This is a genomic window from Enterococcus sp. AZ171, from assembly GCF_051714005.1.
GTDB lineage: Bacteria > Bacillota > Bacilli > Lactobacillales > Enterococcaceae > Enterococcus_B > Enterococcus_B pernyi.
Genome location: NZ_JBIORA010000001.1, coordinates 1181728 through 1297070 on the forward strand (window position 1 = coordinate 1181728; position 115343 = coordinate 1297070).

The following is a 115343-nucleotide window of genomic DNA, read 5'->3' on the forward strand; positions in this document are numbered from 1 at the left end:
TAAAACAACTTAGTTGGGGATTTACTTCGCTATGTTTATACTTAAAGGAGAACAGAAAGGAAGGTCATATGAATACGTTTATCGAAACGCTCAGTGAGAGAAAAGAAGAGTTATTCGCAGCAACATTTCAGCACTTATCTATTTCATTGATTGCATTATTGATTGCCGCAGTGATTGCGATCCCGCTTGCTATTTGGGCAGTCAACCACAAAAGAATGGCAGAATTTTTGTTACAAGTAACGAGTGTGCTGCAAACCATTCCCTCACTTGCACTTTTAGGATTATTGATTCCATTTGTAGGGATTGGCACTTTACCGGCGTTGATTGCCTTGATCTTATACGCCTTATTACCGATATTTCAAAGCACTTATATAGGATTAGCAGAAATCAATCCATCAATTGAAGAAGCAGCAGTTGCTTTTGGGATGTCTCGTTTTCGAAGATTGATCAAAGTAGAGTTACCCATCGCGCTGCCTGTCATTATCTCAGGTATCCGCACTGCGTTAGTATTGATCATTGGTACAGCAACATTAGCAGCCTTGATCGGTGCTGGCGGGCTAGGAACATTTATCTTACTAGGAATCGATCGGAATACACCTGTTTTAACTTTGATCGGCGCAATCAGCTCCGCCTTGTTAGCTATTGTTTTCAGTAGCTTGATCCGTCTATTACAACACTTGAAACCTCGTTATACGATGATCACTTTAGGCTTGATTTTGACTTTAGTCGCAGGTGCTTCCATTTATCAAACTGGTTTCTTAAAACAAGAGAAAATCACGATTGCCGGTAAGCTTGGTGCAGAACCAGATATATTGATCCAGATGTACAAAGGATTGATTGAAGAAGAAACCGAAGCGGAAGTCGAATTAAAACCGAATTTCGGTAAAACCAGTTTTCTATTCAGCGCTTTAGAAAACAAACAAATTGATATTTATCCTGAGTTTACTGGAACAGTATTAGAGAGTCTGGTTACAGTTCCAGAATCAATCAAGGACCAAAAATTAACAAAAGAAGAAACGTATCACGAGGCCAATAGACTGTTAAATGAACAGTTCTCAATGACACTTTTAAGTCCGATGGCTTATCAAAACACATATGCTCTTGCTGTTAAACGTGACTTTGCGGATGAGCACCAAGTAAAATCAATTTCTGATTTAGCTAAAATCGAAAATCAAATCAAGGCAGGGTTCACGTTAGAATTTATCGATCGTGCAGATGGGTACAAGGGGATACAGGAACTTTATCAGTTAGATTTTCCGAGTGTCCAAAGCATGGAACCTAGTTTGCGTTACCAAGCAATAAATAATGGTGATGTCAATGTAGTTGATGCCTATTCTACCGACAGTGAACTGAAACAATACGATTTAGTCGTCCTAGAAGATGACCGAGGCTTGTTCCCTACCTACCAAGGCGCACCATTGATGAATGAAGATTTTGCCAATGATCATCCAGAAGTCGTGGCAGCTTTAGAGAAACTTAGCGGCAAAATAACGGAAGAACAGATGCAAACGATGAATTATCAAGTAAATGTCGAGAAAAAACAACCAGCTGAAGTGGCACGACAATTTTTGGTTGACCAAGGTTTAGTGAAGGAGGATAACAATTGACCGAACTGATTGAATTTAAAAACGTCCAAAAAACCTTTAATGACAAGTATGCAATTAGACAATTAGACCTTTCAATCAATGAGGGAGAGATCTTTGTATTGGTAGGTCCTTCGGGAAGTGGAAAGACAACTTCACTAAAAATGATCAATGGACTCTCATTACCAAGTGTCGGTGAGGTATATTTCAAAGGTAAATCATTAAAGGACTATAACTTGCAAAAAATGCGTTGGCAAATGGGATATGTCTTGCAACAGATTGCATTATTTCCAACGATGACTGTCAAACAGAATATCGAAGTGATCCCTGAAATGTTAGGCTGGGAAAAACAGAAACGATCCGAGACTTCGGATCAGTTACTGACAAAAGTTGGTTTAGATCCTGATGTCTATCGTGATCGAATGCCACAAGAATTGTCTGGAGGAGAACAACAGCGTGTAGGGATCATTCGGGCGTTAGCAGCCAATCCTGAAGTGATCTTGATGGATGAGCCTTTCAGTGCGTTGGACCCTCTATCAAGAACTTCCTTGCAGGAGCTTGTTTTATCACTTCATAAAGAATTAGGTACGACGATTGTTTTTGTTACCCATAATATGGAAGAAGCAATTAAACTAGGGGATCGCATCGCTGTGATGAAAGAAGGGGCATTGATCCAATGTGATACACCAGAACAATTATTGATGCATCCTAAGAATGACTTTGTACGTAGTTTCTTCGAGGAATCGATCCAAGAAAAAGATCAGACAGTTGAACAACTTGTACTTGCTGGCTTTTTTGAGAAAGAGATCACTGAACAACGAAGAGTGGTTCAGCTTGATACACCACTAAAACAATTATTTGCTCAACTAGAAGCAGTCGAAACAGTCAACATCTATAAACAAGAAATTCCGATTGGATCGATCTCCAGAGAAAATGTCTTTGCATTTCTAAGTGGGAAACAGAGTTGATTTGGATGTTTTAGACAGGTGAACAATGACTTGTTTAGATAACTAGACACAAAGAAGTAGTGGTTCAATAAAAGTTATTTAAAAAAATATTAGAATAACAAATAAAGAAATGATTGAATAAAGGCGTTGATTTTCGGATGCTTTTATTCGATCATTTATTATTACGAATATTATTTAACGGTAAATTAAAAATATCTCATGTTATCTTCATTTTTCTTGTAGACATAAGACGATTTATATTTTAAAATTATGATTAAGTAATAGTACATATATTTTTGTTGAAATCTTATTTCAATGATAAATCTAAAAGAAAATTGAATAATCATATAAGAAAAAAATGAAAAAATCACAGACGGGGTGTTATTTTTTGTTTATTACTGTGCTTTTTTATTAGATTTGGGGGAGTAAAATGAAAGGAATATTAAATAAACAAAGTACAAGGCAATTAGCATTATTAGAATTGCTGTGGGAAAATGAATGGTTGACCGTATCGAAAATTGTCCAAGTCATCGGGGGAGTCGAAAAGACGATACGAACGGATATCAAACATTTAAATGAAATAATCAAACCGCTTAAAATTGAAACATCTTTTAAACACGGGGTTTTCTTGGATAAAACACTTGGGGTCTCAAAAACACATCTTTATTCTTTGTTTTTGCAAAACTGCATCGAATGTCAGATCATCGAAGAAATTTTTATCAATCCGAAGCTTTCTAAAGGTGAGTTATGTGATTGCTTGTTTATCTCAGAGACACAGTTGAACCGCTTGTTGGCCAAGCTAAATTCAGTTTTAGAAAAATTTTCAATACAAATCAGTCATGAATTGACGATTGAAGGTTCAGAGATAAATATTCGTAAATTATTTGCTAGTTTGATGTATGAAAAATATCTTTCTGCGGAACCGCTTCTTTTAAAAGAAGAGTTTGACCTGATCGATCGATTGATCCAATGTTTTTATGAGGAAAACATAACGATCATTGAAGCGAATGTCCAACATCATTTTTTATTAAATAAAATACATTTAAAAGTACTAGCTGCGCTATATCGATGCAAGCAAGGTGCTTTTATAGAAAAAAAAGCAACTGTTTTTAACTACAAAACCATTTTGAATGACGAAGAATTAAAACGTAGATGTAAAGAATCTTTTGAAATTGAACTGAATGAAGACATATTATACAATTTATTTGCCAACTATTGCGAACCTTTTAAAGTGACCGGAGCTTGCCAACAGTTTGGTATGTTTCAATCATCCTTACATAGTAAAATTGAACGACTGATCAAAGATTTATCTCAACGATTTAATATCGAGTGTTCCCATAGTGATACATTGATTGCTGACATTTTATGGAGTAGTTTTCGAATCACTGGCCCGACTTTCATATTGAACAATGTGATTGAAGAATTTGTTTTAGAATTAATGGGTGAAAATCAAACAATCATGTTTGAATTAAGAGAGTGTTTTGCAGAAATATATGAAGAACTTGAACTTAAATCGTTTGATAAGAAAAATATGGTGTATCAATCGATCTATAGTTTGGTTACACAGTGGTCTGATTTTAGGATCGAGATGAAAAAGACCCATCAGATCAAGGCTGCATTGATCTTGGATGTTCCCATTGGTCATTTGCGTATGTTGAAGGAAGAAATCGAAATGCATTTCAGAAGTACGTACTCCGTTGATATCTTGTCACCATTTGATCTGTTCAGCCAAGTAAAATTAGAAAAATATGACTGTGTGTTGACAGATGTTTGTACAATCCGAGGGTCTATCGAACAACCGAGGGTGATTGGCATCCCACATTATTTCGATAATGAGTTCATTCACAAATTACATACTTTTATTATAAACAGAAAAGAAAGTGTCAAGTTATTTAGAAAAGAACTTGTGATGTAATCTGTTTAATAATCCAATTTATTAGATATGCCTATACTGGTATATCTTTTCTTATTTTTAATTAATAAAAACGCAAAAAATCATTGCTAAACATCTGTTTTGAAAATGGTTATAAATAGAATGATCACTGAATAAATGAGAATACATTAACTTTTTAATCTATACCAATTTTTTTAATGATAGAATTATTGACATTTTCAATACATTCACCTATAAGTTCTAACGTTATTTTACCAAGCGGTCGGTAGATTGAGATTATTTTTAGATAAATCATTATGTTAAAAATAATGTAGACGTTCAATATTTTTTGTTTGGAGAGGTGGAACCGAAATGAGAGAAATCTTAGATGGACGTTTGAAACGTCAGTTGAAGATTTTGGAAATATTATGGGATACTCAGTGGATGACGACAGCTGAATTAGCCGAAATGATCGAAAGCTCAGAAAAAACAACTCGAAATGATCTTTCACAAATCAATGAGATGATTGCACCGCTGACAATTGAAACCTCCTTTAGATCAGGAGTATTGCTAAAGAAAAATATGAAAACACCAAAAGCATTCATCTATTCAAAAATTTTGAGTAAAAGTTTGGAATATACCTTACTTGAGACACTATTTTTTAGAAGAGTAAGTTCAAAAGACGATCTAAGTGATAGTTTATACATATCTGAAACACAAGTATCACGTGTTATTAATCGAATCAATCAAGTCATCAGTAAATATGAATTTCAAATCAATAATCATCTCGATATTGTAGGTAATGAAGGGAATATTAGAGATTTTTTTTCTGCTTTCTTTGCAGAAAAATATAATTTACCTGAGAATTTAATGAAAGGCGATGATCTCTCTCTGATCACGGATATCATCGAAGTATTTGTAAAAGAGAATACGATCTGGGCATTAGTCAATAATGACAATCATTTGTTTTTAGGAAATATGAAATTTCATTTATTTATTTGTTTTGTTCGTTTGAAGCAAGATTATCAGTTGATATCGAGGAATATACCGTTTATTTTCCAACATTTCGCAAATGAAACAGAACTTTTAGGACGTATCAATGAAAAGTTTGTCGTCAATTTAAGAGAAGAAAACCTCCAACAACTTTTCTATGAGTTTTATCAACCGATTCATCCGACTTTACGATTACAATATTTAAATGTCCAAGTTGATGCAGTAAATCAAAAAAATAAACTAAATCAAGTAATTGAATACTTAGAAAATAAGTTCGGTATAATTTGTGAAAATCGTGATCAATTGATTCATGATATTTATTGGACAACCATGAATATGGTAAGACCCACCTATATTTTACATAATAAGAAACGAGAATTTTTTCAAAACGTAAAAAGAGACAGTCCCACACTAGTGAAAGATTTAGAAGACCGATTTTTTGAGATTTATCAGACATTAGGATCTGCATTTCATAGTTATTTAGATGAAATGATCCATCAATCTGTCTTCAAGTTGTTGACTTCCTGGTCAGATCTATGGGTACAAGTACGGAAGCAAAAGATAAAACTCAATGTCGCCCTATTATTAGATAGTTCTTATGATCATATGTGTATGCTCAAAGAGGAAATCAAATTTTATTTTCGACATAATATCAATATAGAGATTCTTCACCCTGCGACAAAAATACAAAATGATTATTTAAAAAAGTTTGATTGTCTTCTGACAGATATATATTTCAATGACTATTTTGAAGTGCCTACTCTTGGAATTTCTAACTATTTAGATGAAGTCATCATTGATAAATTGGTCGAGTACTATCACATCAAAGTGGATGAACTTGCTGAGATTTGATCTACTATACAAAAATCAGTTGGCAATTATTTCTGTTGGTGGGAATTATTAAGAAAAGTTCAAACTGATTAGTTAAAATAATATGTTATTTATTTTTTCTTGATTTCATATGGACTCTATAATGCTATTTTATCACTGTTATATATGGGTGATTGGTCAATTATTGTAAGTCTGGTTTGTATTTGTTACTAAAATAAATAACTATATATTCTTATTTTGTTTACCAAACTGGCGGTAAAACTTGGTTTTAAAAGTGCTGGTTTTTTAAGGATAATTGTTTTGTGGGAATTGTGTCGTTTATATTAGGAGGTGAAGGGTGAGATAAAAAAGACGATGTATTACATGATAGGTGTGTTGTTGTTATGCTTTATGAGTCCAACTGTCTATCATGCTCAACAATCAGAAATACAAACAGTTCATGTCGAAGCAACGATCGGTGATTTAGGTAATAGTTCCGAAAATCAAGACGACACAGGGCAGAGTACCCAAAATGAAGAACAGCAAGCTACAGGTCCAACATCAAACAAAAGTGAAGGTTCTTCCTCTAAATTCCCACAAACTGGGGAACGTTTGACCAATGGAATTGCTTTGATCGGTTTATTGCTTACTCTTTTTTCGATAGGATCGTTTTATACATTCAATCAAAAAGAAGAACGACTACAAAAAATTTAGTGAAATAATATAGATTATTTCAGCAAGGAGAGAAATTCAATATGAAGAAGCTAAGTAATTTAGCGATTGTATCTACAATTTTATTAAGTGGTTTAGGACTTGGTTCAATAAACGTTGCTGCCAATGACTTGGGATGGATTCCTGGACAACCAGACAATACACCGGGACAAACGATCAAAGGTGATGACAAAGCAGATGTTCAAGTTTCAGGATGGATCGGAGAATGGGATCCAGTTGATCCAGAAGATAAACGCTATATCGATATCACGATCCCAACGACTGTAAGATATGCAAATGCGATGGCAGAAGACGGAACGCCTCAACCAGAGATCGTTTCCCCATTATATGCAATGACAAATAATTCAACTTCACATAGAGTGATGATCGAAGTAGATAGTTTTGCGGAGACAAGCTCAACTGGGATCACTCAAGATTTGTTCTTTACACCATTAAATGAAGCAGCGGTTCGTTTGCAAAGTGCTTCTGGACAGTTCTTGAATACTCGTACTTATTTGACAACTATTGGAACAGGACAAACAAAATCCTTGAAATTTGAAGGAGCAATCACTAGTCCTTTCCAACAGGATGTTATTGTGACACCTGCATACACGATGTCATTCCATTTTTCTGCATTAGCTAACTAATCTTAGCAAAGTTGATAAGTATTCCATTACTCAGTTTAGTAGAAAGAGCCTGAATGAAAGACTTTTCAGTTATAATTTTGAGAAAGGAGGTTGAGAAAAATGGCACATAGTAATAATATTGAAAAAAAGAATCATAGTAAAAAGAAGAGAACTTATATCTTGTTTTCTTTGCTACTCGTATGTCTTGTAGCAGGGATCGGCGGATACTTTTATTTTAATCAATCTCCTCCTCAAGTAGTGGCAAGATTGCCTGATTTAGATGATCATCTGTCAAGATTGAGTAATGAAGAGATTTTAAAAGCAATGCAAGATCAAGTAGATAAAGACAAAATGCGTATTCTTTTGAAACATGATATAGAAGTTGATAAAGAAGGAAAAGCGAGTGTCGATGTACGTAATAATGGTCAGAATGCATTCAATATCCAAGTAGAATACTATCTAGCATCAAATAATAAACAATTGTATAAATCAGGATTGATTCCTCCAAACAACCGAATAGACTCTATCCCTTTTGAGAATCTACCTGATGCTGGCAGTCATGATGTTAGAATTTTATACAATATTTATAACGAAGAAAAATTGGTCAATACAACAACGATCGATGGTAAAATCAACATTAGTTGATCGCTGATTGAAGGTAACATAAATAAAAAATGGAAGGCTCTGAAAATAGATTATCTATTTTCGAGCCTTCCAATTTTTTATTTAGCTTTTAACTCAATGATAATTTGTTCTTAGTACCAACCGTTAGCTAACCAGAAAGCTTTGGCTGCATCCCAAGAGCCATAACGAGAAGCAACATATTGTTCTGCCACTCTTTCTTGATTGGCAGCAGAGTAGTCACCGTTCAAGTAAGAAGAGTCTAATTGGTAACGGCCGATATAACGTCCGTTTGTTGCTGTATAAGAACCGCTAGATTCTTTTTGTGCGATCCATTCTTTGGCATCGTTCGTACCAGTTGAAACAGCGACTTCAGTAGCTGGTGCTTGTTCTACTACAGGTGCTTGTTCTACTACAGGTGTTTCCACAACTGGCGCTGTTTCTTGAACAGGTTCTACAGGTGCTTGAGTAGCGACAGGAGCAGTTGCTTGCTCACCAGTAGGAATAGTTAATTCTTGACCTGAAAAAATCAGGTGAATGTTTGAGATTGAGTTAGCTTCGGCAATTGTTTGGATCAAGGAGTTGTCACCAACGTATTTTTGAGAAATCGTTGATAAAGTATCACCTGATTGAACAGTGTAGGCTTCGTCTGCGTGTGCAGAAGTACCCATAAATAATGCAGCGCCGGCGGCCAAAGTTGTTCCAAAAAGAATAGTTTTAAGTGATTTCATGAAAGATCTCCTTCGTATTTTAAAAAGTTATTTTGATTAGCTGTTTTCGCTAACGAGTAATACTTTACCATGATAAGACATTTCATAGGTGATAAAAACGTAACAGTTTATGACAAAGCTACCTTTTTTGTAATATTCAACGAAACATATGTAATCGAAAAACGCTTTCTTTCTTTTAATTGAAAGAATGTATGTTCCCGTTTTTTGATGAAAAAAATTAGTTAAGAAAATATTAAGCGGATAATAAATATGTTTTTTTCTATTGTAGAAGATAAAATGGGTGGCTATCTATCAGTCATAATAGCTATTCTTAAGCCTAATGACGACAATCAAAGGAGTAAATAATAAAAAAACATGGAGCAAATGGTTGCCCCATGTTCTGAAAAAATCAAATCCCAATTATTGATGTTCTACACGATTGGAGATCATTGGAAAGAATTTCAAACAATAAATAGCACAAATCCCAACAATAATATATATAGCTTTAGCTAAAATAGTCGTAGAGCCGCCTGCAATCGTCGCAACTAAATCAAATTCTAATAAACCGACTAACAACCAGTTCAATCCTCCAACAATCAACAATGTTAAAGCAATCATATCTAATGTTTTCATTGAAATTACCCCTTTCCTATATGACATACTATTATTATAAAACAATTAAAGAATTTGTACTAAAATATTGCCTGTAATTTAATTTATAGTCCTTTCATTTCAACGTTTTATAAAATTTGAAAATTTAAAATAGATATGTCTTGACAATAGACAAGTAAAAGATTAGATTTAGCTGGTTATAAAATAATAATATTTATTAAGGAGAAGAACATGAAAAAAAAATGGATGATTACTGGATTGATTGCATTGTTGCTAGGGGCTATTGGTTATACGGGCACACGGTTTGCAGGAGAAGTTTTATTCTGGGGTGGAGAATCTGATATCACTAAGATCAACGAAAATTTAGAAAAACTTGATCAACAGTTAACAAGCCATGACCAAAAAATCACTGACTTAAATAGTCAATTAGCAATAAAAAATCAAGATCTTCAAAATATACAAACAAAAGCGCAAGAATACCAAACAAAGATCACTGACTTGGAAACGCAAAAAAGCCAATTGGTTGCTGAACATGCAAATTTACAAAACCAATTAACTAGTAAAGAAAATCAATTAAATGACAAACAAATCGAAATCAACAATAAGATCAATGAAATAACTCAAAAAATAAACGAAATCAATACCCTAAATAGTCAATGGAATACTAGACTTCAAGAAATCCAGGGCAAATATACAGAGATGCAAAGTACTGTTAATCAATTAAACGAACAAATCAGCCAATTAAATCGAGAAAAAACAAATTTGCAAACTGATTTAGCAACCGCGAAGAAACAATTAGAAACTATTTCAGCAGAAAATAGTAATTTGAGAAGTTATATCGCACAATTAGAAAAAGCGAGAAACGATGCAAAGCAAACGGCGGAAAAATCTCAACAAATCGTTGATCGCCAAGTGAATAAGTAGACGTTAAAGATACTTTTTTAGAGTTGTTTTTCCAAGGAAAATCACTTGAAAAACGGAACGTTTGTTCGTATAATGGTGATGAGGGGAGAGATGACAATGGAAAGAAAATATGGAACAGTCTCAAAAATCAGAACGATCAAACTAGGGGAACGACCACTGATCCGTTTTACTTTAGGCTCAGAGAATTGCTTGATTGCTAATCATAGTCTTAATTTTATTGCCGATGTAGATGAAGGAATGAAGATATTTGTGAAAGGCTACTATAATAACCGTAAGCAATTTGTCGTCAAAGACTACACGGTATTAGAAAAATCAAACATTGTTGTCGCTTTTGAAAATAGTCTCTTCCCTAAACAGAAGATCATCAAATAAGAGAACAAAGTCAATGTTCGATATCAAGAACTAATGGATTACTCTTATATAGGTAGAAAAATTGTAAATTGACTCGATGAACTGCCTTGTTTTTTTAATAACAAACAAAAAAACTCATGGCATAAACCATGAGTTTTACTTATTTATGCAGACGATGGGATTTGAACCCACACGAGCTTACGCTCACAAGACCCTCAATCTTGCATGTCTGCCGTTCCATCACGTCTGCAAGAAACAACACTTTAATCATAGCGAGTAACGAAATAGATGTCAAGATATGAAAGAGGAAAATCATGAATAAATATGATGGGGAATTTTCAATTTTAGGAATGGTGGCAGGCATTATCATTGGATCTGCATTTGGACAATTGACCATGGGGATATTCTTAGGTGTGATTATCGGAATTGCTATGGATTGGGCAGCAAATCTTTGGAACGATCGGCATGAGAAATAAAAGTAAAAAAAGTTGATTTTCATCTAGGATTTCTTTAAAACGGTGGCAAAATCCAGATGAATGGAGTATGATATGGAAATAAATGGGTATAATCAGAAATTTCTAACTTTTTTGAAACGAGGGATTGGATCACTATGAGAGAATTTGAAAAATCCAACAAATTAGAAGGCGTAAGTTACGATGTCCGCGGACCGGTTCTTGAAGAAGCAGAACGAATGCAAGAAGAGGGCATCAGTATATTAAAATTGAATACGGGAAATCCAGCACCATTTGGATTTGAGGCACCAAATGAAGTGATCCGTGATTTGATCATGAATGCCAGAGATTCAGAAGGCTATTCGGATTCAAAAGGGATTTTTTCTGCACGAAAAGCGATTGAACAGTATTGTCAATTGAAAAAATTTCCAAATGTGACGATCAATGATATCTATACTGGTAATGGGGTCAGTGAGCTGATCACGATGTGTATGCAAGGGCTGTTGGACAATGGCGATGAAGTATTAGTGCCAATGCCGGATTATCCTTTATGGACAGCTTCTGTTTCTTTGGCTGGAGGAAAACCAGTTCATTATGTATGCGATGAACAAGCCGAATGGTATCCAGATATTGAGGATATCAAATCTAAAGTTACCAGCCGGACAAAGGCAATCGTGATCATCAATCCTAATAATCCAACAGGAGCTTTATATCCGAAAGAATTATTAGAAGAAATCGTGAAAATCGCACGAGAACATCAATTGATCATTTATTCAGACGAAATCTATGATCGTTTAGTGATGGATGGCTTAGAGCATATCCCGATTGCGACTTTAGCACCTGATCTATTCGTTGTCACATTGAATGGCCTATCTAAATCACATCGTGTGGCGGGATTCCGTGTCGGCTGGATGGTGTTGAGTGGTGACAAATCAAATGTAAAAGGCTATATCGAAGGGTTGAATATGCTTTCCTCTATGCGTCTTTGTTCAAATGTTCTGTCACAACAAATCATCCAAACTGCCCTAGGGGGCTACCAAAGTGTGGATGAATTGCTATTGCCAGGTGGACGGATCTACGAACAAAGAGAATACATTTATAATGCAATCAATGATATCCCTGGATTATCAGCGGTTAAGCCGAAAGCAGCTTTTTATATCTTTCCAAAAATCGATACGAAACGCTTCAATATTACCAATGATGAGCAGTTCGTATTAGATTTTCTGCACGAGCATAAGATTTTACTTGTTCACGGAGGCGGTTTTAACTGGCCTGATCCAGATCACTTCAGAATCGTTTACTTACCAAAATTAGACGATCTAAAAGTAACGGCGAAAAAAATGCGTGAATTCCTGACAACCTACCGACAAAGATAGGAAATGTCATATTTTGGCTGTTGTGCGTGTGTATTAAGTAGGTAGTTTTAAGCGTAAGCGAGTAACTGACGGGATAAATCAAGATTTTATGAAGTAAGTGAATCACTATAACAATTGGAATCAACGATTCTTATGGGCATTTGCTTACTTCACTAAATCAACCGTTTTTGTCTGAGTTTTATTCTCATTTGACACCTGCAAATAACCAGTTTCGAGTAAGAGCCAACGAGTAGTAAAAACGATGTGATTGGCAAATTTTTTTATAAAGTAAATACGACTTCACCTAAAAGCCGTCCCGATACCGAGGCGTTTTTTTAATGTCAATTTTTGAAAAATGATTCGTTGCTATTGGACTTTTCTTGAAGTTTACAAAGTAGTCAAGTACAATACATGTAGTCATGCGAATACGCATATTTTTTTGAGAGGGGGATACTTATGGAAGCATTAGTCGATTCCTTTGGTACGATCATCAAAGAAATCCGAAAAGAACAAAAAATGACTCAACAAATGCTTTCACAAGGCATTTGTTCTCAAAGTGTGCTGAGTAGAATCGAAAATAACGAAGAGTTACCAAATGTATTAGTGATGGCTCAGATCTGTCACAGGCTTGGTGTAACGATCGATTATGTAATGAACTTATCCAAGGACAAGATTCGAGCAGCAACTAGACAATTTGATCTTCTGGATCTTTACTTTTTAAAAAGAGATTATCGTAAATTAGAACAAGAACTAAAATCAGCGAAGGTGACAGAGAATCTCTATTCAGCTGAGGATTTTCAACGGTATTATTATTATTTAGGTGTTTGTGAATTTACATTAAGGAAAAACCTAGTAAAGGCACTTAGTTACTTGAAAGAAGCATTGACTTACTCCAGCCAAAAAGATCGGACACATGTCTGTGATATAGAGATCCAATTGATCAGCTGTATTGGTAAAGTCTATGGGGTTGCAGGGAGAAGTACAGAAGCAAGATATTATTTAAGTCGTAGCGTCCAACTCTTACATGATACGATCAACGAGCACAACAAAAGCGAATTGACCCAGATTTTTTATAATTATGGTAGTTTTCTATTTCATCAAGGAGAACGCCAAGCAGCCCTTGAACAAGTGAATCAAGGGATTCGTTGGGCACAAGAAAAAAATAGCTATTATTATTTAAATGATTTATTTATTCTAAAAAGTTTGATCTACAAACAGCAAAATGAACTGTCAAAAGCATTGTTTTATGAAGAATTAGCTCAAGCAGTAAAAAAGATTGCTAAAAGTATATAAATGGTGTAGACCATTCTTGACTTCTTTCGTAAATAAGAGTAATTTAAAGGTAGATCATCAAAGGAGAGAATAGAATGAGAACTTATATCTATGCTGACAAATTCTTTTTAGCATCTGGTGTGAAAAACGCTGGATATCTTGAAATCACTGATGGGCTTTTTGGCGAATATCTTTCAGAAAAACCAGTTGGTGAAGTAACGATCATTGATCAAAGCGGTAAATGGATCGCCCCTGGACTTGTAGACACACATATTCATGGGTTTATGAATCACGATGTTATGGATAATGACGCAGAAGGAATCAAAGCTATGTCAGAAGGTCTGTTATCTTGTGGGGTAACTGCCTTTTTACCTACAACATTAACCTCTAGTAAAGAACGTCTAAGAGATGTGGCAGAGACGATCGGAAAAATGTACCATGAAGCTCCTGGCGCTAAAATCAAAGGGATCTATTTTGAAGGACCATTCTTTACAGAAGAGCATAAAGGCGCGCAAAACCCAAGTTATTTTGGCGACCCTGATTTGGCAGTCTTCAATGAATGGCAAGAAGCTTCAGGCGGATTGATCAAAAAAATCGCATTAGCACCAGAACGCGCAGGTGTCGAAGAATTTGTAAAACAAGTGACAGATGAAGGCGTTGTAGTTGCTTTAGGTCATAGTAATGCAACGATCAATGAAGCACAAGCAGCTGTTGAAGCAGGTGCAAGCGTGTTTGTTCATGCGTTTAACGGGATGCGTGGCTTGAACCATCGTGAGCCAGGTATGGTCGGCGCATTATTATCATTGGATCACGTATTTTCTGAGTTGATTTGTGACGGTCACCATGTCCATCCAAATGCAGCACAGATCCTGATGGAAAAAGCAGGACATGAACATGTGGCTTTGATCACGGATTGCATGATGGCTGGGGGGATGCCTGATGGTAATTACAATTTAGGTGAGTTCCCAGTAGTCGTAAAAGATGGAACAGCTCGTTTAGAATCTGGAAATCTAGCTGGAAGTATTCTAAGATTAAAAGAAGCAATCAAAAATGTCGTAGATTGGGGCTTAGCTACACCAGAACAAGCCATCATGATGGCTACGTACGTTCCTGCAGTTAGCTGTAAGATCGACGATACATGTGGAAAGATTGCTAAAGGAAGAGATGCTGATTTCATCGTTTTGAATCCTGACATGACCTTAGATGCCACTTATTTAGATGGTATTGAACGTTATCATGCGTAAAAAAGAATAAATGAACAGCCAAAAGGAAGAAGCAACTCGTAGCTTTACTCTCTTTTGGCTGTTTTTTTGTGGTGTTTTTTAGATAAATAGTTGGTTACTGGATCAATACTTCTAATCGTGTAATAAATTCATTCTGGTCATTGGTTTCATGGAAATCTACGAGATAGAGTTCATAAAATGGACTCTTTAATTCTAGTTGATGTGTTTGTGCATATTTTTTCATTTCTTGAATGCCTGTGACTTGTTGCTCATAGGCTCCTTGGTAAGTGTAGGCCAAGTATTTCCCGGATGGTAACGTGGACACCTCATTGATCAAAGAGGCAGTTTCTGGATAGAAATAAAAGACTTGATAGGCAAAAGACTCTGACTCTTCATGTAAGATACTTCCAAATAAATTTTGATTGTTGGCACTGAGTTGTTTCTCATGTTTTTTATGCAGCTGTTTCAATGCGTAATCGACATCATCGCTAGTCGTCATTTCATCGTCTTTGATTACTTGACGTAATTGATGTTCCATCACGATCGGTTGATTGAATGGAGTATCTTCTACTTCATAGATCAACTGTAAGCGATCATCTAATAAGGAGATTTTTTCTTTTGATTCTGCAATCAAACGATGCAAAGAATCAATTTCAAATCGTAAAAGTTCTTTTGTTCGATCGATATTTTTATTATTCAGATATTCGACGATCTCAGGCAAAGAAACATCAAAATATCGCAGATCGCGAATCGTATTTAGTTGTTCTAATTCTTTGTACGAATAATTTCGATAACCGTTATCGTCATAATCTGGTTGGATCAAACCGATTTTTTCATAGTAACGTAAAGTATGTGGGGTAATATCATATAATTTTGCTAATTCATTGATTTTCAATCGATTCACTTCCGTTTGATTTATTTATACTTTATATCTGTTCCTCATTTTACTATTAGTTGATTCAAAAAAGCGAGTATTTTTAAATTATTTACACGAAACCCTTGACCTTAGAGTTACTCTAACCTGTAAGCTGATTATAGATTAGTTAGTGTTGGAGGAGAAAAAGTATGGAATGGTATAACAAGTCAACGGAAGAAACAATCAAACAAGTTCAAGTCACAGAATATATCACAGAGAGTGATCGGCTGGAACGTCAAAAAAAATATGGAAAAAATAAAATGGAAGAAAAAGATCAAACACCAGAATGGCAAAAATTCTTATCTTATTTCCATGATGCGTTGATGTACATCTTATTAGGGGCAGCGATATTGAAAGTTGCAACTGGTGCATTGATGGAAGGTGGCATGATCTTTTTAGTTGTTTTTCTAAATGCGATGATCGGGTACTTCCAAGAACGAAAAGCAGCTTCTTCTTTAGATAGTATCAAAGGATTATTGAGTGATAAAGCAGTGATTTTAGAAGATGGAAAAAAACGAGAGATCGATCCGGCAGACTTGGTCGTCGGCGATCAAGTAGTCTTGACTGCTGGAGATATCGTACCAGCAGATGTTCGGATCATCGAATCATTCAATTTACAAGTGGATGAGGCGATTTTAACAGGAGAAACACATTCTGTCAGCAAAACTGTTGATAGCTTACCTGAAAATACAGAATTAGCTGAAAATACAGAATTAGCTGAACAAGTAAATATGGCTTTTTCGGGCACTAAAGTTGAATCTGGCAATGGATTAGGTGTCGTTGTTGAAGTAGGTTCGAATACTCAAATCGGTAAAATCAGTCATTCTTTATCAACTGTTGAAGAACAAGAAACCCCGTTATTGAAGAAAATCAAGGAAATGAATACAAGTATATTTAAAGGAATCAGTGCGTTGATTTTGTTAATTGCTCTTGTTTCGTATTTTTATTATGGTATGACATGGGGCTATATCGCTACGGCGATCATTGCTTTGATCGTTTCTTCGATTCCAGAAGGCCTGCCGTCGATTTTAACGATCATTTTGTCGATTGGCGTGAATCGAATGGCAAAGAAGAATGCCATTGTAAAAACATTGCCTACAGTAGAAACCTTAGGTGCGATGACGGTTATTTGTTCAGATAAGACAGGGACATTGACAAAAAATGAAATGTCTTTAGTTCATATAGCGACACTAAATGATTGGTATACGCCTGAATCATTTGCACAAGTAGCACATACAAAAGTCGAAGAATATTTGTTACAAGCAATGCATAATTGTCAAGAAACACAATTAGCAGATGGGGATTGTCCTGAAACGGGAAATGCAACAGAACTTGCATTATTACGTTATACAAATACGCAACAGGCAATAATCCATTCACCTATTGCCAAAATTCCTTTTGATTCAACGTATAAATACATGGGGACTGTTCATGAGATCAATGGGAAAAATATCTTGTTCGTAAAAGGTGCACCGGATGTATTGATCGAAAAAGCGGGACAACAAATGGATGCTAGAGGTATGAGCCAGTCGATCGATAAAAAACGTTGGCATAAGAAAAATGAAGATTTAGCGAGCCAAGGGCAACGTGTGTTAGCTTTTGCGATGAAAGAAATCGGCGATGAAGACTTATCTCATGATGCACTAGATGAAGCATTGACGATGATTGGCTTATGCGGTGTGATCGACCCACCAAAAGAGTCAGCAATCGAAGCAGTGAAATCAATGCAACAAGCTGGAATACGTGTCAAAATGATCACAGGCGATCATCCACTGACAGCGAAAGCCATCGCAAAACAACTAGGATTGCAAAATCATCAAACAGCAATCACAGGAAAAGAGCTGAATCAACTGTCAGAGCAACAATGGCAACGCGCAGTAAGTGAAAACGATGTATTTGCGCGAACGACACCAGAACACAAATTGGCAATCGTTTCTTATCTGCAAGCGCAAGGTGAAATTGTTGGGATGACCGGCGATGGTGTAAATGATGCACCAGCATTGAAAAAAGCTGACGTCGGGATTGCTATGGGAATCAAAGGGAGCGATGTTAGTAAGCAAGCAGCAGATATGGTTTTAGTCGATGATAATTTTGAGACGATCGCTTATGCAGTCAAAGAAGGACGTCGGATATTCGACAACTTGAAGAAAACGATTCTCTTTTATTTACCAACATGTTTGGCGCAAGGATTATTGTTACTATTCTCATTGATCGGAAACTCCCCATTACCTTTGACGACTGTGCAAATCCTATGGTTGAATCTAGTTGCTTCGATCACCTTGTCCTATGCTTTAGGATTTGAACGGGCAGAAAAACAAGTGATGAGTCGACGACCACGACCATTGAATGAACGGATTTTGTCACGATATGCGTTGGTGCGCATTTTATATGTAGGGATGATCTTGACGATCTTAGGCTTAACTGCGATGGAATATGTCTCAAACGATGCACGTCAGACGGTGTTGATCAATGCGATGGTGTTTGGTCAGGCCTTCTATATGATCAATTGTCGTAGGATCAGCGAATTTAGTTTAGATAGAGGATTATGGAAAAATACCGCATTGTTTTATTCAATTGGGATCATGATTTTGCTTCAAGCTGCGATGATCTGGTTCCCACCATTAAGAATGGCTTTAGGAACAAACCTACTATCAAGTACGGAAGTCGTCATCAGTCTTTTACCTGGATTACTTTTATTCTTCTTAGTAGAAATCGAAAAATATGTTTTATCAGCTAGAAGTTACAGGGTAGGTGCTTGATCATTCATATTATTGAAAAAAACATAGAAGGATACCAAAGTAACTAGGTGCTTTTTATTCACACTAAACCCAAGTAACGTTGGAAGAAGAAACTAGTTTATAAAATAAGTTAGTAAAAACGTCCGAAATGAGAATGATCATTTCGGACGTTTTTTTGTTTTATATACCTAAACATACGCGATACGTTTTTTGTTAAATGTTCAAAGATAAAGCCCCAGTTTGTCATTGTTAATGCGAGCAACCTTAGTTAGTAGAAAGTTAAAAAAATTCGACAATCGATTTCGAAGAGTTTGCGTATCTTATTAGTAAATCGGCAAAACTCCCATTAAATCGCTGGATTTCTTCTTTTTGGTGAGAGCGAGGAAACAAACAAACCGTTTTTTCATTTGCTAAGAGATAATCACCATCGATCGTACGAGCCACCAAGTGAAAGGATGAAAGGAGATTCGCGACCTCCGCTTCATCCAGGGAGTTATAATCGATTGTTCGCAGAATACTAGCTTTGAAATGTTGGTAAGAAGGGAAAAACACAAGTTCCTCATAATCGAACAGCTCGTTTTCTTCCAGCCATGCGAGTGTTTCTTCTAATGTACGATTTTGCTTCAATTGTTCAAACAATCGTTTCACCTACTTTTTATTTGGTATCAATACCGTAAAATCAATCGTTGGGTTATTGCCTGTTCCTTTTGCCTCTAACTCGACACTTTCAGGGATGAGTTCATCGCCAACATAATGTGGAGTAACACGATAGCGTACAGTTTCACCATGATTCAACGCCTTACGGATTTTTAGTTCATAGTAGTTCATGTAAGGATCATTTACTGGGAATTGAAACAAAGTAACTAGATTTCTTTCGTCGTCGCCACTACCACCGAACTGTTTAGCGATCAGATGTCCGCGAGAATGATCATATCTGGGTCCAGAAATAAATCCAGGAGGACGGATGTCACGGTTTGCGCTGGTTCCTGTATTGATCATTGATTTTTCCAATAAGGCAGCCGCACCAGTGGGACGTCCTAATCGATCAAGCTCATGATACTCGATCCATCCTTTGTTTGTTGAGAGCTCAGCCACATCAAAGGAAGCTGTTCCTAATTCTTGTGGCCCAGGATTGTTTCCAGTCGGTGCTAAGTCTTCTTCTTGAGGTAAGCCGTTGTTTCTTGGCTCAGATGAGTCAGGTATACTACTTGTGATAGTAGCTTCACTTTTGCTTGTACTTTCGACTGGTTTATCAGAAGATTCCATACTATATGTATTCATGTTTGATCGTTGGTCAGTAGAAACTCCCGCTTCACTCTCGATTGAAGCAGTATAACTAGATTCACTGTAATCACTTGAGATCGGTTGTTCTACATTCAATAGATCCATTCCGATAAAGCCAATTGCGCCAAAAACAACTATAGAGATCAATGTACCCCATAGTTTTTTTAAATTTTTCATTCGTTCACCTCCTTTGTTAGTATAATCCAAAACCAAGCGGACTAAAAGTGAAAACTTTATCCAAAGTAGGTTAATTATATAGGTTAGTATGATATGATAATCTTGTACACAAAGGAGGCGAATGAGATGATAGGAGGAATCGCAATCATCACGATTTACTGGTACGTTTTACTCATATGCGCTGGGATTGCAGTGTTACTTGTTATTTTTGGAGATGTCTTTGATTTCGATGGACCTATTGATCCGATGCTGATCGTTCCCTGGTTGACTTTTACCAGTTTATTAGGTTATTTAGGTGAATCCTTGACCAACCAGTCCTCATTAGTGATTTTCGTGATCAGCGCGATTATTGCAACCGTTTTAGTTTTTTTGTTGAATTTTTATATCTTGATGCCGATGAAGCACGCAGAATCGACGCTATCAACTTCTGAAAAAACATTAGAAGGTCAAATCGCGACAGTGGTGACCCCGATACCGATCCAGGGAATGGGAGAAATCCAATTAAAAAGTGTTACTGGTTCAATCAGTCGCCCTGCTTGTTTTTATACGCCCCAAGAGAAAATGATCGGACGTGGCGAAAAGGTTTTGATCATTGAAGTAAGAGACCGTGTTTGTTATGTTACACCGTACGAAAGTATGTTGAAAATGTAAAGGAGTGGAAGAAATGGAAATATCTGGAGTGTTTGTTGCAATTGTTTTAGCAGTGTTGATCGTTTTAATGTTATTAATCGTCTTTGTCGCTAAGTACCAAACGGCAAAGCCTGACGAAGCATTGATCATCAGTGGTAGTTACTTGGGAAGTAAAAATGTCCATGCCGACGAGAGTAACAATAAAATCAAAATCGTCCGCGGTGGAGGTGCATTCGTATTACCAGTTTTCCAACGTTCGAATCGCATCAGTTTATTATCAAGCAAATTAGACGTGTCTACCCCAGAAGTTTATACAGAGCAGGGTGTGCCGGTGATGTGTGACGGTACTTCGATCATCAAGATCGGTTCTTCTGTCGAAGAAATTGCGACAGCAGCGGAACAATTTCTAGGGAAAACGCGAGAAGAACTTGAAAATGAAGCCCGTGAAGTCTTAGAAGGTCATTTGCGGTCGATCCTAGGTTCGATGACAGTAGAAGAAATTTACCAAAATCGTGACAAATTCAGCCAAAGTGTGCAAGAAGTTGCCTCGGTGGATCTAGCAAAAATGGGCTTGATCATTGTTTCGTTCACGATCAAAGAAGTCCGTGATAAAAATGGTTATTTGGATTCATTGGGGAAACCACGGATTGCTCAAGTCAAACGTGATGCAGATATTGCAGAAGCAGAAGCACTAAAAGAAACGCGTATCAAAAAGGCGGAAGCAGAGAAAGAATCTCAAGCCGCAGAATTACAACGCCAAACAGAGATCGCCGAATCTTTAAAAGAAAAAGAATTGAAATTAGCTGCCTATAAACAGGAGCAAGATGTGGCACGAGCAAAAGCTGACCAAGCGTATAATTTAGAAAGTGCCAGAGAACAACAACAAGTAATCGAACAAGAGATGCAAGTAAAAGTCGTCGAACGTCAAAAACAAATCGAATTAGAAGAAAAAGAAATCATTCGTCGTGAAAAACAATACGATTCTGAAGTGAAGAAAAAAGCCGATGCGGATCGTTACGCCAAAGAACAAGAAGCCCAAGCACAAAAAGTCAAAGAAGTGACTGAGGCAGAAGCAGAACAATTTAGAATCGAAGCCTTAGCCCAAGCCCAAGCCAACCAAACTCGTTTAGCTGGACAAGCCGAGGCAGAAGCCACGTTAGCAAAAGGGAAAGCGGAAGCAGAAGCAAAACAAAAAATCGCAGATGCGTTCAAAGAATATGGAGAAGCTGCTGTGCTTAGCATGGTGATCGAAATGTTGCCTCAATTGATGCGTGAAGCGGCACAACCGCTAGGCAATATCGAAAAAATCTCTGTTGTTGATACAGGAAACTCCTCAGGTGAAGCAGGTGGCGCCAATCGAGTGACAAGCTATGCGACAAACTTATTGTCGACGACACAAGAAACGTTGAAAGAAACAACTGGATTGGACATCAAAGATATCATTGAGAATCTTTCCACTCGTGGAAATTCTAGACAATTGAATGTCTATGAAGGATCAAATGAACCGAAAGAATAACTTAAGAAAGACTCAAAGGATCATGTCCTTTGAGTCTTTTGTTGGTTCGCTATTTATTTTCATTTTGCTCACGGATCTGTGCTTTTACTTCTTCAAGACTTTCAAGTAAAGCCTGCTCTTTTTTTCTTAATTGTTCTAAGTCCTCGACAATCTCTTCTTTTTTTTCAACTTCTGGCGGACGCAAGCAAAAATTGATACCGATAGCAATAAATGTCCCGATAAATGTATCGAAAACCCGCTCAATCGCATAGAAGGCTGACTCTCCTTGAGGGATACTTAAAGAGATTAGTAATAATGTTGCAATAGCAGCAATGATTCCAGAATTATTATTGATACCGTCAGATAAGACGATCACAATGATCACTAAAAGTGGGAGAACGATCAGTTCAACTAAAAAATCATTGTGGAAGTAACTTTTTACAAAAAAATAGAAAATACCTAATCCGCCACCAAGTAGATTGCCAATAATACGCGAGCGACCAAAAGAAAAGGTCGTAGTCAAATCCTGGCGCAAGGAAAAAACAGCAGATAGGGCAGCAATCATTGGAATGCCACGATCAAAGAGATGAAAGATCAAAATACATAAGAAAACGGCTAAAGCACTCTTCATTGTACGCATACCAAGTCGAAAGCGTCCAAATTGCATAGTATACTCTCCTTTACGTTCTTTACAATATCATAACTAAACTTACCTTGGATTGCTAGTTTTTCATGAACGAATTTAGTATAATTCAATAAAAAGAAAGGAGCCGATCATGCGTATTGGAATGAGAACGGTAAAAACGGTCATCAGTGTATTTGCTTCCATGTTGGTTGCAAACTACTTTTCCTTATTATTCTGGCCATCTGCCGGTATTATTGCGTTGTTAAGCGTAGGGAATACTCGTCGCTCCACCTTGATGACTGGGATCTATCGAGTCGCTGCATTTATTGTCGCTACGCTTATTGCCTACATGTGTTTTACACTTTTGGGCTATCGAATCATCAGTTTCAGTGTCTTTCTATTATTTTTTATTCCAATCGCCGTGCGGTTCAAATTGACAGAAGGAATCGTTGTAAACTCAGTCTTGATCACTCATTATCTTAGTGAACAAAGTATGAGTTGGCAATTGATCACAAACGAAGCAGCCTTGATGATCATTGGTGTAGGCTTTGCTTTGTTATCTAATGTCTATATGCCAGATAGTAAAAAACGTTTAAAGGAAAATCAAATGATCATCGAAGAGCGATTTCGTCTTCTTTTGAAGAATATGGCAGACTTTTTGCTTTCTGGCGAAGCTTACGAAAATCAAGGGTTATGCAAAGAATTACAAGTTTATATTCGAGAAAGTCAAGCATATGCACGGAATCACCAAGAGAATAACTTGCTTAGACAAAATCAATACTATGAAACCTATTTTTCTATGCGACGGGCTCAGATCAATGTGATCCAAGATATGCAAGAAAATTTAGCTTATATCCAGGACCCAGTGCCTTATAGCGACCATATATACGGCTTGTTGATCTATACAGCTGAGACATTTTCTGAATCAAATGATGGCAAAGAAATATTGACACGGATCGAAGAGGTCTATGGAATGTATCGTCAAATGCCATTGCCGACTACTCGAAGTGAATTTGAGGATCGTGCGGAATTGTTTCAGTTTTTACAGTCATTTAAAAGTTTTATTGAAATAAAAGTAGAATTTTCTCAGCAGATGATAGTGGATGCGGAAAAGTGAACAAATAAGACGAAGCGATGAGGAGACCATTCTCGCTTCGTCTTATTTTTATTTTGTTTATTTGTTATTCTTCCAATGCTCTTGCATATCATCTAAGAGTGCAATCACTTCGGTGGTTAAGTACAGGGAACGGTTTGGAAGTTCTCCTTCGATCATTTTTACCATATTTTCAATTTCATAATTCATTGCTTGCGCACGATGGCCACTTTCGATCAATTCTTTTGTACCGTCAGTATACATGATTTCGGCTTGGTCAGCTCTAGGATAATCATTGATCGAGATATACCCATTTTCAAAAGCAACGATTCCGACTTTTGGCATTTTTGCTTGGAAGGTCAGGTTGATCGTAGCTAGTTCATTTTCTTTATTTTGCAAGATCGTTACAGATTGTTCATCGACACCTGTTTTAAATGGAATCATACGAGAGGCGATGACTTCCGGTTGTGAGCTCAAAAAGAATCGAGCAAATGAAACAGCATAGGTTCCAATGTCAAGTAATGCTCCACCTGCTAAATCAGGGTTGAAGAAGCGGTTGGTCGGATCAGGTTCTTTGTAACTGCCAAAAGGTGCTTGGATCATCTTTAATGCACCTAACTTGCCTGAATCGATCATTGAACGAAGTTGATGATACAAAGGCATGTTGAAAATCGTCATCGCTTCTGCCAAGATCAGCTGTTTTTGTTCGGCTAATTGGATGGCTTGTTGAAGTTCTGCCTTATTCATCGTGATAGCTTTTTCGCATAAGACATGTTTCCCAGCTTCCAAGGCAGGAAGGATATAGTCGATATGTTGACGATTCGGAACGGCGATATACACGATATCAACTTCAGCATCTTGCAACATTTCATGATAATCGCCATACGCTTTTTTGATAGAATGGCGTGTAGCAAAATCCTGTGCTTTTTCCAAAGTTCGTGATGCAACAGCAACCAATTCACTTGATGTTTGATCGAAGTTTTCTGCAAATTCGTTAGCAATCGATCCTAGACCGACAATGCCCCATTGGTATTTTTTCATTTTTCATCTCTCCTTGACGTGATATATTTAATATAAGGGTATTTAGTTGAATACTCTTGGTTTCGCTATTATTATATCAAAAAAAGGACTTCCAATCGTTTTGAAGAATTGCTTTCTAAAAAAAGGTGAAAGAAATGTTCTAATAGATGATTTTTTACCTTAATTTAAGTAGAATAAGAAGGAGGAGGAGATTGCGATGCATCAAGTATACGTTGATCTTATTATGAGTGTTTTACTCGAACAATTTGAAACAGAAGAAAATTTCTTAGATACTTATCTATTGGTGGATGAAACAACTTGGCAAGCTTGGAAGCGTGGTGAACAAAACTTACCATCCGAGGTCATGCAAAAAGTGAAAAATCTTTTTACGGACTATGAATGGATGTTGACGCAAAAAATTCTACGTCAAACCATTATTTTCCCTGAAAAAAGAAACGTTGCAGTAGCCGAATATAAGCAAATCAAAACACGTATTGCTCAGAAATGGGTAAGTAGTGGCAGTGCGAATGTAGAGTTGCTCCCTTTAAAAAATGATCAAATTGTCAATGGATATCTTGACTTGAAAGTCAGTATTCAATATGATGAGTGGGGTTATGATGACATTTTGAACTTTCGATTACCAGCAGAAGTTCAAAAGCAAATCGAAGGGGAGAAAATCGAGTTGTTAGATTGGGTAAATGAAAATCTGGAAGAAACTTACGTGAGTGAGAAAGTGGAACCAGAAAGGGAATGAAAGGATTTTTTGCGTGAATAAAATTTTAGGCGTTATCTCAGTCGTGATTATGATTGTTGCGATGGGCTATCTGGTTGTTAGTGAGAGTCGGACGGATACGAAAGCTCAAGCTGATAATTCAAAGACAGAACAAACAAATACGACGAGTGCGACAGAAGAAAGTACAGAAAAAGCAACAAAAAAAGCAACCTCTAGTGATTTGCCAGATGTTAAGTTGGATGATTGGTCGCTAGTATTGGTAGGACCTGATCATAAAATCGAGACAGAAATCGATGAAGCCAACCAATTGGCTGCGCTAGATAATGGCTATCTGATCGACAAACGTATTAAAGCTGATTATGAAGAACTGGCTAACGCAGCTAAAGCTGCGGGCTTTCCTTTAGTTATGGTATCGGCTTATCGCTCAGTTGCGACACAACAAGAGGTGTTCGCTCAAAATGTCCAACAGGTGATGAGTAGTCAGGGAGTCACTGAAGAAGAGGCGACCGCGATTACGAAAAAAACTATGACAGAACCGGGTTACAGTGAACACCATACAGGTTTAGCTGTGGATGTGGTCGATGAAACATGGTACAACAATTATCCCAATACTGTATTGGATGAAAAATATGGTGACGAACCAGGTGCGAAATGGCTTGCGGACAATGCCTCTAAATATGGCTTTATCATCCGTTATCCAAAAGGTCGAGAAGATATTACAAAAATCACTTACGAACCTTGGCACCTGCGTTATGTAGGCAAAGAAAGTGCAGAATATATCACATCAAACGATTTAACGATGGAGGAGTACTTGGACCAACTAAAAGAAAAGTAGGAATAAGAGATGGCAAAAAACAAATGGAAAAAACAAAGGCGTAAAAATAATCGCTGGTTTGCTGTAGTTTTAGGGAGTATGTTGATCATGATGGCTTTTGTTTTTTCTTTGAGAAGTTTGTCATCGCCCTACTCTACGGAAGCACAGCAACAAGAAACACTGACTCATCAGGAATTTATCAACGCATTAGTTCCACATGCGAAAGAACTACAACAAGGCTATGGCGTTTTGCCAAGTATCATTATTGGGCAAGCCATCCTTGAATCTGATTGGGGCAATAGTACGCTTGCCAGTAAATATAAGAACTTGTTCGGTATCAAAGCGTTTGGGAACGAAGAAAAAGTCAATCTGGAAACAAAAGAATATATCAATGAAGAATGGATCACCATCCAAGGAGACTTTCGAGTCTATTCTTCGTGGAAACAATCAATGGATGACCACACAGCTTTATTTGTCAATGGTGTCGATTGGAATCCTGCATTGTATGCGAATGTGATCACTGCGACCAATTATATTGAAGCAGCTCATGCGTTACAGGCGGCAGGATATGCGACAGATCCGACATATGCTGATAAAATCATACATGTGATTGAAACTTACCAGTTAAATCAATACGATCAATAATCAGGAAAGAACGGAAGTGGACGGATGGCAGATTTATTTGTTCCAGAAATAATGACAGAATTACGTAAGGATATCGTGAGAGTCCCAGAGGTCATTATGGAAGCAAGTGGTATTAAAATTTTTGGCAAGTTGATACGTTCGATTATCTTCACCACGGATATTGCGATCATCAGAAACACCAATGCAAATGCAGTGATCGCAGTTTATCCTTTTACACCCCATCCGGCGATTACGAAAAGCATCATTGAAGCAGCGGATATCCCTGTGTTTTCAGGTGTCGGTGGTGGCTTGACACAAGGGATGCGTTCGGCATATATGAGCCTTTTTGCAGAAGCACAAGGATCATTAGGCGTAGTCTTGAATGGTCCAACACCAGTAGAGACTGTCCATGATGTCTGTCAAGTGGTTGATATACCGGTAATCAGTACAGTCACGTCTAAATACTCGGAAATCGACGAAAAATTGGCAGCAGGCATTACGATCATCAATATCAGTGCGGGAAAAGATACAGCAGACACTGTTCGCTTTTTCCGAGAAAAGTACCCAGAATTACCGATTATTGCGACTGGAGGTCCCACGGAAGAAAGCATCAAAGAAACGATTGAAGCTGGCGCCAATGCAATCACCTACACACCACCTAGTAGCGGAGAGTTATTCAGTCGTAAAATGGACAAGTATCGAAAAATCGAGAAAACCAATTGAGTACCAAGCGAAAATAAATATCATTCAACCAACCATAGATAATAGTTATCGATATAAACTTGGCTTTAGCAACCTTTTCCTTTATGGGATTGGTTGCTTTATTTCATAAATACTATTTTGTTTGCTAGGATGAAACTATGAGGTTTATCAAGTCTAATCTAAAGATAAATCCTTCATGAGAAAAACAAGAAATATAGTTGTAAGTTTCAGAAACAAGTGTTAGACTGTTTTCATCGTTTAAAAATTAAAATATTTTGTTTCTAAAAATATCATTTATCAATCGAATATCGAACAACTTATATATCGTCATAATAAGGATGACAGTTTCTAGCCAGCACCGTAAATGTTGGACTATAAGTGAAAAAGTAGTGAAACATCTTTTTTGCTTATACATGAGCAGTAGAGATGTTTTTTTCTATTTTGAGTGGCATGAATTTAGCAAGAAAAGGAGTAAATAAAGTGAGAGAATTAGTTGAACGTATCAATAAAGATGGACAAGTCTTGGGTGAAGGCGTGTTGAAAGTAGATAGTTTTGTTACCCATCAGGTAGATCCAGTGTTGATGGAACAAATGGGCCAACGTTTTGCGGAAGTATTTAAAGAACAAGGAATCACTAAAGTGGTGACAATTGAAGCTTCTGGTATCGCCCCTGCTTTATTTGCGGCTAAAGAGCTCGGTGTACCGATGATCTTTGCAAGAAAAGCCAAAAGTTTGACGATGGATGAAGAATTATTGACGGCATCCGTTTATTCATTTACGAAACAAGTAACAAGCACGATATCGATTTCTCGTAAATTCTTGTCTTCTGAAGATAAAGTATTGATCATTGATGACTTTTTAGCGAATGGTCAGGCGGCAAAAGGTTTGATCGAATTGTGCCAACAAGCAGGTGCGAGTGTTGAGGGAATCGGGATCGTCATTGAAAAATCCTTCCAAGACGGTCGTCAACTTCTTGAAGAAATGGGCTTAAAAGTGGTCTCACTTGCCCGCGTAGCATCACTTTCTGATGGTCAAGTAGATTTTCTTGAGGAGGATGCGTAAGCGTGGAGAAAGAAACTCAAAATGGAAAAGCAGCTGTCTTAGGGTTACAGCATTTATTAGCGATGTATGCGGGAGCAGTCGCTGTACCGTTATTGATTGGTACGGGGTTAGGATTTAATCAAGAACAAATGACTTATCTTATCTCAATCGATATTTTCATGTGTGGATTAGCGACGCTCTTGCAATTAACTGTCAATCGCTTTTTCGGGATCGGTTTACCAGTTGTTTTAGGTTGTGCGATCCAAGCAGTTGCGCCGTTGATTTTGATCGGTAGCACAGAAGGTGTCGGTGCGATCTATGGCTCGATCATCGCGTCAGGGATTTTTGTTGTGCTAGTTGCTGGTTTCTTTTCAAAGATCAAAAAACTATTTCCGCCGATTGTTACTGGAACAGTGATTACAGTGATTGGCTTGACGTTGATTCCAGTAGCCATCGAAAAAATGGGTGGCGGCAGTGCAACTGCTCCAGGCTTTGGTGATCTGACGAATTTATTATTAGCGTTTGTCACGATCCTACTGATCGTTGTTGTGCAATTATTAGGCAAAGGGTTCATTCGATCCATTGCGGTTTTGATCGGTTTGATCGGTGGAAGTATCTTAGCTGCCTTTTTAGGTGGAATCGATCTAGGAGCAATTGGACAAGCCCCTGTTTTTCACGTACCGCAACCTTTTTACTTTGGAAAACCGACATTTGAAATCTGGTCGATCTTATTGATGATCATCATTTCAATGGTAAGTATGGTAGAATCAACAGGCGTCTATTTTGCCTTAGGAGATATCACTGGAAAAAAAGTCGGGGAAGAGCAGTTGAAAAAAGGTTATCGAGCAGAGGGGTTAGCCGTCATCTTAGGTGGTATCTTTAACACATTTCCTTATACAGGATTTTCGCAAAATGTTGGGTTGGTACAACTTTCAGGAATCAAAACAAGAAAACCCATTTACTTTTCCGCTTTCTTTTTGATCATCTTGGGCTTATTCCCTAAAATCGGCGCAGTGGCTCAAATCATACCTGAACCAGTCCTTGGTGGCGGGATGTTGGTCATGTTTGGAATGGTGGCGATCCAAGGAATCCGGATGTTATTAGAAGTAGATTTTACAAATGACAAAAATTTATTGATTGCTGCAGTGTCGATTGGTTTTGGTTTAGGCTTCAATTTGATGCCCGAATTATTCAGCCAGTTACCTGAAACAGTTCAAATGTTCACAGGAAATGGGATCGTTATGAGCAGTATCACAGCAATTGTGTTGAACTTAGTTTTTAACGGACTAAAACAAGACGAGAGAATCATTTAAGAAGCATTGAAGTAATGATGTAGATTACTTTTATAAATCATAGCTAGTAACTGAATAAGGTAGAGACCTTTTTAGCTTAGAGAGATAAGGCGCCATCCACGAAATTTGTTTTTCAAATTTTTGTGGAGGGTGCCTTATTTTCGAAGAGTTTACTTTTGTACCTGCCGTTTATTCGATTTTAGGTGGTGCGAGAAGACGAATGTCCCAGACGAATTTTTTAATTGTAGCAAATTCATGAACAGATTCTCTCTGCATTTTGGATACATGAAGAAAAAGTGTTATATCCTTAAAAAAAAACAAATGATTTGGACCAGAAAAAGCTTGATTTCAACAAGCAAGAGTTGATTTGTTAAAGACGAACAATAAACCTTTTTATCTATTTTTCATTCGAATTTATCTTGATTTACAGAGGGGCGAGTGATAAAATATAAGTGAATACGAATCGAGAGGAGAAACGAATGGCTGCAAAAATTTCTGTAATAATGGGGAGCATCTCGGATTGGGAGACAATGAAACATGCGTGTGAGATTATTGAAGAATTTGGCGTTTCTTTTGAAAAGAAAGTAGTTTCAGCACATCGAACACCAGATTTGATGTTTTCGTATGCAGAAGAAGCTCGAGAAAAAGGTATAAAAGTGATTATTGCAGGTGCGGGAGGAGCAGCTCATTTACCAGGGATGGTTGCTGCAAAGACGACATTACCGGTTATTGGTGTTCCTGTTCAAAGCCGAACATTGAACGGATTGGATTCTTTGCTATCCATTGTCCAAATGCCAGGCGGCGTGCCTGTGGCGACGACAGCGATTGGAAAAGCAGGCGCAATTAATGCCGGTCTACTTGCGATACAGATGCTTTCAATGTATGATTTAGAGTTGGAGGCTGCATTAGCGAAACGACGCGCAATGTCGGTTGAATCTGTAATAGAAAGTAGTGATCAACTTGGTTAAACCATTATTACCAGGCTCGACGATCGGAATCGTCGGTGGTGGACAGTTAGGTCGCATGATGGCGATCAGTGCAAAAGAGATGGGATTCAAAGTCGGTGTGCTTGATCCGATGAATGATTGTCCGGCTGCTCAAGTAGCGGACTGGCACATTGAAAGTTCCTACGATGATACGTTTGCTCTAGAAGAACTTGCAAGACGAACTGAGGTTATCACCTACGAATTTGAGAATGTGAGTGTGGAAGCACTGAATGCGATTTTGCCGATGTCATTTATTCCTCAAGGAACAGATTTGTTGGCGATCACGCAAGATCGTCTACTAGAAAAATCATTTTTAGAAACAAATAATATCGTGATCGCTCCACATGCAACGATCGTCAGTCCCACAGATATCCAAGATGCAATCGATGGTATCGGTTATCCTTGTGTCTTGAAAACAACTCGTGGCGGATATGACGGTAAGGGGCAATATGTACTGAAGAGTCGAGCGGACTTAGCTCCTGCGATGGATCTTTTAAGAGAAGGAACTTGCGTATTAGAAGCTTGGATTCCATTTGAAAAAGAACTATCGATCATGGTCGCAGGCAATGGGCAAGGGCAATATACGACATTTCCAGTTGTTGAAAATATCCATTGTAATAATATTCTCCATGAAACGATTGCGCCAGCAACTGTTTCAGCGGATGTGATCGAAGAGGCAGAAAGAATTGCTAAAGTGATTGCTGAAGCAGTGAGTTTGTCCGGTGCACTGGGCGTCGAAATGTTTTTGACGAAGACTGGTGGATTGTATGTGAATGAATTGGCACCGCGTCCACACAATTCAGGACATTACACCTTAGAAGCATGCGGAATGACACAATTTGATGCGCATATCCGTGGGATTTGCGGTTGGCCTTTACCTAAAAAAGTCCCATTGTTAAGTGATGCCGTCATGGTCAACGTTTTAGGTGAACAACTATTAGAAAGTTACAATTTGATTGCGAAAAAACAAGATTGGAAATTTCATTTCTATGGCAAGAAACAAGCGAAAAAAGGTCGTAAGATGGGACACATCACGATTTTGACAGAAGATATCGAGTCGACATTGAAAGAAATCGAAAAAACGAATATTTGGGATTAAAGGAGAATAGTTGATGTTAGAACGTTATACACGACCTGAAATGGGCAATATTTGGACAGAGCAAAATAAATATCAAGCATGGTTAGAAGTTGAAATACTTGCTGATGAAGCTTGGGCAGAATTAGGAGAAATACCTAAAGAAGATGTAGCGAAAATCCGTGAACACGCGTCTTTTGATATCGCTCGTATTTTAGAGATTGAGCAATCGACACGCCACGATGTCGTTGCTTTTACTCGAGCAGTTTCGGAAACACTTGGCGACGAAAGTAAATGGGTCCATTATGGATTAACAAGTACAGATGTGGTGGATACAGCTTATGGTTACCAAATCAAACAAGCAAATGACATTTTGCGCGAAGATTTGAAACGTTTCACAGCGATCATTGGTGAAAAAGCCAAAGAGCATAAGTATACAGTCATGATGGGACGTACGCATGGTGTGCATGCTGAGCCAACCACTTTCGGTCTTAAATTAGCTACTTGGTATTCTGAGATGAAACGAAATATCGAACGTTTTGAACATGCAGCAAAAGGCGTAGAAGCAGGGAAAATCTCCGGTGCTGTTGGTACGTTTGCGAATATCCCTCCGTTCATTGAAGAATATGTCTGCGAAAAACTAGGCATCCGTCCGCAAGAAGTATCGACGCAAGTTTTACCACGTGATCTACATGCCGAATATTTTGCGACAATGTCATTGATTGCGACCAGTATCGAACGCTTTGCGACAGAGATTCGTGGACTTCAAAAATCGGAAACACGAGAAGTCGAAGAATTTTTTGCTAAAGGACAAAAAGGCTCATCTGCTATGCCACATAAACGTAATCCGATCGGTTCAGAAAATATGGCTGGCTTAGCGCGAGTGATCCGTGGGCATATGATTACCGCTTATGAAAATGTTTCGTTGTGGCACGAAAGAGATATCTCCCATTCTTCTGCAGAACGGATCATTCTACCTGATACAACGATCCTACTTGATTATATGTTGAGCCGCTTCGGCAATATCGTTAAAAATCTAACGGTATTCCCAGAAAACATGAAACGTAACATGGATGCGACATTTGGCTTGATCTATAGCCAACGTGTCATGTTGAAATTGATTGATAAAGGGATGACAAGAGAAGAAGCTTATGATCTTGTTCAACCTAAGACAGCATATGCGTGGGATAATCAAGTGTCCTTCCGTCCTTTACTTGAAGAAGACGAAGCGATCACTTCTGTTTTGACACCAGAAGAAATCGCTGAAGCATTTGATTACAACCACCATATGAAAAATGTGGATGTCATTTTTGAACGTGTCGGTTTAGCATAAACCATTCAGTAAGAATAGATGTTAACAATGTTTCTCGACTGATCGAAAAAAACGAACAATCACTAGCTAGAACTATTTTTTTAAATGCAAGAAAAAAAGAACATCCTTCAGACTAACTTCTGAGGGATGTTCTTTTTGGTTTAAGCATAAGCCATTTGATGACCCAAATTGAAATGTTGGGAATGTAGAAGATTCAATAATGTTTCAACAAATGTATAGCCAAATTCTTGTTGATCGAAGGTCACGAGCAATCGGTAATGATGCTTGAATAACTTTTGCTCATGGATTTGTTTGATCACTAGTTCATGGTTGTTTTGGGTCAAGTAATGGAATGTTCGTTTTCGACACTCCGATTGTCGTTTTGCTGCACGGCGAAGTTTTCTAAATGTATAAAAACTTCGATCCTTCATGCAGGCATCAACATCTTTGATAGCAAGTAGATCATTGTATAAGCGTGATTTTTCTTCAACAGATAAATCGAGTAAAAAGCGTTGGGCAGACGTACTTGGATCTTCCATTTAGTTACCTCCTTGAAACCTCTAACTGTTTTCTTTAAATCTACTATATCACCAATCAATAAATGTGTAAACGCTTCTTAACGAAGAACAACTATTCTTAATAAAAGTACGAAAGACGAACATTAAATGTTTTTAATGGTTCAAATGTACACTTTTGTATTGATTTGATTACTGACCCTTGGTAAAATTTAAAGTGAAAAGACGAACAAATAATGTGTGTTGGTAATACAACGTTAACAAACAAGGAGTCGTAGACATGGAAAAACAGAACTTGCTCTATGAAGGAAAAGCAAAAAGAATGTTTAACACGAATGATGAAACTGTCCTGTGGGTGGAGTATCTAGATCAAGTGACTGCCCTCAACGGTGGAATGAAAGACCAAATGCAAGGGAAAGCAGAATTGAACAATCAAATCACAAGTGCTATTTTTGAATACTTATCGAATCAAGGAATAAAAAATCATTTTATTGAGAAATTGTCAAAAACCGAACAATTGATTAAAAAACGGTCGATCATTCTCTTAGAAGTGGTCGTCAGAAATATTTCAGCTGGAAGTTTTTCAAAACGCCTAGGAGTAGAAGAAGGGCAAGTGCTACCGACACCGATCGTTGAATTTTATTACAAAAAAGATGAACTAGATGATCCCTTCATTAATGATGCCCACGTTGGTTTCTTAGAGTTAGCAACGCCTGAAGAGATAGCGGAGCTTAAAAAACAAGCGTTGCAAATCAATGACCATCTGATAGAACTATTCAAAAAAATCAATTTACGATTAGTCGATTTTAAAGTGGAATTTGGACGTACTGCGACTGGCGAGATCGAATTAGCAGATGAAATTTCTCCGGATACATGTCGCTTATGGGATCTTACCACTAAGGAACATATGGATAAGGATGTCTACCGGCGAAAGATCGGCAACATCATTCCTGTCTATCAAGAAGTACTCGATCGTTTAAATCAATTATCACTCGAAAATAAAGGAGAATAAATCATGTATTTTGTAAAAGTGTACGTAACATATAAAGATTCAGTATTAGATCCACAAGGAGAGGCAGTTAAAAATGCGGTACATCGTTTAGGCTACGACAACATTGAAGATATTCGTATCGGGAAGTATTTTGAAATCCAAGTCTCAGCTAGTGAAGAGGAAGTAGAAGCAACGATCGAAGCGATTTGCGATCGTTTATTAGCAAATGTCAATATGGAAACGTATCGTTATGAAATCAACAAAATGGAGGAAGTTTAGCATGAAATTTGCCGTGATTGTTTTTCCTGGATCGAATTGTGATGCGGACTTGCTTTGGGCGATCCGTGATGTGATGGGCGCAGAAGCAGACTATGTTCGTTATGACGAATCTTCTCTTGAAGGGTATGACGGAGTATTGATCCCTGGCGGCTTTTCTTACGGCGATTACTTACGTTGTGGAGCGATTGCTCGTTTTTCAACAATCATGGATGAAGTGATTCGTTTTGCGGAAGAAGGAAAACCTGTTTTTGGTACATGTAATGGATTCCAAGTGTTGACGGAGGCTGGATTGCTACCAGGCGTATTAAGAAGAAATGATTCATTACGTTTTATCTGTAAGTCAGCATCACTGAAAGTCAACAATCAAACATCCTTTACTTCAGAGTACGACAAAAATGAAGTGATCCAGTTGCCGGTGGCCCATGGAGAAGGCAATTATTTTTGTGACGAAGAGACGCTTCAAGAACTGATCGACAACAACCAAATCGTGTTTACCTACGAGGGAGAAAATCTCAACGGCAGTGTGGCCAACATTGCAGGGATTACAAACAAAGCAGGAAATGTGTTAGGGATGATGCCCCATCCAGAACGAGCAATGGAAGCATTACTTGGCTCAGAAGATGGCAAACGTTTCTTCGCTTCGCTATTGAAGAATTTCGGAAAGGTGACTGCATAAATGAAAACAATGATGGAGCCAACTGCATTAGAAATCAAAGAACAAAAGATTTATACGCAATGGGGACTGACGGATGAAGAATACCGGATGATCGAAGAAGACATCTTAGGTAGAATGCCTAATTATACAGAGACCGGTCTGTTCTCAGTCATGTGGAGTGAACACTGTTCTTACAAAAACTCCAAGCCGATCTTAAGAAAATTCCCAACAAGTGGGCCGAATGTCTTACAAGGGCCTGGTGAAGGCGCGGGGATCGTTGACATTGGAGACGGACAAGCAGTGGTTTTTAAAGCAGAAAGCCACAATCATCCTTCGGCAGTCGAACCTTATGAAGGCGCAGCAACAGGTGTTGGGGGCATTATTCGTGATATTTTCAGTATGGGTGCACGTCCGATTGCCCTACTTGATTCACTGCGTTTTGGCGAATTAGATAATCCTCGTACAAAATACCTGTTAGAAGAAGTTGTTGCTGGTATCGGAGGGTATGGTAATTGTATTGGCGTACCGACAGTTGGTGGTGAGATCGCCTTTGATCCTTGTTATGAGGGGAATCCATTGGTAAATGCCATGTGTGTTGGGTTGATCGATCATAAAGATATCCAAAAAGGACAAGCATCAGGTGTTGGCAATTCGATCATGTATGTAGGCGCTAAGACAGGTCGGGATGGTATCCACGGTGCGACATTTGCCTCCGAAGAATTTAGTCAGGAAGAAGAACAACAACGTTCAGCTGTGCAAGTGGGCGATCCTTTTATGGAGAAATTATTGTTAGAAGCTTGTTTGGAATTGATTTTGGACCACTCAGACATTCTTGTCGGCATCCAAGATATGGGTGCGGCAGGACTTGTTTCATCAAGTTCAGAAATGGCCTCAAAAGCAGGCTCTGGTTTGGTATTGACCTTGGACGATGTACCGCAGCGTGAATCGCAGATGACCCCTTATGAAATGATGTTATCTGAATCCCAAGAACGGATGTTGATCTGTGTGAAGGCTGGTTCAGAAGCGCGTGTCCAAGCACTATTCCAAAAATACGATTTAGACGCGGTGACGATTGGAAAAGTAACAGATGATGGTCAGTACCGTTTGTATCATCATGGAAAAGAAGTAGCCAATCTTCCGGTAGATGCCTTGGCAGAAGATGCGCCTGTCTATCAGAAAGAAATGGTTGAACCAGAACGGATGGCAAAATTCCGTGAATTAGGTCAATACCAACCAGTGATCTCTGATCCAAATGAAGTATTGACTGCGTTGTTGAAGCAACCGACGATCGCATCAAAACGTTCGATTTATGAGACGTATGATTCGCGTGTCCAAACCAATACAGTGGTTGCTCCAGGTGGTGATGCCGCAGTTTTGCGTATTCGCGGGACCAAAAAAGCGTTAGCGATGACGACAGACTGTAATGCTCGTTATATTTATCTAGATCCAGAAATTGGTGGTCAGATTGTTGTTGCGGAAGCAGCAAGAAATATTGTCGCAAGTGGTGGTCAACCTTTAGCGATTACGGATTGTTTGAACTATGGTTCTCCAGATAAACCAGAAGTATTCTGGGAGTTATCGTACTCAGCTGATGGAATTGCTAAAGCATGTGAAATGTTGGAAACACCTGTGATCTCAGGAAATGTTTCTCTATATAACGAGACAGATGGCCAAGCGATCTATCCAACGCCGATGATCGGTATGGTCGGATTGATCGAAGCCCACGAACATATAACTACCCAAGAGTTCAAACAAGCAGGAGATGTGATCTATGTGATCGGCCAGACGTTTGCAGACTTTAACGGCAGCGAATTACAAAAGCTGCAGCTAGGTAGGATCGAAGGAATGGTGGAGCATTTTGATCTAACTACCGAAAAAGAAAACCAAACCTTGATGTTAGAAGCAATCAAAGCTGGACTGATCCAAAGTGCGCATGACTGTGCAGAAGGTGGGTTAGCGGTGGCTATTGCGGAATCAGCGTTCACAAATGGTTTCGGTGTTTCAACGAGAGTTGATCTGCCAGCTGCTCATCTGTTTTCTGAATCACAATCGCGTTTTATTGTATCTGTAACAAAAGAAAACCAACAAGCCTTTGAAACATTAGCTGGTGAGCGTGGGACACTTCTTGGTCACGTAACGGAAGAAAAACAATTGGTGATACAAGCAAATGATGGAAGAGTTGACTTGGCAGTCGCTTCGGCGAAACAGTCTTGGGAGGAAGCAATCGAATGTCTTATGAAGTAAGAAGCATCAATGAAGAATGTGGAGTGTTCGGTGTTTGGGGACATCCTCAAGCTGCCAATGTCACTTACTTTGGTTTGCATAGTTTGCAGCATCGTGGGCAAGAAGGCGCTGGCATCGTATCAAATGATGATGGGAAATTATATGGTCACCGTGATCTTGGGCTTCTTTCAGAGGTATTCAAAGATCCAAGAAAACTAGCAGCTTTATCTGGACAAGCAGCGATCGGTCACGTTCGCTATGCTACCGCAGGCAATGGCAGTGTGGATAATATCCAACCTTTTTTATTCAAATTTTACGATCAATCGATTGGGTTGGCTCATAATGGCAATCTGACGAATGCTCGCTCTTTACGGACGTCTTTAGAAAAAGATGGTGCCATCTTTCATTCAAATTCAGATACAGAGATCTTGATGCATTTGATCCGTCGTAGTAACGAAGAAACGTTTTTAGACAGATTAAAAGAAGCCTTGGCTGAGGTAAAAGGCGGATTTGTTTACTTATTACTGACAGAAGACGCGATGGTTGCGGCACTAGACCCTAATGGTTTTCGCCCATTAGCCATTGGTCAAATGAAAAATGGCGCATATGTCATTACTTCTGAAACCTGTGCGCTGGAAGGGATCGGTGCGCGGTTTGTACGTGATGTCTTGCCAGGAGAAATCGTGATCATCAATGATGATGGCTATACGATCGAGCAATACACGACAGATACTCAATTGGCGATTTGTTCCATGGAATATATTTACTTTGCACGTCCGGATTCTGATATTGCAGGGATCAATGTGCATACAGCACGTAAAAATATGGGGAGACGTTTAGCGGCTGAAGCGCCGATCGAAGCAGATATGGTGGTTGGTGTGCCCAATTCTTCGTTGTCAGCAGCCAGTGGTTATGCTGAAGCAAGTGGTATCCCAGATGAAATCGGCTTGGTGAAAAATCAATATGTGGCACGTACGTTCATCCAACCAACCCCAGAATTAAGAGAACAAGGTGTGCGGATGAAACTTTCTGCGGTTCGGGGCGTTGTGGAAGGGAAAAAAATCATTATGGTCGATGATTCGATCGTTCGCGGCACTACCAGCCGAAGAATCGTCAATCTATTAAAAGAAGCTGGAGCAAAGGAAGTCCATGTGCGGATCGCATCTCCACCATTGAAATATCCATGTTTTTACGGGATCGACATCCAAACGAGAAAAGAACTGATCGCAGCGAATCATTCCATCGAAGAGATCAGAGAATGTATCGGCGCAGATTCGTTGGATTTCTTGAGTGAAGAAGGCTTGATTGGAGCAATCGGCCTACAAAAAGATTCCCCTTATTCAGGGTTATGTATGGCTTATTTCAACGGCGATTATCCGACACCGCTATATGACTACGAAGAAAAATACCAAGAATCTTTAAAAGAAAAAGTATCTTTTTTTTAAACGGAGCAAATGAAAGGAGCAAGTAATCAAATGGGTAATGCTTATGCAAAAGCGGGTGTGGATGTAGAAGCGGGGTATGAAGTCGTGGATCGCATCAAAAAACATGTGAAGAAAACAGAAAGAATCGGTGTGATGGGTGCATTAGGAGGCTTTGGTGGCTGCTTTGACCTTAGTGGATTCCAATTAAAAGAACCTGTCTTAGTTTCCGGGACAGACGGTGTGGGTACTAAGTTAGCTGTAGCTATCGCCGCAGATCGCCATGAAACGATCGGTATCGATTGTGTCGCGATGTGTGTCAATGATATTTTGGCACAAGGGGCAGAACCTTTATACTTTTTAGATTATTTGGCAACAGGTAAAAATGACCCAGAACGTCTAGAAAAAGTCGTATCAGGCGTTGCTACTGGTTGTGTTTCAGCAAACATGGCATTGATCGGTGGCGAAACAGCAGAAATGCCAGGTATGTATCAAGGGGACGATTATGATCTGGCAGGTTTTGCGGTAGGGATTGCGGAAAAAGCGCAATTGATTACTGGTCAATCGATCACAACAGGTGATATCTTGCTAGGTTTGCCTTCTAGTGGCATCCATTCCAATGGGTACTCTTTGGTTCGTAAAATCTTTTTTGAACAGCAAGGTTTTTCATTAGAAGAAACGATCGAAAGGTTGGATACCTCTTTGGCAGATGTGTTGCTTGAACCGACAAAAATCTATGTTTCGACTTTATTACCATTAATCAAAAAAGAGAAGATCAAAGGTGCCGCACATATTACAGGTGGCGGGTTCATTGAGAATATTCCGCGGATGTTGCCAGAAAATGTTGCTGCCCGCATCGATCTAGGCACATGGCCAGTTTTACCGATCTTCGATTGTTTGCAAAAGTATGGTGAGATCCCTGCACATGAAATGTATGAGATCTTTAACATGGGCATTGGAATGGTCATTGCAGTTTCTCCTGAACATGCGAGTGAAATCATTGATCAAATCCGTAAATCTGGCGAAGAAGTCTATCAAATCGGGCAAGTCGTACCGTTTGAGGAGCAAAAAGTCGTGATCGCAGAGGGGAAAAAATGAAGATTGCCGTCTTTGCTTCAGGAAATGGCAGTAACTTTCAAGCGCTGGTCGATTATTTTAAAAAGAACCGACTTTCTGCGACAATCGAGTGGTTGTTTTGTGATCAGCCACATGCCTATGTTTTACAACGGGCAAAAAAAGCGCAAGTTCCGAGCACCTGTTTTTCACCGAAAGAGTTTGCATCCAAAACGGAGTACGAACAAGCGATCCTTGAAGAATTAGCAAACCGAGAGATTGATTTGATCGTACTGGCAGGCTATATGCGAATCGTTGGTGAAGGCTTACTGTCAACTTATGAAAATAAAATGATCAATATCCATCCTTCGTTATTACCGAATTTTCCCGGTCTTCATGGGATTCGCGATGCTTTTGAAGCAGGCGTGAAGGAAACAGGTGTGACTGTCCATTATATCGATCGTGGGGTGGATACTGGACCAATCATTCGTCAGGAAAAAGTGATGATCGAAAAAGAAGATACATTAGCTACATTGGAACAAAAAATCCATCAGATCGAACATCAGATCTTTCCAGAAGTGATTGCAAATATAGTAAATATGGGAGATGTAAAAAAATGACAAGAGCGTTAATAAGTGTTTCAGATAAGACTGGGGTCATTGACTTTGCGAAAGGACTACGTGCTGCCGATATAGAGATCATTTCCACAGGTGGAACTAAAACAGCTTTGGAAGAAGCAGGAATCGAAACCATTTCTATCGATGAAGTGACTGGTTTTCCTGAGATGATGGATGGCCGAGTAAAAACTTTACATCCAAAAATCCACGGAGGATTATTAGGGCGTCGCGATAGTGAAAGCCATATGGAGGCAATGGAAAAAGAAGCCATCCAACCAATCGATATTGTCTGTGTCAACCTTTATCCATTCAAGGAAACGATCTTAAAACCAGAAACGACCGAAGCAGATGCGATCGAAAATATTGATATCGGTGGACCGAGCATGTTGCGAAGTGCTGCAAAAAATCATGCTTTCGTAACAGCCATCGTTGATCCCGTTGATTATGCGATCGTTTTAGCAGAAATCCAGCAAGAAGGTCACACGAGCCTTGAGACACGTAGAAAGTTAGCAGCAAAAGTTTTTCGTCATACGGCTGCTTATGATGCGTTGATTGGTCAATATCTCACAGAAGCTGTGGGTGAAAAAGATCCTGAGAATCTAACCCTTACTTATACGCGCAAACAAGACCTTCGCTATGGCGAGAATAGCCATCAAGAAGCAGCATTTTATCAAGCGGCTTTACCAACGAGTTATTCGATTGCAAGTGCGGAACAATTGCACGGTAAGGAACTTTCTTTCAATAATATTCGTGATGCGGATGCTGCGTTACGTATCATGAGAGAGTTCACGGAACCAACTGTCGTTGCGTTGAAACATATGAATCCATGTGGGATCGGAAGTGGCGAGACGATTTTCTCTGCGTGGGAAGCTGCTTATGCTGCTGATCCAGTATCGATCTTTGGCGGCATTATCGTATTGAATCGGGAAGTCGATTTGGTTAGTGCACAAGCAATGACTCAATTGTTTTTAGAAATCATTATCGCTCCTAGTTACAGTGAAGAGGCCCTAGCTGTACTGAAAACGAAGAAAAATCTCCGTCTGTTGCAAGTCGATTTCTCGAATGTGGAAGGAAATGCTAACGAAATGGTCTCTGTCTTAGGAGGTTTACTGGTCCAACAAGATGATCGTGCAATGGAAGAACCAGAAAGTTGGACCGTAGTCACCGATCGTCAACCCACCAAAGAAGAGCAAGCAGCGATGGCTTTTGCTTGGAAAGCGGTCAAACATGTGAAATCAAATGCGATCGTCGTTGCAAATCAACAGCAAACCCTCGGTATTGGTGCCGGCCAAATGAATCGTGTGGGTTCGGTCAAGCTTGCGATCGAACAAGCTGGTGCTAAAGCCGAAACAGCCGCGCTTGCAAGTGATGCTTACTTCCCAATGGATGACTCTGTCGAATACGCTGCGAAGCATGGCATCAAAGCAATCATCCAGCCGGGAGGAAGTATCAAAGATCAAGCCTCGATCGATATGGCAAACAAGTATGGTATCGCAATGGTATTTACCGGCGTGCGTCATTTTAGACATTAAGAAGGAGCGGATAAAATGAAGTGTTTAGTGATTGGCTCGGGCGGGCGAGAACATGCGATAAGCAAAAAACTTTTAGCTAGTCCATTAGTTGAAGCTGTGTATTGCGCACCTGGAAATGCAGGAATGAAAAAAGATGGGGTTCACTTGGTGGATCTTGTTGAAACGGATCATGAAGGATTGATCGAATTTGCTCGAGCTGAAGGGATCGCCTGGACATTTGTTGGTCCAGAAATCCCTCTACTCAATGGGATCGTTGATGATTTTCAAGCGGAAGGATTAGCGATTTTTGGCCCAACAAAAGCTGCAGCCTTAATTGAAGGTTCAAAGAGCTTTGCCAAAGAGTTGATGGCACGTCAAGGTATTCCTGCTGCAGAGTCACAAACGTTTACCCGTTTTGCCGAAGCGAGAGAATACATTGAAGCAAAAGGCGCACCGATCGTTATCAAAGCAGACGGATTAGCTGCTGGTAAAGGGGTCGTTGTGGCGGAAACCCTCGAAGCCGCTGTCGAAGCCGCTTCAGAGATGCTAGAAAATGATCGGTTTGGTGCTAGTGGGCAGAAAATCGTCGTGGAAGAGTTCTTGTCAGGAGAAGAGTTCTCTTTACTTGCTTTTGTCCGAGATAAAGAAGTTTATCCCATGGTGATCTCGCAAGACCATAAGCGAGCGTATAATGGGGATAAAGGTCCTAATACTGGCGGAATGGGCGCTTATACACCTGTGCCGCAAATCCCTCAAACCATGGTTGATCAGGCTGTCGAAAAAGTATTGAAACCAGCAGTGCGAGGGATGAAAGAGATAGGGTGTTCATTTACTGGTATTTTATATGCAGGGCTGATTGCCACAGCAGAAGGACCAAAAGTAATCGAATTCAACGCTCGGTTTGGTGATCCTGAGACGCAAGTTGTGTTGCCACGACTTAAAAGTGATCTAGCGGAAATCATTGACCGCCTATTAACAGGAAGGGCAGTCGAGTTAACATGGGAGACAGAAGGAGTTTGCTTAGGTGTAGTCGTTGCGGCAGAAGGCTATCCAGGAAAATACCAAAAAGGAGCCTTGCTTCCAGATTTTTCAGCTGATCCAGATGTGGCCGTCTATTATGCGGGGGTAGAGGAACAAGCGAAAGAACTGGTAGGTGCAGGGGGACGGATCTATTTGGTGGAAGCGAGTGGTCAGACAATCGAAGAAGCGCAAGAAAAAATATACTCTGTTTTAAAAGTCAAGAATACTGAACGTACATTCTATCGGACGGATATCGGCTCAAAAGCCTTGGTACAAAAGTAAAAGGCTTCAAAAGAAATAAAACTATTTTTTGCAGAAACGGAAAAATAGTTTTATTTTTTTTGAAGCCTTTTCATGATGGTTATGGTAAAATCGAGTTGCTAAGAAAGGATGAGATTTGATGAAAAAGATTCGTTTAGGGACTTCCGACCAGCTCGTATCCTCCGTCATTTTAGGTTGTATGCGTTTGAATGGTTCTGAGCAACCTGAAAAAGTGATTGAAACAGCTTTTGAAAATGGCATCAATTTTTTTGACCATGCGGATATTTACGGTGGTGGGGACTGTGAAACAATTTTTGCTCAAGCGTTAGCAAAAACTTCGCTAAAACGTGATGAATTATTTATCCAAACGAAATGCGGGATCGTACCAGGAAAGATGTTTGATTTCTCAAAAAAACACATCATTCAATCGGTTGAAGATAGCTTGCGTCGATTAGATATGGAATACGTTGATGCCTTGTTACTTCATCGTCCAGACACGCTCGTTGAACCCGAAGAAGTGGCGGAAGCGTTTGATGAGTTGGAGCGATCTGGCAAGGTTCGTTTCTTTGGTGTGAGCAATCAAAAACCAATGCAGATCGAGTTATTGAAAAAATATGTGAACCAGCCATTACTGGCGAACCAATTACAATTTGGTCTTAAACATTCCGAAATGATCGATCAGGGAATCCATGTGAACATGACGGATCAAGCAAGTATTGACCATGATGGCAGTATCCTAGAATATTCTCGTTTACATGAGATGACGATCCAAGCGTGGTCGCCTTATCAATATGGCTTCTTTGAAGGTGTATTCATTGGAAATGAAAAATTCCCAGAATTGAATCAGTCGTTAAACGAACTGGCAGAAAAATATCATACGACACCAACAGGGTTAGCGTCGGCGTGGATCTTACGTCATCCTGCAAATATGCAGGTGATCGCTGGAACGATGAATCTGACAAGGATTGAAGAAATCGCGAAAGCATCGATGATCGATATGACTCGAGAAGATTGGTATGAATTGTATCGTGCTGCTGGCAATATTTTGCCATAAAATAAAAGATATCGTTAGCCGACTCTCTGTTTTTTATGAGAAAGAGAGTCGGTTTTTACAAAAATAGAAAAACGATGAACAGTATCGAAGAAAAGAGGAGAATCAATGGATAAACAGTTAAGGAAATTATTACAAGATGAGAGAAAATACTTATACGCCGATTTTAGTACATTACATAAAACACAACAAAAACTATATAATGAGATCATCAAAGAACAAAATAACTTATTGAATAAATTTCCCGAAAATGAAAGACAAGCAAAAAAACTCATCAACCCAATCAATTCTTATGAAAATAAGATCGAAATGTGGGTAGCCAACGCCATGCGGATGGAAAAAATGGAGAAACATATCCAATCTATCCGATTAAAATTGCATGCGGGCTTTCATCAACCAAGCAAGGCTTTCGAAAGAATGGGTTATCAGGAAAATTCGGCAAGATTCATGCTTGAAAAACGTAACGAACAGTTTTATCCCAAGGTGTTTCAACAATTGATTTCAAATATCATTTCCTTCCTTGGTCAGGATGTAACTTTCGCTCGTGGTGAAGCAAAAATTCCACAATCGGTTGATCTAAATCTAAGTAAAAAAACGCTACAAACACGTAAAGATCGTTTGTCAGCTGAGTTTAGAGTACTACATAAAGAATCAAATGAATGGAAAAATGATTTAAAAACCTTAACGAAACAAGTATTACAGCATCGTGAAGATTTAGAAAATCCTGATTTTCGCATGGCTTTCAATAGAGGTTTGGAGTCGCATCATTCTATAGAACATATTGCAGACCCCGTCATCAATTCGATCGAATCACTCAATTCAAGTATGTTGAATTACGCAGAAAGTTTAATCCATTTAAATAAAAAAGAGGGAGAACTTTTTGAAACCAGAGCGCAAATCAACGGGAAAGAGCAGTATGTCAGTGGGAGCCATACGTTGAAAAGTTTGAATTATCAGCGTGGTCAGGCATTAACTGATCTAAAAGCAATAAGCAAATCACACTATACTTCTAAACTACTGTCAGCGATCGATTATGTACGTAGTTTAGGTGTGGGAGTAAGAACAGTTGATGTAGATAAGCTTGTACAGACGGATAGAAAACTCCAACAAGTAGCTCAGTTGAAAGCGCAAGGTTCTTTCGCCGACCGGACGAATCGTGCGAAAAAAATGGCGGGAGATTTCCAACAAAATCGGCCAACAAAAAGTAACCATGAAAAAAGTCGTTAAGAATCATTGTGATTTTACAAACAAAAAATTAAGGTAGCAATCAAAAAAAGCGAACGTTTAAAAATGTTCGCTTTTTTACACGAAAACTTAATTAAAGGTAAAATACAACTTTTTTATAATAAAAAGCTTGATTTTTTAATGAAATTACGTTAAATTACTTGAGGTGCTAAAAATAAGCACGTAAAAAGTAGATAATGTTCGTGTTTTTTACGAATATGAAATCGAGAGGACGATATGATGAAAGTATTTGATTACGAAGATATTCAACTGATTCCTAATAAATGTATCGTAAACAGCCGTTCAGAATGTGATACAACTGTGACTTTAGGTTCACATACCTTTAAAATGCCAGTTGTACCAGCAAATATGCAAACGATCATTGATGAAACGATTGCGGAATTTTTAGCTGAAAATGGTTATTTCTATATCATGCATCGTTTTGAAGAAGAAGCACGAATCCCATTTATCGAAAAAATGAAAGCAAGAAATTTAATTTCTTCTATTAGTGTAGGCGTGAAAAAAGACGAGTATGCTTTTGTAGAAGAATTAGCAGAAAAATCGCTTGTACCAGATTATATTACAATTGATATTGCCCATGGACATTCAAATGCTGTGATCGCGATGATCCAGCATATCAAAAAGCATTTACCAGATACGTTTGTCATTGCAGGGAACGTCGGCACGCCAGAAGCCGTTCGAGAATTAGAAAATGCTGGAGCAGATGCGACGAAAGTCGGCATTGGCCCAGGAAAAGTATGTATCACAAAAATCAAAACTGGTTTTGGTACTGGTGGTTGGCAATTAGCGGCACTAAGATGGTGCGCGAAAGCTGCCCGCAAACCTATCATTGCTGACGGTGGCATCCGTACACCTGGAGATGTCGCGAAATCAGTACGTTTTGGTGCGACGATGGTGATGATCGGTTCATTGTTTGCAGGACACGAAGAATCACCAGGAGAAACAAAAGTTGAGAACGGTGTCGTTTACAAAGAATATTTTGGATCAGCTTCTGAATTCCAAAAAGGCGAAAAGAAAAATGTTGAAGGTAAGAAAATTTGGATTCAACACAAAGGATCTTTAAAAGATACGTTAGTTGAAATGCAACAAGATTTACAATCTTCGATTTCTTATGCCGGTGGTCGTGATTTAGAATCGATTCGTAAAGTCGATTATGTCATCGTTAAAAACTCGATTTTCAATGGGGATACGATTTAATTCGAAGTAAGAGAGGTCGGGACGGAAGTGTTCAGCCTCGAGAAATAAGGCGCCATCCACGAAAATTGTTTTTCAAATTTTTGTGGATGGCGCCTTATTTTTCGAAGAGGTTACTTTTGTTCCCGCCGTTTATTCGGTTATAGGTGGGTGAGGTGAACGAATGTCCCACTCCCTTTTTTTACATTTTTTTTCTTTTTGAAACTAAGCTACAATAGTAGAAAGTAAATATTTGGAGAATGCACATGTGGACGAGAATAACTAAACATAAAGGTTCTGCTTACCAACAGATCATGGATCAAATTTTGAAGAAAATCGAAAATGGGCAATTGCAACCAGGAGATAAATTACCTTCTGAAAGAATGTTTGCTGATTTTTTTGGTGTGAATCGTACGACTGTTGTTCATGCGTTAGATGAATTGCGTGGGCTAGGGATATTGGAAAGTCGTCAAGGGAGTGGTCGGTTTATTTCTTCGGTGACTTGGGGTGATTTTTCAGAGCCGCGGATCGATTGGCGTCAATTGATCTCTGCAAGATACGATAAAATCGTTGATAGTTACGGAGAAAAAGTCAAAGAAGCAAGTCGGAAATCCGATTTTTTAGATTTATATTCAAGTGAAATGCCGCTTGATGTATTACCTAATATGAAGATGCCCAATTATACATTAGAAGGTATTTTAAAAGAAGAACAAGCCGTTTCCGTGTTTGGGTATCAACCGCTGATGGCGCAGATCAGAGAACGCTTGATCAGAAATAACGGATTTTCGTTTAAAAAAAGTCAATTGCTAATCACTGGTGGGGGACAACAAGCGATCTTTCTGATTTTACAAACCATTTTGTCGGTAGGAGATGCCATCGCGGTGGAATCCCCCACTTTTTTCTACCGCTTGCCATTGTTTAAAGCACTTGGTACCCGCTTGTTCGGTATTCCGATGGATGATCAAGGGATTGATCTAGAAAAATTGGAAGAAGCTATTCATAAGCATAAGATCAAAGCGGTCTTAGTCAATCCAAATTTTCAAAATCCGACAGGTACAGTGATGGCTGCTGAACGTCGCCAACGTTTAGTCGCGCTGTGCCGCAAATACCAATTGCCGATCATAGAAGACGATGTATTTGCAGATTTAGCCTTTTCTCCGGAGAAACAAGCTTCGATCGCTCCGATCCATGCGATTGATCCGGAAAATGTATTGTATGTCGGCTCGTTATCGCGTTTGTTGGGGGAAACGACTAAAATTGGTTGGATCGTGGGCCCAACTATTCTGATCCAACGATTGTCTGAGGCACAAAAAATGATGGATGTCTCTTTGAGTATCTTTACACAAATGGCCGCAACTGCTGTTTTTGATTCTTCTTTTGACCAAAACATGGCAAGTCTGTGTCAACGACTAGAAAAGAACAGTCAGCTTTTACGTAGTTGGGTCGATTCGCAAGACTTCTTTCATTTAGCCCCTCTTGCAGGCGGATATTATGGCTGGTTGACTTGGGAGGGTGAAAAGTTCACGAAAGTATTAGCAGAAAGATTATTACGTGAGGGGTTAGGTGTGGCTCCAGGTTATCTTTTTGGCGAAGACATTGGTTTAAGAATCAACTATAGCCGTATGAGTCCTGATGTCCTACCATTGTTCGTTTCACGAATGGACAAACTACGTACATGGTTGGAAGCGAAAGAGAAGCAATAGTAAGAAAAGAAAGAGTAACTTTTGTTATTTTTTCTTTTCTTTTTTATTTTGTGAAGAAATTTCTGGAAAAGTTGGCGTATTGCCTGTTAATTAAAAGAAATATGTAATTGGACAGGCTTATTGTTTGTAAAAAAGCCTATGTTAAGGATAAAATTAAAGTAAGTGGTTTGTGTAATCACTCACTATCGAGAAAAAAATTAATACAGTGATTGGTAAAAGGTTGTAACAACTTGAATACAGAAAAGAAACGATTGTTATAAAAGGGGAGAAACATCTCTATGTTTTTTTAGAAAAAATGTAAACCGCTTACTACCTTGTGATTACCTTCACTATTTTAACAGAGATAGGGATTGTTATAATTTTTTTAAATGGTGAAAATTTGTGCTTAAAGCTTGTATTTCGGAGGAATACGTGATAATTTATTAGTGAAGCCGGAGAAATAGTGATACAGATATCGTCGCTGTTTCAACCGCGGAATGAAGAGAGTTTCTTATAGATGAGAGAGGAATGTGTGATAAATGGCAAACAAGAAAACACCTATCGACTTCCAAGCGTTGCTTGAAGAAGTCAATTCAGATTTTCCGGTATACCAAGCACTTGATCAAGATGGGAAAGTAGTAAACCCTGATCTTGTTCCAGATTTGACAGATGAAGAGTTAGTAGAATTGATGACTAGCATGGTTTGGTCTCGTGTATTGGATCAACGCTCAACAGCATTGAACCGTCAAGGACGTTTAGGATTTTTTGCTCCTACTGCTGGACAAGAAGCAAGTCAATTAGCTAGTGCATTCGCTTTTGACAAAGAAGATGTACTATTACCAGGTTACCGTGATGTTCCACAATTGATCAAACACGGCTTACCTTTATCTCAAGCATTTCTATGGTCTCGTGGGCATGCAGCTGGTAACTTCTACCCAGAAGAATTGAAAGCTCTACCACCACAAATCATTATTGGTGCACAATACGTCCAAGCAGCAGGTGTTGCATTAGGACTTAAAAAACGTAACAAGAAAAATGTTGTTTTCACTTATACAGGTGATGGCGGTTCTTCTCAAGGTGACTTCTATGAAGCAATCAACTTTGCTGGAGCTTACCATGCGAATGCTGTATTCTACATCCAAAACAATGGATTTGCGATTTCAACACCTCGTGAAAAACAAACAGCAGCAAAAACATTAGCGCAAAAAGCAGTAGCAGCTGGTATCCCTGGTATCCAAGTAGATGGTATGGACCCATTAGCCGTTTATACTGTTTCAAAAATTGCACGTGACTGGGCAGTCTCTGGTAACGGACCTGTATTGATCGAAACATTGACTTACCGTTACGGTCCACATACATTATCTGGTGATGACCCAACACGTTACCGTGAAAAAGATGTTGACGATGAATGGCAATTAAAAGATCCATTGATCCGTTTCCGTAAATACCTAACTGAAAAAGGTTTATGGAGCGAAGAAAAAGAAGAAGCAGTCATCGAACAAACAAAAGAAGAAATCAAAGCAGCAATTGCTGAAGCAGATAAAGTTCCAAAACAAAAAGTTTCAGATTTCTTGAAAAATATGTTTGAAGAAACACCACAAACAATCAAAGAACAAATTGCAATCTATGAAGCGAAGGAGTCGAAATAACCATGGCACAAAAAACAATGATTCAAGCAATCACAGATGCCTTAGCACTTGAACTTGAAAACGACGAAAACGTACTCGTTTTTGGTGAAGATGTCGGCAAAAACGGAGGCGTATTCCGTGCAACTGAAGGATTGCAAGAAAAGTTCGGTGAAGACCGCGTATTTGACACTCCTTTAGCAGAATCAGGTATTGCCGGATTAGGTTTCGGTTTAGCACTTGAAGGATTCCGTCCTGTCCCTGAAATCCAATTCTTTGGCTTTATTTTTGAAGCAATGGATGAAGTTGTAGCACAAATGGCTCGTACGAGATACCGTATGGGTGGAACAAGAAATATTCCAGTAACGATCCGTTCACCATTTGGTGGTGGTGTTCATACACCTGAATTACACTCAGATAACTTAGAAGGATTGATTGCTCAATCTCCTGGTATCCGTGTAGTGATTCCGTCAAACCCATATGATGCAAAAGGATTATTGATTGCTTCTATTAGAAGTAATGACCCTGTTGTTTTCTTGGAGCATATGAAACTTTATCGTTCATTCCGAGAGGAAGTGCCAGATGAAGCGTACGAAGTGCCTTTAGATAAAGCCGCAGTGACTCGTGAAGGAACAGATGTATCAATCATCACTTACGGTGCAATGGTACGTGAAGCCATCAAGGCAGCAGATAATCTTGAAAAAGAAGGTATCTCTGTTGAGATCGTTGACCTACGAACAGTTGCTCCATTAGATGTTGAAACAATCATCAAATCTGTTGAAAAAACAGGACGTGTCGTTGTTGTTCAAGAAGCACAACGTCAAGCAGGCGTAAGCACTCAAGTAATCTCTGAAATCTCTGAACGTGCAATTCTTTCATTAGAAGCACCAATCGGACGCGTTTCTGCACCAGATACTGTTTTCCCATTCGGTCAAGCAGAAAACATCTGGTTGCCAAATGCTTCTGACATCGAAGCAAAAGTAAAAGAAATCGCAGAATTTTAAGGAAAGAAAGGACGTTAAAAACCCATGGCTTACCAATTTAAATTACCTGATATCGGTGAAGGTATCGCAGAAGGTGAAATCGTTAAATGGTTCGTTCAACCAGGCGATACGATCAATGAAGACGATACATTATTAGAAGTACAAAATGACAAATCAGTGGAAGAAATTCCATCTCCAGTAACAGGAACAGTGAAAAGCATCGTTGTTCCAGAAGGTACAGTTGCAAATGTTGGTGACGTATTAGTTGAGATCGATGCACCAGGACATGAAGGAAACGAAGAAAGCGGAAGCGAAGGCGTGGCAGCTACTGAGCAAACACCTGAAGCACCTGCTGCTGAACCAACAACAGAAAGTTCATCTGCATCAGCAGAAGCTTCTGACGGTGGCGTATTCCAATTCAAATTACCTGATATCGGTGAAGGTATCGCAGAAGGTGAAATCGTTAAATGGTTTGTTAAAGCCGGTGACACGATCAATGAAGACGATACATTATTAGAAGTGCAAAATGACAAATCAGTGGAAGAAATTCCATCTCCAGTAACAGGGACTGTGAAAACAATCGTTGTTTCTGAAGGTACAGTTGCAAATGTTGGTGACGTATTGGTTGAGATCGACGCGCCAGGACACAATAGTGCACCTGCAAGCAAACCAGCGGCAGCAACTTCTGATGCAAAAGTGGAAACTTCAGGTTCTTCAAGTATCCCTGAAGCGGCAAACCCAGATAAACGCGTATTAGCAATGCCATCTGTTCGTCAATTCGCTCGCGAAAAAGACGTGGATATCAGTCAAGTTTCTGCAACTGGAAAAGGCGGACGTGTGACAAAAGAAGATATCGAAAACTTCTTATCTGGCGGAGGCGCTCCAGCAGCTGCAAGCAAACCTGCTGAATCAGCTGCACCAACAGAAGCATCTGCTGAAAAACCAGCTGAAACAAAAGCTGCTCCAGCAAAAGCATTCAAATCAAACTTAGGCGATCTAGAAGAACGTGTGGCATTGACACCAACACGTAAAGCAATTGCCAAAGCAATGGTCAACAGCAAACAAACAGCACCTCATGTCACTTTACATGATGAAGTTGAAGTAACAAATCTTTGGGATAACCGTAAGAAATTCAAAGAAGTGGCAGCTGCTAACGGCACGAAATTAACGTTCTTGCCTTACGTTGTCAAAGCGTTGACTGCAACAGTCAAAAAATTCCCAATCTTGAATGCGTCAATCGATGATGCAAAACAAGAAATCGTTTATAAAAACTATTACAATATCGGTATCGCAACAGATACAGACCATGGTTTGTATGTGCCAAACGTGAAAGATGCTGACCGTAAAGGAATGTTTGCGATCGCAGACGAAATCAACGAGAAAGCAAAACTTGCTCATGATGGCAAACTAGCGGCAGACGATATGCGTAACGGAACGATCACGATCAGTAACATTGGTTCAGTTGGTGGCGGCTGGTTCACACCAGTAATCAACTACCCTGAAGTAGCAATCTTAGGTGTAGGAACAATTGCACAACAACCAATCGTCAATGCTGAAGGTGAAATCGTTGTTGGCCGAGTGATGAAATTATCATTGAGTTTCGATCACCGAATCGTCGATGGTGCGACAGCACAACAAGCAATGAATAACATCAAACGTTTATTAGCTGATCCAGAGCTATTAATGATGGAAGGATGAGAAACAAATGGTAGTTGGAGATTTTGCTGTTGAATTAGACACAGTTGTAATCGGTGCGGGACCTGGCGGCTATGTCGCTGCCATCCGCGCTGCTGAAATGGGCCAAAAAGTAGCGATCATTGAAAGAGAATATATCGGCGGCGTTTGTTTGAACGTTGGTTGTATTCCTTCTAAAGCGTTGATCGCAGCAGGTCATCATTATCAAGAATCACTTGATTCATCGATGTTCGGTGTAACAAGTGAGAATGTCTCACTAGATTTTACAAAAACACAAGAGTGGAAAGACAACAAAGTAGTGAAAACATTGACTTCAGGTGTCGGCTACTTGTTGAAAAAACACAAAGTTGAAACGATCGAGGGCGAAGCATTCTTCGTAGATGATCATACATTACGTGTGATCCATCCGGATTCTGCTCAAACTTATTCATTCAACCATGCTATCGTTGCGACAGGTTCTCGTCCAATCGAAATCCCTGGATTCAAATTTGGTGGTCGTGTCTTAGATTCTACAGGTGGATTAAGCCTAACAGAAGTTCCTAAGAAATTCGTCATCATCGGCGGCGGGGTAATCGGTGCTGAACTTGGTGCGGCTTACGCAAACTTAGGTTCTGAAGTAACGATCCTTGAAGGTTCACCACAAATTTTACCTACGTATGAAAAAGACTTGGTGAAATTAGTGGAAGATGACTTCAAGAAAAAAGGCGTAACAGTCATTACAAATGCAATGGCTAAAGAATCAATCGACAATGGTGATAGCGTAACTGTAAAATATGCAGTAGACGGAAAAGAAGAATCAGTAACAGCTGACTACGTGATGGTCACTGTTGGACGTCGTCCGAATACTGAAGACATGGGCTTAGAACAAGCTGGTGTTGAAATCGGTGAACGTGGCTTGATTCCAGTTGATAATCAAGGACGTACAAATGTACCTAACATCTTTGCAATCGGCGACATCGTTCCAGGCGCTGCTTTAGCACATAAAGCAAGTTATGAAGCAAAAATCGCCGCAGAAGCAATCTCTGGCAAAAAAGTAGCAGTTGACTACAAAGCAATGCCAGCTGTTGCCTTTACTGATCCTGAATTAGCATCAGTAGGGATGACGATCAAAGAAGCAAAAGAAGCCGGACTAGAAGCAACAGCTTACAAATTCCCATTCTCAGGGAACGGTCGTGCTTTATCATTAGGTAAAACAGAAGGCTTTATCCGCTTAGTGACAACGAATGAAGACAATGTCATCATCGGTGCGCAAATCGGTGGAGTTGGAGCAAGTGATATGGTTTCTGAACTTGCTTTGGCAATCGAATCAGGTATGAACGCTGAAGATATCGCATTGACGATCCATCCACATCCATCTTTAGGTGAGATCACAATGGACGCAGCTGAATTAGCTTTAGGCTTACCGATCCATATTTAATCATTCAACTAAATGCAACTTTCTCTGAGAAGAGAGAGTTGTGTTTTTTTATACTCTAAATAGCGACTATAAAATTATTATGTAAACTAAAATAGAGCAAAACCACTTGGAAGAAGTCTTCTTTCTATGATAAACTGAAAGGGATGAATAGAATAGGAGATAATATCTATGAATGAGTATCAATATCCATTAGACTTGGACTGGACCACTGAAGAAATGGTCATCGTGATGAACATGTGGGAAGCCCTCGAAAAAGCGAATGAACAAGGAATCAATAATCAGGAATTTCTATCAACCTATCAACAATTCAAAACAGTGATCAAATCGATCGGAGAAGAAAAACGGTTAGGACGCGAGTTTGAAAAAGCTTCTGGCTATTCGCTATACCGTACTATTCAAGAGGCAAAGAAGAACACCAACAAAATGCTAAAAATGAATGGGTGAGACGATGGAGAAAATGATTGAGGAAATAATTGCCTGGTTGGCAGCAGCAAAAGAAAAGATCCTCCATGCACAAAATGAGCAACTAACAGTTGCAGAAAAAACGAATCGTAAAGATCTAGTGACAAACATGGATCGAGAAATCCAAGCATTTCTGATCAATAAAATCCATTCTGCCTATCCTCAAGCAAAAATTTTGGCAGAAGAAGAAGGATACAACAACTTATCTGATTTGAGTGGTCAAGTCTTTATCATTGACCCCATTGATGGTACGTTGAACTTCGTGGTACAAGGAGAAAATTTTTGTATCATGCTTGCTTATTACGAAGATGGAGTGGGACAGCTAGGATTCATCTATGATGTCATGCGAGATGAATTATACTGGGGCGGTAAAACGATCGGTGTTTACAAAAATGATGTGAAATTACCCCAACCGCAAGACCTTCCATTAGACAAAGGATTAGTAGCAATCAATAGCTATCTCTTCGGTCATGATCGATTCAACATCCATGCGATTGGTGAACAAAGTATCGGCGTTCGGATGTGTGGCTGTGCAGGCTTAGAATTGATTGCGATGTTAAAAGGCAACCACATCGGCTATATCTCTAATCTAAGTCCCTGGGATTACGCAGCTGGTAATGTCTTGTTGGAAGAATTCGGTATGCGATATAGTGGGTTTTCCGGTGCACCATTGAGTTTCAGTGGCAGAGAATATTATTTAGCCGCAACTCCAACCGCCTATGCGACCATGCTTGACATGCTTCAATTGGATTGATTATTTTTCTAGCTTTGAGATACATCCATCAAAAAAGTTCTTATAAAATAAGTGGGGGACGATAAAATTGCTTTTTTGAGCAATGTAATCCTTCGCTTATTTTTTTGATCGATGATAGTATCGGAACAGTCATTTATAGAAGATGCTAATGAAAAAGTTTTTGTAATGACTTTTTTTTACATAAATTCGGATTTTTCGGGCTGTTTTGATTAGAAAAAGGGCGAATTATTAATTTTCTCGAAAAAATGAAAACATTTCACTATATTTCATGAAAAAAGTTTGGTATAATAAACAGTCGAGTAAAATTGCCCTGTGATAAAGAATCGATAAAAAAGGAGTTACTTAAATTGAATAAAAGAAATGACATCCGTAACGTAGCGATCATCGCCCACGTCGACCACGGAAAAACAACATTAGTTGATGAACTATTAAAACAATCTGACACATTAGACGCCCACACTCAATTACAAGAACGTGCGATGGACTCAAACGCACTTGAACAAGAACGTGGAATCACAATCTTAGCGAAAAATACAGCTGTTGATTATAAAGGGATTCGCGTCAATATCATGGATACACCTGGACACGCGGACTTCGGTGGTGAAGTAGAACGTATCATGAAAATGGTAGACGGCGTTGTCTTAGTTGTAGATGCCTATGAAGGCACCATGCCTCAAACACGTTTCGTATTGAAAAAGGCTTTAGAGCAACATATCACACCGATCGTTGTTGTAAACAAGATCGACAAACCATCCGCTCGTCCTGAGTATGTGGTAGATGAAGTCTTAGAATTATTTATCGAATTAGGCGCAGACGATGATCAATTGGATTTCCCAGTGATCTATGCATCTGCTTTGAACGGAACATCTAGCTTATCCGATGATCCAGCGGACCAAGAACCAACAATGGCACCGATCTTTGATACAATTGTCGAAGCTATTCCTGCACCAGTTGACAATAGCGATGAACCTTTACAGTTCCAAGTATCATTACTTGATTACAATGATTATGTTGGACGTATCGGTATCGGCCGTGTCTTCAGAGGGAAAATCAAAGTTGGTGACCAAGTATCACTGATCAAACTTGATGGCACAGTGAAGAAATTCCGTGTGACAAAATTATTTGGTTTCTTTGGCTTACAACGTTTAGAGATCCAAGAAGCTAAAGCTGGTGACTTGATCGCTGTCTCAGGAATGGAAGATATCTTCGTTGGGGAAACAGTTACACCAGTCGATCATCAAGAAGCATTACCGATCTTGCATATCGATGAACCAACATTACAAATGACTTTCTTAGTCAATAACTCTCCATTTGCTGGACGCGAAGGAAAATACGTGACATCACGTAAAATCGAAGAACGTTTGATGGCAGAATTACAAACAGACGTTTCACTTCGTGTTGAACCAACGAATTCACCAGATGCTTGGACAGTTTCAGGTCGTGGTGAACTTCACTTATCGATCTTGATCGAGAACATGCGTCGTGAAGGTTATGAGTTACAAGTATCACGTCCAGAAGTTATCGAAAGAGAGATCGATGGCGTAAAATGTGAACCATTTGAACGTGTTCAAATCGACACACCAGAAGAATACATGGGTAGTGTCATCGAATCATTGAGCCAACGTAAAGGTGAAATGCAAGATATGGTTCATACAGGAAATGGTCAAATTCGTTTGACATTCTTGACACCTGCTCGTGGATTGATCGGTTACTCAACAGAATTCTTGTCAATGACTCGTGGTTACGGAATCATGAACCATACATTTGATCAATACTTGCCAATGCTTCCTGGCCAAATCGGCGGACGTCACCAAGGTGCGTTAGTATCCATCGATACAGGTAAAGCAACAACGTATTCAATCATGAGTATCGAAGAACGTGGTACTGTATTTGTTGAACCAGGGACAGAAGTCTACGAAGGTATGATCATCGGTGAAAACAGCCGTGAGAATGACTTGACAGTCAATATCACAAAAGCAAAACAAATGACTAACGTTCGTTCAGCTAACAAAGACCAAACATCAGTCATCAAAAAACCAAAACAATTAACACTTGAAGAATCATTAGAATTCTTGAACGACGATGAATACTGTGAAGTAACACCAGAAAACATCCGTCTAAGAAAACAAATCTTAGAAAAAAATGCGCGTGAAAAAGCATCTAAAAAGAAAAAATAATAATTTTGACCGAATCCTAGAGAAAGCTCTGGGATTCGGTTTTTTTGTTATATAGGATCGATCATCAAATCAAACATAGTTATTCAATAAAATACTAGCTAAAAGCCGTTGGTGTACCACTTTTCTCTATCCGATGTTTTTTTAGTATAGTCAAAATAAATCATAAAATTATACGATTTCTTGATGGATAAGATTAAATAACAATATTCTTTCAATTTATACCAATTAATAGGGAAAAAACGGCGTTATCAAAAAGTGTATTTAGGTTTAGAGTTAAAGTAGGAAAGTTCTAATAGAATATTATTAATGATGGAGGATGAATAAAATGTAAAAAAGAAAAAATAAATGACGTTATAATAAAATGAAGCTTTGCTTTTGAATGATCATTAGAAAAAAGGAGGAGTATAGAAGACTCAAGATGAGAATGATTGCTTACTCAACTGAATATTTTCTAAGACTTCTCCGAATATACTTGTAGAATAAATGGAGGTAAATCTTAGAAAAATGAAAAAGACAAAAATTCTGAATAGCCTGATAATTATCGGCTTGGTGTTAGGAAGTATGAATGATGCTGTTGTACAAGCAATTTCGAGCATAGAGTCAAAGACTGAGAAGACATCATTGGTTGAAAAAAAACAACTCTCAGTAGAACCAAACAAAGAAGAAGACAAAATAAACAACAAAAAAATAGCTATTAAAGAAGAAAGTAATGAACAACCAATTGAGAAAAATAAAAGGACTAGTGCTAAGAATAATAATCCGAGCGATAATTTTGATAGTGTTAGCAACGGTAATTACTTTAAACCGACTACTGATGCAACTTTACTGAAAATTGGTGAAGAGCAGGCAGTTCGAGTGCAATCAGATTTGTCAAAAACAACTTTTAATATTTCTGAGTTGCAACACGAGAAAGACGACAGCTTTGAAGTTTTAAATTTTTCTAAGAGTATTTTTCCGAATGATAAAGGAATGGTTATGTGGCCATTAGGTGGAGGGCGTAATAATGTCTATTGGACGCAAGTAGATTCTAACAGTGGAATTTGGCGGATGCGCCTATACGCTTCAATGGCTTCAACAAGCGAGCCTTATTTAAATGCAAGTTTTACTCGACTAAAATACGGTTCTGTCAGTGGGAATGAAGTATTTGTCTTTCCAAGAGTGGCTTATTTATCGAATCCTACATCTAATGTTAACGATGTGAAACCATTTCTCATGGCAGCTACATTTGAAGTACGGTTACCGACTGCTGAAGAGGAAATCGGTAAAATTGTAGCAACTGCCAAAGAAGGTACACATAAACTCATGCAAAATACTCAACCGATCCCTAATCCAGAAACTTATCTAGATGTAAAAAATACACGTGGAAAAGTTGAATATAGTTGGAAAATAGCCCCTGATACAACGAAAGTAGGAAAGCAAGATACGAAGATTTTAGTAAAAGACGAGTCGGGTAGAGAAATAGAAGCAGTAGTTCCAATCACTGTAGAACCTCTAGCTGTAGAAATCGAGGGAAAACCAGGACCATTTGACATTTATCAATATGATAAATTGCCAGATGTGACTGAATACTTTGAAGTAACAAATCTGTATGGTACCTATACGCTAAAATGGTTTGATGATGTGAATACTGATTCGCCAGGCGAACAAACATGGCGAGCAAAAGTAACAACTTCTGATGGACGTGAAGCAACTGCTTCGATTCAGATGGATGTGACGCCACATGAGGGCTTAAAGGTTAACCTCAAATCAATTGAAGATCGAAAACTCAGTTATAATTATCCAACATTTGCAACAAACTTTAGAGATTATATTGATTCGGTCACTATGCATGGTGAACCAGTCGAATTAAGAGATCTTGAATTTATTCCACAAGAAAGTGTGGAGGCAGATTATCGGATAGGTGGTCTTCAAACGCTCAAATTGACAGTTCAAACCAAGCACCCAAATAGCGGTGTGATGATTAAGGGAACTGGTGAGGTAACACTCAATGTTCTTTGGGACCACTCGATTTTGATGAAATCAATCAATGGTGAATCAGCTGGATCATTTACTTTAAGAACAGATAATTCAGGAAATGAGACGGCAAAAGTTGTATTTGGGATGGGGATACCAACCTCAATAAATACGGCAGTTGGTCCGCAGAGTTCCCCATTTTCGCTATATTATTCGTTTGAAGTTTTACGAGGCGAAACAGTCGTTTATAGCCAAGAAGTGACAAATCGCGCAACTTGGCAGCAAATCATGGATAAATTTGGAGATTCTACTGGAGCGATCGATGTCCGTTATGGTGATGTCATTAAGATATATCATCCAGAACGAACGCCTAATAGTTCAGTCTTGATGATTGACGAACAGGAACAGGATTATACATATGATACGGCGTACGCCTACTACAAGATTACTCCTTATGGATTTGATCCATTCCCCTTGCTAGAAGCAGAAGCTTCACAAAAGAGTTTTGTTTTAGGCGAGAACACTAAGACAATTGATCCAGCTTCATTAATAAAGAATGTAACGATCAATGGTCGAGTAGTTGATAGTAGTTTATACGAAGTGGAATCATTGATCGATTTTGATACAAGTAGTATTGGAACAAGAAAAATGAAATTGAAAGTCACGATGAATGATGGACTTTCAGCAGAGGAATTCGAAGTCGATTACCAAGTCAAATGGGGCAGCACATTTGTGCTAAAAGGCTTGAATGATGCGACGGTTGGCGCATTTAGTCTACTAAAAGAAAACGATCAATGGGCATTGCATGCTAGTCAAGGAGTAAATGGGACAGACTTGAGTCAACCGGTCAATAATCATTTTGGCCGAGACATCTACTATGGTATTGAAGTGATCGAAAATATTACTACCAAATACCAATATAACGTGCTAGGAAATCAATCGATTAGAGATGGGATCGAAGGGTTCAATCAAGGAAAACCATTAACCGTCAAACAAGGTGACGTCATCAAAGTGTATCATGCAGAACCAACAGGTAATAGTCTATTGATGCAAGATGAAATAGCCAAAGACTTTACAATGGGCTCAAATGATGCCTATTACGAAGTCACAGAGCATGGGCTAGAACCGATCCTCGCGATTTCTACGGATACTAAACCACAAGAATTTAGTCTAGGTGATGATGCCACAGAGATTGATGGAACCCAACTGATTAATTATGTGACGATCAACGGTACCGAGTTAACACCGGATCTATATACAGTGAAGCAATTAGGAAACTTCGATACAACCACAGTTGGTCAAAAAGAACTTGCTATCCAATTTGACACAAAAGATGGGGTAGTATCAAAAGTCATCACAGTGCCTTATGAAGTGAAATGGGGCAGAACGATCGTGATGAAATCTAGCACCGGTGGTTCAGCAGGTGTTTTCTCACTGCAAACTACTAATACGACAAGACAATTGAAAATCCATCATGGGTTTGACTCGCCATTAGACGAGCGCTTAGGAAACGATCAAGACCTCTATTATTCAATTGAAGTCCTACGGGGTGAAAGAGTCCATTATAGTCAAGAAGTCCCAGGTCGTGTCACGTTACAAGACGTCATCAACAGCTTTGGAACTAATGGTACTCAAGCTGTCACTGTCCAGTTAGATGATGTGATCAAAATTTATCACCCGCAAAAATCTCCTGGTAGCTCGGTACTGATGGTCGATGAACTAGAAGAGGACTTCACTTATGGTTCAGATTATGCGTATTACAAAGTAACGACTTATGGTTTTGAAGCAATGCCAGTCATGGAAGTCCATACAGCTAATAAAGCCTTTTATCTCGCGCAAGATGTGACTACTGCAGCTGATGCTGAATTAATTGATCGTGTGACGATCAACGGCAAAACAGTCGATCCAGAGGAATACACGATCGAAAGACGTTCAGAAATCGATACGACAACGATAGGAAATAAAAACGTCTCTATGCGTGTGAAAATGAACGATGGTTTATCTAGTGTGCAACTTGAACTGCCTTATCAAGTCAAATGGGGAAGTACATTTGTTCTGAAAGGCGAAGAGAAAGAAGGGAAAAGAGGCATCGTCGGTTCTTTTAGCCTGCTTGATCAAAATGATGAGTTGGCTATCTATGCCACGAAAGGCGAAGATGAAACAGAACTTAATGCGCCAGTCAATCCTGCCTATGGTCGGAATGCCTATTATCGAATCGACATCCTAGCAGATCCTAAAAATAAAGCAAATAGTTTATTTCCCGATAACATCAAATATACTTATGAAGTGGCAGGTAATCAAACGGTTCGTCAAGCAATCGAAGGGTTCAATAATGGCCAATCATTACCTGTGGAAGAAGGAGACATTTTCCGTGTCTACCATGCAGAAACAGATAACCAGAACTTACTGATGTGGGATGATATCGTCAAAAACTATACAGCTGGGTTGAATTACGCTTATTATGAAGTCAAGAATGGCGAGTTTGAGCCGATTACAATGATCCACGCTGATGTTGCTAGTCAGGAACTCGTCTTAGGTGAGAATACCAGTGAGGTAGACGTGACAACGTTGATTGAGAATGTTGCATTCAACGGACAGAGTTTGAACACAGAGCTTTATAAAGTAGAACAAATGGGAGCGTTTGATACCCATACGACAGGAGAAAAAACAGTAACGGTAAAAGTATCGACAGCAGATGGTGTTTCTTCGACTGACATCGAAGTGCCTTATGAAGTGAAATGGGGTAGCACGATCCATTTGAAAAATCGTAAAGGTGAAACGGTTGGATCGTTTGGTTTACTTAAAAACAGCAAACAAATTGAAATCCAATCTGTCCAAGGAACCGATCAAACAGTTTTGAAGAATCGAGTGAATGAATACGATGACACCGAAGTATATTATGGAATCGAAATTCTCAACGAACGTAAGCAAAGCAAATATCAATACGAGGTTCGTGGCACACAAACGATCGAGCAAGCCATTTCACGTTTTAATACTGGTAAATCACTGGCGGTGTCCCCAGGTGATATCGTGAAGGTTTATCACGTAGATACTAGTAACAATTTATTGATGGCAGAAGAGAACGAACGAAACTACACCTATGGCAGTAATTACGCGTATTATAAGGTAACAGATTATGGTTTTGAGCCTACAGGTGAGTTAACAGTTGAACCTGCTCAGCCTTCTTTTGCACAAGGCACTGAAAGAGTTGACCTGAAATCGTTAGTAAAAGAAGTGAAAGTCAATGGGCGTGTAATACCTAAAAACGTCTATACTGTTTCTTTAGATGGAACATCTGAAATCGATACAGAAACTATGGGCAGTCGTTTTGTTTCTCTCGATGTCAAAGTGGATCGGAGTTATGGGAGTTTATCTACTCGTACAGAATCTTCATATGAAATCGTTGAACCTGGACAAGAAACAGCGCCAGGAGAAGAGGACGCTAGTGCAGAAGATGGTACTGGTACATCCAACGATCCAGATGCAGATGGAATTTCAGCAGAGACTGGATTAGGTGAGGGTTCCGCAGCCGAAGGTGATGAGAGTAAATTGCCACAAACCAATCAAACCATCAATCGAGTACTGCCATATATTGGTGCATGTTTCTTACTAATAGTAGGATTTGTTTTTTGGAAACGAAAAATGTCTAAGAAATCGTTTGATAAACAGTAACGGATAGTTAAAATGACAACGAAGCAGTTGAAAGAGCGAAGTGATAATTACTTTGGCATTCTTTCAACTGTTTTTTATGATCACTAAAGGAGTCACGGACAAGAAATATAAAAATAAATCCTATGAGCAAAAATCAAAATTCTCGTAATAGGAAGTCAATCATTAGCTGTGGAGAACTTAAAGAAACAAAAAATGAAAGCAAGAACGGCAAGATGAATTTTTTAAAGAACTTTTAAAAAACTCAAAGCACTCTGTTTTTGGTTTCACAAATGGTGTTTTGTTTCACGGAGTTAGGCTTGCTCTTATGAGCAGACAGAAGTAGAATAGATAGTACATGTCTGATGAATCATTTGAGAAAATGCGTAATTAATAGTTAGATGAAAGAAGTAAAACTTGAAAGTGTAAAAACAAACAGAAATCGAGGAGGGCGCATGTGGAGCAGTTATTAAAAAAATATTTTGGATATGAGCTTTTCCGCCCAGGCCAAAAAGAAATCATTGAAAAAATCATGGCTCAAGAAGATGTCTTGGGTATCATGCCGACTGGAAGCGGAAAATCAATATGTTATCAGCTACCTGCGCTAGCCTTGGAAGGGGTGACGATCGTCGTTTCTCCCTTGATCTCTTTGATGAAAGATCAAGTGGATGCTGCGAATCAACTGGGGATCGCTGCTACGTTTATTAATAGTTCATTAGAAGGATATGAAGTGGCACAACGTTTTCGTTCATTAGATGAAGAAAAGTATCAATTGTTATATGTTGCACCAGAACGTTTTATCATGCCTGATTTTATCCAAGCGATGAATCGTTGGTCCGTTCGCTTGATTGCCATTGATGAAGCCCACTGTATCTCGCAATGGGGGCATGATTTCAGACCCAGTTATTTACAGATGGCGAATATTTTAGAAGGTATTCCTCAGCGTCCGCCCATCGTGGCCTTGACAGCAACTGCTACTGTCCCTGTAGCGACAGATATCAAAAGACTTTTAAAAATCCCTGAACAGAACCATATTCAAACTGGATTTGCACGAGAAAATCTGAGGTTGCAGGTTATCAAAGATCAAAAAAAAGAACAATATTTGGTCGAGTATTTAAAAGTGAATCAAAATCAATCCGGCATCATTTATGCCGCGACTAGAAAAGAAGTGGATCGACTATATCAGTTGTTGGCGAAATTTGGTTTTTCCGTTGGCAGATACCACGGCGGTATTTCAGAAAGGGAACGGACGGAAATGCAAGAAGCTTTCCTCTATGATCGTATTCAGCTATTAGTAGCAACGAACGCTTTTGGAATGGGGATCAATAAAAGTAATATTCGTTTTGTCATTCACTACCAAATACCAGGTTCATTAGAAGCATATTATCAGGAAGCTGGTCGTGCCGGAAGAGATGGCTTACCTAGTGAAGCCATTTTGCTATTTGCGCCACAAGATGTGCAAGTCCAAAAGTTTTTTGTTCAACAATCGCAACGTGAGGAAGCACAAAAACATAAGGAATACGACAAGATCCGAGCAATGACTGAATATGTCCATATCGAATCCTGTCTGCAACAATATATTCTTTCTTACTTTGGAGAAGCAAGCGAGCCTTGTCAGCGTTGTGGCAACTGTCTTGATGATCGTGAACTTGTCGATGTGACCACAGAAACGCAAATGGTTTTGTCTTGTTTGAAACGAATGGGTGAGAACTACGGAAAACAATTACTAATGAAAGTCCTTGCCGGATCAAAAGATCAGAAAATCAAACAGTTTCAGTTTGATCGATTGTCTACTTATGGTCTACTAAGGAATCTGTCACAAAAAAATATATTACAGTTGATCGACTATCTGATTTCAAGTGGCTACTTACTTGCGGCTAGTGGTGAATACCCTGTTTTGAAAGTCAGCGATCTTGGGGTGCAAGTGCTTATGGGAAAAGTAACTGTCCACAAAAAGGAACCCAAAAAAGTGCAACAATTGTCGCATGACGAAACGGATGGTCTATTTGAAGTATTACGCCAGTTACGGACTGATTTAGCTGTTGATGCAGGTGTTCCGCCGTATGTTGTTTTTTCAGATGCGACACTCAAAGAAATGAGTCAGCATCGACCAAATGACCGATTGGCACTTCTCCAAATCAAAGGGGTAGGGCAAAGCAAGCTTGATAAGTACGGTGAAATGTTCTTGCAGGTAATCAAAAATTTCCAAGAAAGCGCTACGCCAAGTGACAGTTAAAAAACCTAAAAAAAAGCCTAGATAAATCTAGGTTCTTGCTCAGTTATCGCATAAAATATGCTATAATGAATGAACTTAGAAATGGAGGGAAAGGCAAATGGATTCTCTTTCAAAAGAGACGGCACTCAATGTGTTGATTGATGAGGCAGATCGCATCAAGCGTTTGATCCAAAATCAAACAAACAGTCTTTGTATCTCGCAGTGCAAAGCCTTTGAAGAGGTAGTCGATACACAAATGTATGGATTTTCTCAACAAGTGAGTTTTGCGATACGTGTAGGGATCATTGAAAAAAAAGAAGGGCAACTGATGCTCAGTGAGTTAGAACGTCAATTGAATCACTTATACAATGAAGTTTACCGAGAAAATTATGATAAAAAAGAAAGTGGCAAGGGGGAATAAGCTTGCCGAATAAAGTGAAAAAAAGGCATCTGTTGGATTACAGTATTTTGATTCCATATTTGATTTTATGTATCATCGGGTTGATCATGGTTTATAGCTCCACCTCCTACTTGCTATTAGCAAATGGGAGCAATCCAGCGTCATCAGTCATCAATCAAAGTATTTTTTGGGTGCTTAGCTTGATCGTTATTGCACTCCTATACAAAATGAAAATCGGTGTATTGAAAAATCAGCGATTGATCATGGCGGCTATCGCAGTCTTGACGATTTTATTATTGATCGTCTTATTTTTTGGGGAAGAACGTAATGGTGCAAAAGGTTGGCTTGAAATTGCCGGATTTTCTATCCAGCCCGCCGAATACCTAAAGATCATTGCCATCTGGTATCTTTCCTTTACTTTGTCACAGAGACAAATGAGTGTGCAAAAAAACTTCATTGCAACGGTCAAACGACCTTTATTGTTAGTACTTGCCTTGACAGTGTTAGTGGCAAGTCTACCCGATTTTGGGAATGCAACGGTTATTTTTTTGATCATCATCGTGTTACTATTAGCTAGCGGCGTCAATTATTTTTACACCTTGATCGTCGGTGTCGGAGGAATCATTTTTAGTGTAGTAACAATTTGGTTGATCAACGTGACCCAAGGGAAACTTTTCCCTGGTCGCCTACAATATATTTATCATCGTTTTGAGATTTTTCAAAACCCTTTTACTGATGAATTGAATAACGGACACCAAATGGTGAATGGTTATTATGCGATGTTCAACGGTGGTCTATTCGGTCGCGGATTAGGGAATAGTATCCAGAAAAAAGGATTTCTACAAGAAGCGCAAACCGACTTTATCTATGCCATCGTAGTAGAAGAATTAGGAGTGATCATGGGTATTTTGATCTTAGCTTTATTGATGTTCATGATTGCGCGTATCATCTTAGTGGGCATCCGCTCAAAAGATCCATTCAATTCTTTGCTATGTATCGGGATCGGTTCGATGTTTCTGATCCAAGTATTTGTCAACCTTGGCGGGATCACTGGGATCATCCCATTGACAGGGATCACATTCCCATTCTTGAGTCAAGGTGGTTCGAGTTTGCTGATGCTTTCGATCTGCGTAGGTTTCGTCCTGAATATCAGCGCAGATGAGAAACGTAAGAGTTTAGGTATTTACTAAAATTGACGTAGGAGTGATTCGATGAGAAAAGTTTTGGTAGCTAACAGAGGAGAAATTGCTGTACGGGTATTTCGCGCGTGTACAGAATTAGGGATCCAAACTGTAGGTGTCTATGCAGAAGAAGATGAATATTCCGTTCATCGCTTTAAAGCGGATGAGGCATATCTAGTTGGTAAAGGAAAAAGACCGATAGATGCGTATCTTGATATTGAAGGGATTCTTGAGATTGCTAAAGCTAGTGGAGCGGACGCGATCCATCCCGGTTACGGATTATTATCTGAAAACTTACACTTTGCCACACGGTGCAAAGAAGAAGGCATCACTTTTGTTGGGCCAGAACTTCATCATCTTGATATTTTTGGCGATAAGATCAAAGCGAAAACAGCAGCAATCGAAGCTGGTATCGCATCGATCCCTGGGACAGATGGTCCAGTAGAGTCAATTGAAGAAGTTTTATCATTTGCTGAACGTCATGGCTATCCAGTCATGATCAAAGCAGCATTAGGCGGTGGCGGTCGTGGGATGCGTGTAGCATATGACGAAAAAGGCGCTCGCGAAGGATATGAACGTGCAAAAAGCGAAGCGAAAGCTGCTTTTGGTAGTGATGAAGTCTATGTTGAAAAGTATATCGCTGATCCGAAACACATCGAGGTCCAGATCTTAGGGGATACCCATGGAAACATCATCCATCTCTTTGAACGGGATTGTTCAGTCCAGCGGCGTCATCAAAAAGTCGTAGAAGTTGCTCCTTGTGTTTCGATGAATGAGCAACAGCGTCAACGTATTTGCGATGCCGCTGTCCAGTTGATGAAGCATGTGGGATATGTCAATGCAGGGACAGTCGAATTTTTAGTGGAAAATGACGAATTTTATTTTATTGAAGTCAATCCACGTGTCCAAGTGGAGCATACGATCACTGAGATGATTACGGATGTCGATATCGTGACGACGCAATTATTGATTGCACAAGGAAAAGATCTGCATAAAGAAATCGGATTGCCACAGCAAAGTGAAATAAAAATCAAAGGTTCAGCCATCCAATGTCGGATCACAACGGAAGACCCATTGAGTAACTTTCTACCAGATACTGGTAAGATCGATACGTATCGCTCACCAGGTGGGATGGGCGTCCGCTTAGATGTAGGGAATGCCTATGCAGGTTACATCGTTACCCCATATTTTGATTCGCTTCTAGTAAAAGTTTGTACCCATGCGGCTGATTTTGCAACAGCGATCCAAAAAATGGAACGTTGCTTGAGAGAATTCCGTATCCGTGGAGTGAAAACAAATATTCCATTTATGTTGAATGTCATCTTGCACCCAGAATTTCAATCAGGACAAGCTAAAACGACGTTCATCGATAGTACCAATGAATTATTTGACTTCCCACGCTTACGTGACCGTGGAAATAAAACGATGAAATACATCGGAGAAATCACAGTAAATGGTTTCCCTGGCATTGAACGTGGTGAAAAACCATATTACGATGCACCACGTATGCCAAAAGAGCTGATCACTCGTCCGGATTACATCACAGCAAAAAATGTTTTAGACAAAGACGGCGCTTCTGCATTAGTGGATTGGGTCAAACAACAAGAAAATGTGTTATTGACAGATACCACGTTTAGAGATGCCCATCAAAGCTTATTGGCTACTCGTGTGCGCACAAAAGATTTCAAAGAAATCGCGCGATTGACTGGTGAAGGGCTTCCTGAGCTGTTTTCAAGCGAAATGTGGGGCGGTGCGACATTTGACGTCGCCTATCGTTTCTTGAATGAGGATCCATGGAAACGCCTGAGAAAGATTCGCTCCTTGATGCCAAATACTTTATTGCAAATGCTCTTTAGAGGATCGAATGCTGTCGGCTACTCCAACTACCCAGACAACGTGATCGCTGAATTTATCAAAGAAGCAGCGACACAAGGCATCGATGTCTTCCGGATCTTTGACAGTCTGAACTGGGTACCGCAAATGGAAAAGAGTATCCAAGCCGTTCGTGATACAGGGAAAATTGCAGAAGCGACGATTTGCTACACAGGTGATATCAATGATCCAAGTCGTGCGAAATACAATGTGCAATATTATAAGGACATGGCAAAAGAGCTGGAACAGTTAGGCGCTCATCTGATCGCAATCAAAGATATGGCAGGACTGTTGAAACCGCAAGCTGCTTATCGCTTGATCAGTGAATTGAAGGCGACAACGGATCTACCAATCCATTTACACACACATGATACGAGTGGCAATGGCATCATCACTTACTCAGCAGCAACTAAAGCGGGTGTCGATATCGTCGATGTAGCGATGAGTGCGATGAGTGGAAATACTAGCCAACCAAGTATGAGCAGTTTGTATTACGCTTTGGTCAATGGTCCACGTGTACCAGAAATCAATATTGAAAATGCGCAACAGTTGAATCACTATTGGGAAGATGTTCGCATGTATTACAAACCATTTGAGAATGGCTTGAATGCACCTGAAACTGAAGTTTATATGCACGAAATGCCAGGTGGACAATACTCGAACTTACAACAACAAGCCAAAGCAGTTGGCTTAGGTCATCGTTGGGATGATATCAAAAAAATGTACCACACAGTAAACTTGATGTTTGGTGATATCGTCAAAGTCACGCCTTCTTCTAAAGTTGTAGGCGATATGGCCTTGTTCATGGTCCAAAATGAGTTGAGCGAAGAAGACATTTACGAAAAAGGCGAGACATTGAGTTTCCCTGAATCAGTCGTTACCTTCTTCCAAGGTGAATTAGGCCAGCCAGTAGGCGGGTTCCCAGAAAAACTCCAAAAGATCATTTTGAAAGGTCGTCCAGCCATCACCGAACGTCCAGGATTGTTCGCTGAAACAGTAGACTTCGAAAAAGTCAAAGCAGAATTAGCTAAAAAGATCGGCTATGAACCAAAACAAGAAGAAGTCTTGAGTTACTTGATGTATCCACAAGTCTTCTTGGATTATCAGACCGCTTATAATCAATTTGGCGATGTCACATTACTGGATACACCGACTTTCTTCCAAGGGATTCGTTTAGGGGAAACGGTCAACGTTCAAATCGAAAAAGGCAAGATCCTGATCATTCGTTTAGACGAGATCGGTGAACCTGATATTGAAGGAAATCGTGTGTTATTCTTTAATTTGAACGGTCAACGAAGAGAAATCACCGTCAAAGATACGTCGATCGTCAGTGCGGTAAAAACTAGACGAAAAGCAGAACCAACCAATCGCGAACAAATCGGTGCGACGATGTCCGGTTCAGTTTTAGACGTCTTGGTGAAAAAAGGCGATACGGTCAAAAGAGGCGATACATTGATGGTTACTGAAGCAATGAAGATGGAAACGGCCATTGAAGCACCATTTGATGGAGAAATCGCACATCTCTATGTTGTTGCTGGCGATCCCATTGCCTCAGGAGATCTATTGATCGAAGTTACAGAAAAATAAGAAAGGAGAGGGAACATTTGAAACGACTAGGTCTATTTATAGCAACACTACTATTCGTCACGTCGGCTTTATATTTGGAGCCAGTAGTGTTCCCTCCCAAACTTGAAACATCCACGCAAGACCAACAACTGATAGGAAATCAAAATCAGGTAACGTCTTGGAAATACCAGGAGCTAAATGCGACTGGCTTTTCTACATATATTGGTCGATCAGTCACCGAATTAGAAGCAGAGATTGGTTCACCTAAAGATCGTTTGACGAGCGGATTCGGCTTTGAGATCAGATATTATCAAGATCCAATTCAACAAATCGTACTTGAAGCAAATATACAAAATGACCGAGTAGAGGCTATCAAAGTTTTAAATGCGAACGCAACTAGTTTGACACCATTTGCCGTTGGCATGACTATGCAGGATCTGACAGAGATTACAACGATTTTTCCGAACTTCACATTTGAGTATGAAGAGACAGAAGTCGGAATCGAGTTAACTGAAGAAGACATGAATTATCGTCCCTTGATTGCTTTTGATAACGGTACATTTGCGATGCTTTTCTTTGATCAAGACACAGGTGGATTATTTTCAACAGTTTATTTAAATAAGAAAAGCTTATTGAAATTAATGCCTTACCAGGTCTTTGGAGAGGGATTGCCCCACTACGAAATGGACAGTTCAGCAGACTGGGAAAGTATCAATCAATCAAGAGAGCGTGTCATCACTCGAGTATTGACGAGATTACGCCAAGAAGCTGAACTGCCTGATTATCATTACTCTCCAGATTTTATGATCCAAACGAATGTACTGTTAACAGACTTTATCGAACAACCAGAAGAATGGTTGGCAGAAAATCGTTTGGCAGAGTGGCAAATGGCAACACAGACTTCGCAAACTACAGTTAAATTTACGTTGTCAAATGATGAAATCAATCGCTTAGTGGAAAAACGACAATTAGATCAAACAACTGGGATTTTCATGCATCCAATCATTGATCCGACTTTTTCAGTGTTATTGTTATATACTGATCCTTATTATCATGATCGATTCTTGGAAAAAGAACCAACACAGTTAGGCGTTGCGTTTTCGAAAGAAAACATGTTAGTCTTAATGAAGGAAAAAGAGGAGACTAGTGAAAGCAGTGATAATCAATGAGGAGTTGTTTGAACTGGAGGACCAGTGTCATCAGCTTGTTCAAACGATTGTAACAAGTAAAATGATGGAACAATATCTCAAAACTAAAAAAGAGATGGAAACTTCTATCAACGTCAACCAGTTAAAAAATGATTTTATTGTAAGCAGACAAGCATTTGAAGAAATTTCACCTTATGGAAAGTACATTCCAGAGTTTCGTGAAAAACAACGAACTGTACGCCAAGCCAAAAGGCAGTTGGATCTAAATGAGGAAGTAGCAGCTTTTCGAATAAGTGAAACAGAATTACAAAAGATACTAGATTCCATTGGAAAACAACTTGCACATACGATTTCGACGGAGATCAAAATCAGTGCAGGTAGTCCATTTTTTGAAAAAAGTGAAGGGTGCGGAGGAAACTGCCATGGACATAGAAAATAAAAAATTTGAACAAACACATCGGCGAGGGTTAGTCGTGTGGGTATATAGTTTAAAACAATTGAAAAATCTTCGCAAATTTGGATTAGTGCATTATGTCTCTCGTAAAATGAAGTATGTGATCATGTATTTAAATGAAGACAACTATGAACAAACGGAAGAAAGGATCAAGAAATTACATTTCGTACGAAATGTCGAACGTTCTTATCGACCAGATATCGAAATGAATTTTGCTGAAAAAATCGGCAAAAAGGCGGACACAAAAGAAGAAGGCTTCGAGATCGAAGAATTAAACACCAAGATCCGCTTAGCTGATCACGTATTCTAGTAAAGAGAGTCTAGCGTTATAGTTAATAAAATCGACGAAAATGAAGAAAATGTGATAAAAAGATTTTGAATAGTTATAAAAAGTTAAATTAAGAAAAAATAGACTTGAGAATTGACGATTTTAGTCGGAATCAAGTCTATTTTTTTGGTATACTAATAACAGTATGTTTCAAGGAGTGAGTAGATGCGAGTAATTTCAGGAGATTACGGCGGTCGCCGTTTAAAAAGTTTAGCAGGGCCAAATACTCGACCGACGTCTGATAAAGTCAAAGAGTCGATATTCAACATGATCGGTCCTTATTTTAATGGAGAGGTCGTTTTGGATCTTTACTCAGGAAGCGGGGGTCTAGCGATCGAAGCAGTTTCCAGAGGCTGTAGCTACGCAATCTGCGTGGAGAAAAACTATCAAGCACTAAAAATAATCAAAGAAAATATTGAAATCACTAAAGAACCGAACAAATTCAATACAATGAAATTAGATGCTGATAAAGCGATTGAGTCACTGGCGAAAGAAGATCAAAAGATTGATATTCTTTTTTTAGATCCACCTTATGCTAAACAAAAAATCGTCGATCAAATTAAACGTATGGAAGAATTGGCTCTTTTTCAGGATGCTGCCTTGATCGTATGCGAAACAGATAAGTCAGTGGAGCTTCCTGAGACAATAGGAAATTTTCAACAAATCAAACAGCAGACCTATGGCATCTCTGCGGTGACCATTTATAGAAAAGAGGAAATATAAATGAGAAGAGCTTTATTTCCAGGGAGTTTCGACCCATTGACTATGGGACATTTAGACACGATCGAACGAGCTGCGAAGTTGTTTGATGAAGTGATCATCGGTATCTTTATCAATCCATCAAAAAAAACATTGTTCACGGCTGAGGAACGCTTGGAATTGATCACACAAGCAGTCGCACACTTAGAAAATGTCCGAGTGATCCACCAAGAGACACAGTTGACAGTGACGACGGCAAAAGAACTAGGTATTCAAGCGCTGGTTCGAGGTGTTCGCAGCTTCAAAGATTTTGAATATGAACGTGACATTGCGCAAATGAATCATCATTTGAGTCCTGAATTGGAGACGGTGCTTTTTATGGCAAAACCAGAGTATAGCCATATCAGCTCAAGTATGCTTAAAGAGGTTCTTTATTTTGGTGGGGACGTGAGCACCTATTTACCTACTGTGATCAACGAAGCATTAGCTAGAAAGCGTGAAAGTGATGCAGAATAAAAAATGGTGGAAAACATTATCCGTAATCCTTTTAGGTACGTTATTAGCAGGCTTTGTCATTGTTCCTTTACCCTATTATGTGGAGGCTCCAGGTGCCACAATTGATCTTAAAGATATGATCACAGTCAATGACCAAGAAGATAAAGAATCAGGCTCTTTCTCTCTCACTTCTGTAGGAATCAGAAGAGCAACAGGATTTGGTGTCGTCTCCGCACTGCTGTCAGATTTCAAAGATGTTATCAGTGAAGAAGAGTTGACTGGTGGAGCGACAAATGAAGAATATAATCAGATGCAAAAATATTATATGGAGTCCTCACAAAATGCCGCTATCGAGCAAGCATTGAAACTAGCGAATATTCCTTATACGTTGGAATTCAAAGGTGTCTATGTCATGGGTGTCGAAAAAAATTCGAGCTTTTACAAGAAATTATCTGTTGGAGATACGGTGACGAAAGTAGATGGCTTGAGTTTTAAGAGTGCGGAAGAATTTATGGAGTACGTGAAAGGGCAAGAAGTAGGACAGGTTGTCACAATCACCTTCATCCACAATGGTAAAGAAGAAGAAGCTTCAGGTAAACTGATCGAGTTATCGACAGATAAAAAACCAGGAATCGGGATCACGTTGACCGACCATACAGAAATCGCCACAGATACAGAAGTGGCAATCAATTCTGGTTCAATCGGTGGTCCTTCAGCAGGCTTGATGTTTACTTTGGAGATCTATGAACAGTTGACCCATCAAAATATCCGTAAAGGGGAAAAAATAGCCGGTACAGGGACAATCAATCGTGCAGGTGAAGTGGGACGAATCGGTGGAATCGATAAAAAAGTGGCAAGTGCAGACGAAGCAGGAATGAATATCTTTTTTGCGCCAGATGATACGATTTCTGAGGAAGTGAAAAAAGAAAATCCAGATATCAAAACGAACTATGAAGAAGCCAAAGCTGCGGCTAAAAAACTCAATACATCGATGAAGATCGTTCCGGTCAAAACAGTGCAAGATGCCTTAGAGTATCTTGAGAACATGAAATAAACGGTTTATCGACTTGTATGTTTTGTACTCATATTTTAAAGCGAGGTCTAGACATGTTTAGCCTCAACTAATAATGCGCCATCCACGAAAATTGTTTTTTAAATTTTTGTGAGTGGCGCATTATTTTTCGAAGAGTTTCTATCTGTTCCCGCCGCTTATTCGGTTTAGGTGGTACGAAAGGGCTCATGTCCCCTCTTTTTCTTTTTTTTCAATAATTACAAAAAAACGTTTTGTTATTTTGTAGGTAATTTTAAGTAAGTTTGCTACCATAATAAAAAAAGAGTTAGAAAGGGGCAAGGAAAACATGGAACAACCAAACAATCGCCAATCATCATTCGATATCGGAGAATATTACTCCGAAAAAAAGTATAAAAAAAATTTTGGGCATTTGCGGAAAACAGCAGACTTTAAACGTGTATTGATTGATTTTGACAAACAACTGGAAGAAACGAAAGACCAACTGTCAAAACATCGAAACGGTGTGTTGTGGACCAGGCGCTTACTTGCAGATTTTCGACAGAAGAAGTTGAGTAAAACGGATAGAGTTTTCAATTTTATTCTTAGGCGTAAGAATAAAGAGCCTGAAAAATATGAGAATACACTAAAGGATTTGAATAGTAAATATTTTAAATCAGAATATATTCAATCGATTGTTGCTAAAGATGTATGGATTGATTCAAAAGAAATCGTTGATGAAATCGAGCGCTTAGCTTCAAGAGCGAAATCTATCCCTACGGCTCGCGGGTTGAAACTAAGGGAACAGCTTCGAGCACAATCTTCGGAGCAAAAAAAATGGCGTCAACCTGAAACAGAAGATGAATTACACTACAGTACCCTTTCTTTCCTAGAGGAAGGTGGAGAAAGCGAGAAGTCTCGCAAGATAACTATCCATGGAAAAGATGACTCCGTTATTTACGCAGTAATCCGACGAGCGAACAATGGGGAGAAAGTTTCATCGTATATAGAAGTTTCCCATAATGAAGAGGAACGAATCGAACGACCTATAACTGGACACCACAGAAATTCTTCCGTTCATGGCGAGGGAGCATTTACTGGTCATCATGAGCAACAAAGCAAACAACCAAGACGGTTATCACCAATTTCAGAGTTGCAAGAAAATAATGGAAGAAAAAATTCATTGAAAGATGAGGTTGAACGACGTGATTCGAAACCTCGAGAAGTAAAATCTGCGATCAATCAAGGACTTATTTCGTCAAAAAACTTATCTGTAGAAGGTGCTGTGCAATCGGTGAAACAACGAATCTTGGAAATAGAGAACAGATCTGGGAAGTCCGACCGTATGGTTTTTAATAGTCATAATGACTCAGGCAAACGTTCATTTGGCATGACCAAACAAGCAGCAATGAGTAAGTCAGGGGAAAATCGACGACCAGCTCCGCCTTCTCCAAGTTTGAAGCCGAAACCAAGGATAGAACCAACTAAATAAACCGTGGATATAAAAATAAAAGAAATCATCATTTGAGGCGTATCTAATAGTGAAGGAACATCGAAGTATAGATGTTTTTTCACTATTTTTTAGAAAGGAAAATGAAATAGCAAAGAATACCAATGAAGAAAATAGTTCAAGAAATCTTTGATTCGCCAAAACGTTTCATTCTATTTTTTATATGCAGTGTATCAGTTAGTATGATAGTAGGAGTGGTCTTATACCGTCAGATCGGTCCAACTAAGATCAATGAAGCTAGTAACGTACCGTTGCTAACTGCTACAAGCTCGGATAGTTACCAAAAAACTGCGACAACCGGAACAACGACAAACGACCCAATCATGTATGTAGACGTGAAAGGCAATGTCCATCGACCAGGAATATACGCATTTACCGACGAGGAACGTGTATTTGATATCATTGAAAAAGCAGGAGGATTGACTGCACACGCTGATGAAAAACAAATCAATTTTGCTGCAAAAGTTTCGGATCAACAAGTGCTTTATATTCCCCAAGTTGGGGAAGAGATGCCTCAGTTCGCAGAGGAAGTAAAGGCAAAAGAACAGCCAGAGGAAAAGAAAGTCAATCTTAATACTGCCAGCCTTGCTGAATTACAGGAGCTTCCGGGAATCGGGGCAATGAAAGCACAAGAGATCATCAATTATCGCGAAACCAACGGTTCCTTCCAAACAATTGAAAGTTTGAAAGAAATATCGGGATTTGGCGAAAAGACAGTTGAAAAACTGAAAAACTTCGTTACAATTACAATAGAATAAACCAATGAGGAGACAAATTATGAGCAATGAACGAATTCCTTGGGATCAGTATTTTATGGCACAAGCCGTATTATTATCATTAAGAAGTACATGTACACGATTAGAAGTAGGTGCCACATTAGTTAGAGAAAAACGAATCATTGCGGGTGGTTATAACGGCGCAGTGAGTGGGGATGTTCATTGTATCGACGAAGGTTGCTATGTCGTGAATGGTCACTGTTTACGAACGATCCATGCAGAAATGAATGCGTTACTCCAATGTGCAAAACTTGGAGTTCCTACAGAAGGGTCAGAGATCTATGTCACCCATTTTCCATGTTTGGCATGTACAAAAGCATTGCTTCAAGCAGGAATCAGGAAAATCCACTACTTGCATGATTATCGCAATGACCCTTATGCACAGTCATTGATTACCCAATTAGGTGCATCCGTCCATCAAGTCAATTTAGATATGAAATATTTTGCTAAACTTCAACAAGAGTCAACAGGAGAACTTGATTAAACAATTTGGCGAACAAGTTCGTAATTACTTGATTTTACCAGCAATGTCTTCGGTCATTTTATGTTTCGTTTACTATAAGGAGCATGATCTTTCTCGCTTGATCGTTGCTGGTCTTTTTCTTCTGGTCCTATTCAAACACAAGCAAGCCGTGATCTATCTTTGTTGTTTTTGCAGTCTGACAGTCTGGTTGGCTTGTCTTCGTTCAGAGGTTCCCTCGATTGATCACACAAAAACAACTGAAGAGTTTCTATTGATGACCGATACAATTCAACGGAATGGCGACTGGTTGATTGTAGAGGCGCGAAGAATCCCAACGAAACAAAAAGTACAGCTAAGTTATCAAGCCAAAACAAAAGCAGAAGCACAACAATGGGAAGACTTTCGCGGGTATCCGATCGAACTTCGAGTAACTGGCAGTTATCAGAAACCTGAATCCCTGCGTAATCGTTATGCATTTGATGCGGTCAAATATCTGAAGGGATCACGAACCAGTGGTCAGTTTCATGGAACTGATTTTCAAGTCCTGCCTTCAACAATGGGAGGGGTGACTCTATTTCGTGACCTCCGTGGCAAAGCAATCAATTATGTAAAAAAACGCTATCCTGAAAAAATAGGGAAGTATATCAACGCTTTACTTTACGGTTATCGTGATGCTTCTTTTCGCGAATCCGAATCAATTTTTAAAGCCACTGGGGTACTGCATCTATTCGCAGTTTCTGGGATGCATGTCCACTATTATTTAGGATTTTTGTATTATCTTTTTCGACGAAGTGGCTGTCTTTTGTCTATTACGATTCTTCCACTGACATTACTTACAGTGGGGTATATCCTATTAGCTGGAGGCTCATTTTCTGTGGTTAGAGCAGGGAGCTTATTTATGTTGAAGCTTATACTTAAATTGGCAGCAATCAAACTATCTACGCTTGATTGCTTTTCTTTGAATCTATGGTTGCTTTTATTGTTCGATCCATTGATCCTGCTTCAAATGGGCGCGCAATTAAGTATATGGATGAGTTTATTGTTTTTGACATTTTCTCACTCATCAAAAGGTTGGAACAATCGTTTATTCTATTTATTCCAAACAAGTGCAATCCAATTACCTTTAAGTGCTTGGTATTTCTATGAGTGGTCGTTTTTAGGTGGCCTATTCACGACACTTGGTATTCCATTATTCCAATACGTCCTTCTTCCAGGGGTGATCATTCTCTTTTTAGCAGGCAACATCCTTCCGCAGTCCTTATTAGAAATCCTCGAATCGTGTTTGATTCTCTTTGAAGACTTCCTCTCTTGTTTTGATTTCTCCACACTGACGATCGGGCAACCCGCTTTTTATTTCGTTTTATTGAGTATTGTCGTCCTCTTACTTTTGTTTGAGAGCGTAACGATTCCGCCATGGAAAAAAATCATTTATTCATTATCACTCCTCCTCAGTTATTTCTTGATACCATTACTTGATGCCTCGACTACGATCACCTTTATCGATGTCGGCCAAGGCGACAGTATCCTACTAAAAAGTCCGATGAAACAAGAAGTGATTTTAATCGATACTGGGGGCAGATTAAATGTTGAAACAGAAGCGTGGCAGCAACGTATTACTCGTCCTTATGCAGAAAATAATATCGTTCCGTATTTAAAAGGACAAGGGATCACCACGATCACAAAACTATTTCTCACACATAATGACACTGATCATATCGGAGAATTAGAGACACTCTCGTCACATTTCACCATTGAAAAGATATATATTGGTTGGGGCGCTGCCAAAGAGCCAAAGTTTCGCGAACGATTGATAAAAATTAGTCAGTTAGGAACCAAGATCATAGAAGTCAGGCAAGGAGATCGAATATCTGCTTGCTTTGACTTGTACGTTTTGATGCCAAGTAAAGAAGGGCAAGGAAAAAATGAAGATTCAGTGGTTCTCTGGTTCGCATATAAGAAGCAGCGCTTTTTATTACTGGGGGATTTGGATCAAGAAGGGGAACTCGACCTGTTGAATGCTTACCCAACATTAAGGGCGGAGGTCGTGAAACTAGGACATCATGGGAGTCGTAGTTCGAGTCATCCTATGTTTTTGGCTGCTTTACAACCGAAGATGGGGATTTTATCTAACGGGCTTGACAATCGCTATGGCCATCCACATCCTGAAGTCCTTGAAACGTTAGAAAGCTTAGAGAGTGCAGTTTATCGAACAGATAAAAATGGAGCGATCACTTTTTATTGGCATCCTATTTGGACAAAAAATGGCCGACTTCAGAAAATGATAGACTAGTAATTTTTGTTTTCTCGTGATAGGATAAATTGGAAAGTGGTGAGAGATGTGAGTATCCAAGTTGAACTACAAAAAATTCGTAAAGAAAAACTCGCACCTTGTTATCTCGTTTTAGGAACTGAGAAGTTTTTACAAGACCAAGTGCGTACAGAAATCCTCAAGAAAATACAAATATCAGGAGAAGATGACCTTAATTTTCTGCGATTTGATATGACTCAAGCAACGATCGATGACGTAATCGCTGAAGCAGAAACCTTACCGTTTTTCGGTGATCAACGGGTGGTTTTTGTCGAAAACCCTTATTTTTTGACGGGTGAAAAAAACAGCAACAGTATCGAACAAAACACAGATCTTTTAGTAGACTATTTAAAAGAACCGCTTGAATCAACCGTACTCGTTTTTTTTGCGCCTTATGAAAAATTAGATGAACGAAAAAAAGTCACGAAACAATTGAAGAAAACGGCGATATCGATCAATGTTCATCAATTGAATGAAAAAGAAGTGCGACAGTATTTATTGAATACATTAGAAAATACACCGCTTACTCTAGATCGTAAAGCAATTGCCCTTTTTTTACGATTGACTGATTTAGACTTATCAAAAATGATGGCAGAATTAGATAAATTGATGTTATATGGACAGAATCAATCAGCAATCTCTGCGAAAGAAATCGAACAATTAGTGCCTAAGACATTGGAACATAATATCTTTGACATGACACAATATATGCTTTCTGGAGATACGGAACATACCCTGCGATTATTTGAAGATTTAGTCACACAAGGGGAAGAGATCATCAAGATCAATGCGATCCTACTCTCCCAACTACGATTGTATCTCCAAACGAAATTTTTAGTCAAAATCGGGTACCAACAAGCAAACATTGCGGAAACTTTGAAAATCCATCCCTATCGGGTAAAATTGGCAATGCAAGAAGTTAGGAAGTTCGATGAACGAACATTAGTCCAATTGTTCGACCAATTAGTCGAGATGGACTATCAAGTAAAAAGTGGACAGATCGAAAAGAAATTGAGTTTCCAATTATTTGTGTTTCAGGCAGCTGAAAGATTAAATAATAAATAAAAACAATAGCAACACAAATACACACAGTTCGGTTGATCATCAAAGGGATCAGCCAAACTGTGTGTATTTGTGTATAGAAAAAGGAAATAAAAAAACCGGCCGTGGCCGATTTCCTTATTTAGCGATTTTTTTGCTTAAACGAGATTTGTCGCGGTTTGCTTTGTTTTTGTGGATAAGACCTTTAGTTTCAGCCATATCGATCGCTTTAACAGCGTCTTTATATAACGCATCTACGTTGTCAGCACCTGAAGCTACAGCATCCTCAAATTTTTTGATTGCAGTACGCATAGCACTAGTTTGAGATGAATTTTTTACATTCGCGTTTTCGCTTGTGCGAACACGTTTGATTGCAGATTCAATGTTTGGCATTTGTTTCACCTCCGATAAGTAAAGTTCTTACGCGTGTTACCGCATAATTCAACATTCATTATTATACCTAATGCGAGCGCGCATTGCAATATCAACATGACAAGTTTTTTTCCTTAACACGTAAGAAATATCAGAGAGCGTGGATTTATGAGTGCAGAAAAACAAAAAAACAAAAGAAAAAGCGCTGTTGTGGGAGACAACGAGCGCTTAACCAAACGTGGTTTAATTTATCTTGGTAAATAAATAATTGAATGGGATGTTTGGTACTGAAATAGTATATAACAAAGTCAACCGTTTGCAAAGTTTTTTTTGAAAAGGGATACGATTGCTTCAAATCAATGAATCATAACGTTAACATAGATTAGTTATTTTATAACTAATTAGAATGCATGAAAAGGAGCTATTCGGGTGTTCCAATGATTTTGATGTATTCATCGATGTTTTTGATCATCATTCGTTTGATGACTAATTGATTTCGACGATTCCATTTTCCGCTAACTTCCAATACATATTTGTTTAAAGGTAAACGTAAAACATATTTTGCCAAGTAGCGATCTTTAATTAGACAATTGATTACCCGATCTTCAAGTTGGAGATTCAAACCAGTCAACATCATTGGTTGTTCTTGTAAAACATACGTATCAATCAAAAGACCTTCAAAAGTTTCCACGAGCGTCTTCCTTTCTTCTAAATCAAACATTTCGCACTTTTTTTAAAATTTCCTGCATAAAAGAGGTGCACTTACACTTAGTATAACAAAAAAGAAGCACCAAGCCAAAAAAAAGCCGAAAGAACTTGAATAATCCCAAGATCTTTCAAGTTTTTCGCCTTTTTTTATAGATATTTAAAAAAATAGTTACGTATATTAAAAATTGGCATCAAAGACGTTTTGGATTAAATCAGGAAATAGTAAGTAGGTCAATCCAATAATCAATAGAACAGCCAATAAAAACCATCCAACAGTCCCAAAGAAATATTTTAGTTTTTGCATATGCGATCACCTCAAAACTAGTATACCACGAACAAAAAAATTATCCTTTTCTCAACCACTAGATGCATCATTATTTATTAAAAGAAAACAATTGGAGAATGCAATAGGCGATTCCAGAAGCAATCACAGGGCCCGCTGCGATTCCTTTTAAGAACACAACGCCTAAGATCGTTCCAAAAACTAAAGCCACAGTGATTTGTGGATCTGTCGCAATCAAGCCAACGCCTTTAGACGACAATACAGCAACTAAGCCACCACAGAAGATCGCTACCCAACCCATAGGTGATTTGAACGCATCAAGCAAATCTTTTAAACCAATATCACCTGTAGCAATAGGCACTAAAATCGCCGCAGTAATGATCGTCACGCCAATATTTATTCCTTTCCCTTGGAGCCATGTCAAAAAATCTTTTGATGCAGGAATAAACTTAACAAGTAAAATAAAACCAGTCGCTAACATCAGACTTTGATTTTTAGCAAGGACGGCTACCAGCATGATCAACCCAAGAAATAACCAACTTTCCATCAAAAAACCTCACTTTCTAATTATTCATCATACCATTTTTTTAATACGATGCAAAAGAGTCATTAGCAAAATATTTGATCGACCATAGAAGGAACCAAAAGGTACGAAGAATTAGACGAAAAGGCAAAATGAGAAAAATACCTACGTTGATGATGTCAAAACATGTTTTTATGAGGTGAAGAATAGAGTGTCTGATTTATCATGTATACTTGATGTGAAAAAGTAACAGATCAAAAATATATAAAAAAGAAAGGGTGAATGTTTGTGAGAGTCAGTTGAAATGGCGTAATTAAATAAGAGGAGATGGGAAAAAGAGAAGAAGATTATGTGGCATGTCATTCCATACACTGATTGATCAATTAAACATACATAAAAGCTGTGACGTACTGCTTACAACAAAATTATGATAGACATAATAAAAAAGGAGGTCATTTATGAAGCGAAAACCGATCAAGAAGCGCCAAATCGTACTGATCATCACTGGCATATGCCTATTATGGATTGGAGGAACAATGTATATGGACCATTTGAAGGTAGAAGAAGAAATGATTCGAGTTGTGAATAGTGAAGAAGCAAAAATCGTTTTGGAGAAAACATTGAAAAATCTTGACTCTAAGGCGTTGACATCTGAAGGAGTGATAAAAAACTATAAAATTGATTATAAAAATATCAAGAGAAATCCAATGGGTGGGATTAGTGTACCTCTAATTATAAATGATAATAATAAGTTACTTGTTTTTAATCTACTAGATCGAAATCAGATAAACGGGGAGCTAAGTAAGCTAAAAAATGATATTGTGCGTACTACTTCTGACCTATATGAATTACTAAAAGAAGGAGGGGAAGATAGTGAAGAATACTGAAAAAGAAAAGGTTGGAATAGCCAAGCAACAATATGAAACTTTGCGCTTAAAAGAGCCTTTCTTTAAAAATGAGGATAAAGAGTTCATCGGTTACGTCTCCCACATCAACAGCAAAATCACCGGCGAACAATCCTTTATCATTACCGACAAATATGTTCCCTTATCAGCATCTCTTAGCGAAAGGGAAAGCGTAAAAGAAGTCATGGTTTTATATCGTGGTTCGTCGTTTGATTCTTCATTAGATACCAAATTAGATTGGCAGTACAATAATATTTTTACAGCTTTTCAGGTGATCAATGGTGGTGGGGCAGCAGCGATGCCTCAGCTTCAATCTTCTGCGACAACACTACAACAAACATTGGAAGCTTATCCAAATGCTGAATTTTATGTATATGGTCATTCTTTAGGATCAATGAATGCGCAATATGCGTTAGCGAGTATTTCTTCAAGTGATGCGGATCGTATTTATGGCTATGTGTATCAGGGACCGAATATCTATGAGGTATTAACGCCTGAGCAAAAACGGCAAGCGGATTATTTGACCGCAGAGTATCGTCTTTTGAATTACATTGACTCAAAAGACTTAGTTGCGATTGGATATGGGGGAGGCAAAAAGGCAGTTGGGCAGATCGTTTATCCACTATCTGAACGGCTGGGCTTGAGGCGCACGATTGATCAACATATGTGGGGAGGTTACCAATTTGAGGAAGATGGTTCTTTATTAACAACGAATAGCAGTGGCACTGTATTAGCTGAGTATCAAAGACGATTGAAAAAAAGATCAATTGCTAGTATTAAAAGTGAATGGAGCGGACAAACAGGGGGAATTTCGGCAGCTAAAGAAGTTTACCTGGATGCAGTTCAAGCGAAAAGCATTGTTTCAGGAATGAAGACAGCGATTGATGAAAAAATCACTGAACTGATGACGGTCTATCAAACAGGCATCGATCAGGCGAATCAACTGTGGCAAGATACAATCGCTAATGCGCGTTCATATGGAAGCAATCTTACAGAAATGGAACAAATAGAAGCGTTAGAGCGAGGAGGGGTGACTCGACAACACGTACTAATCGAACCAGTCACTGACTATGAAGCGGCGTTGAATCAACTTCGCTCGATCAAATCAAGTTACGAAGATCTGATCTACCAAATCAATCAGACGATTGATCAGCAAATACAATTGGATAGTGAATTAGCGAGCCAATTCAAGAAAGGAACATTTTAGTGATGGCTAATAATGAGTCGAAAGAAATGAAAAAAATCGAAGAAGATTATTGGCGCAAGAAAGATGAATTAGAGAATAAAATAGCGGATCTTGAAGCAGAAAAACGTTCATTTACACGCTACTTAGATCAATTAGGAGAAAAAATCCCGCTGACTCAACGAATATTTTCAGACGGAGGAACTATCGATCCTCGTATCGCGTATCGCTTGATCAATGATGCAAGCGAAGAAGGGCAATATGTACGTAAAGCATTACATAGGATTGAAGACGAATTAGCAGAAAATCAGCAAAACTATCAGTCAGCTAAATTAAATCATAAAAATTAATCAATGGAAGGGCAAGAGAGCAATGTTTGATGAGCAAATAAGGGGACTAGAAAAAGCATTGATTTCTTGGTTTATTGCTAGTCATAGCCGTGCCAGTTCAGATACAAAGAAGAAGACGATCCAAGTCACGCGAGAACTCACAAACCAAGAATTAAAAGATAGGATAAAACAGTATACCGATCGCTTAACTGATGCGCAAAAGGAGAATGGGTCGATAAGGCAACGAACGTGGTCAAAGACATAACAAAAGCTTTTAGTTAGAAAACAGAAAAATCTCTGGAACATCCATCCTCTCGCACTACCTAAACTGAGTAAATGCTGGGAACAAAAGTAACCTCTTCGAAAAATAAGGCGCAATCCATAAAAATCTGAAAAACAATTTTCGTGGATTGCGCCTTATTTCTTGAGGCTAAACAATTCTGCCCCGACCGCGATTGAGAAGTTATTTACGTTTCAATCTTTCAAGAAAATAGTCTTCTAATACACCGCCTAGTACAAAGATGAGCCAAGAGTAAGCCCAGCTTCGGGTCATAAAGGACCAAACCATGTAAACGATGAAGATGCCCGGCCAGTATAAACGTTCAAATAAACGAATCGCTTCTGCTGATTCTCCGTACATGTGTTGAGATGCTCGTGGTCCTGGCTCATCTTCATCTGAGATAAAGAACGTGCCTTCAGCGACTTTTGAAAACCAAGTGTAGATGATGCTGACGTAGACGATAAAGAAGACGCCGAGTGCCACGGAAGCAAAGAAAAGTAATAAAGCGAATCCAATCGGTAAGCCAAAGGCTCTATTCGTCAAGATAGGTGTGACCGAAAGGATACATAAAATGATACCGAAAACTAGTCCTACTCGAAAACTTTTCGCATAGGCTTCTGTTTGTTGTCTTGCTTCAATTTTTACTTGTTGTGAATAGGGTCGATCATTTAGTTTCTTCTTACTAGCTGAATAGCTCAAACTTGTAGTAATAATCAAACCAACGCCTAAAGCGACCAGAAGAAACATTGCCAGAAAACCGATGATCTCGCTAATACCATTAGCAAAAAATAAGAGCATTCCTACAGCTAAGATACAACTAGCAATTCCTGTTGAAAGAAAAAGGGAGAAACGACGGACTTGGTTCCAAAATGAAATCACTTCATCGAGTTCAATCTCGTTTTCCCAGACTTCTTCGTCAAAAGAGGACCGAGAAAGTTCCAATTCTTGGAGGATCTCATCAATAGAACCAAATTCACTGATGACTGCACCAATGGCTTCATGCTCTGATTTTCCTTCTTCTAATAATCCGTGATACTGATCTTCCATGATTGCCAATAGGTCTTCTTTGGCTTTTTTTGTTTCAGGTGTATTCGGTACATTTAAAAATAAACTATCTAGATAATCCTTAATGGTTTTCATGTTTCTCCTCCTTGTAGAAAACGGTCAACAACGATTTTTGTTTGCTGCCACTCGTCTTTTTTTTCTTCTAATAATTTCTTCCCAGCACTACTGATTCGGTAATACGTTCGTTTCTTGCCATGGGTGACTTCGCCAGGATAAGAAAGGATCAGCCCTTGCTTTTCTAGGCGTGTAAACGCGGAGTATAAGGTTGTTTCCTTGATGATATACATTGAATCAGTTCCCTCGCGAATCTGTTTAGAGATTTCGTACCCGTAGGAATCTTCTTTGGAAAGAATCGATAAGATGATGGCATCATTATACCCACGAATTGCATCACTTGATATCACTCGATCACCTCCTTTATAATTACTACATCTGTCGTAATAATTATAAAACAATTACTACGACAGATAAAGTAAATAAAATGAATTACTTAGAATTCAGTCTTAGGTCTGAGTCTTTTTGGTAGAAATCGATCAGTAGAGACAATACATGTAGAAATGTAGCAATGTTCAGTCTAGATGTTTATTTCTTTTAGTCTCATTTGAGCTTTTATGAGTGATTTGGTACAATTGATATAAATATAAGGAAAAGGAGGGACATATTTAATGGGCAGCTTGACTAAAATAACAGAAACAGATAATTATTCTAGATATCATATTAGCTTTAGTCATGCAATTATTTTTGTATTTTCTATCCAAGGCATCAGTGCGCTTAAAAATAGAAAAATCAATCAAAAATAAATGACCATTCAATATGTTTATTCCATTTTTAACTAAGTACCAGATAAATGAAATAACAACAGGTCATGAATTTCTTCATGGCTTTTTTGATTGGTCTTAAGGAGCGAGAAATTGTATATTCAAGCGAATAAGATCAGTAAAAATTATAGTGGTGTACCTCTTTTTGAAAATTTGAGTTGCACACTCAATATGCAAGACAAAATCGGATTGATCGGACAAAATGGAACTGGGAAAACAACTTTTCTTCAAATGTTGATCGGATCTGAAGGTGTTGATGAAGGGACAGTTAGTAGGAAAAAAGGGCTGTCGATTGGTTATATTCCACAGAAAATGGAAAATGGCTCAATCGCTACTTTTGACTATGTGTATCAAAGCTTCAAAGACATCCAAGAATTGCAAACACAACTCAATTACTATGAAGAAAAAATGTGTATCGCAACGGAAGATCTGGACCATATCATGAAAGTATATGGCGACTTGCAGCAACGATTTGAGACGATGGGCGGATATGGATTAGAAGATCGGATCACGAGTGTTTTGAAAGGATTAGACCTTGCAGAACAAATTGAAACACCGCTCGGTCAATTAAGCGGAGGCGAACGTATTCGAGTAGAATTAGCCAAAGTATTATTACAAGAAAATGATGTCCTTCTATTAGATGAGCCAACCAATCATCTTGATCTCGACTCCGTACAATGGTTAGAAGAATATCTGAGATTGACAAATTGTGCGTTCCTCGTGATTTCCCATGATCGTGCGTTCCTTGACAATGTAGTCAAAAAAATCATGGAGATCGAGGACGGTCAGATAATCGAATATTCGGGAAATTATAGTCGTTACATGACGTTGAAAAAACAACGGATACAGGAACTTCAAAAAAATCATGAACTTCAGCAAAAAGAAATCAAACGATTGAAAGGAATGATACGACGCTATCGCCAATGGGGGAATGAAGGAGACAACGAAGCATTCTTTAAAAAAGCATAAGAAATCGAGCGTAGATTAGAAAAAATGATACTGATAAATGCGCCTAAGGTCCCCCGCAAAAAACTAACTACAATCAGTCAAGATGATCTGTCGGGGAAAGAAGTGTGGGTTGCCAAAAATATAAAGAAAACAGTAGGTAAAAAATATTTGTTTTCAGATAGTTCGTTTAAGGTCTATCGTGGTGAGCGGATCGCCATATTAGGTAAGAATGGTTCTGGGAAATCAACGCTATTAAAAGTAGTGATGGGGGAAATAGGAGTAGATGAAGGGGCCATTAAAACTGGCGCAAGTTTGTCAATTGGCTATTTACCTCAACGATTAACGTTTGATCAACCAGAACAACGGATATTGAATTATGTTAAATACCTGATACTTGATGAACAGAAAGCACGACAAGTATTAGCGAATTTTGGATTCTTCAGTGGGGATGTTGCTAAAAGGATCAAAGATCTTTCTGGTGGAGAACAAGTAAGGCTGTACCTCTTGAAACTGTTCCAAAAGAAAATCAATGTATTGATCCTAGATGAACCAACCAATCACTTGGATATCTATGTAAGAGAAGAAGTCGAAGAATTATTGTCTACATTTACCGGTACCATTTTAGCAGTTACTCATGATCGCTATTTCTTGCGAAAGAATTTCGATCAGATCTTATTAGTGAAAGATAAAAAAATCGAAAAGTTGTTGTATGAGGATCATTCATTTTAGCTCAAAAAAGTATATAAAAAATAGTAGTAAGCTCAGCGATGCGTGATCTTACTACTATTTTGTTTTGTTGTTGCGCTTACCAATCATTAAGCTGGTTTGCGATGAGCATATCAAATTACATTGCGATGAACCAGTAACCGATCAAGATGATCCCTAGAATGATACGATACCAGCCAAAAACAGTAAAGTCATTACGTTTCAAGTAGTTGATCAAGAACTTGATCGCAAAAATCGAAACGATGAATGAAACCACAGTACCTACTAAAAGAATAACTGTTTCTTCCATTTGGAAGCTGTTGCCATCAGCAAGGTATTTCACGATCTTTAATCCACTGGCACCAAACATCACTGGAATGCCAAGGAAAAATGAGAACTCAGTGGCAACGAAGCGGGAAGCACCAATCAGGATTGCTCCAAGGATCGTAGCGCCGGAGCGTGAAGTCCCTGGTATCAAAGCCAAGACTTGGAAAGCCCCAATCAGAATCGCTGCTTGGAAAGTCAAATCATTCAGGTTTGACCAACGAGGTGTTTTATTTTTGTTTCGCTTTTCAACAATGATGAAACCGATACCGTAAACGATCAAGGCGATCGCTACTGGTAAAAATTTATAAAAATGGGCATCTAACCAATCGTCCAATAATAAACCAATAATAGCTGCTGGCACACAAGCAACAAGTACTTTTGACCATAAAACCCACGTATCTTTTTTCTCGTTCGAGGATTTGCTAGGAGCAAAAGGGTTCAACTTGTGGAAATACAAAACAACGACGGCTAAGATCGCTCCTAATTGGATCACGACATTGAACATCGACATGAATTGTGAACTCGCATCAAGCTTGATGAATTCATCTGCTAAGATCAAATGTCCTGTACTACTGATTGGCAGCCACTCTGTGATTCCTTCAATGATTCCTAGAATCGCTGCTTTTATGATATTTGCAAAAAACATAAATTCCTTCCTTCCCAATTAAAATACAACATTTAGTATACCGTTCTTTGTTTCCAAAGCCAAATTGTTTCTTTGAGATTCATACAAAAATAAAGGACTTCAAAAAAAGTACACTGAAATCAAAAGACTTCAATGTACTTATTCAATGACTCATCACATAAATGATTCTCTTGTCTGTTGTTTTCCTTGTTCGATATAACTGGTATCGTTGACACTTTCAATTGAAAAACGACCATTTTTATAGGTTACTTTTGTGACACTACCATTTAACAATCCAGCACGAACTGGTTGAGAAGGATCGATCAAGCTAAGAAGAAAAGCAATCGTTAGGCCGTGGGAGACGACTAAAACATTGCCACCATTGTTCTTCTCACACTGATGGGCGATATCTTCAAAACCTGACCAGACACGTTCTTTTAATTCGGCATAAGGTTGCGCCCAGCCAGCAGTATCCGTCTCATAGATGGCATTAGCGATTTGTTCAAAGGTCACATCTGTGGTGAACATCTCATCGTATGTTTGAAAATTTAGTACACGAGGAATGACACCCCACATCTCCATATCGTAGCCACCTTCTAGCGAACCAAAACACCATTCACGAATCCGTTTATCAATAAAGTAAGGAATTTCTTTCCCTTTTGTATGTTCGCTTAAAACGATCCGTGCCGTTTCGATTGCTCGGCCACTGTCGCTTGAATAGGCGTAAGAAAAATCGATATCTTTTAGACCTTTACCTAAAAAATGGATACCTTCTTGTCCTTGTTTCGTCAATGGTGTGTCACACCAGCCTTGCACACGTTCAATCGTATTGAACATTGTTTTACCATGACGGACGATATACAGGGTTGTTTCACTCATGTTGAACGACCTCCTAAGTTTGATTAAGCGTTAAAAAATGGGTTTGTTTTTTTCTCGTGTTCAATCGTTGTTGGTTCTCCATGGCCAGGATAGACCACAAATTCATTTGGTAGAACAAAAAGCTGTGTCGTGATGCTATAGAGTAACTGCTCTAAATTACCGGTGTAGAGATCGGTGCGACCGATACTCCCTTTAAAGAGTGCGTCTCCAGATATCACGAAGTCATCGAAAATAAAGCTAACACTACCGGCTGAATGACCAGGTGTTGGAACGACTTCAAATGACATATTCCCAAGACGGTATTGTTTCATTTCAAATTCATATTCCGCAGGAGAAACAATGATATTATCCATATCATCATGGCGACCAAGTCCTGAGAGATTCAAGATGGGATCTCCAAGCCATTCTTGTTCTAATGGACTGACATAGACAGGGATGTCATAGGTATTTCTCAATGCTTCGACAGCGCCAATGTGGTCGTAATGCGTATGAGTCAATAAGATAGCGACAGGTTGTTGCTGGGTCTTCTTGATTTGTTCTTGGATCATTTCAGCGTCAGCTCCTGGATCAATGATCAGAAGCGCTTCGTCATTGTAGACAAGGTAACAGTTTTCCTCGATTGTTCCAGTTTTTAATTGTAAAACATGCATAAAAGGAAACCTCCAACTTTTAAAAATTCTTTCTTCTATCGTTCGATATAAGTATAACGCAAATATGGATCAGAAACAAAAGTGTCTACTTTTATAACATCAGTTATCTGAATTGTCAGATTATATGAAAAGTGTTTAAAAATTTTAAACGGAAGAATAGAAAATTTTCATTGATTTTTCATTTACTCTTGTTACATTGAGTGTATCCAAAAATCCAAATTCTACATCCTATATCCCTGCTTATCCGAGCAGGGTGTTTTTGTTTTTTGCGAAACGGTCTATTTTGCGGTACTCTAATACAAGAAGGAGGCGACCATGGTGAAAAAATCTAAAATATCCGTCCGTCACTTAGTCGAGTTCATCTTGCGTCGCGGAAGTATCGATAATCGAAAGAAAAGTAATCATACCGCCTTGGAAGGTGCAAAAATCCACCGCAAGCTCCAAAAAGAAGCAGGCGAAGAGTATCAAAAAGAAGTGTTCTTACAAACCAGTGTACAGCTTGATCCTTATGAACTGATCGTTGAAGGACGAGCAGATGGTATCTTCAAAAAAGATGGTGTGTACCACATCGACGAAATTAAAACGTCGGAACCACGCTTTGAAGATTTAGAACCCGAACAAGTCGAATTGTTTTTTCATCAAGCAAGAGTGTACGCCTATATTTATAGTCAAGAAAACAACTTAGAGGAGATCAACCTCCAGCTAACCTATTATCAAACCACAGAAGAAGTCATCACAAGGAAAGTGGAACATCAGACGAGAGAACAACTGGAAGTGTTTTTTAAAAAACTGACCGAGGATTACCAAGAGTGGCTGATTTTTCAGCAAAATTGGCGTACGGTACGTAATGCCTCATTGATGGCACTAAAGTTTCCATACGAAGAGTATCGTAAAGGACAAAGGGAACTGGCAGTTGCTGCCTATAAAACGATCCGGACAAAACAAAAACTGTTCGCGGAAGCTCCCACTGGTACTGGAAAAACGATCTCTACATTATTTCCATCCTTAAAGGCGATCGGAGAAGATGAAGGAGAACGTATTTTTTACTTAACCGCGAAAACCATTACGAGACAGGTGGCTGAAGATGCGTTAGCAGCGTTAAAAGATGTTGGGGCTGAGACAAAAAGTGTGACCTTGACAGCGAAAGATAAGATTTGCTTCTTAGATGAGACCACGTGTAATCCAGACCAATGCCCTTATGCCAATGGCTATTATAATCGAATCAACGAGGGGTTATGGGATTTATTAAACCACGAAAACCAGATTACTCGTGAGGTAATTGAGAAATATGCGAAGAAACATACCTTATGCCCATTTGAACTCTCTTTAGATGTCAGTTTATGGTGTGACGTGATCATCGGGGATTACAACTATCTGTTCGACCCAACGGTTTACTTGAGACGATTTTTTGATGAAGAGAAAAATGAAGATCATCTTTTCTTGATCGATGAAGCACACAATTTAGTCAATCGTTCAAGAGAAATTTATTCTGCTGAATTATCTTATGGAAAAGCACGTAAAGTCTATGGAGAGATCCCGAAGGAATTTAAAAAACTACGTCGTCGATGGAATCGTCTTTTAAAAGCTTTTGATCAGATCCAAGAAATTGCTCTTGAAGAAGGATGGAACTATCATCATCAAAAAGCCCCAGCAGATTCATTGATCAACGCAGGGTTTCAACTCGGTGAATTTATTCAAGAATGGTTGGCTGAATATCCTGAACACCCGATGCAAGAGCAAATTTTAGGATTTTATTTTGACTTGAATCATTTTTTAAAAATCAGTGAATTCTATGACGATCACTATGAAACAACTGTAGAGAAAAGTTACCATGATTTGATCGTGAAGCAATTTTGCATCGATCCTAGTTTATTTTTAGAACAATCGTTGAATAAAGGACGGAGTAGTCTTTTGTTTTCTGCGAGTTTTTCACCACTTTCTTATTATCAAGAAACATTAGGGGGCAAAGAGAGTTTAGCGTATCGCTTACCTAGTCCATTCCCAATTGAGAATCAACAAGTACTTATAGCAAGTTATCTTGAAACGACGTATCGCAAAAGAGAGCAGAGTATGCCACGTTTAGTCGAAACGATTCAACGTTTCATTCAAGGGAAGAAGGGCAATTATATGATTTTCTTTCCTTCCTATCAATATTTGGACCAAGTCGCCGAAGTGTTCAAAGAAACTTACCCTTCGACTCGCACACTTATCCAAGGAACCCAGTTGAATGAACAAGAACGAGAAGATTTCTTAGCAGAATTTATAGTCGAACCGCAAGAAACATTAGTAGGCTTTTGTGTACTTGGCGGCATTTTTTCAGAAGGAATCGATCTACGCGGATCACGCTTGATTGGTAGTATGATCGTTGGTGTGGGCTTACCACAAATGAATCATGAGCAAGAGTTGATCAAATCTTACTATGATGAAAAAGAACAACTAGGTTTTGCTTATGCTTACCAGTTACCAGGAATGAATAAAGTATTGCAAGCAGCTGGGCGAGTAATCAGAGATATGGAAGATCAAGGCATTGTGCTTTTAGCCGATCAACGCTTTGTCTCATCAAATTATCGTAAACTTTTCCCGCCACATTGGCACCAAGCAAAAGAAGTTCGAACAGTTGAGGCACTATCACAAACTATCCATCAGTTTTGGCAAGACCATTAAAAAAGGACAAAGCAAAATGCTTGTCCTTTTTTAGTGATATCTCAATAGTACCCATGAACTAACGGTAGTTTGTAAATTGCAATTCGATCGGCAAGTCTAGTTTTCTTAAAAGTACGATCACAGCTTGTAGATCATCGCGATTTTTACCAGTTACTCGGATCTGGTCTTCTTGGATCTGTGTTTTCACTTTTAGTTTTTCATTTTTGATCGCGGTTGTGATCTTCTTGCCATTATCGCGGTCGATCCCATTGACTAGATCAGCAGATTGGCGTGCTTTACCACCTAAAGCGTGTTCCGTTTCAGAAAAGTGGATATTTTTGATTGGCACATTGCGTTTATTCAATTTTCCAAACAAAACATCTTTGATTTGTTCGATTTTAAATTCATCGTCACTTAGCACAACTAATTTATTTGTATTCTCTAACTTGATCTCAACCGTTGAATCCTTGAAATCGAAACGGTTAGTTAATTCTTTCGTGGTTTGTTGGATTGCATTTTTTACTTCTTCAACAGATACTTCTGAAATGATATCAAAACTTGCATCTTTTGCCATAATGTCCTCCTCGTTCATTCGGTTTTCTTTTATTGTAGCATAGGCTTATTTTTTTTGTGACATCTTTACTAAAATTCTTCTCATTTAAGTAGTCGCTATTTTATTTTCTGGAAGAAACTGTTATTCTTACATTTGGAATAAACTTGAAAAGGAGAGGTGCTTGTGAGCAGATTCATGACTGTCTATCAAAGAAACGAAAATCTTAAGAAAATAGTGGTTATCTTGATGACCGGTTTGTCTGCAGCGGTGGCATTGAATTATTTTTTGATTCCAGCCAACGTCTTTTCTGCAGGAATGAACGGGATTGCCCAAATCATTGCTTCACTATTATCTGAATGGGGCCATATAGATGTCGATACTGGAACGTTTATTTTTCTATTGAATATTCCTGTATTTATACTAGGCTTTTTAAAAGTCGGAAAACGCGCAACTGTACTTAGTTTCATCAACGTTGTTTGTGTGTCAGTCATGACGACAGTTTTACCGACAGGACAGGTAACAGATAATATACTGATGAATGCATTAGTCGGTGGTGTTTTACTTGGCGTCGGTGTCGGTATTTCTCTAAAAATGGGTTTTACGACTGGTGGAATGGACATCATTTCATTGGTTCTTTCTCAAACGACAGGGAAAACCGTAGGAAACTATATGCTGATTTTAAATGGCATTATCGTCGTAGCAGCTGGCTTCCTCTTTAATTGGGAAAGTGCTTTGTATACAATCATCTCGATCTATGCAATGACTCAAGTCATCGATGCGATCCATACGAGTCACCAAAAAGTGACCGCCATGATTGTCACTGTGAAACCTGAAGAAGTGACTGCTGAAATTGCGCAACGCATGGTTCGGGGGATGACTCTCTTACCTTCAGTTGGTGGATATTCAAAACGTGAAGGAAAAATGATCATGATGGTCATCACACGTTACGAAATGTATGATCTTGATCAAATCGTCCATGAGATCGATGAAGATGCGTTCATCAATATTTTACCAACGCATTCCGTTTTTGGTCGCTTTGCCAATGAAAACGAACAAAAAATGTATCGTTCAACAGGGGTTCTTCCTGAAATCAAACATGCATCTAAAAAGGCAAAAAGCAAATAAAAAAGTAATAGGCAAACAAATCTACCCCTTTGTTTGTCACCTTTGAACCGAATAACTGGTGGAAAAAGAAATAAGTTCTTAGGAACTAAGAGGATCTATAAAAAAATTTGAAAAACAATTTGCGTAGCTGTCACCTTAGTTCTTGAGGTGAAAGACTTCTGTCCAGACCTTGCTAGCCAAATGAATATTTACAAACCTCTTAAAAAAAGGTATGATAAACAAAAATTGTGAGAAGGAGAATCCGAAGAATGAGTGAACAAAAATGGTCTGCTGAAGAAGTAGATGAAATCAAAGAGCGAATTCTCACCGCGTTAGAAATGGTGATTGACCCAGAACTAGGAATCGATATCGTGAACCTAGGTTTGATCTATGAAATCGAATTTGACCCTGAAAATGGAGATACCGTTGTTAAAATGACTTTGACAACGATGGGCTGTCCGTTAGCTGATATCTTGACTGAATCGATCCATGATGCACTAAAAGAAGTGCCAGAAGTGTCGAAAGCAGAAGTCAAATTAGTCTGGTATCCCGCATGGACAACCGATAAAATGAGTCGTTATGCACGAATTGCGCTTGGTATTCGTTAGAAATAACTAATGATTAAATTAACGCTGAACTCTTTTATTAACTTTTAGGAAAAGTTGATAGGAGAGTTTTTTATTATGCAAAATTTTATGTCGATGATTGGCTAGAAGATAGGTTATTTTGTGAAAAAGAGAGTAGCTTTCACTTATTTCAACTTAAGATATCCCACTGCTATTTAGCACGTCTGGTAGGGGATTTACTATGGAAGGGTCTCAGTGAATAAAGAGACTTAAACATGAAATAACCAATTATCTTTGAAAAGATAATTGGTCAGACTGTAGACAAACTCCTAAATTTGGAGTGTTGTTTGCAGTTTTTTTGTTTTATACTCATTGTATAAACTATTCTGGGAGTGATTCTAATGATGAGAAAACAATCGATTGAAGGTAGAAATCAATTTGCTATGTTAACAATTGATGATCTTGTACCTAAAGATCACTTAGTTCGAAAGATTGATGCTGCGATTCAGTTTGATTTCATTTATCCCATTGTAGAATCTACGTATTCGACCCATGGTCGTCCCAGTATTGATCCAGTGGTCTTAATTAAATTAGTATTTATCCAATATTTATTTGGTATCCGTTCGATGAGACAGACCATTAAAGACGTTGAAACAAATGTTGCTTATCGTTGGTTTTTAGGTTATTCATTCGAGGATCCTATCCCGCATTTCTCTACTTTTGGTAAAAACTATGTTCGAAGATTTAGAGAAACAACTTTATTTGAAGACATTTTCTCTCATATTCTAGAACAAGCTGTAAAAGCTGGCTTCGTTACGGAAGACAACCTTTATATTGATTCTACTCATATTAAGGCAAATGCCAATAAACATAAGTTCACAAAAGAAATGACCTACGGTCAAGCTAAAGCTTATCAAGATGAATTAGAAGATGAAATAAATAAAGAACGTATTGCTGTAGGAAAACGTCCTTTTACATGGGACACAGAAAGTGAGTTGAGTCTTCAAAAAATAAGTCATTCAGATCCAGAAAGTGGTTACTATGTTAAAGGTGAACGAGAAAAACAATTTGCTTATTCCGCGCATACTTCCTGTGAAGATAATGGTTTTATCTTATCTACATTAATCACACCAGGAAATGTACATGACAGCCAAGTCGCAATCGATCTGGTCAAACAGTCGAAAAGAGCTTTTCCAAATATAAAGCGTGTTGTCGCTGATGCAGGATATAAGACGCCTAAATTTGTTCATTTTCTGTCACACTTGAAACTCTACCCGATTCTTCCATATACTGTACCTCATGGAGTAAAAGGAATGTTTCGTAAAAAAGACTTTGTTTATGATGCCTATTTTGACTGCTATTTATGTCCCAATAATCAACCGTTGTTATTTTCAACTATCACTCGTGATGGTTATCGAACCTATAAATCAAATCCAAAATTCTGTAGGAGTTGTCCATTACTTAAAAACTGTACTTTGAGTACAAAACATCAAAAAATAGTAACTCGACATGTTTGGGCGGATCTTATGGATGAACTTGAACACCAACGCCATACGGCGTTGAATAGAGAAATTTATAAAAAGAGAAAACAAACTATTGAACGAATATTTGCAGATGCAAAAGAAAAGCATGGTATGCGTTGGACAAAATATCGAGGTCTCGAAAAAGTCGCCACGCACACGATGCTTACGTTTGCTGCCATGAATTTAAAAAAACTAGCCTCATGGCTATGGAAAGCAAAAAAGCCTATGGCTTTTTATTTCAAATTTCTACAAAGACTAATAAAAAGGAGTTGGCAATTAAGCCACTCCTTTTTGTCTACAGTCTGACCAATTATCTTTGAAAAGATAATTGGTTGAAGGCTTCAGAATTTCTCATTGCTTATTCTTATTCAAGTACTTTTCCAAATACTCGATCTTTGCTAGATCCTTATGATTATTTTTCTCTGCACGGTAACTATCTTTAGCAGAACGTTGATATACTTTCAAATATTGTTCCGCTGTAGGTAAGTAAAAGGAACAGTCATCGATTCTGATTAGAGAGAGTTCATTAAGTGGAATACCTGCAAAGCCGAGAAGACTGTCCACGCTGCCAAACTGGATGTTATAAGAATCTTTTGCAAATTCATGTTCGTGTAAATCAACTAGTTGGTAATTCAACGTTTCCATAATTTTCATGATGCTTTGCCAATTGTGCAAGCGATCTTTGTCGGGTGCCTCCCAACCCCGTGGATCGCCAGGAACATGGATGTCAATGTCTCTTGGTTGCCAGTCGATATCTGTTAAGTAAGACAAGCCTAATGAACCTAGTAGTAGCGGAGTGATCTGTTGCCTGTTTAATTTTTGCGTGATCAATAAAAACTCTTTGAAATAAAGTTCCATGGATTTTCTCCTTTTCTTTGGTTGCATTTATTGTAACAAAGTAGATGTCTAATTTTCCATTTCATCCTGAAAACAAAACTAGATTATCTCAAAAAGTGAATCTAGTTTTTTATTTCTTGTATTTAAGAAGTGAAGTTGGTGAGTAACTATAAATGTGACTATCGGAGTTGTAAAAAATTGAGTGTGAATGGCTTAGTTTTCCAATTTTTGGTACACTTGATTTACTATCAATCAGAAAGTTGGTGACAGATTGAACCTAGAAGCACAAAAATATTGGGAAAGCTTTTGCTTAAAAAATGGTGTGTCACAAGCGTCATTATATGAAATTTTTGCTTTTGGAAATACGAAAGAACACGCAGATGAATTAGCAGATCTAGTATTGGAAGGGAAGAAAACAGGGACAAGCTCAGGGTATGAGCTTTACCAAATGGATAACGAACCATTACCTAAAGTTGGTGACTACTCCGTCGTTGTGAATAGCTCTAAAGTACCGATAGGCATTATCCAGACTGTCGAAGTGTTGATCCTAACTTGGAAAGAAATCACCGAAGAACTGGCAGCTACAGAAGGTGAAGGCGACTTATCTCTTATGTATTGGCAAAAGGGGCATTACAATTATTTCAAACCTTACTATAAAGAACATGGACTATTGCTCAATGAAGAAACAAAAATCGTCTTTGAACAATTCCAACTTGTTGATCGATATTTGCCGAAAAAAGAGGAAACCAATGCGTATTGATTTAGTAGAAGAAGCAATAGAAAAGAAAAAAATCGTCCAAGAAGTCTTGAATGATTTGCCAGAATGGTTTGGCTTGCCAGATTCGACACAAGAATACATCGAGAACTACCAAAAATATCCTTTGTGGGTCTTGCAAGAAACAAATGAATCAATAGGGTTTATCAGTTTAAAAGAAACAAGTAAGGCCACCGGTGAGATCTATTGTATGGGGATAAAAAAAGCCTATCATCATCGAGGATTAGGTAAGCGATTACTAGATGAACTAGAATCCTATGCAAGAGAACATTACCTATTTTTACAAGTGAAAACGGTCGCCGAAGGGCATTACGCTATCTATGATCAGACGATTGGATTCTATCGAAGGATGGGTTTTGTTGAGCTAGAAGTGTTCCCAACCTTATGGGATGAATGGAATCCATGTTTGGTAATGCTAAAAATTCTTAACTAAAAAAGAAAGCGAAGTTGGAACTCTCGCACATGACAGTTGTCGTTCGTGGTCGTAAATGTTCGACAGAAGTCTTTACGGAGATCTTTGATGCAAAAGAAGTGTATTCGAGTAAGGAAAACAATACTCATTAATTCCAGAAACATTCTTATTGATCGGTGATCTGTGGGTGGCATTGATGGAAGATAAGCAGACAAAGCTTCTCAAAACCTACAATCATATTGATTTTCAAATCACTCCGGAACAACTTCTTTGTTATACAGAACAACTTCGTCTTCTAGACCTCAAAATTGAAGAAGGACGTTCGCGGATATCAGTAAACATCCATGCGGGCAATCTAAATGATCGTTTGAAGAGGTATGAAGAATAACTATAAGCTTTCAGGAGTAATGGGATGATTAAAAAAGTGAAGAAACTAGACCAAGAGATAATGGACCGACTACTAGCTATTTGGTTAACGACCAATATCAGGACACATGATTTTATTGATGAGAAATATTGGTATGAGAAAAAAGCGTTGTTGAAAAAAGAATTGCCAAAAGCAGAAATTTATTGTTGTGAAATGAATAGTCAGATTGTTGGCTTTATGGGCATCGTAGATGAATCTTATTTAGCTGGAATTATTGTAGAGTCAACATATCAAAATTGAAAAATTGGACAAAAATTGATTGAAGCTGCTAAAAAAGAAAAAGAACGAATAAGCTTGCATGTTTATCATAAGAATAAACGAGCGATCCGTTTCTACTATAAAAATGACTTTAGAAAAGTGGATGAACAAATGGATGAATCGACGGGTGAGAAAGAATACCTCATGGTGTGGGAAAGAAATAGACAGATTTAATGACTACAAACCATGGGCAGTCTACTAACGCCTAGGTGTAAAAAAAACAAGATCAATCTTTGAAGGTGGATCTTGTTTTTTTCTATGGGATTACTAGCGATCAAGAAGTATAAACGGCAGACTTGCGAGGAAAGCGATCACTCCACAAATGAGTCCAAACAAAATGACGATGCCTACTTTTTTTCGATCCGATTTCTGACCTTGTTTCTTTGTTTACGTAGAGGTGCTACTTCTTTGTTTTCCATGAATGCGACGATTTCTTTGTAGGTTTTGATATTCTCTTGTTTTGAGTCCCTCAACTTTTATTGAGCCGTACATGCTGGCGATCCAAAAGATCAAGGGAAGGGCTAATCGCCAATTACCGGGTAAAAATAAGGATGGGCCTACTGAAATCAAGGTGAGAAGCATGAAAACTAGCATGATCTTAGTATATTTGTTCAGTTCAGTAAGGGTAACATTTTCTTTCATCTTTTCTATATCTCCTTTGATTCATTCATCCAAAGAAACGTCAAATAGGACACTCAGCAATAATAAATTATGAATATCAGGATAGCTACGTTCATTCTCCCAGTTTGAAATCGTTTGTCTTGAAACATATAATTTTTCGGCTAATTCTTCTTGGGAGAAAGCTAGTTGTTTGCGATATTTTTTTATTTGATGACTTAAGTCCATAGTATCCGCTCCTTCTTATCTCAGTGTGATCGAAGAGGTCAAAATCGACGATCAAAGGTTTTTGTCATTGCCAGATTTAGCATGTAAAAAGTCTTTGAAATGCTTTAAAATGCTGTTTTGTCTGTATTCTTAGTTTTTTGTTATGTAACTGGCGGATCATTGCTTTATTAAAAACCGTACGTTTTTTTTGAATAAACTAACGATCCCTTGAATTTATGATATCATACACTTAATCCTCAAAGTATTAATGGATTGGAGGAATGGTTTTGGAGAAGTCAACAAGTGTAGAAAAAAAGAAAGTTTATTTTTTATGTACAGGAAATTCTTGCAGAAGTCAGATCGCTGAAGGGTATGGCCACGAATATCTGGAAGATCAATTTGAAGTTCGTAGCGCGGGAGTAGAGACACATTGATTAAATCCACGTGCAGTAAAAGTGATGGAAGAAGATGGCATCGACATTACGAGTCAAACTTCAGACTTGATTGATGCAGATTATTTTAGCCATGCGGACTTGATCATTACGCTTTGCGGAGATGCGTTAGATAAATGCCCAGTGATTCCTGCTCATATCCGTCATGAACATTGGGATCTAGAAGATCCGGCAAAAGCTACTGGTACAGAAGAAGAGATTTTTGCTGAATTTAGAAAGACCCGCGAAATCATCAAGAAAAAAATAAAGGATATGGCTAACTAAGGAAAAAACGCCTGTCGATAATTAAGAATATGCAGTATTTTTTTGGCGACGAGAATTCAATGGATGATTGAATGGAAGAAAAAGATGCCTTTGCAATTGTCAGCGTACCAAAGTGAGTACCGCTAAATGAATGACTTGCTCAAAAAAGTTTATAGTGATATGTGGTTTTCAGTCAAGACATGGAATGAAAATCGTTGAATCAAGTGGATAAAGACGAGTAATGATCTAGAATGTATATTCATTCTAGGATATTACTCGTCTTTTTTTTGAAAATCAGGCATACTAAATTATAGTTGGATTGGAAACGTTTTAAAACGAATGTATTTTTAATAAGGAGAAGAAGATGAGACCAAAGTCAAAAGAGGAGTTATTGATACTTGCAACTAAAAATTTTGAAAAATTGCAGCAGTTGATCGATTCAATACCTGTGGAACAAAGGGAAGCAACATTTGATTTTGAGGAAGTATTTCTTGAAAAAAGAAAAGAAGCACATTGGCGAAGAGATCAAACGATCAAAGACGTGTTGATCCATTTGTACGAGTGGCATTCTTTATTATTAACATGGGTAAAAAGTAATCAATTGGGAGAAGGCGTATCTTTTTTGCCGGAACCCTATAATTGGCGAACGACAGCCGAGATGAATCGTGGCTTTACAAAAAAACATCAGTCTACTACGTTACGGCAAGCGTCTGACTGGTTGAAGGAAAGCCATGCAGAAGTGATGTTACTGGCGAAAACCTTCGATGACGATCAACTGTTCCAAAAAAACCAGTATTCTTGGGTGGGGAATACAACGCTTGGCAGTTATTTCGTTTCTGCTACTTCGAGTCATTATGATTGGGCAATCAAAAAAATCAAACAAAGTCAAAAGCAGAAGCAAAAACAAAAGGGAAATTAAGTGAAACAAGAACAAAAAAAATAGGAATCAATAGGATTCCCATTTTTTCAAAATCGTTCTTTTTAGTACCAACCGTTAGCTAACCAGAAAGCTTTGGCTGCATCCCAAGAGCCATAACGAGAAGCAACATATTGTTCTGCCACTCTTTCTTGATTGGCAGCAGAGTAGTCACCGTTCAAGTAAGAAGAGTCTAATTGGTAACGGCCGATATAACGTCCGTTTGTTGCTGTATAAGAACCGCTAGATTCTTTTTGTGCGATCCATTCTTTGGCATCGTTCGTACCAGTTGAAACAGCGACTTCAGTAGCTGGTGCTTGTTCTACAACTGGTGCTTGTTCTACTACAGGTGTTTCCACAACTGGCGCTGTTTCTTGAACAGGTTCTACAGGTGCTTGAGTAGCGACAGGAGCAGTTGCTTGCTCACCAGTAGGAATAGTTAATTCTTGACCTGAAAAAATCAGGTGAATGTTTGAGATTGAGTTAGCTTCGGCAATTGTTTGGATCAAGGAGTTGTCACCAACGTATTTTTGAGAAATCGTTGATAAAGTATCACCTGATTGAACAGTGTAGGCTTCGTCTGCGTGTGCAGAAGTACCCATAAATAATGCAGCGCCGGCGGCCAAAGTTGTTCCAAAAAGAATAGTTTTAAGTGATTTCATGAAAGATCTCCTTCGTATTTTAAAAAGTTATTTTGATTAGCTGTTTTCGCTAACGAGTAATACTTTACCATGGGATTATATTTCATAGGTGAAAGATACGTAACAGTTTGTGACAAATACTCCTTTTTTGTAACAAGAATGTGTTTAAATAATGTGCGTTTTAATTAGAAAAACATCATAAATGAAGAATTGTGCGCTTCTGACATTTGTTTTTTATTAGAAAGATTCAAAATAAAAAAATAGAAAATGCTCAATTTTAGTTTGAAAAGCCGAGAAAAAAGTGAATTTTTTATAAAATTTATACGAAGTGATAGAATAAAAGAAACAAGGAGATGGGATGGATGACGAATATGTATAAAAAAATAATGGTAGCGATTGATGGTTCGGAAAAAGCAGAGAAAGCATTTGGCGAGGCTTTAGAATTAGCGAGAGATAACCAAGCAGAATTATTGATCGTTTCAATTATCAATAAAATCGATTTGACACATAGTGCCTATGCGTTCTCAAAAATCTATGCAGAAGAAAAACAAAAAACAGAAGTGGAACTATTGAAGAGAATCAATGATGCCAAAGAATTCGGGATTGAAACAATTCATGCAATTGTGGAGACCGGTGATCCAAGAACATTGATCGCCACTGTCTTACCAAAACAAGAGTCAATTGATCTTATCGTGATGGGGGCAACAGGTAAAGGCTCGATCCAACAAGCGTTAGTAGGGTCGACAGCTTCTTATGTGGTGACTCATGCACCTTGTAATGTGTTGGTCGTTAAATAGATGCCGATTCCTGATAAGCTACGTTGCTGATTTCCAACGTGGCTTTTTTGTTCGTGAAGAGTAGTACTGCTAACTAAGGATGTTTGTAAAGGTAATAAATCCATAAGATCAATATCGTTAATGAAATAATCAACCCTAATTCATGTGAAAGTAGTTTTGGGGTGGGTTCCCAATGCCGAAGGGAAAATATTTTGTGGGAAAAATAAGCGACTGGTAAAAGTGTCAGCAATACGGAAAATTTACGCTTCGTCCATTTCGTGTAGTAGATTGCTAAAGTTGTCATTAGAAAAAAAGGAACATAAAAAACCAATTGTCCCAAAGTGTCCATATAATATACGCCTCCAAGGAAAAAAGAAATCTATAATTAAAAATAACGCTTTGTATGTTTGTGCACAAGAGGATATGTTATAAAATTTCTTGTTTTTTAAATAAAGTTGTTTTTTTGATTCTTGATGTACTTATTGTTATAATTCTTTTAAAGAAAGGGTGTAGTATTTCATGGACCAAGTGATATTAGAAGTTGATCTACATTTAGTAAACAATATCCGTATTTGCTATTATATTGTTAGTAATAGTGTGGAACCGCGAGTGTTAATGAACAAAATCGATGGTATTTTATCAAAAACGGATGTCCATCAATTTAATGATGGAGACGAAAGTTACTACAGTATTCCAGTTGAAAAAGTGATTTATACGAAAGTGAACGTGCGAAAAGATTTAGATACGAAAGAAATACATGCACCGATCTTCACTGAATATTGAAATAAGCTGGAGGCAATCAAAGATGAATCCCTATGAACAAATGATCCAAGAGTTGATGGATGGAAAAATCCAAAAAATAGAGGTCAAACGTGAGGAAGTCATGGTTTTTCGTGAAGCGTGGTTAAAAATTGAGAATCGCAAGTTTGTTGTTGGAAAGGCCGAACTGAATGGTAATGTGACGTACCACTATGACCCATCAAGATTGTATTAAAAGTAGGTTTTGATAGAAGTGTGGCGATTTGGAGATCAATCGCTTATTTTTGAAACACAAGAAATCCTAACAAAAAATCCCCGACAATCCTTGATTGTTGAGGATTTTTTTGTTTCTAGATCATGACAGACTCGCTCCGATCATCCCTATGAAAATATAAATTTTATTTGAATAGATTTTTGAATTTATCCGTTATTCCTTGAAAATCGACATTTTGGAGAAATTCTTGGGCTTTTTCTTTGTAAGGACCTAGTTGTTCTTTATGCTCTTCGAAAAATGTTTTGGCTTCAGTGAAATTGCCACTTTGGACCAAATCTTTGATTTTCTGAAGTATTTCTTCTTTATTCATAATGAAACACATCCTTTCTTTCCTAATATAATAGCAAAAATCTATGAAATTTTGTAAAAATAACTTCTGTGCTAAAGTCCGATAAAAAACTCGATCTAGAGACGGATGAATGTGATTTTTTTACAAGCTATACTCAAAGAGTAAAGAGGAGGTAGAAAAATGAAAGTAATCAAAGTATTAGTAGGTGCCGTTGTATTTAGTGGGTTGGCGTTATTTGGCTTGAAGTTTTATACCCAAGACGCTACTGGAGAATTACCAGCAGTTATAGACCAATTGAATCCGTTAGTCACAAAGGGAGAAGTGTATGTCAAAACAAAACAGCCTGATGAAGTCAATTCATTTGGGACAGCAAAATATATCCAAAAGGCAGTTGATGCAAATGGCAACGAACGCGAGATTGAATTTAACGGGTTATCTGTTTTAAAAAAAGACCGTTACTTGAGATTGACGAATAAAGGCGCTCATGTAGAAACATACGAAGAAATTCCCAAAGAAGAGGTACCTAAAGAAGCATTAGCTATAATTGGTTGATTTTATTTTTATTATGTAAACTAAATGTTGAATTAAAAAATAAGCCTAAGAATAATTGATTAATAACTTAATCATTCGTTCTTAGGTTTATTTTATTTTCTCGCCATGCTCAATTTCAATTGATCGATCCGCCGTTCCAGTTTTTTGATCAAACCAGCAGGCAAGCCGATGATCTCAGCGGATGCTAAGACAGAAGAGAGCAACTGATATTCAAGTGCTTCTGCATGGATTTTACGATAGATGGTGGCTAGACGTTCGATGTACTCAAAATGAGTATAGCCAGTTTGAATGATCAAAAATTTCAACAAATCAATGGCTTTCTCGTAGTCTTGCTCAGAATAATAAGCCAATGCTTGTCGATAAAGTTTGATTTCAAGTAAATCGAGGGAAGCAGGGCTGTATCGGTTCGTCCATTCATTGACTGACACTTTTTTTTGGATATTACCAGCAGTATCACGGACGAAGATGATTGGGATTTCATTTGGATCCGCCTTTTTATGAATAAATCGTTCCACAGATTCTTGCTCCTTCCATGCGTTGTTAGCTTGAGTATAAGCTATTTTTCTAGGAAATACTAGTTCTTTTCTAAAGTAAGCATTTGTCCGCCCATGGCAGTAAATACTTGCTCAAAGTCATCGATTGGTACCGCACGATTTTTTATGCCATAAGGATCATTGACATAGATTGATTGATCATCGTAGCCAGTTACAACACAGGCATGGACTAATGGCGTGACTTGTACTTCACTGTTTGCAGTCGTCCAAGTCATGAAATCATTTTCTGTCGGCACTTGAAAATCGATCGTGACAGAAGCCCATACAGGTTTTTCTTCTTTTAGTGCATTTTTGATGTCAGTCAAGCTTGCATCCGTTTGCGGTTTGGTATGATAAGCGGTTTGCAGGATTTCTTGGGCTAACGTAGCGATTGGTGGAACATAGACACCCATTGCCCAGTCACCGCCCCAAATCTCACCAACGAACCCTTCATTTGGATCGCCATGAGTGCCATCAGCATTGAAAACGGGGACATAATTTAATTGTTCGGCTAATTGATTCTTGGTAGTTTCGTAGCCATAGAAGCGCAACAACATCGATAAGGCGGTTACTTCACAGCCATTCTCTAGTGCAGGTTCATCGAATTGATTTTCAAGAGGTACGTCGAGTAGTACTTGTTTTTCTTCGGTTTTGATTGTCTGCTCTATGTTTTCCTCCGTTATTGATTTTTTATCTTCTAATTGTTTATTTGTAAAGTAAAAGACGCCTGAAATCAACACTAGCACTGCCCCGCCTAGTAGTAATCGTTTTTTACTTTTTTGTTTTGACATGAAAGACTCCCCCAAACTTCTTTCTATTATAATTGTTTTTCTAAAAAAAACTACATGAATCTGCCTGATCAAATGTAAAAAACAAGGAAAAACAGTCCAAAAAACGATTTTTTTATTATGTTTAGCTGTTAAAATTTGTGAAAACGAAAACAGTACGCTATAATGCGGGTAGATCAAATAAGAGTTTGATCAAATCACCACTAACGAAACACACAGATAAAACGAAATGATTTTCTGTGGCAAACTGTTTGAGTAGTTTAGGAGGATTTTGATGACGGAAGAAATGATTAATTTAGGAGAACAATATTCATGTAGGCCCATTGGTTTTACCAAATCAGTTGTTGGAGAAGTTGTTTCAAAAATGACGAATTGCGCCGTAGTCAAAGTTGCCCAATGCGCTATAGAAGATCAAGAATTATTAGAAGAAAAAGCTAGCATGGTAGTAGCTAAATATGATACATTTGAATAAGAAGATATGGACATGCAACATCGAATGATCATGTTGCAGGTCCTTTTAAGGTTATAAAACGAGCATTGAACACTAAGGCATAAGATAGAAAAAACGAAAACGCCTATTTCATTTTTGAGTTTTTTGGCTTATGACCGAAGTACTGCTCCTTGAATACCGTTTGTTCAGTTAGAGGGGATATGATTTACCCCTTTGATTTTCTAGTTTCAAGAGTTGAAAATAAAGGTGTGGATCGATAAGATGGTTTCCTTTTTTACAATAGTTCTTTTTTTATTTGTCATCGTCATGTGCTTATTTCTATGGCTTGTACGACGAGAGATCGTTTATAAAACGGTTCGGAATCGCTGGGTCTATTTAGTTGTTCCGTTCCTTGCTTTACTGGTTTTATGGTATACATTGGTCAGTCAACCAACCACTGATGAGTTAGTGAAAGGCGTCTTGGCTTCTCTTGTGTTATTGAGTTTTTTGTTAGATAGTCGAGGACTTACTACAGATGGGCTAGTTTTGAACAGCTTTGACCATCGTGGAGTGCCATATTCTGAAATCAACAAAGTCGTTCTTTACCAACCAAAAGATTCGAAAGAAGTCAAAATGAATTTTTTCCGGAACGGTTGGCGTGGTCCGTTATTGAAATTTTCTGTCTCATTAGAAGAATTGATTCCTTTTTTAGCAAAACACTTAAATGATGATGCAGAACTTGATATCATGATCGAGCATGAGGATGAATGATCCATTGAAATGACAAAAAGACAGCTCCTTCTTTTAGTAGAAGGAGCTGTCTTTTTGTATTAGTAGAATTAGCCAAACACGCGGAAACGATCAGCATCGTTCATATATTCTTTTTCGCCAGCTGGAGATTCAGGTGAACCAAAGACTAATTGTGCACGTAATTTCCAGTTTGCAGGAATCGACCATTCTTTTGCGACAGCTTCATCGATCACTGGATTGTAATGTTGTAGGTTTGCACCTAAACCTTCTTCGCTTAATGCCACCCAAGTATTGGCTGTAGCAATACCATTTGATTGTTCTGACCAATCAGGGAAGTTATCTGCATATAATGCAAATTGCTCTTGCAAGTTTTTGATCACATCTGTGTCTTTGAAGAATAAGACAGTACCATAACCTTTTTTGAAACTAGCTAATTTGTTTTGAGTATTTGGGAAAGCATCAGCAGGTGTCAGTGGACGTAAAGCTTCTTCTGTCATTTCCCATAATTTTTCATGTGCATCGCCAAATAAGATTACTGCACGTGTTGATTGCGCATTGAAAGCAGTAGGGCTTTCTTTGATTGCTTCTTGGATCAATGTTGTTAATTCTTCATTTGATTGTGATACGTTACGGCCTAGATCATAGATCGAACGGCGGTTTTTTAAGATATTTGTAAATTTAGTCATAGATTAGTTCTCCTTTAATTCGCTTTTCTGCGTTTTTTTCTTGATGACAAAACGAAGTATATCACCTTACAAAAAGTAAGTAAAACAAAACGCTTAACAAAATGTACGAGTAGAAAAAAGATGTTTTTTTACATAAAAAATTCGTTACGATACCGTTTACATACTGAATATACCGACATTTAAGCTTTATGACATAAAGTAGACTATATAATTATTAAAAATAACCTATGTTTTTTCTTATTGTTTTCCCATTAAATTTTTGTTGTATTTATAGAAAATAAGTATATATTTCTTAAATAAATATTTTTACACGGATTTTCGGTAAATATGTGTATTATTTTCTGAAAATTAAAAGAATTGGGGTATGGGAATATGGAAAAACAAGACAAAGGGTTCTTCGGTCAGCCGAAGGGATTGTCTACATTGTTCTTCACAGAGATGTGGGAACGATTCAGTTATTATGGTATGCGTGCCTTACTGATCTATTATATGTACGACACGGTAGCAAATGGAGGCCTTGGTTTACCTCGTGCCACAGCGTTGTCGATCATGTCGATCTATGGTTCGTTGATTTATATGTCGAGTATCGTAGGCGGCTGGTTTTCTGATCGTGTGTTAGGAGCCAAAAAAACCGTCTTTATTGGTGGGGTCTTCATCATGATCGGTCATGTTGTTTTGGCATTGCCGTTTGGTGTCTCTACTTTATTTATCTCGATGGCGTTGATCATCATCGGTACAGCTTTCTTAAAACCAAACGTTTCGGGAATGGTCGGGCATTTATATACGAAAACCGATTTACGAAGAGATGCAGGATTTTCGATCTTTTATATGGGTGTCAATTTAGGCGCATTGCTCGCGCCGTTGATCGTCGGTACGATTGGTCAAGAGTATAACTACCATTTAGGTTTCTCATTAGCCGCTATCGGTATGTTCTTCGGGTTATTGCAATATGTGATCCAAGGACGTAAGACATTGGATGGAGTGGGTATGACACCTCCAAATCCTTTGACACAAGGCGAACGTAAAGGATTTATCCGTAATGTTGTGATCGCTTTGATCGTATTTGCTATTATTTTTGGTGGAGCGCAACTGACTGGACATTTGACGATCGATTTCTTTGTTAATACGATCAGTGTCTTAGGAATCGTTTTACCACTCTATTACTTTATCAAAATGTTGACTTCAAAAGATGTTTCAGTGGAAGAAAAACCACGTGTATGGGCATATATCCCATTATTCTTAGCAGCAATCATCTTTTGGTCATTGCAAGAACAAGGGTCATCGATCCTTGCCCTATTTGCAAGTGAACGAACACAATCGACCTTGATGGGTGTTCCGATCCAAGCAAGTTGGTATCAATCATTGAACCCGATCTTCATCTTTATTTTGACACCTGTGTTCGTTACTTTATGGACTCGTTTAGGTAAACGTCAACCATCAACTGTAGTGAAATTCTCTCTAGGGTTGTTATTTGCCGGATTGTCTTACCTATTACTGATGTTGCCAGGAATGTTATATGGAACAGCTGGAAAAGTCAGCCCACTTTGGCTGATCGGTAGCTTTTTCATCATCGTGATTGCTGAACTTTGCTTATCACCTGTCGGCCTATCAGTGACGACGAAATTGGCGCCTAGAGCCTTCGAATCGCAAACGATTGCGATCTGGTTCTTAGCAGATGCTTCTTCCCAAGCCATCAATGCACAAATCGCACGGTTCTATACACCAGGTACTGAATCTGCCTACTTTGGTATCATCGGCGTCGTTGCAATCGTCGGTGCAGTGATTTTATTTGCAATCAAAGAGCCAATCAAAAAATTAATGGGGTCGATCCACTGATTGGATCTGCATCATTTGTCGGAGAGGACAGTCGTCCTGCTCCGGCTTTTTTTATTTCCAAAATTTAAACGATAATAGAACAAATGTTCAGCTATCTTTGTTATAATGAAGAGGTATATCAACCAGGAAAAGGAGGCAATAAGGTGTCGTTACAATTTATCTTAGGGAATGGTCAAAAAAACCACCGCAAAGCACTGATCGATGAAGCCGCCGCTTGGCTTGACAAAGATGAAGACAATCAAGTATTTTTCCTTGTACCTAACTATAATAAATTTGAACAAGAGCAAGAATTACTTGCTGAGATGCGTAAAAAAAGCGGAAAAAGCTCATTTAGCACAACCAACATGCAAGTATTCAGTTTCTATCGTTTGGCTTGGTACTTATTGCAACAAACTACGTTGCTGACAGGTAGTGAATTGACCGAATCTGGTTCAGCGATGATCCTCCGCCAAATTTTAGAAAAAAAACAAGAAGAACTGACGATATTTCGAGGAGAAATCCGCAAAAAAGGGTTTATCCGTCAGTTACAAGAGCTATATAGCGAACTACAAGTCGGAAAAATTTCCCCTGTTGATCTGTTAACTTCTGTGACAGGAGAATCTCCAAAAGAAGAAGACCGACAATTGAAAATGAAGGATCTACAACTGATTTTCTCTGCATTTGAAGAAGAATTAGTCCAACGCGCCCTACAATCTGAAGATGCGCTGACGGTGTTAGCGAATTATATGGCGACGCAGGATTATCATAAGATCAAGTTCTTAGTGAGTGGTTTTGCCCGGATCAATGCCCAAGAATACCAGTTGCTGCAAAAAATGATGGAAAAAGGACATCTAGTGGTCGATTTGCTATTGGATCGTCCCTACAAATCTGATCTACCCGATCCGTTGACCTTGTTCTTCAATACAGGAAAGATCTATTTCCAACTTCTCAACGCAGCAAGAGAATTGAATGTTCCTGTGGCTGCCGATCATTATGCACCGAATCGAGAACACCAAAACGAACTTCAAACATTACAACAAATGTGGGAAGAAACATCTAGCCAGCAGAAAAGCCAACCTGTGAAACTTGGCGCGCAAGAGACATTACATCTGTGGGAGGCAGAGAATCCAACGGAAGAAGTTCGCCAATTAGCGGTGGAGATCCGTCGTTTGGTCAGTCAAGAAGGATTTCGCTATCGAGATATCCAAGTATTGACGAAGGATATGACACTGTATGGCAATTTATTGCGACCAATTTTCCAAGAGATGGCGATCCCTTTTTATCTGGATGAAGAGCAACTGATGGAAAACCATCCATTGATCGAATGGATCAACAGTTTGTTTGCTTTGGATCGTTATCAATATCGCCTAAACGACATCATGCGTTTCTTCAAGACGGAGTTGACGATCGGTCGGACAGATGAAGAGCTCGATCTGGCTACTTGGGAAGCTACTAGAAATCAATTCCGCACGAATTTAGATATCACGGAAAACGTAGCACTAGCGTACAACTACCAAGGGAAGTATTGGCTTCGCGAAAAAGATTGGCAATTTGTTGCCTATGATTTTGAAGCAGAACAGCTAGAAGACGTCAAACAACTAGAAGAGCAATCAAATACGATCAGGAGACTTTTTCGCGACATGGTGCCGGTGTTTTTGAAGAACATCAAAAAATGCCAAACAGGGCAAGAAGCAGTCACTTTGTTTTATCGCTTCTTGATCGAAAGCGGCGTACAACAACAATTGCTTTTTTGGCGAGACCAAGAAGTGGCGCGTGGCGGGTTAGCTGCGGCTAGAAACCATGAACAAACTTGGGGTGCTTTGATGGATCTTCTGGACGAGTATTCATTGATCTACGGAGAAACAGCATTCGATTGGTCATTATTTCAAGAGATCATCACGAGTGGTCTAGAAAATCTCAGCTATGGGAAGATCCCTACAGCAATCGATCAGGTGAGGATCAACCGGTTGGAACTTGTACGTGCCAATCAAGCAAAAGTAACATTTGCGGTCGGCTTGAATGACCAAGTGTTTCCAGATCGCCATGAAACTAAAGGTTTATTATCGAGTGAAGAACGTGAAGCGTTGAATCAAGGGTTAGGCGAGGATCAGTTTTTATTCGATCCAGCAAAAGAAAGTATGTCTTTCGAACCTTTCCAAGCGTATTTAGTGTTTGTTTCGGGAACGGAACGTTTGTACTTGAGCTACGCGCAGAGCTATGATACCAATCGGTTAAAAATGTCTCCGTATTTGAAACGAGTCGTTGACTATCTAGGTGTTCCAGTCGAGCCAAAATGCCAGTTGCAATTGACGAGTAAGCCAGATTGTTACGTTGGCACTTACCGTAGTGGGATCAATACGATCAATCGGGTCTATCGTTTAGCGAAAGAAGCCAAACAAGCAGTACCACTTTATTGGCAACAACTAAAAGAGTTAGTTCTGCGTTCGGATCAACGAAATTTTGCATTGACGATTTTTGAAAGTCAAGATCATCTAAATGTACCAGTTTCCTTATCAGAAGAAATGGCAGAAGCTCTTTATGGCAAAGAAATCTATACGTCGATCTCACGCATGGAAAACTTTTATAACTGTGAATATAAATACTTTGTCCAGTTTGGTTTGAAGCTGAAAGAACGTAATATCTATGGACTGACACCAGCTGCCACTGGAGACTTTTATCATGAATCATTGGATCGCTTCTTCAAATTGCTGTTCTCGAATCAACTGTCACTTGTGGCGATGTCGGAGAAGGAACGACAAGAATTTACTGAAAAAGTCTTACAAGAAGTATTTGGTGAATTACGCTTTGAGATTTTAGATAGCTCTGCCCGCATGAACTATATTCGTTACCAATTAGGGCAAACGATCCAAAAAGTGGCTTGGGCGTTACAAAAACAAAGCAAGAATACGGGCATGAAGCCATTACAGACCGAGATTTTATTTGGTCAGATCGCTGGTGCACGAGGGATACCAGGTTTGGAAATACCTTTAGACAAAGGCGGAAAACTCCACGTTCGCGGAAAAATCGATCGCATCGATGTGGCAACTGAACAAAGTGATACATGGTTAAGTGTAGTCGATTATAAATCAAGTGGTCGTTCGTTTGATGTGACTGAAGCTTACTACGGCATGGCGATGCAACTATTGACATATCTTGATGTGGCATTGATGGATGCTGTACGATTGACTGGGAAAGCTGCAGTCAAACCAGCAGGCTCTTATTACTTGCATGTGCATAATCCAGTCTTGACGGATACGACAGACGTCGAGAAGAATACCTTGAAGAAATTCAGCTATGACGGTGTTTTTGTCGATGATCCTGGTCTGTTAGAAGTGCTCGATCATTCATTGGAAGCAAAAGAAAGTTCGTTGATCTATCCGGTGAAGAAAAACGCCAAAGACGAGTTGCAAAAGGGCAGTT

General features: G+C 38.6%; 112 protein-coding genes, 1 tRNA gene, 2 pseudogenes and 1 riboswitch (1 of these 116 running past the window's edge). Of the genes and pseudogenes, 87 read left to right on the forward strand and 28 right to left on the reverse strand.

From position 1 onward, the window contains the following. Window positions 1-68: 68 nt before the first annotated feature. The 7 genes from IGJ49_RS05755 to IGJ49_RS05785 all read left to right on the forward strand — a co-directional run bounded on the left by IGJ49_RS05755 (window position 69) and on the right by IGJ49_RS05785 (window position 8188). A complete protein-coding gene (locus tag IGJ49_RS05755; protein WP_438722724.1) occupies window positions 69-1607 on the forward strand; it encodes an ABC transporter permease/substrate-binding protein in 1539 nt (512 codons plus the stop codon). Continuing rightward, the gene (locus tag IGJ49_RS05760) at window positions 1604-2551 is read left to right on the forward strand and encodes an ABC transporter ATP-binding protein (RefSeq protein WP_137072204.1); all 948 of its coding nucleotides are present in this window, start codon (window positions 1604-1606) and stop codon (window positions 2549-2551) included. The genes IGJ49_RS05755 and IGJ49_RS05760 overlap by 4 nt, the downstream gene beginning before the upstream one ends. Before the next feature lie 409 nt (window positions 2552-2960). Continuing rightward, window positions 2961-4445, forward strand: coding sequence for a helix-turn-helix domain-containing protein (locus IGJ49_RS05765; RefSeq protein ID WP_438722726.1), 1485 nt, complete (start codon window positions 2961-2963; stop codon window positions 4443-4445). A 330-nt stretch (window positions 4446-4775) separates the two neighbouring features. Then, window positions 4776-6248 (forward strand): helix-turn-helix domain-containing protein, encoded by a 1473-nt coding sequence (locus IGJ49_RS05770; RefSeq protein ID WP_023519501.1) that lies wholly within the window; start codon window positions 4776-4778, stop codon window positions 6246-6248. A 333-nt stretch (window positions 6249-6581) separates the two neighbouring features. Then, window positions 6582-6920, forward strand: a complete 339-nt coding sequence (locus tag IGJ49_RS05775) for an LPXTG cell wall anchor domain-containing protein (protein ID WP_041684188.1) — start codon at window positions 6582-6584, stop codon at window positions 6918-6920. Between the two features lie 41 nt (window positions 6921-6961). Continuing rightward, window positions 6962-7564, forward strand: a complete 603-nt coding sequence (locus IGJ49_RS05780; protein WP_010735714.1) for a hypothetical protein — start codon at window positions 6962-6964, stop codon at window positions 7562-7564. A 99-nt stretch (window positions 7565-7663) separates the two neighbouring features. Next, window positions 7664-8188, forward strand: a complete 525-nt coding sequence (locus IGJ49_RS05785; protein ID WP_438722729.1) for a hypothetical protein — start codon at window positions 7664-7666, stop codon at window positions 8186-8188. A 110-nt stretch (window positions 8189-8298) separates the two neighbouring features. Here the strand turns inward: IGJ49_RS05785 and IGJ49_RS05790 are convergent, their stop codons facing one another. After that, on the reverse strand, window positions 8299-8895 hold the full coding sequence (locus tag IGJ49_RS05790) for a LysM peptidoglycan-binding domain-containing protein (RefSeq protein WP_016249999.1): 597 nt from the start codon (window positions 8893-8895) through the stop codon (window positions 8299-8301). 399 nt (window positions 8896-9294) lie between these two features. Then, window positions 9295-9507 (reverse strand): DUF378 domain-containing protein, encoded by a 213-nt coding sequence (locus IGJ49_RS05795; RefSeq protein ID WP_010735711.1) that lies wholly within the window; start codon window positions 9505-9507, stop codon window positions 9295-9297. 210 nt (window positions 9508-9717) lie between these two features. Between IGJ49_RS05795 and IGJ49_RS05800 the strand changes: the two genes are divergently transcribed. Both IGJ49_RS05800 and IGJ49_RS05805 read left to right on the forward strand, forming a co-directional pair. Then, on the forward strand, window positions 9718-10410 hold the full coding sequence (locus IGJ49_RS05800; RefSeq protein ID WP_010735710.1) for a hypothetical protein: 693 nt from the start codon (window positions 9718-9720) through the stop codon (window positions 10408-10410). 96 nt (window positions 10411-10506) lie between these two features. Then, window positions 10507-10782 carry a hypothetical protein gene (locus IGJ49_RS05805; protein ID WP_034691354.1) on the forward strand — a complete coding sequence of 92 codons (276 nt, stop codon included), beginning with the start codon at window positions 10507-10509 and terminating at the stop codon, window positions 10780-10782. Between the two features lie 146 nt (window positions 10783-10928). Here the strand turns inward: IGJ49_RS05805 and IGJ49_RS05810 are convergent. Further along, window positions 10929-11011: transfer RNA gene (locus tag IGJ49_RS05810), tRNA-Leu, on the reverse strand. 64 nt (window positions 11012-11075) lie between these two features. Between IGJ49_RS05810 and IGJ49_RS05815 the strand changes: the two genes are divergently transcribed. The 4 genes from IGJ49_RS05815 to nagA all read left to right on the forward strand — a co-directional run bounded on the left by IGJ49_RS05815 (window position 11076) and on the right by nagA (window position 15084). After that, entirely contained in the window at window positions 11076-11237 is a 162-nt protein-coding gene (locus tag IGJ49_RS05815; protein ID WP_019724415.1) for a hypothetical protein, read from the forward strand. Between the two features lie 134 nt (window positions 11238-11371). Next, window positions 11372-12589: a pyridoxal phosphate-dependent aminotransferase gene (locus IGJ49_RS05820; protein ID WP_023519505.1), complete on the forward strand. Its 1218-nt coding sequence runs from the start codon at window positions 11372-11374 to the stop codon at window positions 12587-12589. Between the two features lie 435 nt (window positions 12590-13024). Continuing rightward, on the forward strand, window positions 13025-13861 hold the full coding sequence (locus IGJ49_RS05825) for a helix-turn-helix domain-containing protein (protein ID WP_010735706.1): 837 nt from the start codon (window positions 13025-13027) through the stop codon (window positions 13859-13861). 74 nt (window positions 13862-13935) lie between these two features. Then, window positions 13936-15084, forward strand: coding sequence for an N-acetylglucosamine-6-phosphate deacetylase (gene nagA, locus IGJ49_RS05830; protein WP_010735705.1), 1149 nt, complete (start codon window positions 13936-13938; stop codon window positions 15082-15084). 94 nt (window positions 15085-15178) lie between these two features. On the opposite strand, the gene IGJ49_RS05835 is transcribed toward nagA, so the two are convergent. Continuing rightward, window positions 15179-15967, reverse strand: coding sequence for a MerR family transcriptional regulator (locus IGJ49_RS05835; RefSeq protein ID WP_232092493.1), 789 nt, complete (start codon window positions 15965-15967; stop codon window positions 15179-15181). A 161-nt stretch (window positions 15968-16128) separates the two neighbouring features. On the opposite strand from IGJ49_RS05835, the gene IGJ49_RS05840 reads away from it, so the two are divergent. After that, window positions 16129-18738: an HAD-IC family P-type ATPase gene (locus IGJ49_RS05840; protein WP_438722732.1), complete on the forward strand. Its 2610-nt coding sequence runs from the start codon at window positions 16129-16131 to the stop codon at window positions 18736-18738. 258 nt (window positions 18739-18996) lie between these two features. On the opposite strand, the gene IGJ49_RS05845 is transcribed toward IGJ49_RS05840, so the two are convergent. Next, window positions 18997-19356, reverse strand: coding sequence for a hypothetical protein (locus IGJ49_RS05845; protein WP_023519508.1), 360 nt, complete (start codon window positions 19354-19356; stop codon window positions 18997-18999). 9 nt (window positions 19357-19365) lie between these two features. Continuing rightward, window positions 19366-20178 carry a DNA/RNA non-specific endonuclease gene (locus tag IGJ49_RS05850; RefSeq protein ID WP_349520274.1) on the reverse strand — a complete coding sequence of 271 codons (813 nt, stop codon included), beginning with the start codon at window positions 20176-20178 and terminating at the stop codon, window positions 19366-19368. A gap of 126 nt (window positions 20179-20304) precedes the next feature. Between IGJ49_RS05850 and IGJ49_RS05855 the strand changes: the two genes are divergently transcribed. Next, window positions 20305-20829 (forward strand): NfeD family protein, encoded by a 525-nt coding sequence (locus IGJ49_RS05855; RefSeq protein ID WP_438722734.1) that lies wholly within the window; start codon window positions 20305-20307, stop codon window positions 20827-20829. Between the two features lie 13 nt (window positions 20830-20842). After that, window positions 20843-22324 (forward strand): flotillin family protein, encoded by a 1482-nt coding sequence (locus tag IGJ49_RS05860; RefSeq protein WP_019723963.1) that lies wholly within the window; start codon window positions 20843-20845, stop codon window positions 22322-22324. 49 nt (window positions 22325-22373) lie between these two features. Here IGJ49_RS05860 and IGJ49_RS05865 read toward each other — a convergent pair whose 3' ends face one another. Next, window positions 22374-22970 carry an FUSC family protein gene (locus IGJ49_RS05865; protein WP_010735697.1) on the reverse strand — a complete coding sequence of 199 codons (597 nt, stop codon included), beginning with the start codon at window positions 22968-22970 and terminating at the stop codon, window positions 22374-22376. A 109-nt stretch (window positions 22971-23079) separates the two neighbouring features. On the opposite strand from IGJ49_RS05865, the gene IGJ49_RS05870 reads away from it, so the two are divergent. Further along, a complete protein-coding gene (locus IGJ49_RS05870) occupies window positions 23080-24045 on the forward strand; it encodes an aromatic acid exporter family protein (RefSeq protein WP_023519510.1) in 966 nt (321 codons plus the stop codon). A gap of 57 nt (window positions 24046-24102) precedes the next feature. Here IGJ49_RS05870 and IGJ49_RS05875 read toward each other — a convergent pair whose 3' ends face one another. Continuing rightward, entirely contained in the window at window positions 24103-25062 is a 960-nt protein-coding gene (locus tag IGJ49_RS05875; protein WP_010735695.1) for a Gfo/Idh/MocA family protein, read from the reverse strand. Between the two features lie 196 nt (window positions 25063-25258). Between IGJ49_RS05875 and IGJ49_RS05880 the strand changes: the two genes are divergently transcribed. The 9 genes from IGJ49_RS05880 (at window position 25259) to purB (ending at window position 33641) form a co-directional block, all read left to right on the forward strand. Next, on the forward strand, window positions 25259-25795 hold the full coding sequence (locus IGJ49_RS05880; RefSeq protein WP_010735694.1) for a hypothetical protein: 537 nt from the start codon (window positions 25259-25261) through the stop codon (window positions 25793-25795). Window positions 25796-25808: 13 nt separating this feature from the next. Next, the gene (locus IGJ49_RS05885) at window positions 25809-26609 is read left to right on the forward strand and encodes a M15 family metallopeptidase (RefSeq protein ID WP_019723460.1); all 801 of its coding nucleotides are present in this window, start codon (window positions 25809-25811) and stop codon (window positions 26607-26609) included. Between the two features lie 9 nt (window positions 26610-26618). Beyond that, window positions 26619-27233, forward strand: a complete 615-nt coding sequence (locus IGJ49_RS05890; protein ID WP_023519513.1) for a glycoside hydrolase family 73 protein — start codon at window positions 26619-26621, stop codon at window positions 27231-27233. A gap of 24 nt (window positions 27234-27257) precedes the next feature. Beyond that, window positions 27258-27935 carry a hypothetical protein gene (locus IGJ49_RS05895; RefSeq protein ID WP_010735691.1) on the forward strand — a complete coding sequence of 226 codons (678 nt, stop codon included), beginning with the start codon at window positions 27258-27260 and terminating at the stop codon, window positions 27933-27935. A gap of 276 nt (window positions 27936-28211) precedes the next feature. After that, window positions 28212-28309, forward strand: a riboswitch (purine riboswitch). Window positions 28310-28394: 85 nt separating this feature from the next. After that, complete coding sequence (locus tag IGJ49_RS05900) at window positions 28395-28976, forward strand: xanthine phosphoribosyltransferase (protein WP_019723458.1); 582 nt, start codon at window positions 28395-28397, stop codon at window positions 28974-28976. 2 nt (window positions 28977-28978) lie between these two features. Next, window positions 28979-30268 (forward strand): nucleobase:cation symporter-2 family protein, encoded by a 1290-nt coding sequence (locus tag IGJ49_RS05905; RefSeq protein ID WP_438722738.1) that lies wholly within the window; start codon window positions 28979-28981, stop codon window positions 30266-30268. A gap of 458 nt (window positions 30269-30726) precedes the next feature. Further along, complete coding sequence (gene purE, locus IGJ49_RS05910; RefSeq protein WP_010735688.1) at window positions 30727-31215, forward strand: 5-(carboxyamino)imidazole ribonucleotide mutase; 489 nt, start codon at window positions 30727-30729, stop codon at window positions 31213-31215. After that, window positions 31208-32332, forward strand: coding sequence for a 5-(carboxyamino)imidazole ribonucleotide synthase (purK, locus tag IGJ49_RS05915; protein WP_010735687.1), 1125 nt, complete (start codon window positions 31208-31210; stop codon window positions 32330-32332). Before purE ends, purK begins: the two co-directional genes overlap by 8 nt. Before the next feature lie 13 nt (window positions 32333-32345). After that, on the forward strand, window positions 32346-33641 hold the full coding sequence (gene purB / locus IGJ49_RS05920) for an adenylosuccinate lyase (protein WP_010735686.1): 1296 nt from the start codon (window positions 32346-32348) through the stop codon (window positions 33639-33641). A gap of 140 nt (window positions 33642-33781) precedes the next feature. On the opposite strand, the gene IGJ49_RS05925 is transcribed toward purB, so the two are convergent. After that, entirely contained in the window at window positions 33782-34159 is a 378-nt protein-coding gene (locus tag IGJ49_RS05925) for a hypothetical protein (RefSeq protein ID WP_010735685.1), read from the reverse strand. Window positions 34160-34415: 256 nt separating this feature from the next. On the opposite strand from IGJ49_RS05925, the gene purC reads away from it, so the two are divergent. The 36 genes from purC (at window position 34416) to holA (ending at window position 81520) form a co-directional block, all read left to right on the forward strand. Continuing rightward, window positions 34416-35147, forward strand: coding sequence for a phosphoribosylaminoimidazolesuccinocarboxamide synthase (gene purC, locus IGJ49_RS05930; protein WP_010735684.1), 732 nt, complete (start codon window positions 34416-34418; stop codon window positions 35145-35147). 3 nt (window positions 35148-35150) lie between these two features. Beyond that, window positions 35151-35405 (forward strand): phosphoribosylformylglycinamidine synthase subunit PurS, encoded by a 255-nt coding sequence (gene purS, locus IGJ49_RS05935; RefSeq protein ID WP_010735683.1) that lies wholly within the window; start codon window positions 35151-35153, stop codon window positions 35403-35405. A 1-nt stretch (window position 35406) separates the two neighbouring features. Beyond that, window positions 35407-36081: a phosphoribosylformylglycinamidine synthase subunit PurQ gene (gene purQ / locus IGJ49_RS05940; RefSeq protein ID WP_023519515.1), complete on the forward strand. Its 675-nt coding sequence runs from the start codon at window positions 35407-35409 to the stop codon at window positions 36079-36081. Next, window positions 36082-38304, forward strand: a complete 2223-nt coding sequence (gene purL / locus IGJ49_RS05945) for a phosphoribosylformylglycinamidine synthase subunit PurL (RefSeq protein WP_438722740.1) — start codon at window positions 36082-36084, stop codon at window positions 38302-38304. Further along, complete coding sequence (gene purF, locus IGJ49_RS05950; RefSeq protein ID WP_438722742.1) at window positions 38289-39728, forward strand: amidophosphoribosyltransferase; 1440 nt, start codon at window positions 38289-38291, stop codon at window positions 39726-39728. Before purL ends, purF begins: the two co-directional genes overlap by 16 nt. Before the next feature lie 30 nt (window positions 39729-39758). Next, window positions 39759-40802, forward strand: a complete 1044-nt coding sequence (gene purM / locus IGJ49_RS05955; RefSeq protein ID WP_023519517.1) for a phosphoribosylformylglycinamidine cyclo-ligase — start codon at window positions 39759-39761, stop codon at window positions 40800-40802. Further along, window positions 40799-41377, forward strand: coding sequence for a phosphoribosylglycinamide formyltransferase (gene purN / locus IGJ49_RS05960; RefSeq protein WP_023519518.1), 579 nt, complete (start codon window positions 40799-40801; stop codon window positions 41375-41377). Before purM ends, purN begins: the two co-directional genes overlap by 4 nt. After that, window positions 41374-42906 carry a bifunctional phosphoribosylaminoimidazolecarboxamide formyltransferase/IMP cyclohydrolase gene (purH, locus tag IGJ49_RS05965; RefSeq protein WP_023519519.1) on the forward strand — a complete coding sequence of 511 codons (1533 nt, stop codon included), beginning with the start codon at window positions 41374-41376 and terminating at the stop codon, window positions 42904-42906. The genes purN and purH overlap by 4 nt, the downstream gene beginning before the upstream one ends. Before the next feature lie 15 nt (window positions 42907-42921). After that, on the forward strand, window positions 42922-44187 hold the full coding sequence (purD, locus tag IGJ49_RS05970; protein WP_438722744.1) for a phosphoribosylamine--glycine ligase: 1266 nt from the start codon (window positions 42922-42924) through the stop codon (window positions 44185-44187). A gap of 118 nt (window positions 44188-44305) precedes the next feature. Then, window positions 44306-45220, forward strand: a complete 915-nt coding sequence (locus tag IGJ49_RS05975) for an aldo/keto reductase (RefSeq protein ID WP_349520296.1) — start codon at window positions 44306-44308, stop codon at window positions 45218-45220. Between the two features lie 105 nt (window positions 45221-45325). Continuing rightward, on the forward strand, window positions 45326-46444 hold the full coding sequence (locus IGJ49_RS05980; RefSeq protein ID WP_349520298.1) for a hypothetical protein: 1119 nt from the start codon (window positions 45326-45328) through the stop codon (window positions 46442-46444). Window positions 46445-46681: 237 nt separating this feature from the next. Continuing rightward, window positions 46682-47659: a GMP reductase gene (gene guaC, locus IGJ49_RS05985; RefSeq protein WP_019723828.1), complete on the forward strand. Its 978-nt coding sequence runs from the start codon at window positions 46682-46684 to the stop codon at window positions 47657-47659. Between the two features lie 242 nt (window positions 47660-47901). Beyond that, window positions 47902-49338, forward strand: a complete 1437-nt coding sequence (locus IGJ49_RS05990; RefSeq protein WP_438722745.1) for a PLP-dependent aminotransferase family protein — start codon at window positions 47902-47904, stop codon at window positions 49336-49338. Window positions 49339-49856: 518 nt separating this feature from the next. Continuing rightward, the gene (gene pdhA, locus IGJ49_RS05995) at window positions 49857-50966 is read left to right on the forward strand and encodes a pyruvate dehydrogenase (acetyl-transferring) E1 component subunit alpha (protein ID WP_438722747.1); all 1110 of its coding nucleotides are present in this window, start codon (window positions 49857-49859) and stop codon (window positions 50964-50966) included. Between the two features lie 2 nt (window positions 50967-50968). Beyond that, the gene (locus tag IGJ49_RS06000; RefSeq protein ID WP_010735670.1) at window positions 50969-51946 is read left to right on the forward strand and encodes an alpha-ketoacid dehydrogenase subunit beta; all 978 of its coding nucleotides are present in this window, start codon (window positions 50969-50971) and stop codon (window positions 51944-51946) included. A 24-nt stretch (window positions 51947-51970) separates the two neighbouring features. Further along, window positions 51971-53623: a dihydrolipoyllysine-residue acetyltransferase gene (locus IGJ49_RS06005; RefSeq protein WP_023519524.1), complete on the forward strand. Its 1653-nt coding sequence runs from the start codon at window positions 51971-51973 to the stop codon at window positions 53621-53623. Window positions 53624-53630: 7 nt separating this feature from the next. Next, entirely contained in the window at window positions 53631-55037 is a 1407-nt protein-coding gene (gene lpdA, locus IGJ49_RS06010; protein WP_010735668.1) for a dihydrolipoyl dehydrogenase, read from the forward strand. 168 nt (window positions 55038-55205) lie between these two features. Next, a complete protein-coding gene (locus tag IGJ49_RS06015) occupies window positions 55206-55481 on the forward strand; it encodes a UPF0223 family protein (protein WP_010735667.1) in 276 nt (91 codons plus the stop codon). Window positions 55482-55485: 4 nt separating this feature from the next. Then, on the forward strand, window positions 55486-56253 hold the full coding sequence (locus tag IGJ49_RS06020) for an inositol monophosphatase family protein (RefSeq protein ID WP_137072328.1): 768 nt from the start codon (window positions 55486-55488) through the stop codon (window positions 56251-56253). Window positions 56254-56600: 347 nt separating this feature from the next. After that, window positions 56601-58430: a translational GTPase TypA gene (gene typA / locus IGJ49_RS06025; RefSeq protein WP_010735665.1), complete on the forward strand. Its 1830-nt coding sequence runs from the start codon at window positions 56601-56603 to the stop codon at window positions 58428-58430. 504 nt (window positions 58431-58934) lie between these two features. Next, window positions 58935-64055 carry an LPXTG cell wall anchor domain-containing protein gene (locus IGJ49_RS06030; protein WP_438722751.1) on the forward strand — a complete coding sequence of 1707 codons (5121 nt, stop codon included), beginning with the start codon at window positions 58935-58937 and terminating at the stop codon, window positions 64053-64055. A gap of 433 nt (window positions 64056-64488) precedes the next feature. Next, the gene (gene recQ / locus IGJ49_RS06035) at window positions 64489-66267 is read left to right on the forward strand and encodes a DNA helicase RecQ (protein ID WP_023519528.1); all 1779 of its coding nucleotides are present in this window, start codon (window positions 64489-64491) and stop codon (window positions 66265-66267) included. Between the two features lie 97 nt (window positions 66268-66364). Then, window positions 66365-66667 (forward strand): YlaN family protein, encoded by a 303-nt coding sequence (locus tag IGJ49_RS06040; protein ID WP_010735661.1) that lies wholly within the window; start codon window positions 66365-66367, stop codon window positions 66665-66667. A 2-nt stretch (window positions 66668-66669) separates the two neighbouring features. Continuing rightward, entirely contained in the window at window positions 66670-67836 is a 1167-nt protein-coding gene (locus IGJ49_RS06045; RefSeq protein WP_010735660.1) for an FtsW/RodA/SpoVE family cell cycle protein, read from the forward strand. Window positions 67837-67857: 21 nt separating this feature from the next. After that, complete coding sequence (locus IGJ49_RS06050; RefSeq protein WP_349520307.1) at window positions 67858-71286, forward strand: pyruvate carboxylase; 3429 nt, start codon at window positions 67858-67860, stop codon at window positions 71284-71286. Window positions 71287-71303: 17 nt separating this feature from the next. Continuing rightward, on the forward strand, window positions 71304-72434 hold the full coding sequence (locus tag IGJ49_RS06055) for a CAP-associated domain-containing protein (RefSeq protein ID WP_062805346.1): 1131 nt from the start codon (window positions 71304-71306) through the stop codon (window positions 72432-72434). Next, window positions 72421-72852, forward strand: a complete 432-nt coding sequence (locus IGJ49_RS06060; RefSeq protein ID WP_041684405.1) for a YlbF family regulator — start codon at window positions 72421-72423, stop codon at window positions 72850-72852. Before IGJ49_RS06055 ends, IGJ49_RS06060 begins: the two co-directional genes overlap by 14 nt. Continuing rightward, window positions 72836-73177: a YlbG family protein gene (locus tag IGJ49_RS06065; RefSeq protein ID WP_010735656.1), complete on the forward strand. Its 342-nt coding sequence runs from the start codon at window positions 72836-72838 to the stop codon at window positions 73175-73177. Before IGJ49_RS06060 ends, IGJ49_RS06065 begins: the two co-directional genes overlap by 17 nt. Before the next feature lie 183 nt (window positions 73178-73360). Then, entirely contained in the window at window positions 73361-73918 is a 558-nt protein-coding gene (rsmD, locus tag IGJ49_RS06070) for a 16S rRNA (guanine(966)-N(2))-methyltransferase RsmD (protein ID WP_023519532.1), read from the forward strand. Next, a complete protein-coding gene (gene coaD / locus IGJ49_RS06075) occupies window positions 73919-74410 on the forward strand; it encodes a pantetheine-phosphate adenylyltransferase (RefSeq protein WP_438722754.1) in 492 nt (163 codons plus the stop codon). Then, window positions 74400-75443, forward strand: a complete 1044-nt coding sequence (locus IGJ49_RS06080) for a SepM family pheromone-processing serine protease (protein ID WP_438722756.1) — start codon at window positions 74400-74402, stop codon at window positions 75441-75443. Before coaD ends, IGJ49_RS06080 begins: the two co-directional genes overlap by 11 nt. A 304-nt stretch (window positions 75444-75747) precedes the next feature. Beyond that, window positions 75748-76890 carry a hypothetical protein gene (locus tag IGJ49_RS06085; protein WP_349520311.1) on the forward strand — a complete coding sequence of 381 codons (1143 nt, stop codon included), beginning with the start codon at window positions 75748-75750 and terminating at the stop codon, window positions 76888-76890. Between the two features lie 122 nt (window positions 76891-77012). After that, window positions 77013-77666 (forward strand): helix-hairpin-helix domain-containing protein, encoded by a 654-nt coding sequence (locus IGJ49_RS06090; RefSeq protein ID WP_438747909.1) that lies wholly within the window; start codon window positions 77013-77015, stop codon window positions 77664-77666. Between the two features lie 19 nt (window positions 77667-77685). After that, window positions 77686-78168: a ComE operon protein 2 gene (locus IGJ49_RS06095; RefSeq protein ID WP_438722759.1), complete on the forward strand. Its 483-nt coding sequence runs from the start codon at window positions 77686-77688 to the stop codon at window positions 78166-78168. After that, a complete protein-coding gene (locus IGJ49_RS06100) occupies window positions 78161-80437 on the forward strand; it encodes a DNA internalization-related competence protein ComEC/Rec2 (protein ID WP_438722761.1) in 2277 nt (758 codons plus the stop codon). The genes IGJ49_RS06095 and IGJ49_RS06100 overlap by 8 nt, the downstream gene beginning before the upstream one ends. A 36-nt stretch (window positions 80438-80473) precedes the next feature. Beyond that, window positions 80474-81520 (forward strand): DNA polymerase III subunit delta, encoded by a 1047-nt coding sequence (holA, locus tag IGJ49_RS06105; protein ID WP_349520314.1) that lies wholly within the window; start codon window positions 80474-80476, stop codon window positions 81518-81520. 114 nt (window positions 81521-81634) lie between these two features. On the opposite strand, the gene rpsT is transcribed toward holA, so the two are convergent. The 4 genes from rpsT to IGJ49_RS06125 form a co-directional block, all read right to left on the reverse strand. Then, window positions 81635-81889: a 30S ribosomal protein S20 gene (rpsT, locus tag IGJ49_RS06110; RefSeq protein ID WP_010735647.1), complete on the reverse strand. Its 255-nt coding sequence runs from the start codon at window positions 81887-81889 to the stop codon at window positions 81635-81637. Window positions 81890-82289: 400 nt separating this feature from the next. Then, entirely contained in the window at window positions 82290-82559 is a 270-nt protein-coding gene (locus IGJ49_RS06115; protein WP_010735646.1) for a hypothetical protein, read from the reverse strand. 195 nt (window positions 82560-82754) lie between these two features. Beyond that, a complete protein-coding gene (locus IGJ49_RS06120) occupies window positions 82755-82880 on the reverse strand; it encodes a hypothetical protein (RefSeq protein WP_010735645.1) in 126 nt (41 codons plus the stop codon). 70 nt (window positions 82881-82950) lie between these two features. Further along, window positions 82951-83406, reverse strand: coding sequence for a DUF441 domain-containing protein (locus IGJ49_RS06125; protein WP_010735644.1), 456 nt, complete (start codon window positions 83404-83406; stop codon window positions 82951-82953). A 434-nt stretch (window positions 83407-83840) separates the two neighbouring features. Between IGJ49_RS06125 and IGJ49_RS06130 the strand changes: the two genes are divergently transcribed. From IGJ49_RS06130 to IGJ49_RS06145, 4 genes are read left to right on the forward strand one after another with little or no spacing between them, the layout of a single operon-like run. Continuing rightward, on the forward strand, window positions 83841-84269 hold the full coding sequence (locus IGJ49_RS06130; protein WP_438722764.1) for a DUF1310 family protein: 429 nt from the start codon (window positions 83841-83843) through the stop codon (window positions 84267-84269). Continuing rightward, window positions 84256-85494: a hypothetical protein gene (locus tag IGJ49_RS06135; RefSeq protein ID WP_438722765.1), complete on the forward strand. Its 1239-nt coding sequence runs from the start codon at window positions 84256-84258 to the stop codon at window positions 85492-85494. Before IGJ49_RS06130 ends, IGJ49_RS06135 begins: the two co-directional genes overlap by 14 nt. 2 nt (window positions 85495-85496) lie before the next feature. Continuing rightward, a complete protein-coding gene (locus IGJ49_RS06140; protein WP_438722767.1) occupies window positions 85497-85820 on the forward strand; it encodes a hypothetical protein in 324 nt (107 codons plus the stop codon). A 22-nt stretch (window positions 85821-85842) separates the two neighbouring features. Further along, on the forward strand, window positions 85843-86064 hold the full coding sequence (locus tag IGJ49_RS06145) for a hypothetical protein (protein WP_438722768.1): 222 nt from the start codon (window positions 85843-85845) through the stop codon (window positions 86062-86064). Window positions 86065-86262: 198 nt separating this feature from the next. Here the strand turns inward: IGJ49_RS06145 and IGJ49_RS06150 are convergent, their stop codons facing one another. Both IGJ49_RS06150 and IGJ49_RS06155 read right to left on the reverse strand, forming a co-directional pair. Next, window positions 86263-87219 carry a permease prefix domain 1-containing protein gene (locus IGJ49_RS06150; RefSeq protein WP_438722769.1) on the reverse strand — a complete coding sequence of 319 codons (957 nt, stop codon included), beginning with the start codon at window positions 87217-87219 and terminating at the stop codon, window positions 86263-86265. Next, window positions 87216-87548, reverse strand: coding sequence for a PadR family transcriptional regulator (locus IGJ49_RS06155; RefSeq protein WP_019723123.1), 333 nt, complete (start codon window positions 87546-87548; stop codon window positions 87216-87218). Before IGJ49_RS06155 ends, IGJ49_RS06150 begins: the two co-directional genes overlap by 4 nt. Window positions 87549-87809: 261 nt before the next feature. Between IGJ49_RS06155 and IGJ49_RS06160 the strand changes: the two genes are divergently transcribed. Both IGJ49_RS06160 and abc-f read left to right on the forward strand, forming a co-directional pair. Then, window positions 87810-87944 carry a hypothetical protein gene (locus IGJ49_RS06160; RefSeq protein WP_010735637.1) on the forward strand — a complete coding sequence of 45 codons (135 nt, stop codon included), beginning with the start codon at window positions 87810-87812 and terminating at the stop codon, window positions 87942-87944. Between the two features lie 111 nt (window positions 87945-88055). Beyond that, window positions 88056-89639: pseudogene (abc-f, locus tag IGJ49_RS06165) on the forward strand (ribosomal protection-like ABC-F family protein). Between the two features lie 115 nt (window positions 89640-89754). Here the strand turns inward: abc-f and IGJ49_RS06170 are convergent. The 3 genes from IGJ49_RS06170 to IGJ49_RS06180 all read right to left on the reverse strand — a co-directional run bounded on the left by IGJ49_RS06170 (window position 89755) and on the right by IGJ49_RS06180 (window position 92096). Continuing rightward, on the reverse strand, window positions 89755-90588 hold the full coding sequence (locus tag IGJ49_RS06170; RefSeq protein ID WP_010735635.1) for an undecaprenyl-diphosphate phosphatase: 834 nt from the start codon (window positions 90586-90588) through the stop codon (window positions 89755-89757). A gap of 153 nt (window positions 90589-90741) precedes the next feature. Further along, complete coding sequence (locus tag IGJ49_RS06175; protein WP_010735634.1) at window positions 90742-91446, reverse strand: histidine phosphatase family protein; 705 nt, start codon at window positions 91444-91446, stop codon at window positions 90742-90744. Window positions 91447-91469: 23 nt separating this feature from the next. Then, window positions 91470-92096, reverse strand: a complete 627-nt coding sequence (locus IGJ49_RS06180; protein ID WP_010735633.1) for an MBL fold metallo-hydrolase — start codon at window positions 92094-92096, stop codon at window positions 91470-91472. Window positions 92097-92411: 315 nt separating this feature from the next. On the opposite strand from IGJ49_RS06180, the gene IGJ49_RS06185 reads away from it, so the two are divergent. Then, window positions 92412-94760 carry an ATP-dependent DNA helicase gene (locus IGJ49_RS06185; RefSeq protein WP_438722771.1) on the forward strand — a complete coding sequence of 783 codons (2349 nt, stop codon included), beginning with the start codon at window positions 92412-92414 and terminating at the stop codon, window positions 94758-94760. Window positions 94761-94818: 58 nt separating this feature from the next. Here IGJ49_RS06185 and IGJ49_RS06190 read toward each other — a convergent pair whose 3' ends face one another. Next, entirely contained in the window at window positions 94819-95313 is a 495-nt protein-coding gene (locus IGJ49_RS06190; protein WP_438722773.1) for a YajQ family cyclic di-GMP-binding protein, read from the reverse strand. Between the two features lie 174 nt (window positions 95314-95487). Here IGJ49_RS06190 and IGJ49_RS06195 point away from each other — a divergent pair, with 174 nt between their 5' ends. From IGJ49_RS06195 to IGJ49_RS06205, 3 genes are all read left to right on the forward strand, one after another. Further along, window positions 95488-96417, forward strand: coding sequence for a YitT family protein (locus IGJ49_RS06195; protein WP_438723982.1), 930 nt, complete (start codon window positions 95488-95490; stop codon window positions 96415-96417). 248 nt (window positions 96418-96665) lie between these two features. Then, the gene (locus IGJ49_RS06200) at window positions 96666-97004 is read left to right on the forward strand and encodes a metal-sulfur cluster assembly factor (RefSeq protein ID WP_019723739.1); all 339 of its coding nucleotides are present in this window, start codon (window positions 96666-96668) and stop codon (window positions 97002-97004) included. Between the two features lie 359 nt (window positions 97005-97363). Next, window positions 97364-98791 carry an IS1182 family transposase gene (locus IGJ49_RS06205; RefSeq protein ID WP_371740615.1) on the forward strand — a complete coding sequence of 476 codons (1428 nt, stop codon included), beginning with the start codon at window positions 97364-97366 and terminating at the stop codon, window positions 98789-98791. 45 nt (window positions 98792-98836) lie between these two features. Here IGJ49_RS06205 and IGJ49_RS06210 read toward each other — a convergent pair whose 3' ends face one another. Next, on the reverse strand, window positions 98837-99343 hold the full coding sequence (locus tag IGJ49_RS06210; RefSeq protein WP_153830405.1) for a phosphoribosylanthranilate isomerase: 507 nt from the start codon (window positions 99341-99343) through the stop codon (window positions 98837-98839). A 250-nt stretch (window positions 99344-99593) separates the two neighbouring features. Here IGJ49_RS06210 and IGJ49_RS06215 point away from each other — a divergent pair, with 250 nt between their 5' ends. The 5 genes from IGJ49_RS06215 (at window position 99594) to IGJ49_RS06235 (ending at window position 101368) form a co-directional block, all read left to right on the forward strand. Continuing rightward, window positions 99594-100082 (forward strand): ASCH domain-containing protein, encoded by a 489-nt coding sequence (locus IGJ49_RS06215; RefSeq protein WP_438722776.1) that lies wholly within the window; start codon window positions 99594-99596, stop codon window positions 100080-100082. Further along, window positions 100072-100530 carry a GNAT family N-acetyltransferase gene (locus IGJ49_RS06220; protein ID WP_349520330.1) on the forward strand — a complete coding sequence of 153 codons (459 nt, stop codon included), beginning with the start codon at window positions 100072-100074 and terminating at the stop codon, window positions 100528-100530. Before IGJ49_RS06215 ends, IGJ49_RS06220 begins: the two co-directional genes overlap by 11 nt. Window positions 100531-100696: 166 nt before the next feature. Next, window positions 100697-100897, forward strand: coding sequence for a hypothetical protein (locus IGJ49_RS06225; RefSeq protein ID WP_438722778.1), 201 nt, complete (start codon window positions 100697-100699; stop codon window positions 100895-100897). A 24-nt stretch (window positions 100898-100921) separates the two neighbouring features. Next, entirely contained in the window at window positions 100922-101176 is a 255-nt protein-coding gene (locus tag IGJ49_RS06230) for a hypothetical protein (RefSeq protein ID WP_438722780.1), read from the forward strand. 15 nt (window positions 101177-101191) lie between these two features. Continuing rightward, window positions 101192-101368, forward strand: a complete 177-nt coding sequence (locus IGJ49_RS06235; RefSeq protein ID WP_438722782.1) for a hypothetical protein — start codon at window positions 101192-101194, stop codon at window positions 101366-101368. 213 nt (window positions 101369-101581) lie between these two features. Here IGJ49_RS06235 and IGJ49_RS06240 read toward each other — a convergent pair whose 3' ends face one another. Then, window positions 101582-101836 carry a hypothetical protein gene (locus IGJ49_RS06240; RefSeq protein ID WP_010735619.1) on the reverse strand — a complete coding sequence of 85 codons (255 nt, stop codon included), beginning with the start codon at window positions 101834-101836 and terminating at the stop codon, window positions 101582-101584. A gap of 21 nt (window positions 101837-101857) precedes the next feature. Next, window positions 101858-102040, reverse strand: a complete 183-nt coding sequence (locus IGJ49_RS06245; protein ID WP_010735618.1) for a helix-turn-helix transcriptional regulator — start codon at window positions 102038-102040, stop codon at window positions 101858-101860. A 260-nt stretch (window positions 102041-102300) separates the two neighbouring features. On the opposite strand from IGJ49_RS06245, the pseudogene arsC reads away from it, so the two are divergent. Both arsC and IGJ49_RS06255 read left to right on the forward strand, forming a co-directional pair. Next, window positions 102301-102735 (forward strand): annotated as a pseudogene (arsC, locus tag IGJ49_RS06250) (arsenate reductase (thioredoxin)). Between the two features lie 343 nt (window positions 102736-103078). Continuing rightward, window positions 103079-103633, forward strand: coding sequence for a ClbS/DfsB family four-helix bundle protein (locus IGJ49_RS06255; protein ID WP_010735616.1), 555 nt, complete (start codon window positions 103079-103081; stop codon window positions 103631-103633). Window positions 103634-103695: 62 nt separating this feature from the next. On the opposite strand, the gene IGJ49_RS06260 is transcribed toward IGJ49_RS06255, so the two are convergent. Further along, window positions 103696-104292 (reverse strand): LysM peptidoglycan-binding domain-containing protein, encoded by a 597-nt coding sequence (locus tag IGJ49_RS06260; protein WP_016249999.1) that lies wholly within the window; start codon window positions 104290-104292, stop codon window positions 103696-103698. Between the two features lie 341 nt (window positions 104293-104633). On the opposite strand from IGJ49_RS06260, the gene IGJ49_RS06265 reads away from it, so the two are divergent. Next, window positions 104634-105068 carry a universal stress protein gene (locus IGJ49_RS06265; protein ID WP_023519554.1) on the forward strand — a complete coding sequence of 145 codons (435 nt, stop codon included), beginning with the start codon at window positions 104634-104636 and terminating at the stop codon, window positions 105066-105068. Between the two features lie 73 nt (window positions 105069-105141). On the opposite strand, the gene IGJ49_RS06270 is transcribed toward IGJ49_RS06265, so the two are convergent. Further along, window positions 105142-105396 carry a hypothetical protein gene (locus tag IGJ49_RS06270; protein WP_010735611.1) on the reverse strand — a complete coding sequence of 85 codons (255 nt, stop codon included), beginning with the start codon at window positions 105394-105396 and terminating at the stop codon, window positions 105142-105144. Window positions 105397-105566: 170 nt separating this feature from the next. Here IGJ49_RS06270 and IGJ49_RS06275 point away from each other — a divergent pair, with 170 nt between their 5' ends. Both IGJ49_RS06275 and IGJ49_RS06280 read left to right on the forward strand, forming a co-directional pair. Continuing rightward, window positions 105567-105830, forward strand: coding sequence for a hypothetical protein (locus IGJ49_RS06275; protein ID WP_010735610.1), 264 nt, complete (start codon window positions 105567-105569; stop codon window positions 105828-105830). 22 nt (window positions 105831-105852) lie between these two features. Then, window positions 105853-106041 (forward strand): hypothetical protein, encoded by a 189-nt coding sequence (locus IGJ49_RS06280; RefSeq protein WP_438722786.1) that lies wholly within the window; start codon window positions 105853-105855, stop codon window positions 106039-106041. 163 nt (window positions 106042-106204) lie between these two features. Here the strand turns inward: IGJ49_RS06280 and IGJ49_RS06285 are convergent, their stop codons facing one another. Then, a complete protein-coding gene (locus IGJ49_RS06285; protein WP_019724087.1) occupies window positions 106205-106390 on the reverse strand; it encodes a hypothetical protein in 186 nt (61 codons plus the stop codon). 159 nt (window positions 106391-106549) lie between these two features. Between IGJ49_RS06285 and IGJ49_RS06290 the strand changes: the two genes are divergently transcribed. Continuing rightward, window positions 106550-106921, forward strand: a complete 372-nt coding sequence (locus IGJ49_RS06290; protein ID WP_010735607.1) for a YxeA family protein — start codon at window positions 106550-106552, stop codon at window positions 106919-106921. 92 nt (window positions 106922-107013) lie between these two features. Here IGJ49_RS06290 and IGJ49_RS06295 read toward each other — a convergent pair whose 3' ends face one another. Both IGJ49_RS06295 and IGJ49_RS06300 read right to left on the reverse strand, forming a co-directional pair. Continuing rightward, window positions 107014-107436 carry a hypothetical protein gene (locus tag IGJ49_RS06295; RefSeq protein ID WP_066026276.1) on the reverse strand — a complete coding sequence of 141 codons (423 nt, stop codon included), beginning with the start codon at window positions 107434-107436 and terminating at the stop codon, window positions 107014-107016. A gap of 59 nt (window positions 107437-107495) precedes the next feature. Continuing rightward, complete coding sequence (locus tag IGJ49_RS06300; RefSeq protein ID WP_438722788.1) at window positions 107496-108245, reverse strand: C39 family peptidase; 750 nt, start codon at window positions 108243-108245, stop codon at window positions 107496-107498. A 271-nt stretch (window positions 108246-108516) separates the two neighbouring features. On the opposite strand from IGJ49_RS06300, the gene IGJ49_RS06305 reads away from it, so the two are divergent. After that, complete coding sequence (locus IGJ49_RS06305) at window positions 108517-108714, forward strand: hypothetical protein (protein ID WP_010735604.1); 198 nt, start codon at window positions 108517-108519, stop codon at window positions 108712-108714. A gap of 240 nt (window positions 108715-108954) precedes the next feature. Then, the gene (locus IGJ49_RS06310) at window positions 108955-109443 is read left to right on the forward strand and encodes a hypothetical protein (protein ID WP_010735603.1); all 489 of its coding nucleotides are present in this window, start codon (window positions 108955-108957) and stop codon (window positions 109441-109443) included. 68 nt (window positions 109444-109511) lie between these two features. Here IGJ49_RS06310 and IGJ49_RS06315 read toward each other — a convergent pair whose 3' ends face one another. Beyond that, the gene (locus tag IGJ49_RS06315) at window positions 109512-110108 is read right to left on the reverse strand and encodes a nitroreductase family protein (protein ID WP_438722791.1); all 597 of its coding nucleotides are present in this window, start codon (window positions 110106-110108) and stop codon (window positions 109512-109514) included. Window positions 110109-110480: 372 nt separating this feature from the next. Between IGJ49_RS06315 and IGJ49_RS06320 the strand changes: the two genes are divergently transcribed. Both IGJ49_RS06320 and IGJ49_RS06325 read left to right on the forward strand, forming a co-directional pair. After that, window positions 110481-111944 (forward strand): peptide MFS transporter, encoded by a 1464-nt coding sequence (locus IGJ49_RS06320; protein WP_010735601.1) that lies wholly within the window; start codon window positions 110481-110483, stop codon window positions 111942-111944. 143 nt (window positions 111945-112087) lie between these two features. Beyond that, window positions 112088-115343, forward strand: partial view of a PD-(D/E)XK nuclease family protein gene (locus tag IGJ49_RS06325; protein ID WP_438722794.1) — the 5' portion only. The gene runs 275 nt beyond the window's last position; 3256 of the gene's 3531 nt are visible here — the first part of the coding sequence; the start codon lies at window positions 112088-112090; its stop codon lies off the right edge, out of view.

Coding starts and splice junctions, on each gene's coding strand:
- IGJ49_RS05755 (WP_438722724.1), top strand. CDS start 69: ATGAATACGTTTATCGAAACGCTCAGTGAGAGAAAAGAAGAGTTATTC.
- IGJ49_RS05765 (WP_438722726.1), top strand. CDS start 2,961: ATGAAAGGAATATTAAATAAACAAAGTACAAGGCAATTAGCATTATTA.
- IGJ49_RS05770 (WP_023519501.1), top strand. CDS start 4,776: ATGAGAGAAATCTTAGATGGACGTTTGAAACGTCAGTTGAAGATTTTG.
- IGJ49_RS05775 (WP_041684188.1), top strand. CDS start 6,582: ATGTATTACATGATAGGTGTGTTGTTGTTATGCTTTATGAGTCCAACT.
- IGJ49_RS05780 (WP_010735714.1), top strand. CDS start 6,962: ATGAAGAAGCTAAGTAATTTAGCGATTGTATCTACAATTTTATTAAGT.
- IGJ49_RS05785 (WP_438722729.1), top strand. CDS start 7,664: ATGGCACATAGTAATAATATTGAAAAAAAGAATCATAGTAAAAAGAAG.
- IGJ49_RS05790 (WP_016249999.1), bottom strand. CDS start 8,895: ATGAAATCACTTAAAACTATTCTTTTTGGAACAACTTTGGCCGCCGGC.
- IGJ49_RS05795 (WP_010735711.1), bottom strand. CDS start 9,507: ATGAAAACATTAGATATGATTGCTTTAACATTGTTGATTGTTGGAGGA.
- IGJ49_RS05800 (WP_010735710.1), top strand. CDS start 9,718: ATGAAAAAAAAATGGATGATTACTGGATTGATTGCATTGTTGCTAGGG.
- IGJ49_RS05805 (WP_034691354.1), top strand. CDS start 10,507: ATGGAAAGAAAATATGGAACAGTCTCAAAAATCAGAACGATCAAACTA.
- IGJ49_RS05815 (WP_019724415.1), top strand. CDS start 11,076: ATGAATAAATATGATGGGGAATTTTCAATTTTAGGAATGGTGGCAGGC.
- IGJ49_RS05820 (WP_023519505.1), top strand. CDS start 11,372: ATGAGAGAATTTGAAAAATCCAACAAATTAGAAGGCGTAAGTTACGAT.
- IGJ49_RS05825 (WP_010735706.1), top strand. CDS start 13,025: ATGGAAGCATTAGTCGATTCCTTTGGTACGATCATCAAAGAAATCCGA.
- nagA (WP_010735705.1), top strand. CDS start 13,936: ATGAGAACTTATATCTATGCTGACAAATTCTTTTTAGCATCTGGTGTG.
- IGJ49_RS05840 (WP_438722732.1), top strand. CDS start 16,129: ATGGAATGGTATAACAAGTCAACGGAAGAAACAATCAAACAAGTTCAA.
- IGJ49_RS05850 (WP_349520274.1), bottom strand. CDS start 20,178: ATGAAAAATTTAAAAAAACTATGGGGTACATTGATCTCTATAGTTGTT.
- IGJ49_RS05855 (WP_438722734.1), top strand. CDS start 20,305: ATGATAGGAGGAATCGCAATCATCACGATTTACTGGTACGTTTTACTC.
- IGJ49_RS05860 (WP_019723963.1), top strand. CDS start 20,843: ATGGAAATATCTGGAGTGTTTGTTGCAATTGTTTTAGCAGTGTTGATC.
- IGJ49_RS05865 (WP_010735697.1), bottom strand. CDS start 22,970: ATGCAATTTGGACGCTTTCGACTTGGTATGCGTACAATGAAGAGTGCT.
- IGJ49_RS05870 (WP_023519510.1), top strand. CDS start 23,080: ATGCGTATTGGAATGAGAACGGTAAAAACGGTCATCAGTGTATTTGCT.
- IGJ49_RS05875 (WP_010735695.1), bottom strand. CDS start 25,062: ATGAAAAAATACCAATGGGGCATTGTCGGTCTAGGATCGATTGCTAAC.
- IGJ49_RS05880 (WP_010735694.1), top strand. CDS start 25,259: ATGCATCAAGTATACGTTGATCTTATTATGAGTGTTTTACTCGAACAA.
- IGJ49_RS05890 (WP_023519513.1), top strand. CDS start 26,619: ATGGCAAAAAACAAATGGAAAAAACAAAGGCGTAAAAATAATCGCTGG.
- IGJ49_RS05895 (WP_010735691.1), top strand. CDS start 27,258: ATGGCAGATTTATTTGTTCCAGAAATAATGACAGAATTACGTAAGGAT.
- purE (WP_010735688.1), top strand. CDS start 30,727: ATGGCTGCAAAAATTTCTGTAATAATGGGGAGCATCTCGGATTGGGAG.
- purB (WP_010735686.1), top strand. CDS start 32,346: ATGTTAGAACGTTATACACGACCTGAAATGGGCAATATTTGGACAGAG.
- IGJ49_RS05925 (WP_010735685.1), bottom strand. CDS start 34,159: ATGGAAGATCCAAGTACGTCTGCCCAACGCTTTTTACTCGATTTATCT.
- purC (WP_010735684.1), top strand. CDS start 34,416: ATGGAAAAACAGAACTTGCTCTATGAAGGAAAAGCAAAAAGAATGTTT.
- purS (WP_010735683.1), top strand. CDS start 35,151: ATGTATTTTGTAAAAGTGTACGTAACATATAAAGATTCAGTATTAGAT.
- purQ (WP_023519515.1), top strand. CDS start 35,407: ATGAAATTTGCCGTGATTGTTTTTCCTGGATCGAATTGTGATGCGGAC.
- purL (WP_438722740.1), top strand. CDS start 36,082: ATGAAAACAATGATGGAGCCAACTGCATTAGAAATCAAAGAACAAAAG.
- purF (WP_438722742.1), top strand. CDS start 38,289: ATGTCTTATGAAGTAAGAAGCATCAATGAAGAATGTGGAGTGTTCGGT.
- purM (WP_023519517.1), top strand. CDS start 39,759: ATGGGTAATGCTTATGCAAAAGCGGGTGTGGATGTAGAAGCGGGGTAT.
- purN (WP_023519518.1), top strand. CDS start 40,799: ATGAAGATTGCCGTCTTTGCTTCAGGAAATGGCAGTAACTTTCAAGCG.
- purH (WP_023519519.1), top strand. CDS start 41,374: ATGACAAGAGCGTTAATAAGTGTTTCAGATAAGACTGGGGTCATTGAC.
- purD (WP_438722744.1), top strand. CDS start 42,922: ATGAAGTGTTTAGTGATTGGCTCGGGCGGGCGAGAACATGCGATAAGC.
- IGJ49_RS05975 (WP_349520296.1), top strand. CDS start 44,306: ATGAAAAAGATTCGTTTAGGGACTTCCGACCAGCTCGTATCCTCCGTC.
- IGJ49_RS05980 (WP_349520298.1), top strand. CDS start 45,326: ATGGATAAACAGTTAAGGAAATTATTACAAGATGAGAGAAAATACTTA.
- guaC (WP_019723828.1), top strand. CDS start 46,682: ATGAAAGTATTTGATTACGAAGATATTCAACTGATTCCTAATAAATGT.
- IGJ49_RS05990 (WP_438722745.1), top strand. CDS start 47,902: ATGTGGACGAGAATAACTAAACATAAAGGTTCTGCTTACCAACAGATC.
- pdhA (WP_438722747.1), top strand. CDS start 49,857: ATGGCAAACAAGAAAACACCTATCGACTTCCAAGCGTTGCTTGAAGAA.
- IGJ49_RS06000 (WP_010735670.1), top strand. CDS start 50,969: ATGGCACAAAAAACAATGATTCAAGCAATCACAGATGCCTTAGCACTT.
- IGJ49_RS06005 (WP_023519524.1), top strand. CDS start 51,971: ATGGCTTACCAATTTAAATTACCTGATATCGGTGAAGGTATCGCAGAA.
- lpdA (WP_010735668.1), top strand. CDS start 53,631: ATGGTAGTTGGAGATTTTGCTGTTGAATTAGACACAGTTGTAATCGGT.
- IGJ49_RS06015 (WP_010735667.1), top strand. CDS start 55,206: ATGAATGAGTATCAATATCCATTAGACTTGGACTGGACCACTGAAGAA.
- IGJ49_RS06020 (WP_137072328.1), top strand. CDS start 55,486: ATGGAGAAAATGATTGAGGAAATAATTGCCTGGTTGGCAGCAGCAAAA.
- IGJ49_RS06030 (WP_438722751.1), top strand. CDS start 58,935: ATGAAAAAGACAAAAATTCTGAATAGCCTGATAATTATCGGCTTGGTG.
- IGJ49_RS06040 (WP_010735661.1), top strand. CDS start 66,365: ATGGATTCTCTTTCAAAAGAGACGGCACTCAATGTGTTGATTGATGAG.
- IGJ49_RS06050 (WP_349520307.1), top strand. CDS start 67,858: ATGAGAAAAGTTTTGGTAGCTAACAGAGGAGAAATTGCTGTACGGGTA.
- IGJ49_RS06065 (WP_010735656.1), top strand. CDS start 72,836: ATGGACATAGAAAATAAAAAATTTGAACAAACACATCGGCGAGGGTTA.
- rsmD (WP_023519532.1), top strand. CDS start 73,361: ATGCGAGTAATTTCAGGAGATTACGGCGGTCGCCGTTTAAAAAGTTTA.
- coaD (WP_438722754.1), top strand. CDS start 73,919: ATGAGAAGAGCTTTATTTCCAGGGAGTTTCGACCCATTGACTATGGGA.
- IGJ49_RS06080 (WP_438722756.1), top strand. CDS start 74,400: ATGCAGAATAAAAAATGGTGGAAAACATTATCCGTAATCCTTTTAGGT.
- IGJ49_RS06085 (WP_349520311.1), top strand. CDS start 75,748: ATGGAACAACCAAACAATCGCCAATCATCATTCGATATCGGAGAATAT.
- IGJ49_RS06090 (WP_438747909.1), top strand. CDS start 77,013: ATGAAGAAAATAGTTCAAGAAATCTTTGATTCGCCAAAACGTTTCATT.
- IGJ49_RS06095 (WP_438722759.1), top strand. CDS start 77,686: ATGAGCAATGAACGAATTCCTTGGGATCAGTATTTTATGGCACAAGCC.
- rpsT (WP_010735647.1), bottom strand. CDS start 81,889: ATGCCAAACATTGAATCTGCAATCAAACGTGTTCGCACAAGCGAAAAC.
- IGJ49_RS06120 (WP_010735645.1), bottom strand. CDS start 82,880: ATGCAAAAACTAAAATATTTCTTTGGGACTGTTGGATGGTTTTTATTG.
- IGJ49_RS06125 (WP_010735644.1), bottom strand. CDS start 83,406: ATGGAAAGTTGGTTATTTCTTGGGTTGATCATGCTGGTAGCCGTCCTT.
- IGJ49_RS06130 (WP_438722764.1), top strand. CDS start 83,841: ATGAAGCGAAAACCGATCAAGAAGCGCCAAATCGTACTGATCATCACT.
- IGJ49_RS06140 (WP_438722767.1), top strand. CDS start 85,497: ATGGCTAATAATGAGTCGAAAGAAATGAAAAAAATCGAAGAAGATTAT.
- IGJ49_RS06145 (WP_438722768.1), top strand. CDS start 85,843: ATGTTTGATGAGCAAATAAGGGGACTAGAAAAAGCATTGATTTCTTGG.
- IGJ49_RS06150 (WP_438722769.1), bottom strand. CDS start 87,219: ATGAAAACCATTAAGGATTATCTAGATAGTTTATTTTTAAATGTACCG.
- IGJ49_RS06160 (WP_010735637.1), top strand. CDS start 87,810: ATGGGCAGCTTGACTAAAATAACAGAAACAGATAATTATTCTAGATAT.
- IGJ49_RS06170 (WP_010735635.1), bottom strand. CDS start 90,588: ATGTTTTTTGCAAATATCATAAAAGCAGCGATTCTAGGAATCATTGAA.
- IGJ49_RS06175 (WP_010735634.1), bottom strand. CDS start 91,446: ATGAGTGAAACAACCCTGTATATCGTCCGTCATGGTAAAACAATGTTC.
- IGJ49_RS06180 (WP_010735633.1), bottom strand. CDS start 92,096: ATGCATGTTTTACAATTAAAAACTGGAACAATCGAGGAAAACTGTTAC.
- IGJ49_RS06185 (WP_438722771.1), top strand. CDS start 92,412: ATGGTGAAAAAATCTAAAATATCCGTCCGTCACTTAGTCGAGTTCATC.
- IGJ49_RS06190 (WP_438722773.1), bottom strand. CDS start 95,313: ATGGCAAAAGATGCAAGTTTTGATATCATTTCAGAAGTATCTGTTGAA.
- IGJ49_RS06195 (WP_438723982.1), top strand. CDS start 95,488: ATGACTGTCTATCAAAGAAACGAAAATCTTAAGAAAATAGTGGTTATC.
- IGJ49_RS06200 (WP_019723739.1), top strand. CDS start 96,666: ATGAGTGAACAAAAATGGTCTGCTGAAGAAGTAGATGAAATCAAAGAG.
- IGJ49_RS06205 (WP_371740615.1), top strand. CDS start 97,364: ATGATGAGAAAACAATCGATTGAAGGTAGAAATCAATTTGCTATGTTA.
- IGJ49_RS06210 (WP_153830405.1), bottom strand. CDS start 99,343: ATGGAACTTTATTTCAAAGAGTTTTTATTGATCACGCAAAAATTAAAC.
- IGJ49_RS06220 (WP_349520330.1), top strand. CDS start 100,072: ATGCGTATTGATTTAGTAGAAGAAGCAATAGAAAAGAAAAAAATCGTC.
- IGJ49_RS06230 (WP_438722780.1), top strand. CDS start 100,922: ATGATTAAAAAAGTGAAGAAACTAGACCAAGAGATAATGGACCGACTA.
- IGJ49_RS06240 (WP_010735619.1), bottom strand. CDS start 101,836: ATGAAAGAAAATGTTACCCTTACTGAACTGAACAAATATACTAAGATC.
- IGJ49_RS06245 (WP_010735618.1), bottom strand. CDS start 102,040: ATGGACTTAAGTCATCAAATAAAAAAATATCGCAAACAACTAGCTTTC.
- IGJ49_RS06255 (WP_010735616.1), top strand. CDS start 103,079: ATGAGACCAAAGTCAAAAGAGGAGTTATTGATACTTGCAACTAAAAAT.
- IGJ49_RS06260 (WP_016249999.1), bottom strand. CDS start 104,292: ATGAAATCACTTAAAACTATTCTTTTTGGAACAACTTTGGCCGCCGGC.
- IGJ49_RS06265 (WP_023519554.1), top strand. CDS start 104,634: ATGACGAATATGTATAAAAAAATAATGGTAGCGATTGATGGTTCGGAA.
- IGJ49_RS06270 (WP_010735611.1), bottom strand. CDS start 105,396: ATGGACACTTTGGGACAATTGGTTTTTTATGTTCCTTTTTTTCTAATG.
- IGJ49_RS06275 (WP_010735610.1), top strand. CDS start 105,567: ATGGACCAAGTGATATTAGAAGTTGATCTACATTTAGTAAACAATATC.
- IGJ49_RS06280 (WP_438722786.1), top strand. CDS start 105,853: ATGAATCCCTATGAACAAATGATCCAAGAGTTGATGGATGGAAAAATC.
- IGJ49_RS06285 (WP_019724087.1), bottom strand. CDS start 106,390: ATGAATAAAGAAGAAATACTTCAGAAAATCAAAGATTTGGTCCAAAGT.
- IGJ49_RS06290 (WP_010735607.1), top strand. CDS start 106,550: ATGAAAGTAATCAAAGTATTAGTAGGTGCCGTTGTATTTAGTGGGTTG.
- IGJ49_RS06300 (WP_438722788.1), bottom strand. CDS start 108,245: ATGTCAAAACAAAAAAGTAAAAAACGATTACTACTAGGCGGGGCAGTG.
- IGJ49_RS06305 (WP_010735604.1), top strand. CDS start 108,517: ATGACGGAAGAAATGATTAATTTAGGAGAACAATATTCATGTAGGCCC.
- IGJ49_RS06310 (WP_010735603.1), top strand. CDS start 108,955: ATGGTTTCCTTTTTTACAATAGTTCTTTTTTTATTTGTCATCGTCATG.
- IGJ49_RS06315 (WP_438722791.1), bottom strand. CDS start 110,108: ATGACTAAATTTACAAATATCTTAAAAAACCGCCGTTCGATCTATGAT.
- IGJ49_RS06320 (WP_010735601.1), top strand. CDS start 110,481: ATGGAAAAACAAGACAAAGGGTTCTTCGGTCAGCCGAAGGGATTGTCT.